Source organism: Polaribacter sp. M10 (genome assembly GCF_054968445.1).
On the sequence record NZ_JBSSBG010000001.1, the window covers coordinates 519,043 to 629,050 of the forward strand.

Annotated in this window: 75 protein-coding genes and 1 tRNA gene (1 of these 76 cut by a window edge); 56 read left to right on the forward strand and 20 right to left on the reverse strand. The window is 31.0% G+C overall.

What is annotated here, in order from left to right; translation table 11 throughout:
* A protein-coding gene (gene gcvP / locus ACWYN7_RS02295) for an aminomethyl-transferring glycine dehydrogenase (protein ID WP_462858218.1) crosses the window boundary here: on the reverse strand, nt 1-273 show its 5' end (the start). It extends 2,613 nt beyond the left edge of the window; 273 of the gene's 2,886 nt are visible here — the first part of the coding sequence; the start codon lies at nt 271-273; the stop codon falls past the left edge of the window.
* A gap of 185 nt (nt 274-458) precedes the next feature.
* On the opposite strand from gcvP, the gene ACWYN7_RS02300 reads away from it, so the two are divergent.
* The 4 genes from ACWYN7_RS02300 (at nt 459) to ACWYN7_RS02315 (ending at nt 8,378) form a co-directional block, all read left to right on the forward strand.
* Nucleotides 459-1,280, forward strand: coding sequence for a UbiA family prenyltransferase (locus tag ACWYN7_RS02300; RefSeq protein WP_462858219.1), 822 nt, complete (start codon nt 459-461; stop codon nt 1,278-1,280).
* Between the two features lie 140 nt (nt 1,281-1,420).
* On the forward strand, nt 1,421-3,313 hold the full coding sequence (serA, locus tag ACWYN7_RS02305) for a phosphoglycerate dehydrogenase (RefSeq protein WP_462858220.1): 1,893 nt from the start codon (nt 1,421-1,423) through the stop codon (nt 3,311-3,313).
* 286 nt (nt 3,314-3,599) lie between these two features.
* A complete protein-coding gene (locus tag ACWYN7_RS02310; RefSeq protein ID WP_462858221.1) occupies nt 3,600-6,731 on the forward strand; it encodes a SusC/RagA family TonB-linked outer membrane protein in 3,132 nt (1,043 codons plus the stop codon).
* Nucleotides 6,732-6,761: 30 nt separating this feature from the next.
* A complete protein-coding gene (locus tag ACWYN7_RS02315; protein WP_462858222.1) occupies nt 6,762-8,378 on the forward strand; it encodes a RagB/SusD family nutrient uptake outer membrane protein in 1,617 nt (538 codons plus the stop codon).
* A gap of 580 nt (nt 8,379-8,958) precedes the next feature.
* Here the strand turns inward: ACWYN7_RS02315 and rseP are convergent.
* Entirely contained in the window at nt 8,959-10,305 is a 1,347-nt protein-coding gene (gene rseP, locus ACWYN7_RS02320; RefSeq protein ID WP_462858223.1) for an RIP metalloprotease RseP, read from the reverse strand.
* A gap of 171 nt (nt 10,306-10,476) precedes the next feature.
* Between rseP and ACWYN7_RS02325 the strand changes: the two genes are divergently transcribed.
* From ACWYN7_RS02325 to ACWYN7_RS02340, 4 genes are all read left to right on the forward strand, one after another.
* On the forward strand, nt 10,477-11,157 hold the full coding sequence (locus tag ACWYN7_RS02325) for an SCO family protein (protein ID WP_462858224.1): 681 nt from the start codon (nt 10,477-10,479) through the stop codon (nt 11,155-11,157).
* Between the two features lie 83 nt (nt 11,158-11,240).
* Entirely contained in the window at nt 11,241-11,471 is a 231-nt protein-coding gene (locus tag ACWYN7_RS02330; protein ID WP_462858225.1) for a FeoA family protein, read from the forward strand.
* The gene (gene feoB / locus ACWYN7_RS02335) at nt 11,471-13,582 is read left to right on the forward strand and encodes a ferrous iron transport protein B (RefSeq protein WP_462858226.1); all 2,112 of its coding nucleotides are present in this window, start codon (nt 11,471-11,473) and stop codon (nt 13,580-13,582) included. The genes ACWYN7_RS02330 and feoB overlap by 1 nt, the downstream gene beginning before the upstream one ends.
* A 203-nt stretch (nt 13,583-13,785) precedes the next feature.
* Nucleotides 13,786-14,358, forward strand: a complete 573-nt coding sequence (locus tag ACWYN7_RS02340) for a DUF2911 domain-containing protein (protein ID WP_462858227.1) — start codon at nt 13,786-13,788, stop codon at nt 14,356-14,358.
* 72 nt (nt 14,359-14,430) lie between these two features.
* On the opposite strand, the gene galE is transcribed toward ACWYN7_RS02340, so the two are convergent.
* Entirely contained in the window at nt 14,431-15,441 is a 1,011-nt protein-coding gene (gene galE / locus ACWYN7_RS02345; RefSeq protein ID WP_462858228.1) for a UDP-glucose 4-epimerase GalE, read from the reverse strand.
* Between the two features lie 23 nt (nt 15,442-15,464).
* A complete protein-coding gene (locus ACWYN7_RS02350) occupies nt 15,465-16,628 on the reverse strand; it encodes a DegT/DnrJ/EryC1/StrS family aminotransferase (RefSeq protein WP_462858229.1) in 1,164 nt (387 codons plus the stop codon).
* 73 nt (nt 16,629-16,701) lie between these two features.
* Between ACWYN7_RS02350 and ACWYN7_RS02355 the strand changes: the two genes are divergently transcribed.
* The gene (locus ACWYN7_RS02355) at nt 16,702-19,086 is read left to right on the forward strand and encodes a penicillin acylase family protein (RefSeq protein WP_462858230.1); all 2,385 of its coding nucleotides are present in this window, start codon (nt 16,702-16,704) and stop codon (nt 19,084-19,086) included.
* A gap of 3 nt (nt 19,087-19,089) precedes the next feature.
* On the opposite strand, the gene ACWYN7_RS02360 is transcribed toward ACWYN7_RS02355, so the two are convergent.
* Genes ACWYN7_RS02360 through ACWYN7_RS02370 form a run of 3 tightly spaced genes read right to left on the reverse strand, consistent with a single transcriptional unit; the run spans nt 19,090 to nt 21,171 of the window.
* Entirely contained in the window at nt 19,090-19,776 is a 687-nt protein-coding gene (locus ACWYN7_RS02360; RefSeq protein ID WP_462858231.1) for an RluA family pseudouridine synthase, read from the reverse strand.
* 6 nt (nt 19,777-19,782) lie between these two features.
* Complete coding sequence (yihA, locus tag ACWYN7_RS02365; RefSeq protein ID WP_459485467.1) at nt 19,783-20,394, reverse strand: ribosome biogenesis GTP-binding protein YihA/YsxC; 612 nt, start codon at nt 20,392-20,394, stop codon at nt 19,783-19,785.
* Between the two features lie 12 nt (nt 20,395-20,406).
* Nucleotides 20,407-21,171 carry an alpha/beta fold hydrolase gene (locus tag ACWYN7_RS02370; RefSeq protein WP_462858232.1) on the reverse strand — a complete coding sequence of 255 codons (765 nt, stop codon included), beginning with the start codon at nt 21,169-21,171 and terminating at the stop codon, nt 20,407-20,409.
* A gap of 203 nt (nt 21,172-21,374) precedes the next feature.
* Between ACWYN7_RS02370 and mraZ the strand changes: the two genes are divergently transcribed.
* The 14 genes from mraZ (at nt 21,375) to ACWYN7_RS02440 (ending at nt 37,574) form a co-directional block, all read left to right on the forward strand.
* On the forward strand, nt 21,375-21,842 hold the full coding sequence (gene mraZ, locus ACWYN7_RS02375; protein WP_462858233.1) for a division/cell wall cluster transcriptional repressor MraZ: 468 nt from the start codon (nt 21,375-21,377) through the stop codon (nt 21,840-21,842).
* A complete protein-coding gene (gene rsmH / locus ACWYN7_RS02380; protein ID WP_462858234.1) occupies nt 21,835-22,737 on the forward strand; it encodes a 16S rRNA (cytosine(1402)-N(4))-methyltransferase RsmH in 903 nt (300 codons plus the stop codon). The genes mraZ and rsmH overlap by 8 nt, the downstream gene beginning before the upstream one ends.
* A 1-nt stretch (nt 22,738) precedes the next feature.
* Nucleotides 22,739-23,065: an FtsL-like putative cell division protein gene (locus tag ACWYN7_RS02385; RefSeq protein WP_462858236.1), complete on the forward strand. Its 327-nt coding sequence runs from the start codon at nt 22,739-22,741 to the stop codon at nt 23,063-23,065.
* 59 nt (nt 23,066-23,124) lie between these two features.
* Complete coding sequence (locus tag ACWYN7_RS02390) at nt 23,125-25,086, forward strand: penicillin-binding protein (protein WP_462858300.1); 1,962 nt, start codon at nt 23,125-23,127, stop codon at nt 25,084-25,086.
* A gap of 1 nt (nt 25,087) precedes the next feature.
* Entirely contained in the window at nt 25,088-26,554 is a 1,467-nt protein-coding gene (locus ACWYN7_RS02395; protein WP_462858301.1) for a UDP-N-acetylmuramoyl-L-alanyl-D-glutamate--2,6-diaminopimelate ligase, read from the forward strand.
* A 2-nt stretch (nt 26,555-26,556) separates the two neighbouring features.
* Nucleotides 26,557-27,783, forward strand: a complete 1,227-nt coding sequence (gene mraY / locus ACWYN7_RS02400) for a phospho-N-acetylmuramoyl-pentapeptide-transferase (RefSeq protein WP_462858237.1) — start codon at nt 26,557-26,559, stop codon at nt 27,781-27,783.
* A gap of 96 nt (nt 27,784-27,879) precedes the next feature.
* The gene (gene murD, locus ACWYN7_RS02405) at nt 27,880-29,265 is read left to right on the forward strand and encodes a UDP-N-acetylmuramoyl-L-alanine--D-glutamate ligase (protein ID WP_462858238.1); all 1,386 of its coding nucleotides are present in this window, start codon (nt 27,880-27,882) and stop codon (nt 29,263-29,265) included.
* Between the two features lie 12 nt (nt 29,266-29,277).
* Nucleotides 29,278-30,465 carry an FtsW/RodA/SpoVE family cell cycle protein gene (locus tag ACWYN7_RS02410; protein ID WP_462858239.1) on the forward strand — a complete coding sequence of 396 codons (1,188 nt, stop codon included), beginning with the start codon at nt 29,278-29,280 and terminating at the stop codon, nt 30,463-30,465.
* The gene (gene murG / locus ACWYN7_RS02415; RefSeq protein ID WP_462858240.1) at nt 30,452-31,546 is read left to right on the forward strand and encodes an undecaprenyldiphospho-muramoylpentapeptide beta-N-acetylglucosaminyltransferase; all 1,095 of its coding nucleotides are present in this window, start codon (nt 30,452-30,454) and stop codon (nt 31,544-31,546) included. The genes ACWYN7_RS02410 and murG overlap by 14 nt, the downstream gene beginning before the upstream one ends.
* Before the next feature lie 101 nt (nt 31,547-31,647).
* Nucleotides 31,648-33,054 carry a UDP-N-acetylmuramate--L-alanine ligase gene (murC, locus tag ACWYN7_RS02420; protein ID WP_462858241.1) on the forward strand — a complete coding sequence of 469 codons (1,407 nt, stop codon included), beginning with the start codon at nt 31,648-31,650 and terminating at the stop codon, nt 33,052-33,054.
* Complete coding sequence (locus ACWYN7_RS02425) at nt 33,044-33,769, forward strand: cell division protein FtsQ/DivIB (protein WP_462858242.1); 726 nt, start codon at nt 33,044-33,046, stop codon at nt 33,767-33,769. The genes murC and ACWYN7_RS02425 overlap by 11 nt, the downstream gene beginning before the upstream one ends.
* Nucleotides 33,770-33,775: 6 nt before the next feature.
* Nucleotides 33,776-35,101, forward strand: a complete 1,326-nt coding sequence (gene ftsA, locus ACWYN7_RS02430; RefSeq protein ID WP_462858243.1) for a cell division protein FtsA — start codon at nt 33,776-33,778, stop codon at nt 35,099-35,101.
* A gap of 63 nt (nt 35,102-35,164) precedes the next feature.
* The gene (gene ftsZ / locus ACWYN7_RS02435; protein ID WP_462858244.1) at nt 35,165-37,057 is read left to right on the forward strand and encodes a cell division protein FtsZ; all 1,893 of its coding nucleotides are present in this window, start codon (nt 35,165-35,167) and stop codon (nt 37,055-37,057) included.
* 298 nt (nt 37,058-37,355) lie between these two features.
* A complete protein-coding gene (locus ACWYN7_RS02440) occupies nt 37,356-37,574 on the forward strand; it encodes a hypothetical protein (protein ID WP_462858245.1) in 219 nt (72 codons plus the stop codon).
* A gap of 78 nt (nt 37,575-37,652) precedes the next feature.
* Here the strand turns inward: ACWYN7_RS02440 and ACWYN7_RS02445 are convergent, their stop codons facing one another.
* Nucleotides 37,653-38,840, reverse strand: a complete 1,188-nt coding sequence (locus ACWYN7_RS02445) for a pyridoxal phosphate-dependent aminotransferase (RefSeq protein WP_462858246.1) — start codon at nt 38,838-38,840, stop codon at nt 37,653-37,655.
* 28 nt (nt 38,841-38,868) lie between these two features.
* Nucleotides 38,869-39,960, reverse strand: coding sequence for a fatty acid desaturase family protein (locus ACWYN7_RS02450; protein ID WP_462858247.1), 1,092 nt, complete (start codon nt 39,958-39,960; stop codon nt 38,869-38,871).
* A 118-nt stretch (nt 39,961-40,078) separates the two neighbouring features.
* Between ACWYN7_RS02450 and rsmG the strand changes: the two genes are divergently transcribed.
* Entirely contained in the window at nt 40,079-40,705 is a 627-nt protein-coding gene (gene rsmG / locus ACWYN7_RS02455; RefSeq protein ID WP_462858248.1) for a 16S rRNA (guanine(527)-N(7))-methyltransferase RsmG, read from the forward strand.
* A 2-nt stretch (nt 40,706-40,707) separates the two neighbouring features.
* Here the strand turns inward: rsmG and ACWYN7_RS02460 are convergent, their stop codons facing one another.
* The 7 genes from ACWYN7_RS02460 to ACWYN7_RS02490 form a co-directional block, all read right to left on the reverse strand.
* On the reverse strand, nt 40,708-41,565 hold the full coding sequence (locus ACWYN7_RS02460) for a DUF3667 domain-containing protein (protein WP_462858249.1): 858 nt from the start codon (nt 41,563-41,565) through the stop codon (nt 40,708-40,710).
* 24 nt (nt 41,566-41,589) lie between these two features.
* Nucleotides 41,590-42,891, reverse strand: a complete 1,302-nt coding sequence (locus tag ACWYN7_RS02465) for a T9SS type A sorting domain-containing protein (protein WP_462858250.1) — start codon at nt 42,889-42,891, stop codon at nt 41,590-41,592.
* An 11-nt stretch (nt 42,892-42,902) separates the two neighbouring features.
* Nucleotides 42,903-43,820, reverse strand: a complete 918-nt coding sequence (locus ACWYN7_RS02470; protein WP_462858251.1) for a glutaminase — start codon at nt 43,818-43,820, stop codon at nt 42,903-42,905.
* Nucleotides 43,821-43,942: 122 nt separating this feature from the next.
* Nucleotides 43,943-45,640 (reverse strand): lysine--tRNA ligase, encoded by a 1,698-nt coding sequence (lysS, locus tag ACWYN7_RS02475; RefSeq protein ID WP_462858252.1) that lies wholly within the window; start codon nt 45,638-45,640, stop codon nt 43,943-43,945.
* Nucleotides 45,641-46,019: 379 nt separating this feature from the next.
* Nucleotides 46,020-47,120, reverse strand: coding sequence for a DUF4407 domain-containing protein (locus ACWYN7_RS02480; protein ID WP_462858253.1), 1,101 nt, complete (start codon nt 47,118-47,120; stop codon nt 46,020-46,022).
* Between the two features lie 86 nt (nt 47,121-47,206).
* Nucleotides 47,207-49,555 carry a M56 family metallopeptidase gene (locus ACWYN7_RS02485; protein WP_462858254.1) on the reverse strand — a complete coding sequence of 783 codons (2,349 nt, stop codon included), beginning with the start codon at nt 49,553-49,555 and terminating at the stop codon, nt 47,207-47,209.
* Nucleotides 49,552-49,923, reverse strand: a complete 372-nt coding sequence (locus tag ACWYN7_RS02490; protein WP_397445305.1) for a BlaI/MecI/CopY family transcriptional regulator — start codon at nt 49,921-49,923, stop codon at nt 49,552-49,554. The genes ACWYN7_RS02485 and ACWYN7_RS02490 overlap by 4 nt, the downstream gene beginning before the upstream one ends.
* 111 nt (nt 49,924-50,034) lie before the next feature.
* Here ACWYN7_RS02490 and ACWYN7_RS02495 point away from each other — a divergent pair, with 111 nt between their 5' ends.
* Nucleotides 50,035-50,664: a peptidylprolyl isomerase gene (locus ACWYN7_RS02495; RefSeq protein ID WP_462858255.1), complete on the forward strand. Its 630-nt coding sequence runs from the start codon at nt 50,035-50,037 to the stop codon at nt 50,662-50,664.
* Between the two features lie 81 nt (nt 50,665-50,745).
* Here the strand turns inward: ACWYN7_RS02495 and ACWYN7_RS02500 are convergent, their stop codons facing one another.
* Entirely contained in the window at nt 50,746-51,924 is a 1,179-nt protein-coding gene (locus tag ACWYN7_RS02500) for an OmpA family protein (protein WP_462858257.1), read from the reverse strand.
* Between the two features lie 150 nt (nt 51,925-52,074).
* Nucleotides 52,075-53,463: a dipeptidase gene (locus tag ACWYN7_RS02505; protein ID WP_462858258.1), complete on the reverse strand. Its 1,389-nt coding sequence runs from the start codon at nt 53,461-53,463 to the stop codon at nt 52,075-52,077.
* 104 nt (nt 53,464-53,567) lie between these two features.
* On the opposite strand from ACWYN7_RS02505, the gene ACWYN7_RS02510 reads away from it, so the two are divergent.
* Nucleotides 53,568-53,649: transfer RNA gene (locus ACWYN7_RS02510), tRNA-Leu, on the forward strand.
* A gap of 446 nt (nt 53,650-54,095) precedes the next feature.
* Here the strand turns inward: ACWYN7_RS02510 and ACWYN7_RS02515 are convergent.
* Together ACWYN7_RS02515 and ACWYN7_RS02520 are read right to left on the reverse strand one after the other, a co-directional pair.
* The gene (locus ACWYN7_RS02515) at nt 54,096-57,278 is read right to left on the reverse strand and encodes a DEAD/DEAH box helicase family protein (RefSeq protein WP_462858260.1); all 3,183 of its coding nucleotides are present in this window, start codon (nt 57,276-57,278) and stop codon (nt 54,096-54,098) included.
* A gap of 513 nt (nt 57,279-57,791) precedes the next feature.
* Entirely contained in the window at nt 57,792-59,531 is a 1,740-nt protein-coding gene (locus tag ACWYN7_RS02520) for a BT4734/BF3469 family protein (RefSeq protein WP_462858261.1), read from the reverse strand.
* A gap of 1,040 nt (nt 59,532-60,571) precedes the next feature.
* Between ACWYN7_RS02520 and ACWYN7_RS02525 the strand changes: the two genes are divergently transcribed.
* The 30 genes from ACWYN7_RS02525 (at nt 60,572) to ACWYN7_RS02670 (ending at nt 109,894) form a co-directional block, all read left to right on the forward strand.
* Nucleotides 60,572-62,191, forward strand: a complete 1,620-nt coding sequence (locus ACWYN7_RS02525; RefSeq protein WP_462858262.1) for a sulfatase family protein — start codon at nt 60,572-60,574, stop codon at nt 62,189-62,191.
* 27 nt (nt 62,192-62,218) lie between these two features.
* On the forward strand, nt 62,219-63,319 hold the full coding sequence (locus tag ACWYN7_RS02530) for a family 43 glycosylhydrolase (RefSeq protein ID WP_462858263.1): 1,101 nt from the start codon (nt 62,219-62,221) through the stop codon (nt 63,317-63,319).
* Between the two features lie 4 nt (nt 63,320-63,323).
* Nucleotides 63,324-64,907: a sulfatase-like hydrolase/transferase gene (locus tag ACWYN7_RS02535; RefSeq protein WP_462858264.1), complete on the forward strand. Its 1,584-nt coding sequence runs from the start codon at nt 63,324-63,326 to the stop codon at nt 64,905-64,907.
* A gap of 20 nt (nt 64,908-64,927) precedes the next feature.
* Nucleotides 64,928-66,100 (forward strand): glycoside hydrolase family 43 protein, encoded by a 1,173-nt coding sequence (locus ACWYN7_RS02540; RefSeq protein WP_462858265.1) that lies wholly within the window; start codon nt 64,928-64,930, stop codon nt 66,098-66,100.
* A 5-nt stretch (nt 66,101-66,105) separates the two neighbouring features.
* Nucleotides 66,106-67,506: a sulfatase gene (locus ACWYN7_RS02545; RefSeq protein WP_462858266.1), complete on the forward strand. Its 1,401-nt coding sequence runs from the start codon at nt 66,106-66,108 to the stop codon at nt 67,504-67,506.
* Complete coding sequence (locus ACWYN7_RS02550) at nt 67,496-68,542, forward strand: glycoside hydrolase family protein (protein WP_462858267.1); 1,047 nt, start codon at nt 67,496-67,498, stop codon at nt 68,540-68,542. The genes ACWYN7_RS02545 and ACWYN7_RS02550 overlap by 11 nt, the downstream gene beginning before the upstream one ends.
* A 14-nt stretch (nt 68,543-68,556) precedes the next feature.
* Complete coding sequence (locus ACWYN7_RS02555) at nt 68,557-69,939, forward strand: glycoside hydrolase family 27 protein (protein ID WP_462858268.1); 1,383 nt, start codon at nt 68,557-68,559, stop codon at nt 69,937-69,939.
* A gap of 27 nt (nt 69,940-69,966) precedes the next feature.
* A complete protein-coding gene (locus ACWYN7_RS02560) occupies nt 69,967-71,418 on the forward strand; it encodes a sulfatase (protein ID WP_462858269.1) in 1,452 nt (483 codons plus the stop codon).
* Entirely contained in the window at nt 71,418-72,620 is a 1,203-nt protein-coding gene (locus ACWYN7_RS02565; protein ID WP_462858270.1) for an aldose epimerase family protein, read from the forward strand. Before ACWYN7_RS02560 ends, ACWYN7_RS02565 begins: the two co-directional genes overlap by 1 nt.
* 114 nt (nt 72,621-72,734) lie before the next feature.
* On the forward strand, nt 72,735-73,733 hold the full coding sequence (locus tag ACWYN7_RS02570) for a glycoside hydrolase family protein (RefSeq protein WP_462858271.1): 999 nt from the start codon (nt 72,735-72,737) through the stop codon (nt 73,731-73,733).
* Nucleotides 73,734-73,844: 111 nt separating this feature from the next.
* A complete protein-coding gene (locus ACWYN7_RS02575; RefSeq protein ID WP_462858272.1) occupies nt 73,845-75,185 on the forward strand; it encodes a sulfatase family protein in 1,341 nt (446 codons plus the stop codon).
* Between the two features lie 8 nt (nt 75,186-75,193).
* Nucleotides 75,194-77,110 (forward strand): T9SS type A sorting domain-containing protein, encoded by a 1,917-nt coding sequence (locus tag ACWYN7_RS02580; protein WP_462858273.1) that lies wholly within the window; start codon nt 75,194-75,196, stop codon nt 77,108-77,110.
* A gap of 28 nt (nt 77,111-77,138) precedes the next feature.
* The gene (locus ACWYN7_RS02585; RefSeq protein WP_462858274.1) at nt 77,139-79,226 is read left to right on the forward strand and encodes a hypothetical protein; all 2,088 of its coding nucleotides are present in this window, start codon (nt 77,139-77,141) and stop codon (nt 79,224-79,226) included.
* Between the two features lie 267 nt (nt 79,227-79,493).
* Nucleotides 79,494-81,188, forward strand: a complete 1,695-nt coding sequence (locus ACWYN7_RS02590; protein ID WP_462858275.1) for a 3-keto-alpha-glucoside-1,2-lyase-like domain-containing protein — start codon at nt 79,494-79,496, stop codon at nt 81,186-81,188.
* A 7-nt stretch (nt 81,189-81,195) separates the two neighbouring features.
* Complete coding sequence (locus ACWYN7_RS02595; protein ID WP_462858276.1) at nt 81,196-82,800, forward strand: glycoside hydrolase family 43 protein; 1,605 nt, start codon at nt 81,196-81,198, stop codon at nt 82,798-82,800.
* A 5-nt stretch (nt 82,801-82,805) separates the two neighbouring features.
* The gene (locus ACWYN7_RS02600; RefSeq protein WP_462858277.1) at nt 82,806-83,822 is read left to right on the forward strand and encodes a nucleoside hydrolase-like domain-containing protein; all 1,017 of its coding nucleotides are present in this window, start codon (nt 82,806-82,808) and stop codon (nt 83,820-83,822) included.
* Nucleotides 83,823-83,880: 58 nt separating this feature from the next.
* A complete protein-coding gene (locus ACWYN7_RS02605) occupies nt 83,881-86,829 on the forward strand; it encodes a DUF5060 domain-containing protein (protein ID WP_462858278.1) in 2,949 nt (982 codons plus the stop codon).
* Between the two features lie 816 nt (nt 86,830-87,645).
* On the forward strand, nt 87,646-90,831 hold the full coding sequence (locus tag ACWYN7_RS02610) for a SusC/RagA family TonB-linked outer membrane protein (RefSeq protein WP_462858279.1): 3,186 nt from the start codon (nt 87,646-87,648) through the stop codon (nt 90,829-90,831).
* 17 nt (nt 90,832-90,848) lie between these two features.
* The gene (locus ACWYN7_RS02615; RefSeq protein ID WP_462858280.1) at nt 90,849-92,615 is read left to right on the forward strand and encodes a RagB/SusD family nutrient uptake outer membrane protein; all 1,767 of its coding nucleotides are present in this window, start codon (nt 90,849-90,851) and stop codon (nt 92,613-92,615) included.
* Between the two features lie 33 nt (nt 92,616-92,648).
* On the forward strand, nt 92,649-95,726 hold the full coding sequence (locus ACWYN7_RS02620) for a SusC/RagA family TonB-linked outer membrane protein (RefSeq protein ID WP_462858281.1): 3,078 nt from the start codon (nt 92,649-92,651) through the stop codon (nt 95,724-95,726).
* 10 nt (nt 95,727-95,736) lie between these two features.
* Nucleotides 95,737-97,437 (forward strand): RagB/SusD family nutrient uptake outer membrane protein, encoded by a 1,701-nt coding sequence (locus ACWYN7_RS02625; protein ID WP_462858282.1) that lies wholly within the window; start codon nt 95,737-95,739, stop codon nt 97,435-97,437.
* A gap of 32 nt (nt 97,438-97,469) precedes the next feature.
* Nucleotides 97,470-98,504, forward strand: coding sequence for a DUF5627 domain-containing protein (locus ACWYN7_RS02630; RefSeq protein ID WP_459484245.1), 1,035 nt, complete (start codon nt 97,470-97,472; stop codon nt 98,502-98,504).
* 170 nt (nt 98,505-98,674) lie between these two features.
* On the forward strand, nt 98,675-99,499 hold the full coding sequence (locus ACWYN7_RS02635) for a 3-keto-disaccharide hydrolase (RefSeq protein ID WP_462858283.1): 825 nt from the start codon (nt 98,675-98,677) through the stop codon (nt 99,497-99,499).
* Between the two features lie 11 nt (nt 99,500-99,510).
* Nucleotides 99,511-100,989 carry a sulfatase gene (locus ACWYN7_RS02640; RefSeq protein WP_462858284.1) on the forward strand — a complete coding sequence of 493 codons (1,479 nt, stop codon included), beginning with the start codon at nt 99,511-99,513 and terminating at the stop codon, nt 100,987-100,989.
* A 31-nt stretch (nt 100,990-101,020) separates the two neighbouring features.
* A complete protein-coding gene (locus ACWYN7_RS02645; RefSeq protein ID WP_462858285.1) occupies nt 101,021-102,838 on the forward strand; it encodes a glycoside hydrolase family 2 protein in 1,818 nt (605 codons plus the stop codon).
* Nucleotides 102,838-104,355, forward strand: coding sequence for a sulfatase (locus tag ACWYN7_RS02650; RefSeq protein ID WP_462858286.1), 1,518 nt, complete (start codon nt 102,838-102,840; stop codon nt 104,353-104,355). Before ACWYN7_RS02645 ends, ACWYN7_RS02650 begins: the two co-directional genes overlap by 1 nt.
* 143 nt (nt 104,356-104,498) lie before the next feature.
* On the forward strand, nt 104,499-105,887 hold the full coding sequence (locus ACWYN7_RS02655; RefSeq protein ID WP_462858287.1) for a sulfatase family protein: 1,389 nt from the start codon (nt 104,499-104,501) through the stop codon (nt 105,885-105,887).
* Complete coding sequence (locus ACWYN7_RS02660) at nt 105,884-107,398, forward strand: family 43 glycosylhydrolase (RefSeq protein ID WP_462858288.1); 1,515 nt, start codon at nt 105,884-105,886, stop codon at nt 107,396-107,398. Before ACWYN7_RS02655 ends, ACWYN7_RS02660 begins: the two co-directional genes overlap by 4 nt.
* Before the next feature lie 57 nt (nt 107,399-107,455).
* Complete coding sequence (locus ACWYN7_RS02665; RefSeq protein ID WP_462858289.1) at nt 107,456-109,090, forward strand: glycoside hydrolase family 43 protein; 1,635 nt, start codon at nt 107,456-107,458, stop codon at nt 109,088-109,090.
* A 9-nt stretch (nt 109,091-109,099) separates the two neighbouring features.
* Nucleotides 109,100-109,894 (forward strand): 3-keto-disaccharide hydrolase, encoded by a 795-nt coding sequence (locus tag ACWYN7_RS02670; protein ID WP_462858290.1) that lies wholly within the window; start codon nt 109,100-109,102, stop codon nt 109,892-109,894.
* Nucleotides 109,895-110,008: the final 114 nt, after the last annotated feature.

The window sequence follows — 110,008 nt, forward strand, 5'->3', positions numbered from 1 at the left end:
CTGAATTACACTTGGCACAATCGCTTCATGATACCCTAAACCAATATAGGTTTTAAACACTTTATTTTTATTGGCAAGAGCATTTATGTGTTGTAAATACTCATATTCGCTCATTGCAGGATCTAAATCTAAATCATCTTTTAAACGAATATTATCGGGTACGGTTTCATAAATCAGTTGTTCTAAACTATCTGCGTTAATAGCTTGTAACATTTTTTTCTGTTCATTTATATTTGGCCCTATATGCCTTAGTTGAAACGAATTTGTGTTCATTAAATAAAGTTTTTAAAGTCTTATTTCAATCGATTTAGTTGGTTAAATTCTTAACAAATTTTGTCGATTTTAAAAACTACAAAAATAGTCATTTAAAGAGTCTTAAACTTCTATTAAAAATGATAAAACTCTGTTAATTATTAACCAAATTAAAATGTTATTAACATATACTTTACTTTTGTAAAATGAGATTCTTAAAATATTTTTTTGATTTTTATATTAAAGCCAGCATTCACGTTGCTTTAGCAGTTTATGCATTTTTAAGAATTACAGAAATTTATTTTGATCTACCTTATAACAAAAACTTAAATTATTTTATATTTTTTGGAACCATAACAGGGTATAATTTTGTAAAATATGCAGGTGTGGCCAAATTGCATCATAGAAGTCTAACAAATAGCTTAAAAGCAATTCAAATATTTTCTTTTTTTTGTTTTTTAGGGATGGGATTTTATGCCTATCAAATTTCTATAAATACTTTAATAATAACAATTCCTTTTGTAATCTTAACAGTATTGTATGGAGTGCCTTTTTTAAGCGGATTTGATAAAACCCTAAGAGAAGTAAGTTATTTAAAAATAGTAGTGGTAGCTTTAGTTTGGGCAGGATTTACAGTTTTAATTCCTGTTATAGATGTAGAAAAACAAATATCCATTAATACTGTTTTATTAACCATACAGCGTTTCTTAATAGTGGTAGTTTTAATTTTGCCTTTTGATATTAGAGATGTTAAATATGATGCAATTTCCTTGCAAACTATACCAAGAAAAATAGGTATAGAAAAAACCAAAAGATTGGGCTTAATTTTAATGGTTTTTTCATTGATTTTAGAGTATCTAAGTTTGTCTTCAAATACACAAAAAACACCTTTTATGATTTTCTTTTTTTTGGTGATATTATTCGTAATGAGAGCAAAAGCAGACCAATCTAAATACTATAGTTCGTTTTATGTAGAATCTTTGCCAATAGTTTGGTGGATCATACTTTTAGGATTTGATAATATTTAATTAAAAAGCGCCTTTTTTTTACAATGTTTTTTACAGAAATGCATTAATTAAATTTATATCATAAAACTGAAAACTTACTTCTTAATTCCCTACTATATTTGTAGATTTACTCACTTAAATTCAACCAAGATTTTAAAGTAATGATTACTACAAAAAGAAATTACATTTTCGACTTTGACAGCACCTTAACTCGTGTTGAGGCTTTAGATGTTTTAGCAGAAATTACGCTAGAGAACAATCCTAAGAAAGACGAAATTATTCAGCAAATTATAGATATCACCAATTTAGGAATAGATGGTGAAATCTCTTTTACAGAATCTTTAGAAAGAAGAATTAAGTTATTAAATGCTAATAAATCTGATTTAGAAGGATTAATTAAAGCTTTAAAAAAACAAGTTTCTAAATCTATAGAAAGTAATAAAGAGTTTTTTGAAGATTTTGCAGACGATATTTATGTAATTTCCTGTGGATTTAAAGAATTTATAGACCCTATTGTTGCAGAATATAACATTCCATCAGAAAGAGTATTTGCAAATACTTTTGAATTTGATACTGATGGAAAAATTGTTAGCTTTGATGCTAATAATCCATTATCACAACACAATGGAAAAATCAAGTGTTTAAGTGATATGAACCTTGAAGGAGAAATACAAGTAATTGGAGATGGTTATAGCGATTATGTAACTCGAGAAGCAGGTGTAGCAGACAAATTTTTTGCATACACAGAAAATGTTTCTAGAGATAAAACCACAAAAAACGCAGACCATATTGCTCCAAATTTAGATGAATTTTTATACGTTAACAAGTTGCCAAGAAATATAAGTTACCCAAAGAACCGAATTAAAATATTATTATTAGAAAATGTGCATCCAGATGCTTTTGCAAAGTTATCTAAAGATGGATTTTCTGTAGAAACTGTTTCTAAAAGTTTATCAGAAGATGAATTGATAGAAAAAATAAAAGATGTACACGTTTTAGGAATCCGCTCTAAAACACAAGTAACCCAAAAAGTAGTAGATGCTGCAGAAAGACTAATGGTGGTTAGTGCATTTTGTATAGGAACAAAGCAAATTGATTTAGAGGCTTGTAAAGAAAAAGGAATTGTTGTTTTTAATGCACCTTATAGTAATACACGCTCTGTAGTAGAATTGGCTATTGGAGAAATTATTATGTTAATGCGTTCTGTTTTTCAAAGAAGCACAGAAATACATAATGGTCAGTGGCAAAAAACAGCTGCAGGTTCTAGAGAGGTTCGTGGTAAAAAATTAGGTATTGTAGGTTATGGTAATATTGGTAAACAATTATCAGTTTTAGCAGAAGCCTTAGGTATGGATGTTTATTATTATGATGTAGAAGATAAACTCTCTTTAGGGAATGCTACAAAAATGAGTTCTTTAGAAGAGCTTTTAGCAATTTCTGATGCTGTAAGTTTACACGTAGATGATAATGCAGCTAACAAAAATTTCTTCGGAGAAAAAGAAATTTCACAAATGAAAGATGGTGCAGTGCTTGTAAATTTAGCACGTGGTTTTGTGGTAGATATTCCTGCTTTGGTTGCTGCACTAAAAAGTAAAAAATTATCAGGTGCTGCAATTGATGTTTATCCTTCTGAACCAAGAAAAAATGGCGAGTTCGAAACAGAATTAAGAGGATTGCCAAATGTAATTTTAACACCTCACGTTGGTGGAAGTACAGAAGAAGCACAAAGAGATATTGCAGACTTTGTACCTAGTAAAATTATGGCTTACATTAACTCAGGTAATACTGTAGATGCTGTAAATTTCCCAAATATTCGTTTGCCAAGACAAACAAACGCACATCGTTTTTTACATATTCATAAAAATGTTCCAGGAGTAATGGCAGAAATCAATAAGATTTTAGCAAAATACGAATTGAATATTAATGGTCAATATTTATCTACAGATCCTAAAGTTGGTTATGTAATTACTGATCTAGATAAAGAGTACAATAAAGAAGTTATAGACGAGTTAAGAGCAGTAGAAGGTACTATTAAATTTAGGGTACTGTATTAACACTATTTTACTTAAGTATATAAAAGCCTCTAAATGTTAAAATGCATTTAGAGGTTTTTTTATAAATGCTATTTAAAATCTGTAATCTAAAACGCTTATATGGTGCAGAATAGTTAGAGAAAAGTAAGTTTTATCCTCTTTTTCAATTAAATTTTAACATGGCAACAAAGTTAACGAAACGTTAAATACGCGTATTTGCTATTGTTAAAATTTGAAATTGAAGTGAATTATATTAACAAAATTTTTAGTTTCGTTACATATTAATATAAATCAATTCAAATTTTTTATGAAACAAATTAACAAAAAAGCGTTGTTGTTGGTATTTCTCTTGGGAGTTATTACATCAATAAGTGCACAAAAGTTGTCGGTTACTGGAACTGTTTCTGACGAATCAGGGGTTTTACCTGGGGTAAGTATTCTTATTAAAGGTACTTCTACTGGTACAGAAACTGATTTTGATGGAAAATATAAAATATCAGCAGCAAAAGGTGATGTTTTAGTTTTTCGTTACTTAGGATATAAAACAGCTGAAAAAACTGTTGGAAATTCTACTACTATCAATGTATCAATGGTAGAAGATAGTAGTGTGTTAGAAGAAGTAATTGTAGTTGCTTATGGTACTACAACAAAAGAAGCTTTTACAGGTTCTGCTAATGTAGTTGGCGAAAAAGAATTAGCACTTAGAACTGTTACCAATCCAATTGCTGCCATAGAAGGTAAAGCAACAGGGGTTCAGTTTATTTCTGCTTCTGGTCAACCAGGTTCTTCACCAGGTATTGTTATTCGTGGTGTAGGTACGTTAAATGGTAGTACAGCTCCACTATATATTGTAGATGGAATGCAATTTGATGGATCTCTTAGTTCAATCAACCAAGATGATATTGCGTCTATGACAGTATTAAAAGATGCTGCATCTACCTCATTATATGGTTCTAGAGCTGCAAATGGTGTTGTTATTATTACTACTAAAAAAGGTAAAAAAGGTAAATTAGCTGTAAATGCATCAACACAATATAGTGTTATTACAAGAGCTATTGATAATTACGAAACAGTAGGAGCAAAATCTTACTACGAGTTAATGTGGGAAGCTTACAAGAATACGTTAAGTGGTACTGATGTAGAGGCTCAAGCTTCTGCTACAATATTTAACCAATTAGGATACAATCCTTTTGATGTTGCAAACGATCAAATTGTTGGTACTGATGGTAAAATAAATCCTAATGCAAATCTTAAATACGAATCTTTAGACTGGTTCGATTATTTAGAAAGAACAGGTTCTAGAGAAAATCATTCTGTAAATGTTGCTTCTGGAGGAGACAACTACAATGTGTTTTACTCTGCGTCTTTTTTAAGAGAAAAAGGTTACGTTATAGAAAGTGATTATGAGAGAGTTACAAATAGAATTAACGCTGATTTTCAGCCAACTAAAAGTATTTCTATTGGTGGTAGTGCTTACATTACAACATCAGATTCTCATGGACCAACAAGTGGAGGTTCTGGATCTATAGTTAATCCATTTAACTGGGCAACAGATTTAGGTCCTATTTACCCAGTTTATCAAGTAGATAATAATGGTGCAATTATTAATGATGCATCTGGAAATCCACTATATGATTTAGGAGAAGGATACCCTGATTATAACATTCAAACAAGACCATACAACCCAGGTAGACATGGTATTGCTGAGTTAATTTTAAACGAAGATGTTAATAGATTAAACCTTTATGGATTTAGAAATTATTTAGAGGTTAGTATTTTAGATGGTTTAAAAGCTAAAGTAACTTATGGTAGAGATATCCAAGATAATATCACTAAAGGATATGAAAACGAAATCGTAGGTGATGGGGCTCCAACAGGTAGATATAGCGAAGACAGATATAGAAGAGTAATTGAAAACTTTACTCAGATCTTATCTTATGGAAAATCTTTTAATGATGTACATAACTTAGATGTTACTTTAGGTCATGAAAGTATGGATAGAAATTTCTCTGCAATGGGTGGTATTGCAAATACTCAAACTGCAACAGGTATTTATGAGTTTGATAATTTTGCAGCTGGAGATAACGTAGATGGTAGTAGTACTGACCACAGAATTGAAGGTTATTTTGCAAGATTAAACTACAACTTTGATAGTAAATATTACTTAAGTGCTTCTGTAAGAAGAGATGGTACATCTAGACTTGCTAAAGATTCACGTTGGGGAACTTTTTATTCAGTAGGTGGTTCTTGGAGAATAGACCAAGAAAAATTTATGGAAAATGTATCTTTTGTAGATAGATTAAAGTTAAGAGCTTCTTATGGAGAGATAGGAAACGAAAGAATTGGTAGTTACTATGCTTCTCAAGCTTTATATACAATTTATCCAAACGCAGGTGCACCTGGTATTTTTTGGAGTAGCACTGGTAACGCATTATTAGAATGGGAAAACCAAATTAGTTGGGATGTTGCTTTAGAGTTTGGTTTGTTTAATAATTTCTTAGATGGTTCTGTAGAATTCTATAAAAAAACATCAAAAGATTTATTATATAATTTACCAATTCCAATTTCTGAAGGTTTAAATGAAGCACCTACAAACTTAGGAGATATTTATAACCAAGGTATCGAAATAGGATTAACAGGTCACTTATTAAAAACGAAAGATTTTAACTGGGATTTAACATTACAAGCTTCTACGTTAAAGAACGAAATTACAAAACTAGATAGCCCTGCAGATAACGGTTCTAAACGTTGGGAAGTTGGTAGATCTAGATATGATTTTTACATTTATCACTATGCAGGTGTAGATCCAGATAATGGAGACGCTCTTTATTATATGTTTGAAGATGATTTAGAAAATGGTACTAGAGTTCCTGTGTTAAATGCAGATGGTACTCAATCTACTACTAACGATTATCAAGAAGCAGGAGAAGCTTATACAGGAGATAGTAGTATACCAGATTTAATTGGTTCAATTTCTAACTCTTTCAGATACAAGCAATTTTCTTTAGATTTCTTATTCACATACGGAATTGGAGGTAAAATTTTAGATGGTGGTTATTCTAATGTAATGCATGCTGGTACTTATGGTAGATCTTTACACGTTGATGCTGAAAATGCTTGGAGAAATCCAGGAGATATTACAGATGTACCTCGTTTAGAAAATGGTAACCCAAATCAAACTGTTGCTGGTTCTACTCGTTTCTTAACTGACGCTTCTTACATAGCTTTAAGAAATATTAACTTTGGTTACAGTGTAGATAAAGAAATAGCAGCAAAATTAGGTTTAAACACGTTACGTTTTTCAGTTTCAGGAGAAAACCTTTTTATAAGCGCAAAAAGAAAAGGTATCAACCCTCAGTATAACTTAGCTGGTACTCAAAGTGGTAATGATTTTAACCCTTCTAGAATAATTACTATGGGTTTAAACTTATCTTTTTAAAAAATAATTAATAAATAAAAATATTACAATATGTTACGAAAAATAAACCTATTAATTTTAGGGTTACTTGTAGTTTTTGTTACGGGTTGTTCAGAAGATTTTCTGGAAACTACACCAACAGATTCTATATCAGAGAACGCCGCATTTGCGAGTGTAGATAATATGTTTTTGGTGTTAAATGGTTTGCATAGACAAATGTATTCTCAAAATCCATTACCAGGAACAGCTTCAAGTAGAAGTGGACAAAGTCACTTTATGCCATCTTTAGATGCTATGGGTGGAGGAATGATTCACTCATCACCAGGTAATGGTTGGATGAGAAGTGATTTACAGTGGTTAACACATACAAATGCAAATTTTACAACTGTTAATAACTTTTGGTATGAGCGTTATCACTTTATTGCAACAGCAAATAATTTAATAAACCAAATTGAAGATAAAGGTTATGAAACTGCAGATCCAGATGTTAGAAATATTCTTGGTCAAGCATACGCTTACAGAGCATGGGCTTATCACCAATTAGTTACTACTTATGCTAAAGGATACTTAATTGGTACGCCTTCTACAGATCCTGGAGTTCCTTTATTATTAGTTGCTGGTGCACCTTATACAAGTGAGCCAAGATCTACTGTACAAGTTATTTACGATCAAATAAATGCAGATATTGCAAATTCAATTAGCTTTTTTAACGGTGCTTCTAGCCCTGATAATAAATCTCACTTATCTATTAATGCTGCTCAGGGTATTAAAGCAAGAGTAGATTTATCTCAAGGTAATTGGGCAGGTGCAGCTACAGCAGCAGCAGCAGCAAGAGATGGTTTTCCATTGTTAACAGAGTCTGCTTGGTTATCAGGCTTTAACTCTGCAAGCTTATCAGAAGTAATATGGGCAGGTACAGTAATTGATTCTGAAACAAATTACTTCCAATCGTATTTCTACTATATTTCTCCTACTTTTAACGGTAGCCAGAATAGAAGTAATCCTAAGTTAATCAATAAAGAAGTTTACGATGCTATACCAGATACGGATTTTAGAATTAATATGGCTTTACCTTTAGCTCCAAATACAAATTCTTCTGCGTCTAATAGCCTTGGAGGTAGTTTCGAAACTGATCCTAATTATGATAATGCAGACGATTTTTGGGATGCTTGGGAAGCTATTATTACTGAGTATGGTATGACAACTGGTCATAATACTCACCCATATATGGCTGTTAAATTTTTACAAGCTAATCCTGGAACTATAGACCCAGATGATGTAATTTATATGAGAGCATCTGAAATGTATTTAATCGAAGCAGAAGCAAAAGCTATGTTAAACGATATTTCAGGAGCACAAGCAGTATTACAAACTTTTGGTTCTAGTAGAGATACTGCATATGATGCATCTATTTTTACAACTCAAGATGCTTTAATGGATCATATTAAATGGCAAAGAGCTGTAGAACTTTATGGAGAAGGTTTCAGTTTCCACGATCACATTCGTTGGGATGAAGGAATTGATATGACCAATTCTGGAGCTTCTGAAGTTTTATATAGAGACGGATTTATGCAAGACAAACCATCTGTTAATGATGATTGGATTTGGAAAATTCCACAGGCTGAAATTGATGCCAATCCAAACTTAACTGAGGCAGATCAAAACTAAGAATTTAGCTGATGTTTAGCTTTTAAATTGTCAGGCATTTTAACTGACAGTTTTAAATATAAAATGAAAACCAGAACAAGAAATTGTTCTGGTTTTTTTATTTTATTTATTCTATCGATGAATATCTCAAAGATTTATAAAAATTATAGCCTTACTTCCATTTATAAATAAAATCAAGCTTCTATTATCATTTCAACTTTAAAATTTTAATAAGAATTTATCTGGGTTGTTAAGAATTAATGTTAAAACTATAGATTTAGTAGAAACTCAAACAAGCGCTTTAATATTAATTTAGATTACATATTGGGTAATTTAGGACTTGTTAACTATTTGATAATTAGTTACCTTAATGGGGTCTAAACTAAATTAACTAATTATGAAAGCTTGTCCCAAATGTAAATCTACATCAAGATATAGAATGAAAAGGGATTGGTATGTAAAACTAATACCAGGTACACACTCTTATGCCTGCGATAAATGCAACACAAGGTATACTTGGTTTCCAATCATAAATCGTTCTATTTAAAACTAAAAAAACCTCGCATTTGCGAGGTTTTTCAATATTATAAAATTTTATAGATTATTTAAATAGCCTAAAAATATCATTACCGTTTGCAAAGAGTAGCAGTGCAACTAATAAAACAAAACCAACTACTTGAGCGTATTCTAAAAATTTATCACCAGGTTTTTTACCTGTAATCATTTCCCAAAGCGTAAATACAACGTGGCCACCATCTAAAGCCGGAATTGGTAAAAGGTTCATAAAACCTAACATAATAGATAAGAAAGCTGTAATGTTCCAGAAAGATTCTGCACTCCATTCATCAGGAAAAATACTACCAATAGAAATAAAACCACCTAAACCTTTATAAGCACCAGTACTTGGGTTAAAAATCTTCTTTAATTGTTTTACGTAATCTGTTAAAGTTTTCCAAGATTTGTTCCAACCAGCAGGAATTGCTTCTGCAAAAGAATATTCGATATCAGCTAAATCATAATATCCTAATTTTTCTAAATCTTTGTATTTTAATCCTGCAAATGCAACACCAATTTTACCTTCGTTTGTTATTTTTAAAGTAATATCTTTAATTTCAGTTCCTCTTTTTATGGTTGCAGTTACTTCTTGTCCTTTGTAATTAGATAATACTTCTTCTGCTTCATCATAATATTTTAAAGCATTACCATTTATAGCAGTAATAATGTCTTTCGCTTTAAGTTCTGAATCAATATTTGGCGAATCTTCTGAAATTTCTGCAATTGCAAACGGATAACGTGGGTATAAAAATGCACCTGCTTCTCTGCCACGATCCATTAATTGAGAAATAAAATCCGTAGGAATTTCCTTGTCAATGATAACACCATTTCTTTCAATCTGAAAATTATTTCCGTTGATAAACTCTAAAGTTAAACCAGAGAATTTTTTAATTTTCTGTCCATCAATAGTTAAAATTTTATCACCCGTTTGTAAACCTAAATTCATAGCCAGCGAGTCTTGTACCCAAATACCATCTTTTACATTTTCATTTGGCAAGTACTTTTCTCCATAAGCATACATCAACATAATGTAAATAAAAATACCCAAAACAAAGTTTACAAAAACACCACCAAGCATAATAATTAAACGTTGCCAAGCAGGTTTAGAGCGGAACTCCCAAGGTTGTGCTGGTTGTTTCATTTGTTCAGTATCCATACTTTCATCAATCATTCCAGATATTTTTACATATCCTCCTAAAGGAATCCAACCAATACCATAAACGGTGTCTCCAACTTTTTTCTTAAGTAAAGAAAATTTATAATCAAAAAATAGATAGAATTTTTCTACTCTTGTTTTAAACAATTTTGCAGGGATAAAGTGCCCTAATTCGTGCAAAACAATTAATAAAGATAAACTTAGTATAAATTGCGATGCTTTTACTAATATTTCCATTCAGCGTTAAATCATAATTAAAAAACGCACAAATGTACGTTTTTAAAAAGAGGATAAAAAGAACTATTTAAGGTTGATTTTTATTTTTAACAAACATTTTAAGGTAAATTTATTTCTTGCTGTTTTTTTAGGCTATTTTTAAGCCTTAAATTTGCAGAAATAACTCGTTTAATGGATTTTAAATTCTTCAAAAAAAGCAAATCAACATTAGTATTTTTAATTGTTTTTTCGGCAGTTTCATTACCCGTTTTTTATCATTTATTAAAGGTTGATAAAAAACTTAAAATTTATAGTCCTGCTGATGTTAATCCTAGTTTGGTAGATGTTTCTGTAAAACATATTACAAAAGATCACACCATTGCAGACTTTGAATTAACAAATCAAAATGGAGAAATAATCACCAATAAAAATTATAAAAACAAAATTTATGTGGCCGATTTTTTCTTTACACGTTGTACAAATATTTGTATTGCAATGGCTTACAATATGAGTGAATTACAAGAGTTTTATAAAGATGATGATGACATAATGTTTTTATCGCATTCAGTTACTCCTGTTATAGATAGTGTTGCTGTTTTAAAAGAATATGCAATTAATAAGGGTGTAATTGATGGTAAATGGAATGTAACCACAGGCTCTAAAAAACACATTTATGAGCTTGCCAGAAAAAGTTATTTTGCAGTTATTGAAGATGGTGATGGAGGTGAAAACGATTTTATACACACAGAACAATTTGTGTTAATTGATAAAGAAAGACGAATTCGTGGTTTTTACGATGGTACAGAAAAAAAGGATATGGAAAAATTAAAGAATGATGTGGCCATACTAAAACAAGAATATAGCGCAAAATAACTTGTTTAGAATCATTCTAAAGTATTATATTTGTAATCAATAATATGCCCGCTTTTAGCGGGATTCTTTTTATACTAAACGATTTGAGCACAATTGCAACATTAAGTATTGGTGAAATAGGTTATATTTCTGAAGAGTCTTTAGATTTTATTCCTTTAAAATTATTAGAAATGGGTTGTTTGCCAGGAGCAGAGGTAGAGTTAGTTCAAATAGCGCCATTAAAAGATCCGATTTACATTTGTGTAAATGGTAGTCATTTGGCAATTAGAAAAGAAACAGCAAGTCAAATTCAAATTCTTAAAGCAAATAATTAATGTCTAAAAACGATATAAAAGTTGCTTTAATAGGAAATCCGAATACTGGAAAAACTTCATTATTTAATCAACTTACAGGTTTAAATCAAAAAGTAGGAAATTATCCCGGAGTTACTGTAGATAAAAAACAAGGCGTTAGTAAATTATCTGCAACTCAGAATGCTATAATTACAGATTTACCAGGTACTTATAGCATTAATCCAACTTCGATAGATGAAAGTATTGTTTTAAAAACCTTATTAAATAAAGATATAAAAACATCACCAGATGTAATTTTGGTGGTTGCAGATGTAGAAAATTTAAAAAGAAATTTACTGCTTTTTTCACAAATTAAAGACTTAGAAATTCCGACAGTTTTGGCTATTAATATGGTAGATCAAATGAATCGAAAAGGAATTTCGATAGATTTATCACTTTTAAAAAAAGAGTTAAACACAGAAATAGTTTTAATAAGTGCAAGAAAAAACGAAGGAATAAAAGAAGTTAAAGAAGCCATAATTCGTTGTCATGTAGCTGCAAAAGCATCACCTTTATGTGGTATTAATTCTAAAATAGATCCAGATTATTTTTACAAATTAAAAGAAATTAGCCCTAATTATAGTTTGTATCAATTGTGGTTAATGGTTACTCAAAATAATTTTCCAGATACCATTACAAAAGAGGAAAAAGAAAAATTATTAGCCTTTAAACAAGACATTTCTAAATTAAAAAAATACCAACACAAAGAAACAATTTATCGTTATCAAGAGATTAATAAAATTTTAAAGAAAACCTATTTAGTAGATAAAACAAAAGCCAAGGACTTAAGAAGTAGATTAGATAAAGTTTTTACCCATAAAATTTTTGGTTATGTAATTTTTAGTCTCATTTTACTCGTAATTTTTCAATCTATTTTTGATTGGTCATCAATTCCTATGGATTTTATTGATGCTACTTTTGCTCAGATTGCAGATTTTGCCAAAAGTAATTTACCAGAAGGCGTGCTAACAGATTTATTAACAGAAGGAATAATTCCCGGATTTGGAGGAGTAATAATTTTTATACCTCAAATTGCCATTCTGTTTTTATTTATTGCCATTTTAGAAGAAACAGGTTACATGAGTAGAGTTGTTTTTTTAATGGATAAAATTATGCGACGTTTTGGGATGAATGGTAAAAGTATTATTCCTTTAATTTCTGGAACAGCATGTGCAATACCAGCAATTATGGCAACAAGAACCATTTCTAGTTGGAAAGAACGATTGATAACTATTTTGGTAACACCATTTACAACCTGTTCTGCACGATTGCCAGTTTATGCAATATTAATTGCGCTAATTATTCCTGATACAAAAATCTTCGGATTTTTAAATTTACAAGGTTTAGTGCTGTTATCCTTATATTTTTTAGGTTTTGCATCTGCTGTAATTGCGGCTTACATTTTACACAAAACATTAAAAATAAACTCAAAATCGTTTTTTGTAGTAGAAATGCCAAATTACAAGTTGCCTTCGGTAAAAAATATCTTTTTCGAAGTTTTAGAAAAAACAAAAGCATTTGTTTTTGGAGCAGGAAAAATAATTATGGCACTTTCTATTGTGCTATGGTTTTTGGCTTCTAATGGAGGCAGTGAATTTAAAAATGTAGAGCAAAATGTAATTGCAAAAGTTGAGAATCAAAATTTAAGTGATGATGAGCTTCAGCAAAAAATTGCATCAGTAAAATTAGAAAAATCTTATATTGGTGTTTTAGGAAAAACAATAGAGCCCGCAATTAAACCTTTAGGTTACGATTGGAAAATTGGAATTGCCTTAATAACATCTTTTGCAGCTCGTGAAGTTTTTGTAGGTACTTTAGCTACTATTTATAGTGTAGAAGCAGATGATGAAGATACCACAACCATTAAACAGAAAATGGCCTCTGAAGTAAACCCAGATACTGGAAAAAAACGATTTAATTTTTCTGTAGGTATGTCTTTAATGGTATTCTACGCATTTGCTATGCAGTGTATGGCAACATTAGCCATTGTAAAACGTGAAACAAAATCTTGGAAATGGCCTTTAATTCAGTTATTTGGAATGGCATTATTGGCCTATGTTTCATCATTAATAACCTATCAAATTTTAAGTTAATGCAACAAGTTATCGTTTATCTTTTAGTGGCCTTGGCCGTTGTTTTTTTGATAAAAAAATATGTTTTTCCATCAAATAAGCAAAAAAACTGTAGTTCAGACTGTAATTGTCATTAATATTAACAGAAACTTAAGATTTGTAACTGAAAGGTTTTATAACTTTATGATAACAAAAGACAGAACAAAAACTTAATTTTAAAATATATGAAGAAAGCTATTTTATCTATTGCAATTTTTACCATTGCATTAATTTCATCAACAAACACATTTGCACAAAAATTTCCAAAATTAGATGTCAGTCCTATGGATGCAGCTTCTTACCCAACAAATTGGAGAAATGCAGATAAATTGGTAAAAATAGTTTATAGTAGACCACAATTAAAAGGTAGAGCGTTAAGTAAATTGGCGCCTAAAGATAAAGTTTGGAGAACAGGAGCTAATGAAGCTGCAGAAATTACATTTTATGCAGATGTTATTTTTGGTGATAAAAAAGTAAAAGCAGGTACTTATACTTTATTTACCATTCCTGGTGATTCTGAATGGACCGTAATTTTAAGCAATCAAAAAAATGTTTGGGGTTCTTATTTTTATGATGAAACAGAAGATGTTGTAAGAGTTACAGCAGCTGTTTCTACAATTAAAGATTCTATAGAAGCTTTTTCTATTGTGTTTGAAGGTGAAGATGATGAAGCAATGCTGAATTTAGGTTGGGCAAATACTGTAGTTTCTTTACCTGTAAAAGCCGATGTTGCAGAAGCGGAAGTGGAGAAAGAATAACAAAAAATAAAAGAAATAAAAAACCTCAAAATTTTAATTTTGAGGTTTTTTATTTTGATAGGTACACAAAAACTAAGATTGTTTTTGTTGCCATTTCCAAGCAGATTCTAAAGCTTCTGCAAGGTCTTTTTCTGTCTTCCAGTTTAATTCTTTATTAGCAATTGTGGTATCAGCATAGGCAGCAACAACATCACCTTCACGTCTGTCTACAATTTTATAATTTAATTTTAAATTGTTTACTTTTTCAAAAGTATGAATTACCTCTAAAACAGAACTTCCAGTTCCTGTACCAATATTAAAATATTCAAATGCTTTTTTATTCTTTTTATTGATTAATCTTGTTAAGGCAGCAATGTGTGCCTTTGCTAAATCTACAACATGAATATAATCACGAACAGCTGTTCCATCTTCAGTAGGATAATCATCACCAAAAACAGACAATTGCTCACGAATTCCAGCAGCAGTCTGTGTAATAAATGGAATTAAGTTTTGAGGAACTCCTAATGGTAATTCGCCAATTTTAACAGAAGGATGTGCTCCAACAGGATTAAAATAACGCAATGCAATTGTATTAATATTGTGCGCATTACTAGCATCTCTAATAATTTCTTCACCAATTTGTTTGGTATTTCCATATACAGATTCTGCAGCTTTTACAGGTGCATTTTCTGTAATTGGCAGTTCATCTGCTTGTCCGTAAACTGTACAAGAAGAAGAAAAGATAAAATTATCTAAATTACGATCTCTCATTTCTTGTAAAAGATATACCAAACTACCAATGTTATTTTCGTAATATTCTAATGGTTTTCCCATACTTTCTCCAACAGCTTTATAAGCAGCAAAATGGATAATACCATCTACTTTGTTGGTGTCGAAAAAATGTTTCACGTCATTTTTAACTCGTAAATCTATTTGATGAAAATCTGGTTTAGTACCAGTTATTGCTGTAATATTATCTAAAACAGAAATTGTTGTGTTCGATAAATCGTCTATAATTACCACTTCAAAACCTTCGTTTTGTAATTCTACTACTGTGTGCGATCCTATAAAACCTAGACCTCCTGTTACTAATATTCTTTTCATTTGTTTAATTGTTTTAGGGTTAATTATTTTAAAAAGTTGATGATTGTTTCTGTAATAAAAGTGAGTTGTTCTTTATCTAATTCTGTGTGCATAGGTAAAGAGATCACTATTTTTATTAATTTGTTAGTTACAGGAAAATCTTCTTCTTTATACCTTTCATCTTGATACGCTTTTTGCGAATGTAAAGCTACTGGATAATAAATTGCATTAGGTATGCCTTCTGCTAGCAAATGCTTGTGCAATTCATCTCTTTTTCCGTTTGTAATTTGTAGTGTATATTGATGATATACGTGGCAGTCGCAAACATCGCAAATAGAATTACAATGCGCTGTTTTGTTAGATTTTACAGTGGGTGTAATAATGTTTGGATGATTGGCAAAAGCATTATTATAAAAGCGAGCTGCATTTCTACGAGCATTACAATAACTATCTAGCTTTGGTAATTTTGCTTTTAATACAGCTGCTTGTACAGAATCTAATCTAGAGTTTACACCAACCACATCATGATAATATCTTTCATACATTCCGTGATTTACAATTCCACGAATGGTGTGTGCCAATTCATCATCATTTGTAAAAATAGCACCTCCATCTCCATAACAACCTAAGTTTTTTGATGGAAAAAAAGAAGTTGTACCCACATTACCAATAGTTCCTGCTTTTTTTTGCGAACCGTCTTTAAAAGTATAATTAGCACCAATTGCTTGTGCATTATCTTCAATTACAAATAAATTATGTGCTTTTGCTATTTCTAAAACGGCATCCATATTGGCTACTTGTCCAAATAAATGAACAGGTACAATGGCTTTGGTTTTTGGTGTAATTGCTTTTTTTAATGCGTCTATATCAATATTAAAAGTATCTTCTTCTACATCAACCAAAACAGGAGTTAATTTTAAAAGTGCAATTACTTCTACAGTTGCAGCAAAAGTAAAATCTGCTGTAATTACTTCATCACCTTGTTCTAAACCTAAACCCATCATTGCAATTTGCAAGGCATCTGTTCCGTTTGCGCAAGGAATTACGTGTTTTACGCCTAAATATTCTTCTAAATCTTGTTGAAATTCTTTTACTAAAGGACCATTTATATATGCTGATGAGTTTAAAACTTCCTGAATTGAAGTGTCTACAGTTTCTTTAATTTGTTGATATTGACTTTGCAAATCAACCATTTGAATTTTTTTCATAAAACCTCCATAAATTTATACTTCAAAAATACAATTTAAATCCTTTATCTTTGATATGATCAAATGTTTTCATATGAAATTTATAAAAAATATTCTAAAAATAGTTGTTGTTTTCATTATTCTAATCGCAATTGTGGTTTTTGGATATTCAAAATTCAATCAGCCTAAATATACAGGAAATTTAGAGCTTTCTAATTTATCTGATGAAGTTACTGTTTATTTTGATGAAATTGGTGTGCCTCACATTAATGCTTACAATCAAAAAGATGCTTATTTGGCTTTGGGTTATGTACATGCGCAAGATAGATTGTGGCAAATGGAACTCATCAGAAGAATTGCTCCAGGAAGATTGTCAGAAATTTTTGGTAAAGATTTAGTAAGCACAGATGTGTTTTTCTCTGGATTAGGAATAGAAGAAGCTGCTGATAAAACAATGGCTAGTTTAGATAAAAACTCAGATTTTTATATTTTGTCTCAAGCATATTTAGATGGAATTAATCAATTTATTGAGGAAGGCGAAACGCCTTTAGAATTTAGTTTATTAGGGATAGCAAAAGAAAAATATACCCTAAAAGACATCTATAATGTGTTTGGTTATATGTCTTTTAGTTTTGCTGTGGCTCATAAAACAGATCCACTATTAACCGAAATAAAAGAGAAATTAGGGAAACCTTATTTAGATGAAGTTTTAGGTGCTTACTCTAAAAATTTGCTCATCAATAAAATGGATAGCGTTTCAAAAATAAACGCAAAATTTTCTAAAAGTGTAAGTGCAATTATGGATAATATGCCAGTATCATCTTTAATTGGTAGTAATTCTTGGGTAATTGGTGCAGATAAAACTAAAAATGGAAAAGTGATTTTTGCTAATGATCCACATATTGGCTATTCGCAACCTTCTGTTTGGTATCAGAATCATATAAAAACACTTGATTTTGAGATGTATGGATTTAATATTGCCTTAATGCCTTTTCCATTATTGGGTCATAATAAAGATTATGCATATGGTTTAACAATGTTGGCTAACGACGATTTAAATTTCTATATAGAAGAAAATCATCCAGAAAAAAATACTGCTTATAAAACAGTTAATGGTTATAAAAATTACGAATTAAGAACAAAAACAATTAAGGTTAAAGGTGATGTAGATACTACTTTTCAAGTAAAAGTTTCTGATCATGGACCAATTATGAACGGAATTATTTCGCATTTAAATGATGAAAGACCTATTGCAATGCATTGGATTTATACGCAATTAAAAAATGAAATGTTGGATGTTTCTCACGGAATTTCTCACGCTAATTCTTTGGCTGATTTTAAAAAATCTGTTGCTAAAATTCATGCACCTGGTTTAAATGTTATGTATGGTGATACTGATGATAATATTGCTTGGTTTGCCTCTGCAAAATTGTATCAATTAAGAGACAGTTTATCTTCTAAAATCTTTTTAGATGGTGCTTCTGGAAATGATGAAATTACTGAATATTTAGATTTTAATGAAAATCCAAAATCTATAAATCCAAAATCGAATTATGTGTATTCTGCCAATCATCAACCAGATTCTGTAAGGGGAAAATTATATCCTGGTTATTATCAACCAGAAAATAGAACCAAAAGAATTGTTACCCTTTTAGAAGCTAAAAACGATTTTACAAAACAAGATGTTGCAGAAATGTTGTATGATGTTACTTCTTCTGTAGATCATAAAATTGCCAGAGATTTGTTAAAATATGTAGCAAAAAATAAATTAGGTCCTTCTGAAAAACAAGCATTTTCAATTTTAGAAAAGTGGGAAGGAGCTTATTTAAAATCATCGATTGCACCAACCATTTACAATCGATTTTTGTTTGAGTTTTTACAAAATACTTATAAAGATGAATTAGGTGATGGTTTTGATTTATTTATAAATTCGCAACTTCAAGACCAAGTTTTGCCAAATCAAATTGCTAGAGAAAATTCTGTTTGGTGGGATGATTTATCAACAAAAAATAAAGTAGAAACAAAAATAGAAATTATTACAAAATCGTATAAAAATGCGATTGCTTTTCTGCAAAATCAATTGGGAGAAAATGTAGAAAGTTGGTTTTGGGAAAGAGTAATTTCTGTAGAACACGAACATGCAATTGGGAAAGCTGGCGGACTTTTACGTAAAATTTTTAATGTTGGTCCTTTTAAAACTGTTGGTGGTAATGAGGTGATTAATAATCAGATTTTTAAGTTAGATAGTACTGGTGTTTATAAAATTACAGCTGGCCCATCTTCTAGAAGAGTTGTCGATTTTTCTGATGTAGAAAATAGTTTAGGTATTGTTCCAACTGGTCAATCTGGTAATATTTTTAGCGATTATTATAAAGATCAAGCAGAAAAATATGTTGATGGTAAATTTGAAAAAATGAAATTGAATGAAGCTGAAATTAAAAAAAGTGAGAATATATTGATTCTAAAACCCAAGAATTAAGTTTTAGAGGCAAGCATTCCAAATAACTTCATTTGGAGTTGGTGCAATTATCGAAATCTGATCTTTAGAAACTGGGTGAATAAATTCGATTTTTCTGGCATGTAAATGTATGCTTCCATCTTTGTTGCTTCTGTTAAATCCGTATTTTAAATCGCCTTTAATAGGAAAACCAATAGCAGATAATTGCGCTCTAATTTGATGATGTCTACCTGTTTCTAAATCAATTTCTAGCAAAGTGTAGTTGTCTAGTTTTTTAAGAATAGTATAATGTAAAACGGCTCTTTTAGATCCTGCAATTTCTTTGTTAAAAACAGAAGATTTGTTGTTCTTAGGATTCTTTTTTAAGAAATTAATAAGCGTGTCTTTTTCTTTCTTCGGATGATTTTTAACTACTGCCCAATAGGTTTTGTTGATTTTTTTATCGCGCAACATTTTGTTTAAGCGCTCTAAAGCTTTAGAAGTTCTTGCAAAAATAATTACACCAGAAGTAGGTCTGTCTAAACGATGCACAACACCTAAAAAAACATTGCCTGCTTTGTTGTATTTTTCTTTAATATATTCCTTTACAACATCACTTAAAGGTTTATCTCCGGTTTTATCACCTTGGGTAATATCTCCAGAACGTTTGTTAACAATAATAATATGATTGTCTTCAAACAAAATTTGTAAGTTGCCTTTATGAGAATGCATGATGGATTATTTAAAATCTTTGGCTACATCTTTATTTACACCATCTATAAATTCTAAAAATTCTTTACGCCCTAAACCAGAAGTAGAAGAGGTTAAAAAAGAAGTTGGCACAGTTTCCCAGTGTTGTAATAATTTTTTCTTGTAAGATGTAATTTGCTTATTTAATTTAGAGCTTGGCAATTTATCTGCTTTTGTAAAAACCAAGCAAAAAGGAATTTGATTTTCGCCTAAAAAGCGCATAAAATCTAAATCAATTTTTTGAGGATCGTGTCTAGAATCAATCAAAACAAAAGTACAAACCAATTGTTCTCTTTCTTTAAAGTAGTTTTCTATAAAGTATTGAAAAATAACTCTTTTTTTCTTAGAAACTTGTGCATAACCATAGCCAGGTAAATCTACCAAAAACCATTCGTCATTAATTTTAAAATGATTAATTAATTGCGTTTTACCAGGTTTTCCAGAAGTTTTTGCAAGCGCTTTACGCTCCATTAACATGTTTATTAATGAAGATTTACCAACGTTAGAACGTCCAATAAAAGCATATTCTGGTAGCCTTTCTTTAGGTGCATTAATAACATTGCTGTTACTCATTACAAATTCAGCAGTTTTAATTTTCACAACGTAAAATGTTTAGAATTTTGTCGATTTTAACCAATCACCCAAAATCTGATTAAATTCTTCAGGTCTTTCCATCATTGCAGCATGTCCACATTTATCGATCCAAAACAAGTTCGAGTTTGGTAACAATTTATGAAAATCGTGAGCAACTTCAGGAGGTGTAACTCCATCTTGTTTTCCCCAAATTAAACAGGTTGGTTGTTGCATGTTTGGCAAATCATTGGCCATATTATGCCTAATAGCGCTTTTTGCAATAGAAATGGTTTTTAATGCTTTTATTCTGTCGTTAACAGTAGCATATACATCATCTACCAATTCTTTAGTTGCTACAGCAGGATCATAAAAAACATCTTTCGCTTTCTGCTCTATAAATTCGTAGTTTCCTCTTTTCGGAAAACTATCTCCCATTGCATTTTCATACAGACCAGAACTACCTGTAAGTACAAGACCACTTACTTTTTCTGGGTAATGCTTGGTAAAATACAATGCAATATGGCCACCTAAAGAGTTTCCTAAAAGAATAGCATTATATATGTCTTTATACTCTAGAAAATCTTTTAAGTAGGCTGCTAAATTTTTAACGTTCGTTTTTATTAAAGGAAGCGTATATAATGGTAATTCAGGTATTAATACTGTATAACCATTGTTAGAAAAGTAATCGAATGTTGCTCCAAAATTACTTAAAGCACCCATTAAACCGTGTAAAACAATGATTGCAGGTCCTTCTCCAGCTTCTGCATATGTAAACTTTCCTTCAGTTTTTAACTTGTCAGTCATTGATTTTTGTTTGAATTCACTAAACGCAAATGTACTTCTTTTTTATGATATAAAAACTCATTTCATATTCAGTTAGTTAGAGTTGTTAACAACTGTTTTTACTTATAAATAAAGGGGCTGCTCTGTTTTTATTAACAAAGTGGTAAAAAGTGGTAAAAAGTGGTATTTTTTGTATATTTTTGAACTATAAATCGAGATTTTAAGTGATAAACCTAATTGGGGAACATAATTGCAAGGCAGATGCCAAAGGAAGAGTGATGCTACCATCTACTTTTAAAAAAGCACTTGCCCCAGTTTTACAAAAAGGTTTTGTGTTAAAGCAATCTATTTTTGAGTCTTGTTTAGAGCTGTATCCAATGCAAGAATGGGATACAACAATGGCAGAGGTTAGTAAAAAAAATAGGTTCAATAAAAAAACAAACGATTTCATAAGAATATTTTCAGCGGGCGTAAAGTTAGTAGAATTAGACGCAACTGGTAGGTTTTTAATACCAAAGAATTTGTGCGATTTTGCTGGAATAAAAAAAGAAATTGTAATGTCTGCTTCAGCAGGTATAATTGAAATTTGGGATAAAGAGAAATACGAAAAAGCAATTGCAGCTGCAAGAGATAATTTTGCGCAATTGGCAGAAGAAGTAATGGGAGATTCAAATAATAATGATAATGAGTAATTACCACAATCCTGTTTTATTACACGAAAGTATAGATGCATTAGCCATAAAAGAAGATGGTGTTTATGTTGATGTAACTTTTGGTGGTGGAGGTCATTCTAAAGAAATTTTAAACAGACTTGGTAAAAACGGAAAATTGTTTGCTTTTGATCAAGATCCTGATGCTTTAGAAAATGAAATTGATGATGAGCGTTTTGTGTTAATACCAGAAAATTTTAGATATATCTCTAGGTTTTTAAGGTTTCATAGAATAAAAAAAGTTGATGGAATTCTGGCAGATTTAGGAGTTTCTTCTCATCAATTTGATGAAGCTGAAAGAGGTTTTTCAACACGATTTGAAGGTGATTTAGATATGAGAATGAATCAAAAATCTAAAAAATCGGCTAAAGAAATTATCAACAATTATTCTGAAGAACAATTAGCAGCTATTTTATTTGCTTATGGTGAGTTAAGAAATTCGAGAAAGATAGCAAGACTTATAGTTCATGCTAGAGGTAATAAAAAAATTGAAACCAGTTTTCAGTTAAAAGAAGCTTTAAAAACAGTTTTGCCAAAAGCAAAAGAACATAAAATATTGGCTCAGATTTTTCAGGCAATCAGAATTGAAGTAAATGAAGAATTAGAGGTTTTAAAAGAGTTTTTAGAACAGGTGCCGAATTTATTAAATGATGAAGGTAGATTAAGTGTTATTTCTTATCATTCTCTAGAAGATCGATTGGTAAAAAGGTTTATAAGAACAGGGTTGTTTGAGGGTGAGCCAGAAAAAGATGTTTTTGGAAATTCAAATGAACCTTTAAAAAAAATAGGAAAATTAATTATTCCGAAACCAGAAGAAATCAAAATTAACAATAGAGCAAGAAGTGCAAAATTAAGAATTGCAACTTTAAAGAATTAAAATGGCAAAGGTTAAAAAAGGAGTTTATGATTTTTTAAGAGGAAGTTTCCTTACAGATGAATCAGCTTTTAAAAATTGGCGAATTATCATTTTTGTGGTGTTGTTGATGTTAATTATGATTTACAGTGCACATAGTTCTGAACAGAAAGTTTTTCAAATTTCAGAATTAAATAAAAGAAAAAGAGAATTAAGAGCAGAATATGTAGATACAGGTACCATTTTAATGCGAATGAAAATGGAATCTAGCATAAGAGAAAAAGCAAAGGCAAGAGGGTTAAAGCCGTCAAAAACTCCTCCAAAAAAAATAAAAGTAACGATTAAAGATTAATAAAATTGGCAACTCACAAAAAAAGCATACTTACCAAATTCTACATAGTAGCTTCTTTTATGACGCTAATTTTGTTTGCAATCATTTTTAGGGTTGTAGACATTCAATATTTTCAAGGAGAAAAATACAAAAAACTTTCTACAGAACTTACAGTTAAGCAATTTACAATTGCTGCTAATAAAGGAAATGTTTATGCTGCAGATGGTAATTTGTTAGCAACTTCAATGTCTAAATATACCATTAGAATGGATGTTGTTGCTGTAGATGGAGAGGTTTTTGAAAAAAATATTGCGGGTTTGTCTAAAGAGTTGTCAAAAATGTTGGGTAGATCTGCAAGTTACTATCAGAATAAATTAAGAACAGCCAAAAAACGCAAAAACAGGTATTTGTTAATTGCTAGAAATGTTGGGTATAATGATTATCTAAAAATTAAAACATTCCCAATTTTTAAATTAGGTGTTTATCAAGGTGGCTTTATTGCAGAACATAAAACTGTGCGTGCGCATCCAATTGGTAAAATTGCAGAACGTACAATTGGTTATGATGATTTTAGAGGAGAAGCAGGTATAGAAGGTGCTTTTGCAGATTTTATGCAAGGTGAAAATGGTTTAAGATGGAAACAGAAAATTGCTAAAAATCAATGGAAACCAATTTCTGATGTAAATGAAAAAGAACCCATAGATGGTCATGATATTATTACAACTATAGATGTAAATATTCAAGATATTACGCATCATGCTTTGTTACGTCAGTTAGAAAATTTTTATGCAGATCATGGTTGTGCAGTAGTTATGGAAACTGAAACAGGAGAAATTAAAGCGATTTCTAATCTAGGAAGAACATCAAAAGGAAAATATTTTGAAAAGAGAAATTACGCAGTTTGGGAAAGTCATGAGCCAGGTTCTACTTTTAAACTAGCAAGTTTAATGGCGGCTTTAGATGATAAAGTAATTGATACATCTACAGTGGTTGATACAGAAAAAGGAAGAATTTACATCAATAACAGAAAAGTAGAAGATTCTAGAAGAGGTGGTTATGGTAAAATTTCTGCAGCGCGTGTTTTTGAGGTTTCGTCTAATGTTGGTATTGTTAAGTTGATAAAAAAGCATTACGATCATCAACCAGAAAAATTTATTTCAAAAATAGAAGATTATGGTTTTACAAAACCAATTGGTTTTCAAATTAAAGGTGAAGGAAAACCTTATGTGCCAAAACCATCAGATAAAAGTTGGAGTAAAATTTCTTTAGAATGGATGTCTTGGGGGTATGGAATTTCTGTAACACCAATGCAAACACTCATGTTTTATAATGCTGTTGCCAATAATGGAGTTATGGTAAAACCGCGTTTTGTAAAAGAATTAAGAAGAGAAGATAAAGCAGAAAAGGTTTTTGAAACCGAGATTGTTAATCCACAAATTGCATCCGAAGAAACGTTAAGTAAAATTAAAAAAGTGATGGAAAATGTAGTTATTAAAGGAACTGCAGATAATATTTATTCTCCAAACTTTTCTATGGCTGGTAAAACTGGTACTGCTAAAAAATACATTCCAAGAACTAAAAACAGTAAAGGAGAATGGCAAGGTGGTTATTATTCTACCAAAGAATATGTGGCATCTTTTGCAGGTTTTTTTCCTGCTGATGAACCAAAGTATTCGTGTATAGTTGTGGTGCATAACCCCGATAAAAAGAAAGGATATTATGGAGCAACAGTAGCTGCACCAGTGTTTAAAGAAATTGCTCAGAAAATTTATACAACAACGCCTATAGACAATCAATCTGTAGACGATAAAGTAGAATTTGCAGCAATAGACAATCAATACAATACCTACAATAAATTGTTAAGTGTAGATTTTGCAAAAGTGCCAAATGTTAAAGGTATGAATGGAATGGATGCTGTATCAATTTTAGAAAATATAGGCTTAAAAGTAAAATTTTCTGGAGTTGGCAAAGTAAAATCGCAGTCTATAAAAAAAGGAGAAAAGTTAGTAAAAGGAAGTACCATTATTTTAAAATTATCATAAACTGAAAAATTTACAAGACATATTATATAAGGTTGCTATCAAACAAGTGTTTGGTATTACCAATATTGATGTAAATCAGATTGTTTTCGATTCTAGAAAAATTGAAAAGAATGATGTATTTGTGGCTCAAAAAGGCGTGCAAGTAGATGGTCATTTATATATTGATAAAGCAATTGCTTTAGGTGCTAAAGCTGTAGTTTGCGAAGATTTTCCTTCGGATAAAAAAGAAGGAATCACTTATGTTCAGGTTGATGATGCAAATGTTGCTTTGGCAATTATGGCTTCTAATTTTTATGATAATCCTTCCACAAAATTCCAAGTTGTTGGGGTAACAGGTACAAATGGTAAAACTACAATTGCATCATTATTATATCAACTATTTTACAAAGCAGGTTATAAAGTAGGCTTATTATCAACCGTAAAAATTTTGGTTGATGAAACCGAATTTAAAGCTACTCATACCACTCCAGATTCAATTACAATTAATCAGTATTTAGACAAGATGTTAGACGCTGGTGTTGAGTATTGTTTTATGGAAGTGAGTTCGCACGGAATTCATCAGAAAAGAACAGAAGGTTTAACTTTTGCTGGCGGAATTTTCACAAACTTATCTCACGATCATTTAGATTATCATGCAACTTTTGCTGAGTACAGAAATGTAAAAAAACAGTTTTTTGATGGATTGCCAAAATCGGCTTTTGCATTAACAAATATAGACGATAAAAATGGCAACTTTATGTTGCAAAACACCAAAGCAAAAAAATACAGTTATGCTTTAAAAACATTGGCAGATTACAAAACTAGAATTTTAGAAAAACAACTTTCTGGAACTTTAATTTCTGTGGATGGAACTGAAGTTTGGACCAAATTAATAGGTGTTTTTAATATCTATAATCTTACTGCAATTATTGCAACTGCAGAATTATTAGGTTTAGATAAGTTAGAAATATTAACCATTGTAAGTCAGTTAGAGAGTGTTAGTGGGCGTTTTCAGTACACAGTTTCTGATGATGGAATTACTGCAATTATAGATTATGCTCATACTCCAGATGCATTAAAAAATGTATTAGAAACCATTAACGATATTAGAACCAACAACGAAAATGTAATTACAGTTGTAGGTTGTGGAGGTGATAGAGACAAAACAAAAAGACCAAAAATGGCAAATATTGCATCGCAATTAAGTAACCAAGCCATTTTTACTTCAGATAACCCAAGAACCGAAAATGCACAAACCATTTTAGATGAAATGGAAGTTGGGGTTTCTGCAGAAAATTATAGAAAAACATTAACAGTATTAGATAGAAGACAGGCTATAAAAACGGCTTGTAAAATGTCTAAAACTGGAGACATCATTTTAATTGCTGGAAAAGGACACGAAAATTATCAAGAAATAAATGGAGTTCGTTCTCATTTTGATGATTTAGAAGAAGTTACTAATTGTTTCAATCAACTAAAAAAGAACTAGAAATGCTGTATTATTTATTCGAATATTTAGAAAATCAGTTTAGCATTCCAGGCGCAAGTGTGTTTCAGTTTATCACATTTAGAGCAGCAACAGCATTTATTTTATCTCTGTTAATTTCTTCTATTTATGGAAAAAGAATTATCGATTTTTTAAGAAAACAGCAAATTGGAGAAACTATTAGAGATTTAGGTTTAGAAGGGCAAAAACAAAAATCTGGTACGCCAACAATGGGTGGTGTAATCATAATTTTGGCAACGTTAATTCCGGTTATTTTATTAACAAAGTTAGATAATATTTACATCGTAATTTTAACAATTACCACAGTTTGGATGGGCTTTATTGGTTTTTTAGACGATTATATAAAGGTGTTTAAAAAAGACAAAGAAGGTTTAAAAGGTAAATTTAAAGTTCTTGGGCAAGTTGGTTTAGGGGTTATTGTTGGTTCTATGCTTTATTTTAATGATGGTGTAACTATAAAAGAACAATTGCCAGTAGAACAGCAAGTTATACAAGAAAATGGAAAGAGAAAGGTTTTTGGTGATGCACATAAATCAACCAAAACAACAATTCCTTTCTTTAAAAATAACGAGTTCGATTATGCAAAACCTTTACGTTTTTTAGGTGATGGTTACGAAAAATATGGTTGGATTATTTTCATTTTTATCACTGTTTTTATTGTAACAGGTATTTCTAATGGTGCAAATTTAACAGACGGAATTGATGGTTTAGCAGCAGGTTCATCAGCAATTATTGTCATCACATTAGCTGTGTTTGCCTGGGTTTCTGGTAACATCATTTTTGCAGATTATTTAGATGTAATGTACATACCAAATTCTGGAGAAATGACAGTTTTTATCCTTGCTTTTGCAGGGGCTTTAATTGGGTTTTTATGGTACAATACGTATCCTGCTCAAATTTTTATGGGCGATACTGGTAGTTTAACTATTGGAGGAATTATAGCAGTTATTGCAATTTCGATTCGTAAAGAATTGTTGTTGCCAATTTTAGCAGGAATTTTTGTAGTAGAAAACCTTTCTGTGATAATGCAAGTTTCTTGGTTTAAATACACAAAAAAGAAATTTGGTGAAGGACGAAGGATTTTTAAAATGGCGCCTTTGCATCACCATTATCAAAAGTTAAATTATCACGAAAGTAAAATTGTTGTTCGCTTCTGGATTATCGGAATTCTGTTAGCTGTTTTTACAATTGTAACACTCAAATTAAGATAGAAAAAAGCCCATCTTAATCTTCCCAAAGGGAAGAAACACTCAGATGTAAAATTATTGAAAACAGAAAAAAGAATAATAGATTAAGAATTTAAAATAATGAACAACCAAGATAAACATACGATTCCAGTTTTACCCCCTTTGGGGAAAAGGGGGCTTCTTGTGATTCTTGGAGCAGGAGAAAGTGGAGCTGGAACAGCAATTTTAGGCAAACAAAAAGGATATGATGTTTTTGTCTCAGACAAAGGTTCAATATCAAAAAAATATAAAGAAGTTCTTTTACTTAACGAAATAGATTTTGAGGAAAATCAACATACAGAAAGCAAAATTTTAAATGCTGATGTTGTAATGAAAAGTCCTGGTATTCCTGATAAGGTTGCTCTAATTCAAAAATTGATTAAAAATTCGATTCCAGTAATTTCTGAAATTGAATTTGCAGCACAATTTACAGATGCAAATATTATTGGTATTACAGGTTCTAATGGTAAAACAACCACAACATTATTAACGCATCATATTTTAAAAAATGCAGGATTAAATGTGGGTATTGCAGGTAATATTGGAGACAGTTTTGCAAAACAAGTAGTAGAAAACGATTTTAAAAATTACGTTTTAGAAATCAGTAGTTTTCAGTTAGATGGTATTGTAGATTTCTGTCCACACATTGCAATTATCACCAACATTACACCCGATCATTTAGATCGATATCAATATGATTTTGATAAATATATTGCCTCAAAATTTAGAATCACAAAAAATCAAAAATCAACCGATTATTTAATTTATGATGCAGATGATGAAGCTATCAATAATTGGTTAAAAGTACATAAAACAAGCGCAAAATTGGTTCCTTTTTCGCTTAACAAAGAATTAGAATATGGAGCCTATATCAGAGAAAATACAATAATGATTAATTTAAATAAAGATAAAATACATATGCCGATTTCAACATTATCAGTGAAAGGAAAACACAATACAAAAAATGCGATGGCTTCTGCTTTGGCAGCACAATTGTTAAGTGTAAGAAAAGAGTTTATTAAAGAAAGCTTGGCAGACTTTGAAGGTGCAGAACATCGTTTAGAAAATGTGGGTAAAATTATGGGCGTGGAATATATAAACGACTCTAAAGCGACCAACGTAAATGCAACTTTTTATGCTTTAGAATGCATGGACAAAACAACAGTTTGGATTGTTGGTGGTGTAGATAAAGGAAATGATTATGCAGATCTTTTGCCTTTAGTTAGAGAAAAAGTAAAAGCAATTGTTTGCTTAGGTTTAGATAACGATAAAATTAAAAATACCTTTGGTAACGTTGTAGATTTTATTGTAGAAACTGCAGGTGCAGAAGAAGCTGTAAAAGTTTCTCATAAATTGGCAGATAAAGGAGATGTAGTGTTATTATCGCCAGCTTGTGCTAGTTTCGATTTATTCGAAAGTTACGAGGATAGAGGTCGTAAATTTAAAAATGCAGTAAGAAATTTATAATAAAATAGTAAAGTGAAAACCATTTTTCAACATATAAAAGGAGATAAAACCATTTGGGCCATTGTTGCTATTTTGGCAGTTTTCTCATTTATGCCTGTATATAGTGCAAGCACAAACTTGGTATATGTTGTAGGTTCTGGCTCTACCTTAGGGTATTTAATAAAACATATGGTTTTGTTAATTATGGGCTTTGCAATTATTTACGGAGTTCATAAAATACCTTATAGATATTTTTCTGGTGGCTCAGTATTAATGCTGCCTATTGTAATAATCTTGTTGATTTTTACCTTAATGCAAGGAACCACAATTGGAGGCGCAAATGCCAGTAGATGGATTCGAATTCCGTTTGTGGGTGTTGGTTTTCAAACATCAACTTTGGCAGGTTTGGTGTTAATGGTTTACGTGGCAAGATATTTGGCAAAGAATAAAGAAAAAGAGATAAAATTTAAAGAAAGTGTTTTACAGCTTTGGTTGCCAGTTGCTTTGGTTTTGTTCTTAATTCTACCTGCAAATTTTTCTACAACAGCCATTATTTTTGTAATGATTTTAATGCTAGTATTTATAGGTGGTTATCCTTTAAAATACATAGGAATCATTTTAGGTGCAGGTATTTTAGCACTAGCAGTCTTTATTTTAGTAGCTAAGGCTTTTCCTGATGCAATGCCAAACAGAATACAAACTTGGCAAAGTAGAATAGAAAATTTTTCTGATAAAGAGAGTAAAGAAGCTTATCAAGTAGAAAAAGCAAAAATAGCAATTGCAACAGGTGGTCCAATTGGTAGAGGTCCAGGTAAAAGTGTGCAGAAAAACTTTTTACCACAATCTTCTTCAGATTTTATTTTTGCAATAATTATAGAAGAATATGGTTTGGCTGGCGGACTTGTGGTTATATTTATATACTTCTTATTATTGTTTAGAATTTTTGTAGTAATTAGAAAAACTACTACAATTTTCGGAACTTTATTAGTAGTTGGCGTAGGTTGTCCTATAATTTTTCAGGCAACCATAAATATGGCTGTAGCTACAAATTTATTCCCTGTAACTGGACAAACTTTACCATTAATCAGTAGTGGAGGTACTTCTATTTGGATGACGTGTTTTGCACTCGGAATGATTTTAAGCGTAAGCGCATCAAAAGAAGAAACAGAAGAAGATATTTTAGACGATAACCCTTTAGATATTTTGCATGAAACCATATAACATACTTATTTCTGGAGGAGGAACAGGAGGTCATATCTATCCTGCAATTGCGATAGCCAATGAAATTAAATTGCGCTATCCAGATGCTAATTTTTTGTTTGTGGGTGCAAAAGATAAAATGGAAATGGAAAAAGTGCCGCAAGCTGGTTACAAAATTAGAGGTTTGTGGATTTCTGGCATCCAAAGAAAAATAAGCTTTAGTAATTTAATGTTTCCGATTAAATTTTTAAGTAGTCTTATAAAAGCCTCAAATATTATCAGGCAATTTCAGCCAGACATTGCTATTGGTACAGGAGGTTTTGCAAGCGGACCAACTCTAATTATGGCAAGCAGAAAAGGAATACCAACATTAATACAAGAGCAAAATTCTTTTCCAGGAATTACCAATAAATTATTAAGTAAAAGAGCACATAAAATTTGTGTAGCATACGATAATCTAGAACGCTTTTTTTCTTCGGATAAAATTGTAAAAACGGGTAATCCTGTTCGTCAAGGATTATTAAATATTCACACAAAAAAGGATGAAGGGCAAAGCTTTTTTAAGTTGGATAAAACAAAGAAAACCATTTTGGTTTTAGGCGGAAGTTTAGGGGCAAGAAAAATAAATCAACTTATAGAAGCAAATTTAGAATTTTTTAAAAGTCAAGATGTACAAGTAATTTGGCAATGTGGTAAATTTTATATTTATGATTATAAAAAATACAACGAATTAGCAAATATTCAAGTGCATCAATTTATCAATAGAATGGATTTGGCTTATGCCAGTGCAGATTTTGTAATTTCTAGATCTGGTGCAAGTTCAGTATCAGAATTATGTATTGTTGGTAAACCAGTAATTTTTATTCCTTCTCCAAATGTGGCAGAAGATCATCAAACAAAAAATGCAAAAGCAATAGCAGATAGTCATGGTGCTATCTTATTGCCAGAAAAAGAATTAGATACATTTCCGATTGTTTTTGAAACTTTATTAAAAGATAAAGGTAAGCAAGAGCATTTGTCAGAAAATATAAAAGAAATGGCTTTGCCAAGTGCAACCACAAATATTGTAAACGAAATAGAAAAGTTAATAAGCCCATCTTAATCTTCCCAAAAGGAAGAAACTAGATTGTGGAAAAGAGAAGTTTTACATATTTAAGACACAAGATTAGGAATTAGTAGAAAAATATTTCAGTTAAAAAAAGAATGAATAAAATAGATAAAAATACAAGCAAGATTGGAAAAGTCCTTCCCAAAGGGAAGGATTTAGGATGGGCTTCTTCTATTTTTTTCATAGGAATTGGAGGCATAGGAATGAGTGCAATTGCACGCTATTTTGCTGCCAATGGGAAAGCTGTTGCTGGTTACGATAAAACTCCTAGTCAGATTACAACAGATTTAGAAACGTTGGGTGTAGAAATTCATTTTTTAGATGATGTAAAAAACATTCCAATTACTTTTTTAAATAAAAATAAAACGTTGGTGGTGTATACGCCTGCAATTCCTAAGAATCATAGTCAACTGAATTATTTTTTAAACAATAATTTTAAAGTTTTAAAAAGATCAGAAATTTTAGGAGAAATTACAAAGTCAACTTTTTGTTTAGGAGTAGCAGGTACACATGGTAAAACCACAACTTCTTCTATTTTGGGTCATATTATGGCAGAAGTAAAAGCTACTTCTTTTTTAGGCGGAATTGCAGAAAATTACAATTCGAACTTAATTTTAGGAGAAGATAAAATTTCTGTAGTAGAAGCAGACGAGTTCGATCGATCTTTTTTACAATTAAGTCCCAATATTGCTTGCATAACTTCTATGGATGCAGATCATTTAGATATTTATGGAGCTCCAGAAGCTTTACAAGAATCCTTTTTTGCTTTTTCAGAAAAAGTTTCAGATACATTAATTGTTGCCAAAGGTTTACCAATTGCAGGATTAACATATGCCATTAATGAAGATGCAGATTATAAGGCCTTTAACCTAAAAATTGAAAATGGAAAGTATATTTTTGATGTACAAACACCATCAGAAATAATAAAGAATATTGAGTTTCATTTACCTGGTAATCATAATGTAATGAATGCTCTGGCAGCTTTAGCTATGGCAGATGTATATGGAATCCCTCTAGAAGGCATTAAAAATAGTTTAGCAACATTTAAAGGTGTTAAGCGCAGGTTTTCTTATAAAATTAAAACCTCCGATTTTGTTTTGATTGATGATTATGCACATCATCCAACAGAAATAAAGGCAGTAGAAAGTGCAGTAAGAGAAATGTATCCCAATGAAAAAGTGTTGGTGGTATTTCAGCCGCATTTATTTTCTAGAACAAAAGATTTTATCGATGATTTTGCCAGTGCTTTATCAAAATTTGATGAAATAATGTTGTTAGATATTTATCCTGCAAGAGAATTGCCAATAAAAGGAGTAACTTCTGAGTGGTTATTAAATAAAATCGACAATAACAATAAAAAATTAACATTCAGATCACATTTAGTTAAAGATATTAAAGATGCATCATCAAAAATTGTTATTATGTTAGGTGCAGGAGATATAGGTGTTATGGTAAATGAAGTAGCGTCTCAATTTTTAAAACTCGAAGAAAATGAAATTTAAAAAGGTTTTAAAATACATCGTATTTCTTTTACTTATAGTAAGTTTAGGTTTTTTATACAGTTTTTCAACGTTAAGAAATCAACAAAAAAAAGTATCAGAAATTGTCATAGAATTTGAAGATGGAGACAATAATTTTTTAACACATGCTATGGTTAATAAATTGTTAATACAAAATGATTCGAGTGTGATAAACCAAGCAAAATCTGTGATAAATTTATACGGTTTAGAAAAACAGGTATCTAAGAACCCTTATGTAGAAAAGGCATCTGTGTTTTTAACCATAAAAGGACAACTAAAATCTATCATAAAACAACGAACTCCAATAGCAAGAATTATTGCTGATGGTAGTTCTTATTATGTTGATAAACAAGGTGTAAAAGTGCCTTTGTCAGAGAATTATTCAGCAAGAGTTATCTTGGTTTCTGGAGTAAAAAAAGAGGAAGATGTTAAAGAGATTTTACCTTTAATTTCTAAAATCTTAGACGATGATTTTTTGAAAAAAGAAATAGTAGGAATAGAGAAATCTGACGTTTCTGAATATAAATTTTCTGTAAGAAGTGGTGATTATAAAATTGATTTCGGAAAATTAGAAGAAATTGATGTAAAATTTAAAAAGTTAAAAGCGTTTTATAATAAAACATTTTTGGATAAAACCATACAAGATTATAAAACTATAAATGTAAAATATCACAACCAAGTTGTGTGCACTAAATAAACTAAAATGGAAGACAATAAAATAGCTGTTGGTTTAGATATTGGTACAACCAAAATAGTTGCCATGATTGGTCGTAAAAACGAATATGGAAAAATAGAGGTTGTAGGTATAGGTAAAGCCAAAAGTTTAGGCGTAAAACGTGGTGTTGTAAGTAATATTACACAAACCATACAATCTATACAACAAGCAGTTGATGAAGCAGAAAGCGTTTCTGGCGTTAAAATAGAAGACGTTGTAGTTGGTATTGCAGGTCAGCATATTAGAAGCTTACATCATAGCGATTATATTACAAGAAATAATGCAGATGAGGTAATAGAAGATGTAGATATAGACAATTTGGTAAATCAGGTTCATAAATTGGTTATGTTGCCAGGAGAAGAAATTATTCATGTATTGCCACAAGAATTTAAAGTAGACTCACAAGCAGATATTAAAGAACCAATTGGAATGTATGGTGGTCGTTTAGAAGCAAATTTTCATGTGGTAGTTGGGCAAGTTTCATCTATCAGAAATATTGGAAGATGTGTAAAAAGTGCAGGTTTAGATTTAAGTGAAATTACCTTAGAACCTCTTGCATCAGCATCAGCAGTATTAAGTCAAGAAGAAAAAGAAGCAGGAGTTGCTTTAATAGATATTGGTGGTGGTACAACAGATTTAGCCATTTTTAAAGATGGTATTATTAGACACACAGCTGTAATTCCTTTTGGAGGTAATGTAATTACTGATGATATTAAAGAAGGTTGTTCTATAATAGAAAAACAAGCGGAATTATTAAAAATTAAGTTCGGTTCTGCATGGCCAGGAGAAAATAAAGAAACAGAAATTGTTTCAATTCCTGGATTAAGAGGTAGAGAGCCAAAAGAAATTACGCTTAAAAATCTATCAAAAATTATACATGCAAGAGTGCAAGAAATTATAGAGCATGTGTATTTAGAAATTAAAAATTACGGGCATGAAACTGCAAAAGGAAAATTAATTGCAGGTATTGTGTTAACAGGTGGTGGATCACAATTAAAGCATTTACGTCAGTTGGTAGAATACATTACAGGTATGGATGCAAGAATAGGTTTTCCTAATGAGCATTTGGCTGGCGATTCTGATGAAGCTCTTTCTAGTCCTTCTTACGCAACTGCTGTTGGTTTATTAATGGAAGGTTTAGAAAAAGAAATAAAAGTAGAAGAGGTTGTAGAAGAAATTGTTAACGAACAAACTGAAGAAGAAACAGAAGAAGAAACAACACCAAAAGTAGAAATTAAGGCTAAGCCAAAAAAGAAATCTTTTTTCGAGAAGTTTACAGAAGGATTAAAAGATTTTTTAGACAATGCTGAGTAATATCAGTAAAGAACAATACAAAGAAACAAACAACAATATAAATTTAAAAAGATAAACGTTATTATGAGCGCAGAATTTGATAACATTTTATTTGATATGCCAAAAACACAATCGAACACCATTAAAGTAATTGGTGTTGGAGGTGGAGGTAGCAATGCCGTAAACCACATGTTTAAGCAACACATTAACGGAGTAGATTTTGTAATCTGTAATACAGATGCCCAAGCTCTAGAAAACAGTCCAATACCTAATAAAATTCAATTAGGGGCAAACCTTACTTCTGGTTTAGGGGCAGGTGCAAATCCAGAAATTGGTGCGCAAGCTGCTAAAGAAAGTTTACAAGAAGTACAGCAAATGTTAAATACCCAAACTAAAATGGTATTTATAACTGCTGGTATGGGTGGTGGTACAGGTACAGGAGCTGCACCAATTATTGCAAAGATTGCAAAAGATATGGATATTTTAACGGTTGGTATTGTAACAATGCCATTTGCTTTTGAAGGTAAAAGACGTACAAAACAAGCACAATTAGGAATTGATCAACTGCGCCAAAATGTAGATTCTTTAATTGTTATCAATAATAATAAATTAAGAGAAGTTTATGGAAATCTAGGGTTTAAAGCTGGTTTTTCTAAAGCTGATGAGGTGTTATCTACTGCATCTAAAGGTATTGCAGAAGTTATTACTCATCACTACAAACAAAATATAGATTTACATGATGCAAAAACTGTACTTTCTAATAGTGGTACAGCAATTATGGGTTCTGCAAAAGAAGAAGGAGAGTCAAGAGCTAAAAATGCCATTGTAAAAGCATTAGATTCTCCTTTATTAAATGATAATAAAATTACAGGAGCTAAAAATGTATTGTTGTTAATTGTTTCTGGTACTAATGAAGTTACTTTGGATGAAATTGGAGAAATCAACGATTATATTCAAGATGAAGCAGGTCATGATGCTAACATTATTATGGGGGTAGGTGAAGATGAAGAATTAGGAGATGCTATTTCTGTAACTATTGTTGCCACAGGTTTTGCTGCAGACCAACAAAGTACAATTACAAATACAGAAGTTAAAAAAGTAATTCATACTTTAGAAGATGAACAAAAGGCAACGTATAATTTTGCTGAGAAAACCATTACTAAACAACCAGCCATAGATACGCCTTTAGCAACTAATAAAGTAGAAGAAAAAATTGTACATAAATTAGTAGAAGAAGTAGAAGAAACTAAACCTAAAATGGATTTAGTTAAAACGAATCCTATTATTGCAAGTATGCCAGTAGAATTTGAAGAAGTTACTGCAAATTCTGTTGTGGCTGAAGAAGATTTTATTATAACCAATGTTGTAAAAGAAGAAAAAATAGAAGAAGAACCAAAACACATACAAACTGATTTATTGTTCGATTTACCTTTAAACTCTTACACAGAAGTTAAAAAGGATGAAGAAATTAAGTTTAGCATTACAAACGATGAAAAACCGGTAAATGTAAACGATATAGAAGTTTTTGGGGCAACAGAAATTGTGGCTAGAAAAGAAACACGTTACGTTTTAGAAGATTTTGCTGCAGAACCAACTATAGGTAAAAGTTCAAATATTTCTGCTAAAAAAGTAGCAGAAGAGGAAATTAAATTTGAGCTTAAAACAGCAACTCCACAAAATGAAGTTAATAAAATAGATACTGTAAGTGAAGAAGTTTCGCCTATGGATTTAACCATTAGTGAGCTGCAACAAAGAGCTGAAGAAAGACGTAAGAATATGAAAAAATTCAATTACGATTTTAAAGAAAGCTTAAATAAAAACATAGACGAAATAGAACGTCAGCCAGCTTATAAAAGACAAGGAGTAGATTTAGATAGAAATACAGCTACAAGTAAAACGAAAACTGTATTAAAAAAAGATGCTGATGGTATTGATTTTAAATCAAACAACTCATTTTTGCACGATAATGTAGACTAAATCTAAAATTATTTAGAATGAATTTTTAAAAGCCACATCTGTAGATGTGGCTTTTTTGTATCATTAAAATATCATTACTTCATAATTATCAGTTATAAATACTTATAAATACCATAGTTTTTTTGGATTAAAAAGTTGTTTAACTCAGAAATTTTGATAATTTTTTATCTTTTTTTCTCATTGTCGTAAACCATAAACACTACAAAAACTCGATTTTAGGTCTGATTTCTTGAGGTTTAGCTTGTAACAAAATAAATAATCTATCGTCTTAAGTATGTAATCAAATAAACCAAACCTTATGAAACCAACATACACAAAAACAGACATTTTAGAAAGAGGAATTTTAACATCGGCTTATAAAAGAGAAATTAAACAAAGTATCTCAGCATCTAAAAGAGCAACATTATCGAATTTTAAATCTATGATAGAAAGTCATCAAGACCATGTACAAAGCCAAACCGCTACTATTTTAAGAGTTGCTTTGTTTTTTGGATCGATTATTATGGTTATCTATTAATCATCCTCATTACTAATTAATCAAAAAAAAATCCATCTGTAAAGATGGATTTTTGTTTATATAGTATTTTGTTATTTACTAACTCAATGCTTCTTTAATTCTTTTGATAGCTTCACGAATTTGTAACTCAGAAGCTGCATACGAAATTCTAATACAGTTTGGTGTACCAAAAGCATCACCAGTTACTGTGGCAACATTTGCTTTTTCTAAAATAAACAAAGAAAAATCGCTTGCATTTTCAATTTTTACGCCATCTATGGTTTTGCCAAAAAATGCAGAAACATCAGGAAAAACATAAAACGCACCTTCAGGTACATTTACCTTAAAACCATCTATTTCTCTTAATAATCCAATAATAATATCTCTACGAGTTTTAAACTCATCTACCATATATTGAATCTTAGTAATTGGCGCTAAAACTGCTGTAATTGCTGCTCTTTGTGCAATACAATTTGTACCAGATGTAATTTGCCCTTGCATTTTAGTACAAGCTTTAGCAATCCATTCTGGGGCTCCAATATAGCCAATTCTCCAACCAGTCATTGCAAATGCTTTTGCCAAACCATTTACAGTTATAGTTCTATCGTACATACTTTCTATAGCAGCAAAACTAAAAGGTTTTGTTTCGTAGTTAATGTGCTCGTAAATTTCATCAGACAGAATATAAATCTGTGGATGTTTTTCTAAAACTGCAGCCAATGCTCTGTACTCAGCTTCACTATAAATAGTTCCACTTGGATTGTTTGGCGAGTTAAAGAAAATCATTTTTGTTTTCGGTGTAATTACAGCCTCTAATTGTTCTGGTGTAATCTTAAAATCCGCTTCTATAGAAGAAGGAATTTCGATGTATTTAGCTTCACATAAAGTTGCAATAGCAGAATAACTTACCCAATAAGGTGCAGGCAATAAAACTTCGTCTCCAGGGTTTAACAATACTTGAGCAATGTTGGCAATAGATTGTTTAGCTCCTGTAGAAACTACAATCTGACTTGGTTTATAATCTAAATCGTTATCACGTTTAAATTTTGTGCAAATTGCTTCTTTTAATTCTCCATAACCATCAACTGGTGTGTAAGAATTGTAATTTTCATTAATAGCTTCAATTGCAGCATCTTTAATAAAATCTGGTGTATTAAAGTCAGGTTCACCTAAACTTAAACCAATAATATCTTTTCCTTCTGCTCTAAGCTCTCTAGCTTTAGCAGCCATTGCCAATGTTTGAGAAGATGGCAAGCTGTTAATTCTGTCCGATAATGGATGTGTCATTTTTTAATGTAAATTGTTGAAATTTTGTTTACGCTAATTCAGGTTTTTGACCTAAAACACCTAAGTGTCTAAAATGCTCTATAATGGCTTTTCTCATTGTTTTGTACTCATTATAAGGCAAGTTAAACTCGTCAGCTGTTTCTTTTACAATTTTAGCTAATTTATTATAATGTACGTGAGAGATGTGTGGAAAAATATGATGTTCAACTTGATGATTTAATCCTCCTGTATAAAAGTTTACGAGCCAATTGCTTGGTGCAAAGTTACTTGTAGTGTATAATTGATGGACTGCCCAAGTATGTTCTAAATTACCATTTTTATCTGGTATTGGCATTTCTGTATTTGGTACTATATGTGCCAATTGAAAAACCAAACTTAAAATCATACCAGCAGTATAATGCATTACAAAAAATCCTATTAAAACTTTATACCACGCAACATCTAAAACTAAGATAGGTAAAACTATCCAAAGAGAATAATATGCTAATTTAGATATTACTAATTTGGTCCATTCTGTTTTTGGGTTTGGAAATTTACCATAAGATAATTTACGTTTTAAATACCTGCGCATTTGTTTAATATCTGTGGTAATTGCCCAGTTAATGGTTAATAATCCGTATAAAAAAATAGAATAATATTTTTGAATTTTATGAATTTTCATCCATTTAGAATGTAAAGAAAAACGAATAATTCTACCAGCATCAATATCTTCATCGTGGTCTTTTACGTTGGTAAAAGTATGGTGTAAAACGTTGTGTTGCACTTTCCAGTTATAAACGTTACCAGCTAAAATGTAAATACTGCTACCCATTAATTTATTTACCCATTTTCTTTTAGAAAAAGATTCATGATTTGCATCGTGCATTACATTCATACCTACCCCAGCCATTCCAATTCCTGTAACAACCATTAAAACAGCCATTAACCATTGTGGCATAGCAACTGTTAAAACCAATATAAAGGGTACTAGAAATAAAGAAAACATAACAATTGCTTTCGTATACAATTTCCAGTTTCCTGTTTTTTTAATATTATTTTCTTTAAAATAAGTGTTTACTCTTTTATTTAAAGTTCTAAAGAACTTTGCTTTATCTACTCTCGAGAATGTTATTGTTTTCATATAATGTATAAAGTTAGCAAAAATAACATATTTAAATTTGCTTTAAATGATAAACGTTAGATTTTGTTAAGAATTGTAAGTGGCAAATAACTATTTTTGCATTTCTAACTTTTTGATGATGGAAATTATACACAAATATTTTAAAAACTTAACAGAAAATCAAACAGAACAATTTTCTAAATTACAAGAATTGTACCAAGATTGGAACTTGAAAATAAATGTAGTTTCTAGAAAAGATATTGATGAGTTGTATTTACGCCACGTTTTACATTCTTTAGGGATTGCTAAAGTAATGCAGTTTAAACCTGGAGCAAGAGTAATGGATGTAGGTACAGGTGGTGGTTTTCCAGGTATTCCTTTGGCAATACTGTTTCCAGAAACTCAGTTTCATTTGGTAGATTCTATTGGTAAAAAAATAAAGGTTGTAAATGAAGTAGTGGCTGGTTTGGGTTTAGAAAACGTAAAAACAACACATGGTAGAGTAGAGGAAGTAAAAGATACTTACGATTTTATTGTAAGTAGAGCAGTTGCCCAAATGGAAACTTTTGTAAGATGGAATAAAGGTAAAATTGCTAAAAAGCAAAACCACGATTTAAAAAACGGAATTCTATATTTAAAAGGAGGTGATTTAACTGAAGAATTAAAATTATATACTTCTGCAACCATTTACGATTTACCTAATTATTTTGATGAACCTTTTTTCGAAACCAAAAAAGTGGTGCATTTAGGTATGAAATACAAATAAAATTAAACATCAAAATTTATAAAACCTAAATAAGCAATTAGAATTCCTACAAGAAAAGATAGAATAGCAAACACAATAAATAGAAAGATAAGCCCAATAAAGAATCGTAAAAGTTTTAAAATAATTCTACCAAAAGAAAGCTTATAAATTCTAGTAAAAGCAAACATATAATATACAATTGCACCCAAAATGGTAAATATATAAATTGATGGGTGAATTAGCATAGCCGAGAAAAATGCGATAAGTGTAAAGTAAGTAGTATAACCATATATGTAACTATTCATTACAAGATGCTCTCCATAATTATGAGGTTTCCAAAAAGTCCATTTGCTTAAAACCGCGTATACAAATAAGATAATAAAGGTTAAAAGATTATAGTAGCGCAACATAAACTCCCACATTTTATCCATAAACCTTAACTGAAATTGAGCCGTTTTTTTATCAATTTCTAATTTCTTAATTTCTTTTTCTGATAGTCCTTCTACAAGAGAAATGTCTTTTTCAGCGATTTCTTTTAATTCATTCATTTGTTCTGGATTTACAGATTTTTGCAACAAAATAAAATCATCAGCAAAATAATTAAACACAATAAGAGAAATACCTGCACCAATTGCCAAAAATGCAAACGGATTTATATAGCGTTTTCTTACGCCTTTTAAATACTCGTTAATTACTTTATCAGGTTGAAAAGTCATTCTGTATAAAGTCAAGAAAAAACGACTATCTACTCCAAAATTTAAAATGAAAAATTCTAGAATTAATTTTTTAAATTGAATTCTATCTGTAACTACTTTAGCCCCACAATTTTCACAAAAATGTGCATTTTCTTTTAAGGTATGTTGGCAGTTTTTACAATTCATAAATCCAAAGATAAAAAAGAAATCTTATTCCTTTACAATCTTAAGTAAACTGATTTCTTGCTCATTATTAAATAATTGAAGGAGGTAAAATCCATTATCAATATCAGCAAGATGAATCTCTGATTGATTATAAAAAGTTTTTATTTTTTTACCAGAAATATCATAGACAATTATTTTAGGAAAGCTTTTATTTAAATAACAAATATTTTTTACAGGATTTGGATATATTTTATTATTATTTTGGAAGTTGTATTTAGAGGTTGATAGCACTTTCTGAGCATCAATTTTTTTAATTAAAGTTTTGCCACTTTCTGTAAAATCTCCACCTACATATAAAAATCCGTTTTTATAAAAACCAGTTCTTACAGGGTTGTTGGCATTTAAATTTCCTAAGTTACTCCATTTTGTACCATTCCAAACAGCCACCTGATAATTGAACTGGTTTCTTACTCTTAAAGCTGAGCCAAAAGCGTAAATTTCATTTGAACTCACAAAAATAAAGTCTAAACTTCCATAAAATCCACCAGTATTTAAATCGGTTTGAATATCTCCTAAAATACGCCAATAATTCCCATCCCATAAACCAATAACACCATAATCGATATTCTTATTCCAAGTATTGATATAGATTTCGTTTTCACTAACAACGTGAATTCTATCTAAATCATAAATTTCGTCTAACTCAAAATTTCTTAAAAGAGACCAAGAAGTTCCATCCCAATGTTTTACTTTTTTTTCTCCAGAACTTCTGTAACTATCCCATTTTGAGTAGAGATCATTTTCATTATTTACCCAAAGAGAGTTGTTTCCTGCATAGGTTCCTGCTAAGGGGTCATCTAAACCAATAACATTCCAAGTACTGCCATTAAATTTTGCTACAGATCGCCATCTAAAACCATCTAAATCGTCAAATTCACCTACAGCATAAGCTTCATCTTCACTTACAATTTTAAAATTGTGAATGCTTTTAGGTTGGTTAAAATTTCCAAAATTGCTCCAAGAAATTCCATCCCATTTGGCAATATAATTATACTCAGTTTCATCTTTACCATTTAAATACGTATTGTGAGTGGCATAAATTTCGTTATCAGATTTGTAATAAAATTTACCATTAAAACCGGGGTTAAAATCGCCCACAGAATTCCATTCAGAACCATTCCAATTGTATAATTTATAATATTGTGAAGACACATAAATATTATTGTCATTCACAATTTCAATTTGTTTTACTGGAGATCTTCCAGGCAACGAAACTACAGTTTCCCAATCTTGAGCATATTGAGAATAAAATACACAGCAAAATAAGATTGTAAATATTTTTTTCATCACCAAAAAAATTAAAAAATAGAGGATTCAACTGCAGTTGTAAATTTCTCTAGAAATAACATGCCTTTGTAAGGGTTTCCTTTAATATTTAATTTTGGGCTCCAAACAGTTATGCAAAATTCATCTGGATGTATGGCAACAATACCACCACCAACTCCACTTTTTCCAGGTAAACCAACTCTAAAAGCAAACTCGCCAGATTCATCGTAAAATCCGCAAGTAAGCATTATGGCATTTACCCTTTTTGCCTGACTTTCGGTAAGGACTCTATTTCCTTTTTTGGTGATAAAATGATCATCAGCTAAATAAAGAAAAATTTCTGAGAGCTCTTTACAGGTCATTTCTATTGAGCAGATATGAAAATAGAAGTCTAAAACATCATCCACATTATTTTTAATATTGCCAAAAGATTTAATAAAATTACATAGAGCTACATTTCTAAAACCTGTAATTTTTTCTGATGATGCCACTTTTTCGTTGTAATTGATATTTTTATTATCAGAAATTTCTCTACAAAATTCTAAAAATTCTTTCTTCGGATTTTTTAAATGGCTCAATAATACATCACAAATAACAATAGCGCCTGCATTTATAAAAGGGTTTCTTGGTTTCCCTAAATCTGCTTCTAATTGTAAAAGAGAATTAAACGGATTTCCTGATGGTTCTACATCTACACGTTCCCAAAGTTTTTCGCCTTCTAATTTGTAAGCCAAGGTTAAGGTTAAAATTTTTGAAACACTTTGTATAGAAAATTTAGTGTCAGAATTTCCAATTCCGAAAGAATTTTTATCAATAGTAGTAATATGAATGCCAAAATTATCTGGAGAAATGTTGCCCAATTCTGGAATGTAATTGGCTACTTTACCTGAATCTTCGATATTTTTAACATCAGTATAAATGCCTTCGATTATTTTTTGATAATTATCCATTGGTTAATTTTTGTTTTATCAAAACTATTAGAAAATTATGGAATAAAAAAAGGAATTGCATTGCTACAATTCCTTTAAAATATTTTATAAAATTCTAAAATAAGTTCAGAACAATAATTTTGTTATACAATTTCTACAAACAAACCTTCGTCTGTTTTAGAAACCTTAGCAACTTCTTTTTTTGTTAAACCTTTAATGGTTTTATCCCATTTTTTATTGGATAAACCAGATTGCGTTTTTAAAGTAACCAATTCGATTTTTTCTGCTTTAGTGATAATTTCTAAAACCACTTTTTCTTCATCATTCAATTCTACAGTAGGTGCTTTTTTCTCTGGTCTCATTTGCGGAAAGAACAACACTTCTTGTATGGATTGATTATTGGTTAAAAACATAATTAACCTGTCCATACCAATTCCCATTCCAGATGTTGGAGGCATACCATATTCTAAAGCACGTAAAAAATCGTGATCTATAAATTCTGTAGCTTCATCATCACCTTTAGCAGCCAATTTTAATTGATGCTCAAAACGTTCACGTTGGTCAATTGGGTCATTTAATTCAGAATATGCATTTGCAATTTCTTTACCACAAACCATTAACTCAAAACGCTCTGTTAATTCGGGGTTGTCTCTGTGCTCTTTACAAAGTGGAGACATTTCTTTAGGATAATCTGTAATAAAAGTTGGCTGAATGTAATTTCCTTCGCATTTTTCACCAAAAATTTCATCAATTAATTTTCCTTTACCCATGGTTTCATCAACCTCAATATTCATGCCTTTAGCAGCTTCTCTAATTTCAGCTTCAGTTTTACCAGTAATATCAAAACCTGTAAAATGCTTAATAGAATCTGCCATTGTTACTCTAGCATAAGGCGCTTTAAAATCAATTTCATGCTCGCCAAAAGTTGCTTTAGATGTTCCGTTTACAGCAATAGCACAATGCTCTAATAATTGTTCACAGAAATCCATCATCCAATTGTAATCTTTGTAAGAAACATAGATTTCCATGGCTGTAAATTCTGGATTATGAGTTCTATCCATTCCTTCATTTCTAAAGTTTTTAGAGAATTCATACACTCCATCAAATCCACCAACAATCAAACGTTTTAGATATAATTCGTTAGCAATTCTCATGTATAATGGAATATCTAAAGAATTGTGATGCGTAATAAAAGGTCTTGCTGCTGCACCACCAGGAATTGGTTGTAAAACAGGAGTTTCAACTTCAAAATAACCAGCATTATTAAAAAAAGAACGCATTGCATTAAACAATTTGGTTCTTTTAATAAATACTTCTTTTACATGCGGATTTACCACTAAATCTGCATAACGTTGTCTGTAACGCATTTCTGGGTCGTTAAACGCATCAAAAGTGTTGCCTTCTGCATCAACTTTTGGTAATGGTAAGGGTTTTAAAGCCTTAGAAAGCAATTTAAAATTGTTTACCATTACTGTTTTTTCACCCACTTTTGTGGTAAATAAAGTACCTTCTATACCTATAAAATCACCAATATCTAGTAATTTTTTATATACATCATTGTATAAGGTTTTGTCTTCTCCAGCACAAATTTCATCACGATTAAAATACACTTGTATTCTACCATCACCATCTTGTAACTCAGCAAAAGACGCTTTACCTTGTATTCTTCTAGACATTAGTCTCCCAGCAATAATTACCTGTTTTCCTTCAGAAAAATCCTGTTTTATTTCTTTCGAATTTGAATTGATTGGAAATAAATCTGCTGGATATGGGTTTATGCCCAAATCTCTTAATTTTGCGAGTTTTTCTCTACGTACAACTTCTTGTTCTGATAATTGCATTTGCTGTGTAAATTTCTAATGTTAAATAAGGCTGCAAAGATACAATCTATGAGTAAATAGACAATTGAGAAAATTGTAAAAAAACAGATATTTATTTTCCGATAATTAAAAACAGTGTATATTTGCTTGTTACTTTTTGTTAAAGTAGCATTTAGTTGTGTTGTTTTGTCACTTTTGTAAAAGTGTCGTGGTTTTGTTAACCAATGGAAAGCTTCCCTTACAAGGGACGCTTTTTTTATTTTTACATGTTTTTTTTGTAGCTATTTCCAGCTTTCATTACTCGCTTTTTTTCGTACCTCTAAAAGAGCTCAAACAGGCCATTCAATCTGGGCTAAACTGGTTTGTAAACGAATTGTTTTTTAGAAATTAAAGTCTATCCTTAAAGCATTTTTTGCTGTTTTTTGTAAAAAGAATCTGCTTGTAATTTCATTAACTCTCTTGCCATTTTTTGTTTGTAGTTGTACAATTCTTCATCAGCAGTTATATCTTTATACACTTTATTATCAATAGTAATATCAGCATTTAACATTTGTTCTCTTTGTTGCATTTGTTGAGTTGCCCAAGTTTTAACAGCAGATAATTTTTCTTCGAGTTTAAAATCATATTCACCTTTTGGTGCTAATAATTTTGCAATAATTGGCGATGTTTCAATAGCCAAAAACAGCAAGAAAATAAAAAACGATGTAAAGAACGGCAATTTGCCTAAAGCCTTAATTCTTGCCATTAATCCATCAAAATTAGAAATTATGGGTTGCGATTTTGTTTCAGCCAACTTTTGATTGTTAACTAAAGTAGCAATTGCATTTTCTTTTTCTTCAATTTTAGCTAAATTTTCTTTTTTCAGTTGCTGTAAAGCCAATAAAGAAGCATCGTGTTTTGCTCTTTTTTCTTTGTAAACGGGGCCTTTACCTAATTTTTTTGTTCCAGTTGTACCTTCTGCTTCAGAAATATAAATTTCGTACAAATTATTGGTTTCATTTTCTTTGCTAATAATTTCTTGTTGAAGCACTTGAATTTCTGACTTAATTTGATCAATCTCTGGTGTAAATTGTTGTGCAATTTGAGATTTGTTATCCAAAGTCATTTGGTTTTTTTCCGTTAACAAAACCTGATTGATTTCTTTTTCGAACAATTTTAATTCTAAAGGTTTAGAAATAACAGTGGCAATAATAATTGCCAAAATTATTCTAGGAGTTGCTTGTGCAAATTCTTTCCATTTAGAATCTGTTTTTTTAATAGTAGAGACTATAAATCGATCTAAATTAAAGATTAATAATCCCCAAATTAATCCGAAGAAAATGGCGCTATACAAATTATCAAAAACAGTGTATAAAGCATACGAACCTGCAATAGTTGCCATAATTGCAGTAAAAAATACGGTAGCACCTATGCCAACATATTTATTTTGTTCGCCATTAGAACATTCGTTAATTAAGTTTTTATCAACTCCAGAACAAGTAAGAAAGAAATTTTTAAGCAAGGTTTTTGTATTTAAATGTATAAATACAACGTTTTAAAAGCGAATTTGTTACATAAAAAAGCCTCGATTTTTCGAGGCTAATTTTTTTAAATAGTTATGTTTTTGATATTATATTTTTTAAAAATTTTAATTAGTTCTAAAAGATGAGGTTTATATTCGCTTGTATTTTTATTATCTAAAACAAATTCACCCTTCGGAATTTCTTTACTCAGTCCTTTTTCATCTTTTACGGAAACATATTCAATATTAGATTTCATAATGTATAATTCTAAATCATCATGGTATTCTGCTGAATTAGAAGGCTTAGTTCTAAATTTTTTTAAATCTTTAGTTTTTGTAAAAACGAATGTGTTTTTAATTTCATTATTATTTAATTTTGATATCGTCTTATCTATTGTTGTTATAGTTACAGGTTTAAAATTTTTAAATGATTTATTATAGGATATTGAATATTTACCATTTTTAGATACTAAAATTACTATTGTTTTAGTAGCATTATTTTCAGTAACTGTTTTCTTTTTTAATTTTGGTGGAGGTGGAGGAGCAAAGTCATTTCCAGTTCTTTTTTTCCACTCTTTGTAAGCATTTTTTGCTTTTAAAATTTCTTCTTCAGATGCATCAGGAACTGGTGGTGGAGGAGGAATTAATAATTTATCTTCTTCTGTTAATTCTGATCTTAACTTATAAAAAACTTTATTGTTTTTTCTTAAAGTTACATATGGTTTTACAGGGTTTTCAGGACGAGTTACTTTGTTTTTATCAGCTCTAGACATTCTAAAATACATACCACCTAAATCTGAAAATTCTCTATCTATTTCTTTTTGCTCTTTTTTAGTTTTAAAAACATAATGTTTACCTGTGCTTTTTAACTTTTCAAAAATAATATGTTTCTTTTTGTATTCTTTTACAATATCAAGATTTACTAATTTCCCATTTAGATAATACCTAGCTATTCTTTCATTTTTATCAAAAGTGTAATAGTATTTATCATCATTTATAGTGATGTACCAGTTTTTATGAAATTTAGGATCCTCCTGAATTTCAATTATTTTAATGTTTCCTTTCTCCTCTTGAATTTCAACTATATTATGATCTTCTTTAATATAGTTCATGAATTTCTCCATGCGCTTTTTATTTTGAGCATTAAAATAGGATGTAGTTTCTAAATTAGCCTGATTTTCTTGTGGAAAACGTTTGCTTCTTGCATTGCTGTGCACATAACTGCTTGAATATTTAGCAAAATCTGTGTGTTTGTAATTATTTAAAAGTTCGTTTTTAACTACTTTTCCATCAACCCAAATTGCATATTTCTCACTGTTTTTTAAGGCTTCAAATTGAGCTTTAGTTGGAATTATTTTTTTTGATTTTAAAAGTGGAGGAGGCATCAATCTTGCTTTTTCCTCATCATTTAATTCGCTATATTTTTTAGAAATAGTGTTACCATTCTCATCTTTTTTTTGAATCTTTAAGTTTTTATAAAAGTATTTTTTATAGATTTCCGAATTTGATAAATCATCTTTTTTAAAAGGTACATCCTCAATAATTGTTTCTACAATTTCTTGCACTTCTTGCGCTTCAACTCTTTCTGCAAAGAGGTAAACAAATCCTGCTAATAACGGAATTACCGCCAGTTTTTTTAACAAGATTTTTGTGTGCGAACTTTGTGTGGTCATCATTTTTAATCTTTTTTTAGTAAGTGAATAATTCAAATTACTGGCCAAGTAATATTCGTTTTTCCAAGCAGCTTTATTTACCAATAAGTGCTGATATTGGATTGTGTTTTTATGTTGATGAATTACACGCTCATCTGCCAAAAATTCATGGTTTAATTGCACCGCTTTTTTTAGCAAAATAAAGAAAGGGTTTATCCAAAAAATGGCATGTAATAATTCTAAGAGTATTATATCTAAGGTGTGTTTTTGTGTAACGTGTGTAAGCTCGTGTGTAAAAAGTTCTTTTTCGATCTTTTTATTTTCGTAATCATTTTTGTTGATGAATATATAGTTCCAAAATGTATGAGGTAATATTTGATCATCAACTAAAATTAAAATTGCTTTTTGATAAGGAATTGCTGTGTTTTTCTTTGTTTTATGAACGATGTTGAATAAATTTTTACCCAAGCGAATGCATAATATTGTTGATATTATAAAATATAAAATCATCAATATTGATTTGTAATTAAAAGTATTTTCAATAATAATTTCTGATGGAATTTCTTCGATATCGTAAGCTATATTTGAAGTAGTTGTGTTTTCTATAATGATGGGTGCAGCATCAATATAAATAACATATAAAGGTGCTAAAAATGAAAAGAACACACTGCCTATTAAATAGAATCGATTAAAATTATGCATTTTCTCTCTTTCTAAAACTAAGTAATAGAAAAATAAAAGCAATGCCAAACAAGTTGCTGATTTTAAAAGATATGCAATCATTTTTTTTGTTTTTTAATTTGAGAATCAATTACTTTTTTTAATTCTTCTAATTCATCAGTAGATAAATTTGTTTCTTTAGTAAAAAACGAAGCAAACTGACTAGCAGAATCGTTGAAGAAATTTTTGATTAGACCATTTACGTGTTTCGAAAAATAATCTGTTTTTTTTATGATCGGGTAATATTCTCTAGATTTCCCGAATAACTTATAGTCTATAAAACCTTTGTCTTTAATTCTTTTTAAAAGAGTTGCAACAGTTGTAGTTGCTGGTTTTGGTTCAGGAAAATCTTCTAATAAATCTTTTAAAAATGCCTTTTTACGCTTCCATAAATATTGCATTAATTGCTCTTCTGTTTTTGATAATTGCATTCTTATAAATATTTTACTCTACAAACATAGAATAAAAATTTTAATTCTACAAATGTAGAGTTAAAATAGTTTTTACTTTTTATACCTTTGATTTTATAAAAATGAAATAGAATGAAACGAATTTTACTATTAGTATCGATACTTATAATGGCATCTTGTGCATCAAAAAAGTTTAATGAAAAATGGTTAAAAAAAGAGGCTCCAGCAACTTTTAAAGCAAGATTTGAAACCACAAAAGGAAATTTTGATATTGAAGCAAAAAGAGATTGGTCTCCAAAAGGAGTAGATCGATTGTATCAAATGATTAAAAATGATTATTATGTAGATGTTGCTATTTTTAGAGTTGTGCCCAATTTTGTAGCTCAATTTGGTTTACATAATGACACAATCATCAATAAATCTTGGCAGCAAAGAAAAATTGAAGACGAACCTGTAATTCAGAAAAATGATTCTATGACTATTTCTTTTGCTAGAGGAGGCGTAAATTCTAGATCTAATCAAATATTTATCAATCTAAAAGAAAATCATAGATTAGATAAATTGGCTTATTCTGGAGTAACTGGTTTTCCTGTGGTTGCAAAAGTGATTGCAGGTCAGGAAAATATTTTAAAATTTTATGATGAATATGGAGATCAATTAGGCAGAAAACAAGATTCGATTGCTAAATTTGGGAATAAGTTTTTAAAAGAAAAGTTTCCTAAAGTAGATTATATCACCAAAGCCTATTTGATTAAAGAATAGAACTCTAACTATTCTATGTAAAATAAAAAAGCATCAACAAATACATGTTGATGCTTTTTTTTTGTTTATAAAATTTTAAAATTATTTAATTTTAAAAGTAACTTTTCTAGCTAATTGTCTAGCGTCTTTTGCAACAGAAGTATCTTCACCACCACCAAAATAAGATAATCTTGTTGGGTTTATCCCAGCAGCAACTAAAACATCGAACACCATTTTTGCTCTGTTTTGAGAAAGTGTTTTGTTTCTTGCTTCAGTACCAGTTTCATCAGCATAACCAATTAATTCTGCACTTACATAAGGATTATCTAACATAAATTGTTTTAAATAATTTACAGAGTTTAAAGAACCATCTTGAATTTTAGTTTTGTTGATATCAAAGTATACGTTGATGTAACCACTGTTTAATAAGTTTTTAATAAAATCTACATTAGAACCACTAACAACATTAGCGTATTTATTGATTTCATTCTTTTTAACATATCTTTCATCAAGCTCTGTCATAATAAGATCTTTATTAGGACTAGACTCTTTTGTTTTTAAAATAGCGATTTCTTTTTCAGCAGAATCTAAACGTTTTTTTAAGGTAGTTAATTCGCTATCCATTACTTTTTCGTCTATTTCTTTGCTCCAGAAATCAGCAGATTGTTTGTTTTTTCCCAGCGCAATATTTAAACCTATAGAAGTGTTTATTAAGCTAATGTTCGATTCTCTTGAAGAGGTATTCGGTCCTCCATCAAAATTATCTTGTTGGTTATAATGAATTAATGAGTTGATGTCTACAAATAGTGATAATCGGTTTGTTAATTTAATTTGAGGTGTAAAACCTATATTCATAACATACATTAAATCACCACCATTGTCTGTAGGTTCTGTAATGTTTAAAGAAGCAGAACCTGCACCAATGTGTGCTAATAAATTAAAACGATTTGTAAACGATTTAAAGTTTAATACACTACCTAAATTAATAATACCTTCTAAGGAAGCTCTATAATAATTCGATTTAAAATCTGCTACACTGTTTTCGTCTGCACTAAAGCTATTATATCCTAAGTCTAAACGTACACCAAATTTTTCATTAAACATATATCTAAAACCTAGACTTCCTTGCCCTAAAATATTAGCAGAATAACCTGGAGTTATGGTAGAACCAATTTGATGCATTCCACCTCCTAAATCTATAGACCAGTGATCGAAACTATCTTGTGCATTAGTTAATAAAGACAATAATGTAAATACTGCCCCAAAGTAAATTTTCTTCATCTTATTTTTATTTAGTTGTTTTTTTTAGTGTCTATAATTTAGAGTCAAACCTAATACTATTAATGAATTTTGGGGTATTTATTTTATCAGTTGTTTAAAATAATCGTTTAACTGATAAAATTACTTGTTAACTTGCGGTAAAGATAATAATTATAAATAAAGCTTAGTAAAATTTGTATAAAAATATGGTATAGTTTCGATGCCTTTTAGGTAATTCCAAATCCCAAAATGTTCATTAGGAGAATGTATGGCATCAGAATTTAATCCAAATCCCATTAAAATTGTTTTACTTTTAAGTTCTTTTTCAAAAAGAGATACAATAGGGATGCTTCCTCCACTTCTTTGTGGAATTGGCGGTTTACCAAAAGTAGTTTCATAAGCTTTACTTGCTGCTTTATACCCAATATTATCTATAGGTGTTACATAACCTTGACCTCCATGATGAGGTTTTACGATCACTTTTACAGATTTAGGAGCAATTTTTTCAAAATGTTTCACAAACAAATCTGATATTTCTTTCCAATCTTGATTCGGCACTAAACGCATAGAAATTTTAGCAAAAGCCTTGCTAGCAATTACGGTTTTAGCTCCTTCTCCTGTGTAGCCACCCCAAATTCCATTAACATCTAAAGTGGGTCTTATAGAATTGCGTTCGTTGGTAGTATAGCCTTCTTCACCATAAACATCGTCAATTGCTAAGGCTTTTTTATAAGCATCTAATGAAAATGGTGCTTTTGCCATTTCTGCTCTTTCTTCTGTTGAAAGTTCTTCTACCTTATCATAAAATCCAGGAATGGTGATGTGGTTATTTTCATCATGTAAAGAAGCTATCATTTTGGTTAAAATATTAATAGGATTTGCGACAGCACCACCATATAAACCAGAATGTAAATCTCTATTTGGCCCAGTAACTTCTACTTCTACGTAACTTAAACCACGTAAACCTGTTGTTATTGATGGAATACCGTTAGCAATCATTCCTGTATCCGAAATTAAAATTACATCATTGGCTAATTTTTCTTTATTTCTAGGTACAAACCAAGCTAAACTTTCAGAACCGATTTCTTCTTCACCTTCTATCATAAATTTAACATTACAAGGTAAATTTCCTGTAGATGTCATGTATTCTAATGCTTTTACATGCATGTACATTTGCCCTTTATCATCGCAAGAACCTCTTGCAAAAATGGCTCCTTCAGGGTGAATTTCTGTTTTTTTGATAACAGGCTCAAAAGGGGGAGAAGTCCATAATTCAATTGGATCTGCAGGTTGCACATCATAATGACCATAAACTAAAACAGTTGGTAGATTTTTGTCGATAATTTTTTCGCCATAAACTATTGGATATCCAGGAGTTTTGCATATTTCAACGTTATCACAACCCGCTTTTTTAAGACTGTTTAAGACAAAATCTGCAGTTAGCAAAACATCTTTTTTGTGTGATGAATCTGCTGAAATTGATGGTATTTTAAGCAAATCTATAAGTTCTCTTAAAAATCGTTGTTTATTATTTTCTATATAAGATTGGATAGGATTCATTGTTCAATTTTAAAACTTAGTCATCAAAAATAGAAAAATTATAACGAACAAGTTTGTAGTTTACAAGTATTGTTTATATTTGCATCCCAATAAATTGGAAAGTTGCAGGCGTGGTGGAATTGGTAGACACGCTAGACTTAGGATCTAGTGCCGCGAGGTGTGAGAGTTCGAGTCTCTCCGCCTGTACATAGTAAGAGTCTCAACATTTATTTGTTGAGGCTTTTTTATTAGGTACAACATAGGTACAACAAATTAGACTTTTCATATATTCTTAAAAATTGAAACAGGGCTCTCCTTTATTAAAAATCTTAATAGTTAAACTTTTTGTATTGCGCAGGGGATAAGTTACAAGATTATTTATTGAATCATCGGATTACGTAAAATACTTAGTATTTCTATTTTATTTAGAACTTTTGATACTTGAGTTTTTCAGGCCTTTTGCATTTTCTAAAAACCTTATAAAAATAATCATAAAAACATATATAATATGGAACAGAGAGATTGTGCAAATGAGTTAATTTCAAGAATGATAAGTGATGGCTTCAAGCTATTGTTAATCTGGAGGAGAAAAAGAAAAAACGTTTTGCATTAAAGAAGAGAAAACCAACCCAATATGGGTTGGTTCTTATTTTTTACACTGATGTTTTATGATTTACATAATCTACAACGTTAACAGTATATTCTTCTATACTATAGTTATCAACAGTTTTGCTTATAGACTTTTTTGGGAAGTAGTCTTTTTTAAAAGTACTTGGATTGTATATTCCGCAATTTTCTTTTTTAACAGGTACTTTTCCATCTTTTAATTTAAATTCTTCACCTTTAAAAGCATAAGAACATAAAAACTGACATGCCTTTATTTTATCAAAGTCAGCATATAAAATTCTGTTTTTCTTATCCAAAACTACGAATGCACTATCTTTATATTTTGAGGTGGTATCGGTTAAATCAATCGTTTTTCTACCTCCTGATTTTGTCCTTACACGTATTTTCGTCTTATCCAAGTATTTTTTTGAGACCTTATTTAGGGTATTGTAAATTTTACTTTTAGAGATATTATTCAAACTAAAGGTGTTACTATTAATTAATTGTTTTAGGGTAAAATCATCTTGGCAGAAAAATATATCACTATAAAACTTTTCAGCTCCTAATGAATAGTAGTTTTTCTTAAAGACAGTAAACTCTGTTGATTTAAAAGCTGTTAATAATATTTGTTCTAAACGTGATAATTTTTTAAATACCTGTTCAAGTACTTGAACGAAACTTTCATGCTCATTTGATTTTAGACTTTTAGCTATTTTCTTTAATCTATTTGAAGCTTTTTCAATGTTCCTGTTCTTTAATTGGTTATAGCAATAAGCAGATGCTATGATTAATTTATAATTTTTTGTAGGCATACTTTCCACCATCAAATTATAACATACTTCTATTAAACCATCCACTAACTCTTTATGTTCTTTAGAAAGCTGTTCTTGGGTTACTTCTTCTGGTGGAAAAGGATTTACATGACTTAAATCAAGATAACCATTTACCTCTTCACTCTTTATAATTCTTGGAATTATAATGCTTTCATTGTTTATTTGAATACCATCCTTTGAAGTGTTGATCTGAGTATATTGTGAAATATATTTAAGTTGCATTTCTAAATTCTCGAGATCACTTTGCATTATTTTCTCTTTATCTCCGAAATACGGCTTATATATTTCGATTTGTCCATCAGACAGATAACCATAGTTTGACGTATTGTATCTGTGATTATACCCTTTTTTTGTATGGTTGCCAGAATTTAAATTATCCATTTTATATTCGATCATAGAATACTGTTGTTCTGCCCATGCATTTTTGATCTTCTTTACCAAGTCCTTATCTTTAATTGTATAAGAAATAAATGTAGGATATATGTCTTTATGTACGCCTATGTTGTAATTAGATAAGGCATCTAAAGTTGTAATATAATTTGCTACAGGTATAAATTTTTCACTTAGCAAGACATTACAACCTCTTACGTATTTAGCTATATGATCCATGAACCTTTTGCTAGAAAAGGGTAGGTAGTTTACTTTTGGATTGTTAAGTGAACTAATAATTTCAGGTGCTTGAACGCTATCATAAAGAAAGGCTAGTTTCCTAAAACAACGAGAAAATTTGTTTATACAAAGCTCATGTGAACTGTGAAAATCTCCCTCAATAATACAGTTCTGGTTATGATTACTTTTAATGTAAAAGTTACTCGCTTTTGTATTTATCGGATTAATGATTTTATCAGAAGCCATAATCGTTATCCTTACCTTCTTTCCAAGGTTTTTTATCAAATCAAAAAGGTTAGATTTTTTAAAAACTGTAGAAATGAATTTATTTTCTAATTCTATTTGGTCTTCAGTCATTTCGTTAAGAGGATCTCCCAGATCAATATGTTTAAAAACAACTTCAAATCCAGCGTCTTTACATAAGTAATTAAAGCCATCTAAAGACTGGTGCCAGTCTGTATACATCCTCTCTTCCTTACCAATCAATTGTTGTAAAAGCATCTTGTTTTCTTCTTCCATAGTCTTGGCTTGTATATCAGTAGTAGAGATATAAGTAGGGTTTATTTTGACTTCTCTTAGAAAATGAATTTCTGATGTTGGAAGGACCTCATCTTCTTCAATGTTTACAGAAGAAATATTAGTTTTAGAATCAGCCAATAAATGATGATTATATTTATTAATACCAAATAAGGTTTTTACTGCATGGTCATACCGAAAGTTACGATTAGGATACTTTTCATCCTTTATAAATATTTTTGGAAAAAATACAGTTGCTTCGCATAGTCTATTTCTAAAACGGTTGACAGCCTGGATAGTTTGAATAGCACTTATCTGACTATATTTACTGCTTACATCAATTACAATGGCATATTTTTGGGTAGATGTTTTACCTGCCTTTAGATCTTTACCATCAAGACCATCTTTATCAATGTTAATTCCATTTATAAAAAAGTTAGTGACTAGTACTACATCGAAATCTCCAATTTTACCGGATAAAATGTTTTCTGTGCATTTACCGGAAGAATCAGAATGAAAACAGCCAACTTTAATTTTTTTCCCGATTTTGGTTTGTAGTACTCTTTGCAGTTCTGGCATATATTCTTTGTGGTTGTATACATAAATCACTTTTCTACCTTGACTAATATATTCATTGATTTGTTTAACCATAAGATTTTCTCTTTTTGTCTTATCCATTGTATCAAGATGAACTAAGTTAATTGTTGGAGAAACAGCATATTGCTTGTCTATTCTAATTCTTTTGAATTTATGTTTTATCTGATATTTATCCATTATTTCTTCGATTACTTTGGTTTCCACATTAGGGGTTCCACTCATAAATATAAATTTGGTTTTAGCTTTAGGCATTTTAGATACGAATTCAATAATGCGAAAAATAAGCTTGGAAATTGTATCTCCACGAAAGTCTAGATCATTTGTTAATGCATGTGACTCATCTATAAACACATAATCAATAGTTTTCAAATCTTCGTCTGTTACATTCAATAGCTGATTATAGGTCGTGTTTATTACTGCATTATTTTGATATGGTATCGGTGAACCTTTTAAACTAAGGCTATATGAAAAATTTAGTTTATTTAATGGATCTTCTTTATAAGGTTCCACTGTTCGATTCATCCCAGAATGAATATAAGTTTGGTTCTCTCGATCACCATTATTATGTGCTTCTTTAACCATTTGATCATTAATATTCTTGTAAGGAACAGCAATTATAATCTTTGCTTTTATTCCAAACTTTGGATGAGTAGCTAAGGAGTTTTTTCCTGTCATTAGTGTTCAGTAAGAGGCGTTACTTCTTACCCGGAAAAAGGACATGCCTCTCCAGCTCATGGTTTCCCATAAGATCGGACTATATCTTCAGCTGTTCTAGCTGACATCCACTTCCACAGGACTTCCTGTGTACTCCCTTGATGAACACATCGATTTTCAATCGAGATTCGGGATAGTCTCTGAACTTTTCAATCAAATAAAAATATATATTGGGTGGACCAGGGAGGGGTTAACTCATGTTATATTAAAAACAACATGCAGCTGTCCCCGCGTGGGTCCCTTTTTTTTTTAGATACATTGTAAGAAGAGGTATCCTTGAAATTGATCTTCAGGAATATTCTTCTAAGAAGTACGAATACATTTATTAATTGACTTAGCTGCTGATTGGCATACTTAGCATAAGCTTTTTTCTTACTTATGTACCTTTTCTAATAAAAGAGTATTAGAATGGCTCTAGCTTTCCAGCAATTCAAATGTTTTATTACCTTAAGTTCCCACCTAAGGACGGCACAATTATTTACCGCACTGTGATCGTAGCATAAATACTTTTTGATCTCTGTATTTTTTTTGAAAAAGATCTTCCATTACTTTTTTATCGAGATAATCATCGGGACCTAAAGTAACCTCGGCTTCCATTTCTTCTTGGTCTTCGATTAATGGTAATCTCTTTTTATCTGTATCTAAACTCGCTTTTATTTTAGATGAAAATTCAGATAAATCTATATTACTATTGTTTTTTTCTTGAATGTCAAGGTTGTTCACATGCCCCTCATAAGACCTATGAAATTGCTTTAAACCTTTAACCAGCTTGGAATTTGCCCCAAAGTTTTCTAATACATAATCTTTTACCTTTCCTATTTGAAAAACTAATTTATAAAAGGCTGCCGGAGTTAACTCAGCTCTCTGATCAGCATCGTAATCATGTTGGCTTCTTTCGGTCCATCGATAATCACCATTAGATGGATTTTTTTTATTAGAATCATTAGGAATTAACTTTTTAATCTCATTAATAGCTATTTCTCCAAACACTCCGTAAAGAACCCAGCTTTGCTTTAATAATGTATTGTAACAGGTAAAATTTGATGCTACCCAATTTTTAATTGTTTGATCTTTTTTGGATAGATCAACGATGTAATTCACCGTTTTTGTAAACTTTTCTAATTCAAACTTAAGATCAAAATCTCTTTTATTATTTTTTTGATAGAGATGGTACGCATCCTTATCAGATTTAATACCATGTTCCTTTTTTATTTTATTGATCGTATTCTTATTTTTAACAATCTCTTTTTGAACTTCTTTATCTCTTCTTTCTTTTTCTTGATTTACAATTTCAGAATAATTTGAAATTGCAGAAAGATTTTCTTTAAAGTGTTTTTTTTTATTTGAAATAAAAGGTAGAAAAGTTGCTCTTTGTGGATCAATAGTCGCATCGTCAATTTTACAAGGAATGTTTGGAAAATTCTCTTTAAGTTCTTCAAGAGCACCTTTGTACCAAATTTTATGATAGTTCATAACAGATTCTCTATGTTTATCTTTAAAGTCATTTTTGAAATCTTCTAAAGAAATGTCTACTTGACAAAATAGTTTTAAGCCTTTTCCTGAAGGAGAAACAAAAGCCATATATGGTTTAATGTTTGTGGTACCTTTCCATATTTTGTTCATCCAATCGACAGTAGTTTTTTCATCTTCGAAATCATCAAAATCAAATACAAACCTTCCTGTATGTTCGAAATTCATTTTTCTTTTATCTCTTGTATCAGTATTTAATGATGCAACAACATAGGGAAGAAATATTTTTACTAAGCTTTTATTATCACCCGCAGAGCTAAGCAATTTATAAATACTACCTTTTGTATCGGTCAATTCTGATACTAATTCTCCATGTGATATGGCTTGAGCTCGTTTCTCTTTATACCAGTCGGCTTTTTCAACATGTTCTTTTGGTTGACCATAGGATTGAATACTCGAACCCCATTTAAAGCTAAATGCTAGATAGTCCTTAAGGAAAAACTTAAGAGAGTAGCCTTTTTCTTTTTGTAATCTGTTTAACCCCGCTTGGTATGTTTTTACAAAATTAGCACAGTATTCTAGTGCTGAGGTTTCCTTTGGTTTCTGATAATAACCATTTAAAAGTTGTTTTAATAGCGCTTGTTCATCAGCTGGTAGTTTAGAATATTCAGCTCCTACCTCAAGCTTTTTGTAAATATTTTGATCCTCTATATGAGTTGCAAAATAAAAATAATTGTTAATCATTTTAGTGTGATTAATATTTAATAGATCTAATAATGTACCATGTGGGGAGAGGTGCATGTATTTATTCTAATTATAGAACAAGTAATCCCTCCTTGGTACACTCCAATTGTACCTATAAGGTCATCAGATTTAACTCGCTGTTTGGGAAATTAACCTCAGAATATATTAATACTTATAGTGGATGGTGAACGTGGTAAAGCTGGTAAACCTCAGCAATAGCAAGTGTTATAGCGATTATTTTAGTGGTAAAGAGTTGGTAAAGTGGTAAACTCAAATTTCTATTTAATAAAGTTTATGCCGGTTAGCTAGCTGTTAAATATTTAAATTTTTTTTATTAACTTAAAATGATATCATTTAACGTACTAAAATTCGGAAATCCTTTATTATCAAAAAGTATTTGTCTAAAAATAATATATTCTAACCATTATAAAAAACTTCTTCATAAAGATTTCTTTGTAAGTCTTTTTTTCAGTTAACTCTTATTTAAAAATATTACTTAGAACTACTTAGGGCCAATCTATTTACACATCAAAATTTATTAAGTTGCGTAATAAGTTATTTTGTTTTTTTTTTACATTTAATTGAGGGTTTGTAATCATATAAATTAGACTTATTTCTTATTGTACCCACTTTTCATTTGTCAAACAACCATTACCTATCATATTAGTGCAGTTCATTCAAATAGTTTTAAACTTATAATTTTAAGATTTTAAAATGATTCTTTTTTTTTTTTTTAAAGAGCAACTCTACATAAGGGTTAAGTAACGTCTTTTCAAGTTTAAAAAAAACTTACCTGGATAATATTATTAGAATAATTACAAATGGTATAATGATAAACCTTTGAGAAGTGTCATGAAAACTTATCAATAAAATAATTTGAAGCTAAAATTGTAGTACAAAGTTTTTAAATTCTTGTTTTCTTCACAAATAGAACAAAATGACACTCTATTTACACGTCTGAGCAATTTAGTTGTTGATGAATACTTGAATTTTAGGTCTCTAAATAATTAAATCGTTTTAGAGTTAATGAAATTAAGTAAATGAAAAAAACTAAGGAGATTTTATCACTTTTTACAGTATTATTTTTTTTAGGTATTTATGGACAAACAGATAAAATAGATACTCAAAAACCAAACATTTTATTCATTATTTTAGATGATGCAGGTTTAGACATGAGTGCTTATGGAAGTACATTTGTAAACACTCCTGCTTTTGATAAAATAGCGAAAGAAGGCATTTTATTTAACAAAGCTTACACACCTAATGCAAAATGCGCACCTTCTAGAGCGTCTTTGTTAACAGGCAGAAACTCTTGGCAATTAGATGCTGTTGCAAATCACTACATTTACTTTCCTACAAAATTTAAAACCTTTCAAGAATCTTTAAAAGATCATGGCTATACAACAGGTTATACTGGTAAAGGATGGTCTCCAGGAATAGCCAAGACAGCAACAGGAGAAAATCGTTTTTTAACAGGTAAAAAGTACGATACAAAAAAATTAAAAGCATTAACGTCTGAAATATCTGTAAATAATTATAGTGGCAATTTCAAAGATTTTTTAGGGAAAGTTCAAAAAGGAAAACCTTGGAGTTTTTGGGTGGGTTTTAATGAGCCTCATAGAGGATACGAATATCAATCTGGAGTAAAAAAAGGAGGTAAAAAACTAGAATTAATTAAAGAAGTACCCAAATATTGGCCAGATTCTACAGCTGTAAGACACGATTTGCTAGATTACGCTTTAGAAATTGAATATGCAGATAATCACGTGCAAAAAATACTTAAAGAATTAGAAGAAAAAGGACAGTTAGAAAATACGTTAATTATATACACGTCAGATCACGGAATGCCTTTTCCAAGGGTAAAGGGCAATCAGTATGAAAATTCAAATCATGTCCCTTTGGCTGTAATGTGGAAAAATAAAATCAAATCTACAGGTAGAAAAATTGATGACTATATCAGCTTTATAGATATAGCTCCTACACTTTTAGAAGTTGCTGGTTTAGAATGGAAAACATCAGGAATGCATCCAAGTCCTGGTAAAAGTATCTTACCTCTATTAAAGAGTTCTCAATCTGGAATTATTGATAAAACCAGAAATTTTGTTTTAGTAGGTAAAGAACGTCATGATCATGGAAGGCCTAATGATGTAGGTTACCCAATTAGAGGAATTTATAAAGATGATTTTTTATTATTACGAAATTATGAACCAAGTCGCTGGCCAGCAAGTAATCCTGAAACTGGATATTTGAATGTAGATAGAAGCCCAACAAAAACATTATTAATTAATTTAAGGCGCTCAGGAGTTGATAAAAATTTTTGGATGTTAAATTTTGGCAAAAGACCAGAACTAGAATTTTACAATCTAAAGGAAGATCCTTTTTGTGTACAAAATTTAGCATCAGATAAAAATCATACAAAAACTATAGAAAAGTTAGAAGTTTTTATGGTTTCAAAACTAACAGCACAAAACGATTTACGAATGATCGGTTTTGGGCATTTATATGAAAAACATCCTTTTACCAAGTTTCGAAATTATTATGAAAATTATATGAGTGGTAAAATTGGTAAAATGAAATGGTGTAATCCAGAAGATCTGGAGCCTACTTATATTGACGATTTTGGAAACAACTTGGGAGTAGTTAAACGTATTAAAAATTAAATATTTACGAATAAAGATATCCAAACAATGAAATACTATAACATATATATTGTAACAATTTTTCTTTTAGTTTTATCTTGTAAATCAGTAAAAAAGAAAGAAGGGAATTCTTTAAAACAAACATTTAATGCAAAAGAATTATCTGTAATAGACCAGCATAATAAAACCATACATACAATGGGAGATGTTTGGATGCGAGATCCATTTATTCAGTTAAATCCTGATGGGTTTTATTACATGTCTTGTACACGTCAAAGAGAAAATCTAAAACTAGAAGCTCCTAAAGGAGGTATAGAGGTTTTTAAAAGTAAAGATTTATTAAACTGGGAATCTTTAGGTGTTATTTGGACAACAAGTGAATCTTTTTTTGGACAAACTATGGAAGCTAGAGCAGTTTCTAAAGAAAATAAACATGGAGTAAAATCGGCAATGATTTGGGCACCAGAAATTCATTTTATCAATAATAAATGGATTGTAGTGTACACCAGTAACCAAGGAAAAGCCAACTTAATGATTTCAGAAGGAAAAGCACTAAAAGGCCCTTTTATAGAACCTTTTGGGGCAGATTTTGGACGACATCATGACCCCACAATTTTTATGGATGGAGACCAACCTTGGCTTGTTGATAAAATAGCAGAGGTAACTCCGTTAAAAAAAGATTTTAGTGGTTTTGCAGGAAAACCAATTAAAATTGGTGCTTCAAACAGAAAAATGGGGCATGAAGGCGCATATATCATCAAAGTAAAAGATAAATATGTCTTGTTTGGTACTGCATGGAGTACAGACAAAATGCGTCATGGAACTTACAATTTATATTACTGTGTGTCAGATAATCTAACAGGACCTTATGATGAACGTAAGTTTGTAGGTCGTTTTTTAGGTCATGGAACTCCATTTAAAGATAAAAATGGTAATTGGTGGTGTACTGCATTTTACAATGCCAATAAACCTCCTTTAAATCCTGAAAATGCAAAAAATATGGATTTGAGTGATACTGCTTACACCATAAACAAGCAAGGTTTAACATTAGTACCAATGGATATCGATTACAATAATGGTAATGTTTTAATTAAAGTTCTAGATGATAATTATGCCAAACCTGGAAATGAAGAGGTTCAAAAATTTTAAAGACATGAAAAAAAGTATTACGTATATATTATTTTTTATGGTTTTTTTTAGTTGTAAAAACAACAATGAAAACTCTGAAATTGCCAACTCTGAAATGAATAAAAAACCAAACATTGTTTTTATTTTTTCTGATGATTTAAGTTTTAGAGACATTAGCGCTTATGGACAACAACATTATAAAACACCAAATATTGATGCTTTAATTGCTACATCAACAAGGTTTACACAAGGTTATACAGGTGCTCCAGAATGTGCGCCTTCAAGAGGAACCTTATTAACTGGTTTACATGTAGGCAATCAACATATTCGTTTAAATAGCAGTGCAAGAGGTTTTGAACCTTTACCAGATGGTACTTATACTTGGGGTAAAATGTTTCAAGAAGCAGGTTACAAAACAGGGGTTATTGGTAAATGGGGCTTGGGATATAAAGACACAAAAGGGCATCCTTTAAATCAAGGTTTTGATTATCATTTTGGTTTTTTAACCCATTATGAAGCGCACTCTTATTTTCCTACAGTGTTGTACGAAAATAATAAACCTGTCTATTATCCAGAAAATAACAGTTTTGATATTGCTTCTTTATACGTTAAGAATCAATATAAAAATAACAAAAGATTTGAGAAAGACTATGATGCAAACGGAAAGTTGGTTGCTATGGATATGGAAAAAGCAGCGTATGCTCCAGACTTGTTTGATAAAAAATCTCTAGAATTTATTGATAAAAATAAAGAAAATCCTTTCTTTTTATACTTTACCACAAACTTGCCTCATGGTCCTACAATTGTTGATGATTTTCGTCAATTAAAAGACAGAAAAGATATGGATATTTATGGAAGAGAATGGGGAGCAATGGTACAGCGTTTAGATATTTCTGTTGGTAAACTCATCAATAAATTAAAAAAAGAAGGTTTATATGAAAACACGATGATTGTTTTTGCATCAGATAATGGTTATGCAATGCACAGTCCAAAAACCATAAAACCAGGTCACAGAGTTTGGTTAGATGATAAAGATTTAGCAAACAAAGGCCCTTTTAAGGGTGGTAAATTTGGCGTTTTTGAAGGCGGAATGCGTGTGCCTTTTACGATTAGAATGCCAAATCAAAACAAACCTAAAGTAGTAAGTGAACCAGTTTGGTTGGTAGATTTATTTCCAACGTTTGCATCAGTAATTAATTTTTCTGTTGATAAAAAACTGGATGGACACAACTTGTTGCCACTTATTAATGGTGATAAAAATGCCATTCCAAAAGAGAGGTTTATGTATTTCTACAAGCAAAATGAGCAAGCTGTAAGGCAAGGACCTTGGTTTGCGTATCGTTCACATCCTAATAAAAAAGTAGAATTGTATTTGGTAGAAGAAGATCAACATATAGATTTTGATTATGCTAAAGTCTATCCACAAAAAGCCAAAGAATTGGCTACAATAATGAATACAGAACACAAACCTAGTGAATGGTATTGGAATCCTGGAGATACTGGAAAAAGCTTTAGAAAAAAAGTTGAAAAAGCCAAAGAACTTGGTTTAGAAATAAAAAGATATAGACCAAATGGTATGAAATTAATGCCTTGGGAAAAAAATAAATAGTAATAAAATAGTATAGAATAATGGCGAAGTATAAGTTGTTTTGTTTATTTACCATTTTTGCTTTAGTGGTAACGTCGTGTAAGAACAAGAAAAAATTAATTGCTGAAAACAATGTTCAAGAGGCAGCATATTTTGAGTATCAAAACCCAATAAAAAGTGGTATCGATCCAAAAGGATTAAGAGATTGTCAAGTGTTAAAAGACGGAGATTGGTGGTATATGACAGGTACATCTTATCCTCATTGGTCCAGACAAGAAAAAAATGGCAACCTAAATAAGGGTGTGGTTTTGTACAAATCTAAAAATTTAACAGATTGGCAATTTGTAAAATATATTGTGAATGCAGGCGATAAAAGCAAATGGTATCATCGTAGATTTTGGGCGCCAGAAATACAAAAAATAAAAGGCAAATATTATGCACTTTTTAATTGTAGTAATGATGATTTAGGATTTGTTGGGCAACATCCAGGATATGCAGTTGCAGATAATATAGAAGGCCCTTACACAATAGTAACAGAAGATAAACCTTTAACTAGAGGAAATGATTTAACATTTTTTGAAGATAAAGATGGTAAAGTTTGGGCATTTTGGAACAAAGGCAGAGAATTTGGAATCGGTTTTGCGCAAATAGATTTAGCAACAGCCACTTTTTTAACAGAGCCTAAAAGTGCAATAAAACCTGCACAGGTTGATTATGCTTTTGATGATAAAGGGAACATGCTAAAAACGGCAGGTTATGATGGCAGACTTAAACCAAAAGTTGAAAAATATTACGATTGGGATTCCATAGGAATAGAAGGTGCGTATGTTATTGAAAATAATGGCATTTATTATTTATTCTATTCTAGCTGGACACGTGGTTACGAAATTGGGTATGCAACAGCAAAAAGTATAGATGGTCCTTGGACTAAATATGAAGCAAATCCTTTTTATGGAGCGCAAAGTAAAAGCACTTGTAAAAAACGTGGTTTTAAATTTACTGGTGATGAAAATAGCCCATTTAATCAAGTGGGACACAACGAAATATTTAAGGGTCCAGATGGTAGATATTGGTTGTCTTGTCACGGAATAATTCCAGATAAAGATGATGAAAACCCTTTTTTAGTGATCGATCCTATTTGGTTTGATGAAAAAGGGAATGTAAAATCTTATGGGCCATCATATAAACCTCAAAAAATTCTTATTAAAAAATAATTGATATGTTAAATAAACTATTTGGTTTTTTTTGCCTCTTGTTCTTTATAATAAGTTGTAGTATTTCTCAACAAAAAAATACTGTAAAAAAGGAAAAACCTAATTTTCTGTTTATTGCTGTTGATGATTTAAACGATTGGGTTGGTTTTTTAAATGGTCATCCACAAGCAAAAACACCAAATTTAGATCGTTTGGCAAAATCATCATTAATTTTTGACAGAGCGTATTGTGCAGCTTCAGTTTGTAATCCTTCAAGAGCAAGTATTATGTCTGGTTACAGACCTTCTACAACAGGTATTTATCAAAATAAACACAAAGTATTTGAGAACGATTTGATTAATAAATCGCTTATGTTGCCTCAATATTTATCAAAGTATGGATATGAAACCTTTTCTCGTGGTAAAATATATCACACACCAAACACAGGAAAACATACCTGGAATACTTGGAGTAAAGTAACAGGAAGCTATGGTAATGTAAAAAAGAAAAAAGGTTTTTTAGATAATGGCATTCCAAAAGGTGAAATGTCCGACAATATGGATTGGGCAGCCACAAATATTTCTTTAGAAGCCACTCCAGATTATTTGAATGCAAAATGGGCTGCAGATCTTTTACAAACTTCTATTGACAAACCTTTTTTTATAGGTTTGGGTATTTTTAGACCTCATTTAAAATGGGTGGTTCCCAAAGAATTTTACGATTTATTTCCGTTAGAAGATATTGTTTTACCCACAGTTTTGGCAAAAGATTTAGATGATGTTAGCCCAAATTTAAAACCCACTAAAGAATACAAAACCATTAAAAAATATGGTAAAGAAAAAGAAGCCATTCAAGCCTATTTAGCAAGTATTGCGTATGCAGATTATTGTATTGGTTTGGTATTAGATGCATTAGAAAAAAGCACTTATAAAGATAATACAGTGGTTATTCTTTGGGGAGATCATGGTTGGCATTTGGGCGAGAAATTACGTTACAAAAAATTCACTCTTTGGGAAGAAGCTGCCAGAGTTCCTTTATTAATTAAAGCACCAAATATTACAAAATCAGGAACTAGATCTAAACGTACAGTAAATTTATTGGATTTATACCCTACTATTTTAGACTTGGCAAACCTCCCAAAAAATGATAAGAATGAAGGGCTAAGTATTGTACCACTTTTAAAAAAACCTAAAAAGGAATGGGACTATCCATCTTTAACACAAATGGGAAAAGGAAGAAATACAATTAGAACCGAAAAGTGGAGGTACATTAGGTATGAAAATAATGATGAGGAATTGTACAATCACACCATAGACTCATTAGAGTGGAATAACTTAGCATCAAATAATCAATATAAATCAATAAAAGAAAGTCTCTCTAAAAAAATGGATGACATTTTAAAAAAAAATTGGAATAATGAAAAATAAAGTTTTTATAATTAGCTTATTTATTGCTGTTATTTCTTGTTCTAAAGAAGAAGATGTTATTATGCAACAAGATGATAATAATCAAATAACAACATCAGATCCAGTAATTGGACTAGAAGATTTTTATAGTGGAGATATTAAATGGGATGAGAAAAAAGGTGAAGTTATATTTTTAACATCTGGTAAAATTGATTTTCCTAGTGAAGGTTTAGCTGGTTTTATCTGGAAAGTTCCAACTAAAGTTAATAAAATTATTATCAATGAAAATGTAACAGTTGATGGAGGTTTCCACACATATGCAAATTGTGATATTGTAGGAGAAAATAGAAAAACGTCAATAGTATATGGATTAGAAGAAAAAGCTTGGGCAAATAATAACAACTTAACTGCTTATAAAATAAGTTCCTTTGAATGTCATGAAGGAGTTTTAAATATTTCAAATTTAACATCTTTAAACCCAAGATCTTTTCATGTTAGAGGAAATGGAGGAGTAGTTCATTTAAAAGATGCAGATTTTATAGATGATAGAGGAGGTCATCACAATCATAGTGATGGTATTGCTGCAGGAAATGGCTCTACTGTTGATAACTGTTACTTTGCAACAGGAGATGATGTAATAAAAGTTTATAAAGACATTACAGTTACCAACACTACAATAGAGATGGTAACAAATTGTGTACCTATTCAATTAGGATGGGGAGATTATTCTAACGGAGCTGTAGGCACTTTCAAAAACTTAACAATTATTGGTAATAGTGGTCGTTTTAATCCTTACAAAAGCAATCCCATTATTGCTGGTAGAAAAGGTAATTATACAGTAACAGTAAATATTGATGGTTTAACAATAGATAATGAAACAGCTTCAATAGTTAATTTATTTGATGATGATAATGATGGTGTTTACGAAAAAACATTAAAAGGCACTTTAAGTAATGTAAACTTGGTAAATATTAGACGTTATACAAATCAATTAAAAGGTTATGATGAATTGATAATTACAGATACGCAAGGTAATACAATATCTAAAGACTTTTAAAAAGATAAAATCAAATGAAAAAAATAGTTTTAACTATTGTGCTTTTATCTGTTGTTTTTACAACATTTAGTCAAGTTAAAAACAAAACAATTTTAACGCCAACACCACCTATGGGTTGGAATAGCTACAATAGTTTTGGAGCTGCAGTTTATGAAGAAGAAGTAAAAGCAAATGCAGATTATATGGCAGAAAATCTAAAAGATTTAGGTTGGGAATATATAGTTGTAGATTATTGCTGGTATTATCCACATCCACCAGGAAGCGTACAAAGCAATCCACCACAATTTAGACTGCCAAAAGACAACTCTTTAGTGCCTTGGTTACCCATGGATAACAATGGTAGGTTATTACCAGATCCTATAAAATTTCCCTCTTCAGCAAATGGTAAAGGCTTTAAGCCTTTGGCAGATTATGTGCACAAAAAAGGTTTAAAATTCGGCATTCACGTAATGAGAGGTATTCCAAGACAGGCAGTATGGGCAAATTCGCCCATTAAAGATGCATTAAATACTACAGCAAATCAAATTGCAGATACAACTTCTGTATGTCCCTGGTTAAATACGATGTATGGTGTAAATATGGATAAGGAAGGTTCACAAGCCTATTATAATTCACTTATTGAACTCTATGAAAGTTGGGATGTAGATTATATTAAGGTTGATGATATTGATTTAAAAGAGACTTATCCCTATAGAAAATCTGAGGTAGAAGCAATTCGCAAAGCAATAGCGTATCATAAAAGTGATATTGTTTTGAGCTTGTCTTTAAATATGAAATATGAAAATAGAGAGCATGTTAATGCTAATAGCGAATTATGGAGGATTTCTAAAGATTTTTGGGACGATTGGGATAAACTTCTACATCAGTTTGATTTAATAAAACAATGGAACAATGTTACAGGCCCAGATAGTTGGCCAGATGCAGATATGCTTCAAATTGGTAAAATATCAAAAAGAGGACCAAAAGGACCAGAACGTTTTAGCTATTTTACAGAAGATGAACAATTTACACACATTACACTTTGGATGATTTGTAAATCGCCTTTAATGATGGGTGGTCACATGCCAGAAAACACTCCATTTGTAAAAGAACTTTTAACAAATCCAGAAGTTATTGAAGTGAATCAAAAAGGAACTTTTCAAAAAGAATTATGGCGAAAAGACGGTCTAATTGTTTGGGTTAGTGATGCACCAGATGGCAAATCTAAATACCTAGCTTTTTTTAATACGGATAACAAAAAACGTGACATAAAAGTAAACTTTAAAGATTTAGGAATTAAAACAAAAGCGAAAGTGAGAAACCTTTGGACTAGAAAAGATGTAGGTTCTTATAAAAATAGTTTTACAGAAAATGTAAATGTTCATGGAGCAAAATTGTACAAAGTAACTCCAAATTAAAAATAATAATTTAGTAAAGATTAATTGATGAAAAAAACAGGTTTAGTATTCGCCCTTATAATCATATTGTTTTCTTGCAAAACTCGCAAAGAAGAAAGTAATAAAGAGAATAACAAAAAATTAAATATAGTTTACATTGCTGTAGATGATTTAAATAGATGGGTTGGTGCTCTTGGAGGGCAAGCAAAAACTCCTAATATTGATAAACTGGCAAACCAAGGCATGTTGTTTACAAATGCACATTGTGTGGTGCCTGCTTGTAATCCATCAAGAGTAGCAATTTTAACAGGTTTACGACCAGAAACTACAGGGCAATACACAAATCCAGGTTTGTTTAGAGAAAAACCTGGTAATGCCAATAGAATTACAATGCCTCAATATTTAAAGGCAAATGGTTATGAAGCTGTTGCAGCTGGTAAAATATTTCATCATCCAAGAGGAAAAGGAAAAGAACCTCATCCATTTTCTGATGATATTTCTTGGGATTATCAAAATAAAAACAATACTGGTACAAGTGGTCATAAACTGTATTTAGACGAGTATAATCAAGCCAAATGGTTGCAAGGAGCTATGAGAGAAGAAGGTGCAGGAAAATCGGGTGCTTCTTATATTAGTAAGTTTGGAGTTTGGGGACCAATTCCTGCAAAAATTGAAGAAACAGCAGATTATCAAAACGCAGTGTTTAGCGCAGATTATTTAAATAAGAAACACGACAAACCGTTCTTTTTGGCGTGTGGAATTTTTAGACCACATTCGCCTCAATTAGCGCCTCAAGAGTTTTTTGATATGTATCCTATAGATAAGATTAAAATGCACGATTTACCAGAAGATGATATGGATGATATTCCAGAACATGTTCGTACTAACTTTTCATCAGAATTTGTGGGCCATGTTAAAGAGAAAGGACAATTAAAATACGCTCTTCAAGGCTATTTAGCGTCTATAAGTTATGCAGATGCTTGTATTGGTAAAGTGTTAGAAGGTTTAGAAAATGGACCTAATAAAGAAAATACAATTGTGGTTTTATGGACAGATCATGGTTGGCAATTGGCGCATAAAAACCGTTGGGAAAAATTTTCGTTGTGGGATATTGCCACAAATACACCGTTAATTATCAAACATCCTACAAAGAATATTGCTGCTAAAAAAATTGATCAACCAGTATCATTATTAGATTTATATCCAACAGTGATGGATTTAATAGGATTAGAAAAACCAACAGATTTAGAAGGTGTTTCTTTAGCTCCTTTTTTAAATGATGATAATTACAAACGTAAAGAACCAGCAATCATCACGTTTGGAAAAGGGAATCAATCTATAAGAATGGATGATTTTAATTACATCAAATACAATAACGGAACAGAAGAATTATACAATCATGAAAACGACAGAATGGAGTACACAAATGTGGTTGATAATCCATCGTATAAAACAAAAAAAGAAGAATTGTCTAAATGGTATATAAAATCTAAAAAGTAATGATTTATAATAGATATAATAAGAAATCCTTTTTTAAGGCAAATGCATTTTTACTAATTGCTTTTGTTGTTTTTTTATCTTGTAAAACCGATAAAAAAGAGCCTCAACCTAAAAAAATAGAAAAAGAAGTATTTCAGAAAACGTGGAAAGAGAAAGATTTTGAACTTGAAATTGATGGCAAAAAAACAAAACTCTACACAATCAAAAACAGCAATGGTATAGAGGCTACTTTTTGTAATTATGGTCAAAGATTAGTCAGTTTAGTTGTGCCAGATAAAAATGGAAAAAAAGCAGATATTGTTTTGGGTTTTAACTCGTTACAAGAATACATAGATGCAGATGAACCTTATTTTGGAGCAACAGTTGGGCGTTATGGAAATCGAATAAAGAAAGGAAAATTTTCGCTTAATAACAAAACCTATACACTTGCCATTAACAATGGAGAAAATCATTTGCATGGAGGTAAAAAAGGATTTAATAGCGTAGTTTGGGATGCAATTCAAACTGTTGATAATCAAGTTGTATTTTATAGAGTTTCTAAAGATATGGAAGAAGGTTATCCAGGAAATCTAGACGTTACTATTCATTACACAATAACAGAAGAAAACGAATTGCTGATAAAATATAAAGCTAAAACAGACAAACCTACAGTTATTAATTTAACACACCATTCCTTTTTTAATTTGGCAGGTGAAGGTAATGGAACAATCAATAACCATTTGTTACAAATTAATGCAGATGGGTTTACAACTGTTGATAAAACCTTAATTCCAACAGGGAAAATTGCGGATGTAAAAAACACACCATTCAATTTTTTAGAGGCAAAACCCATAGGAAAAGATTTAAAAGTTGATGATGAACAACTAAATTTTGGTTTGGGTTACGACCATAATTTTGTGCTTAATAAAAGTCCTAAAAATGAATTAGGATATGTTTTTGCTGCAAAAGTTATTGAGCCAACATCTGGCAGAACTATGGAAATTTATACAAACGAACCTGGTTTGCAATTTTATGGGGGTAATTTTTTAAACGGCAAAACAACAGGCAAAAGCGGAAAACCGTATGTTTTTAGAGGTGCATTTTGTTTAGAAACACAACATTTTCCAGATTCACCAAATCAACCAAATTTTCCATCAACAACATTAAAAGCAGGAGAAATATACACCTCTACGTGTATTTATAAATTTGGAACAAAACACTAGTTTAGCACAGAATCGCTATAATTATAGTCTATAGAGTAAATAATTTCTCAGTATGTTATTGATTTTTGGAGTTAACAAGTAATCATCAATTCTAATAATATGTTAAATAAGGTAATGCGTCTTGTAATATTTACTACGAGTGTAATTTTTTTGTTCTTCAGTTGTGCAACTAGTAAAACTGTATTCGAAATAAAAGAAAATTATTCAGGAAAAACTGAATGGAATTCAACGACTAAAACATTTACATTTTTAACTTCTGGAGCAATCAATTTTAAAAATCAAGGTGATAAAAGTTTTATTTGGCAAGTCCCAAAAGCAGTAAAAAAGATAATTATTGCAGAAAATTGCACGGTTAATGGTGCGTTTCATACCTATTCAGATATTGAAATTGTTGGTAAAAACAGAAAAACATCCGTTTTATATGGTACAGAAACACAAAGTTGGTCGCAAAAACACCATATAAAACCTTATACATTAAGCTCTTTTGAAAGTCATAAAGGAAAAATGACCATTAAAAATTTAACAAGTTTAAACCCTAGGTCATATCACGTAAGAGGTTTAGGGAGTCAAGTTCATCTTAAAAACGCAGATTTTATAGATAACAGAGGTGGTGTTCACAATCATAGTGATGGTATTGCTGCAGGTAATGGCTCTACTGTAGATAATTGTTATTTTGAAACTGCAGACGATGTTATTAAAGTTTATAATGATATTACTGTAACAAACACTACAATCAATATGATTAAAAATGCAGTGCCAATTCAATTAGGATGGGGAAATTACCCCAATAATGCTGTTGGTACTTTTAAAAATATTACCATAATTGGCGATAGTGGTAGAGGTAGTCCATACAAAAGTAACCCTGTAATTGCTGGCAGAAGTGGCGCATACACTGTAACTGTTAATATTGATGGAATTACTATTGACAACCCAAATGGAAGTTTGGTAAACCTTTGGGATGATAAAAACGATGGTATCTATGAAAAAACGGTAAAAGGAACCATCAAAAATTTAACCATCAAAAATTTAAAAACCTACAGCACGCAATTAAAAGGGTATGATGAGCTAACATTATATGACGTTGAAGGAAATGAAATTTCTAAAAACTTTTAATCAACTAAAATGAAGCAACTTTTTAAAGTCCATATTACTATACTAATTGTGTTTTTTCTAATAAATACTTCTTTTACAAAAAAGAAAGTTAAAGAGAATGCAATATCAAAAATGCCCAATATTGTTTTAATTATGGCTGATGACCAAGGTTATGGAGATATTGGTAGTTATGGAGCTACCGGTTTTACAACACCTTATATTGATAAATTGGCATATGAAGGAATGCGTTTTACGAATCATTATGCAGCACAAGCTGTTTGTAGTGCATCAAGAGCAGGGTTATTAACAGGGTGTTATCCAAACAGAATAGGAATTTCTGGAGCATTTTTTCCTAATAGTAAAAATGGTTTAAATCCAAAAGAATATACAATAGCAGAAATGCTAAAAGATAAAGGTTATGCCACTGCTATTTATGGAAAATGGCATTTGGGGCATCTAGAAAAATTCTTGCCTTTGCAACACGGTTTTGATGAATTTGTAGGCTTACCATATTCTAATGATATGTGGCCCGAAAAAAGTGATAGATTTCCACCTTTACCGTTAATTGAAGGCAATACAGTAATCGATTCTATAGCAACTTTAGAAGATCAAGATAAACTTACAGCATTATATACCAAAAAAGCAGTCAATTTTATTGAACGAAATAAAGAAAATCCGTTCTTTTTGTATTTGCCACATACAATGCCTCACGTTCCTTTAGGTTATGGAGGTAAATTTAAAGGCAAAAGCAAACAAGGTGTGTATGGTGATGTAATTATGGAAATTGATTGGTCTTTGGGTGAAATTATGAAATCATTAGAAAAACAAGGAATTGCAGACAATACAATTGTAATTTTTACTTCAGATAATGGTCCTTGGATAAGTTATGGAAATCATGCAGGTTCTACAGGTGGTTTACGAGAAGCAAAATTAACCAATTGGGAAGGAGGCCAAAGAGTACCTTTTATCGTAAAATGGAACAATCACATTCCTAAAGGTGTTACCAATAATCAACTTACTTCTAACATAGATGTCATCACCACAATAGCTAGTCTAGTTGATGGAAACTTATCTAATAATAAAATTGATGGATATGATTTATCGCAACTTTGGATGGGAAAAACCACCGAAAGTAATCGAAAGTATTACTACTATTATCAAAATAGAAATCATTTAAGTGCTGTAAGAAATGATACATGGAAATTAGTTTTGCCTCATACCTACAGGTCTTATGAACGTAGAAAACCAGGAAATGATGGTAATGGTGGAGGCAATGAAAAGGTAACTTTAACAGAAATGGAGTTGTACAATATGATTTCAGACCCAGGAGAGCGCATCAATGTTATTGATCAACACCCAAATATTGTAAAAGAAATGATGCTATTGGTCAATAGTGCTAGAGCAGAGTTTGGTGATTTAAATGTAGATATAAAAAAAGGGAAAGGCACACGTAGTGTTGGAACTTCTAAATAAAAGAATCAATGTTAAAATTTAAGAAATTAACAGTGGTATCCCTTTTTCTTTTATTATCAAGTAGTTTTTATGCTCAAACAGTAGTAAATGGTGTTGCAACCTACACAGAAGACAAAAACATTGGTAGAAAATTTCGTGTACCAGATTCTTGGAACAAAATACTCATTAAAAAAAACGTTACGATAACAGGAAGTTTTTACATGGGCAATCGTTCTAAAGCCATAGAGATTGCAGGTGAGAGTAGAAAAACGTCTATAATTCAAGGTGATGGTTCTCGTCCAACAGACGATGGTATTAAAGGAAGATCCTATTCTGCAATACGTTGTGATGCCTCTCCAGACGTATATATACACGATTTAAAAATTACTAAACCAATGAAGTTTCACATTCACGCTGGTTTTGGAAATGTTACTGTAGAACGTTGTGATATAATTGCTGGAACTCATACGTTTACTACAGATGGTATTCATGGTGGAAAAGGAAAAACCATTGTAAGAGATTGTTATATAGATTGCTATGATGATGCGCTTTACACGATAGAATGTAAATTAGTAGAGAATACAACCATTGTTCATAATAAAAATGGAGGGCCATTTATGACAAGTTGGGGTTCAGATGTACCAAAAAATCATACTTGCATAATTCGAAATTGTACAGTAATAGATAATTACGAAAAGTCCGATTATAACCACGGAGTTTTTTCATGGGCTCAAAAACATGATGCTGGGAATCAAACCATAAAATTAAAATTTGAAGGAACTTTTACTTATAAAGTTAGTGAAGGCAGTAAACCATCTACAATGTACACTATAGGAAGGCCAGGTACAAGTGGAATAAAAGATGCACATATTGTAATAGATGGTGAGTGTCCAAGAAAAGAAAGTATAGAAATACGAGGAAATACAAATAGTACTGTCTCTTTTATCAACTGTCCTGCTGAAGGCTGTCAAATAAGCGATGTAACAGCAGAGGTTAAGGATGCCTCTTGTGGAAATGCAGATGGTGAAATTAGTTTTTCTTTTAATGATGATTCAGATAAAACATCAATCCAATTTAGTGTAGATGGTGGTCAAACATTTAGCAATTTAGTAAATGATAACACTGGTAGTTATACAGTAAGCAATTTAGGTCAAGGAAATTATAGCTGTTTTGTTAGATATGGAGATGAAGAAGAGTGTCTAACAAATTTAGGAGCTTTTTCTGTAAATTGTACAGGCAGTGTTGCTGTAGAAGAGGGAATTTATTATATGGAAGCTAGACATAGTAATAAATTTTTGGAAGTACAAAATAGCTCGGTTTTAGATGGAGGAAATATTCAACAGCAAGCAGATGAATCTGGAGAAAACAAACAATGGCAAATTACAAATTATGCTGGTGAATGGTATGCTATTACCAATAGAAATAGCAACAAAGCTATGGAAGTTGCCAATAACTCTATGGACAATAGAGGTAATATTCAACAAGCAACACTAACCAATGCAGATAATCAACTATGGAAATTTGTAAATCCTGATGGAGATTGGTATCAAGTAGTTTCTAAATCTAGTGGAAAAGTGTTAGATGTAGCTGGAGTTAGTGCAGCAAATGGGGCAAATATTCAACAATGGGAACTACAAGAAAACAGAAATAATCAACAGTTTTCGCTAAAATCTGCGACATTAAGTGTTGGTGATTTTAAAGATGATTTGTCAAATATCATCATCTATCCTAACCCAGCATCAACAAATTTTACACTAAAGTTAAATGATGTAAATAATAGTGATATCAACTTAAAAATTTACAGCATAACAGGTGCTTTAGTGGCTTCTTATCATATAGAAAAGACTGATGTTAAAATTCCAGTCGAGAATTTAAAACAAGGTATTTATGTAGTAAGAATTAATAGCCATCATCAAGTTTTATCTAAATTATTAACCATTAAATAATTGTTTTAATAGAAAGGCAATACTGTAAATGCAAAAATTAAGGTACAATTTTCTGTGGATAATACTTTTTGCAACATCACTTTGCAAAGCACAACAAACGAGCCTAAATGTTATCCAAAAAGATAATGCTTACAGTATTGAAATTGTAGATAAAAAAGGAAATATTTTATTAAAATCACCAACTTCTGGCTTTTGGGCTGTTGCCACAAATTGGCAGAATAATTGGATGAGCAATTGGAGGTATGGTAATCCTACAAAGCTAGAAAAAGTAAATGATTATATCATTTTATCAGGCAAAATAGAACTTCCAGAGGGAGATTTGTTAATTCGTGATTCTTACAAGGAAGAAAAAGGTCGTATTAAATGTATTCGCAGATTCCAATGGACAGGTAATCAACCACTAAACAAAACCACATTATCAATTCAATATCTTGCTCCTGCTAAAGGGAAAAGCATTGTAATGCCAGGTATTTTATATTTTGGAAATCCATCAGGAAAAAAAAGTGGAAGAACTCCTATTTACGATGGAGAAATAGGTGATAAAGCTTTTTTTGAAGAACATCGTTTTCCTATGCCATTTGTAAGTTTAGAGTGGGGAAATAAGAAATTAAATGGAGCAGCATTACATAGCAAACCAACAGCTGTACCATTTGCAAATTTAAAAGACCAATGGTGGTCTTTAGGTGTAAAAACGGTAAAGGAAGGTACAATTCTTTCGCTATTAAGTGGTGCTTGTGCTTTTAATAATAAACAAAGTGTAATTAAAGCTTTTCAAGGTAAAGGCAAACAAACTATGTTTGCAGACTATAACAATGCCTACCTAAATATTCCTTCAGGAGGAATAATAGAAAAGGAATTCTATCTAGAAACTTATAAAGTTGATAAAAAAAGAACAGGTTTTCAAAAATCCATAAAAACCTCACTAGATATTTTTAATTTGAGTGATGATGGCCTGCCAAAGTTTAAGGAGATTATAAAAAGCAAGTATCAGTTTGCAAAAAATAGATGGATTGAAGGTGAAAATTACGCTGGTTTTAATCAGTTTGATACCAAATTAAAAAAATATGATCCAGCAATTGTGTTGGGTTGGGTTGGTCAGGCAGCTGCACCTGGTTTTGCATTTCAGTATTTACAAGATGAAATTCAAGATAAATCATCTTTACAAATGGCGCAAAAATCTTTAGATTTTGTGGCTTCAGCCCAGTTTTACGAAGAAGGGATGTTTACTTGGTATCACACAAATCAACAAAAATGGGGTACTCGAATTTGGAAAGAAAATCCTGAAATTTTATCTCAAGGACAAACCATGCTGAATGTAGTAAATGCAATTTTAGCTACTGACAAATCTGGATTAAATCCCACAAAGTGGAAAACATTTTTACAAAAAGCAGCTGATTTTCACAGTAAAAGAATCTTAGCCAAAAATTGGAATCCAGTTTCAACAGATGAAGCATTTTTTATAGCACCATTAAGTTTAGCTTCTAAAATTTTTGACAATAATATGTATAAAAAAGCAGCGATAAAAGCAGCAAATATCTATGCAAACAGAAGTTTAAAAATGCAAGAGGTTTATTGGGGTGGTACTTTAGATGCAAGTTGTGAAGACAAAGAAGGTGCATTTGGTGCATTTCAAGGGTTTTTAACACTTTACGAATTAACACAAGAAAAAAAATATTTAGAGTGGGCAAAACACGCTGGCAATGTTGCTATTTCATATACTTATCTTTGGGATGTTGCATTGCCTGCTGGTCGTTTGCGAGATCATAATTTTAAAACTAGAGGATGGACCGCAGTTTCTGTGCAAAATATGCATATAGATGTGTATGGTGTTTTTATGGCACCTTATATTTTTAAACTGGGCAATTATACCAAAAATGAAAGATTAAAAAAGTTGGCTAAAATAATGTTTCTAAGTTGTGGGCAGTTAATAGATGCCTATGGAAGCCAAGGAGAACAACCTCAACAAACCAATTACACACAAGAGCATTTGTTAACTTCAAAAGATGTAACTTCATTTAGAGGTAATTATGTAGAAGATTGGACTGTTTTTTGGATAACTGCTCACTTTTTAAATGGTGGTGCAATGTTTAAAGAAATGGGCGTACTATTTGATTAAGCAGGTATTTATGTTTTTAAAAAATTATCTTTTGAAGACTTTAAACATATTCGCTAAAAAATAGAGCAATACAGTAAAGAAAACATTCAATTAAAAACAATATTTGAAGAAAATATTGGGGGATGTTTTTTAAACGACTTTATTAAATGTATTAAAAAGTTAAAAGTTTTTTATTTCTATTTGAATGATGGTTAATAATGTTTTACTTTAAAAAATGTTTGAATTAATTTTAGTAAGTTTAAGAAATAAGTAAATTTTAATCTGTTAATGAATACTATCCTTAAAAATAAAGTCGTTTTTTTTCTTTTTTTCTTTTTTCTTTACCCCAAATTTTATGCTCAAAATGATGATTTTACATCATATAAATGGACAACCCTCAATACAGAAGGCAACGTTAAAGCGCGTCATGAAAGTTCTTTAGTGGCTTATAAAAACAAATTCTACTTACTTGGTGGTAGAGGTAAAAATCCTGTAAATGTGTTTAATCCAAAAAATAATACATGGAAAACAAATAAGAAACCACCTTTAGAAATGCATCATTTTCAGGCCGTAACTTACAAAGATGCCATTTATGTGGTTGGAGCCATGACAGGTCAATATCCAAAAGAAAAACCATTGAAACATATTTGGATATATCACCCAGAAAAAGATACTTGGACAAAAGGTGCAGAAATACCAGCTTCAAGAAGAAGAGGTGGTGCAGGTGCTGTAGTTTATCAAGACAAATTATATGTGGTGTGTGGTATCGATTTTGGTCATACAAGTGGTACTAATAATTATTTTGATAGTTACGATTTTATAACAAAAAAGTGGGAAATTTTAACAAAAGCACCACATATTAGAGATCATTTTTCAGCAATTGTTGTGAATGATAAATTGTATTGTATTGGAGGTAGAAATACCAGTTTCCATACCCCAAATAATTTTGGAGCTTTCTTTAATGCAACCAATCCTTTTGTTGATGTTTATGATTTTAAGGAAAAAAAATGGCATACGTTAAAAGAGAAGTTGCCTCATCCAACAGCAGGAGCAGGAGTTGTAAGTTTAAACGAGAATATTATTTTTATTGGGGGAGAAGGCCGTTTAAAACAAGCATACAGTACTACGCAACTTTTAGATGTAAAAAACGCAAAATGGTCTGAGTTATCAGCATTAAATAGAGGACGTCATAGTGGAGGAGCTGTTGTGCATAACAATAAAATTTATGCTATTGCTGGAAGCCCTAATAAAGGTGGTGGCAATTTGAATACTACTGAAGTTTTTTCTGTTAATAACAACTGGAAACCTCTTTTTAATGGTAAAAACTTAGAAGGTTGGGTGGTTAAAGGAGCTAAAGAAGATGTTGCTAAAAACTTTTGGAAAGTAGAAAATGGTGCTATTGTAAGCAATTCATTACATAGCAATAGTCATAGTCATGTTTGGTTGCAAACTACCGAAGATTTCGATGATTTTGAGTTGAGATTAAAGTTTAAAGCATCTTCAGAAAATAAAGGAAATAGTGGTATTCAAGTAAGAAGCAGGTATGATAAAACTGCTAAAACTACAATAAGTAAAAAGGTTCACAAAGGTTGGATGGATGGGCCGCAAGTTGATATAAATCCAAACAAACCTTGGACAAATGGTTTCATTTACGATGAAACCAGAGGTTACACACGTTGGATAAACCCAAGTTTAGAAAGTTGGAAAATTGATGAGGAAGTACACAAACCCAAAAAAGTAATTTATTACAAAGAAAATGAGGGAACTGGCTGGAATGATTTAACCATTATTTGCAAAGGTACTCATATAAAAACATTGGTAAATAACGTTGTGGTATCAGATTACGATGGTTCTGGGATTTTAGATGATGATATTCATAAAAACCGAAAAGTAGGTTTAGAAGGAAAAATCGCCCTACAATGCCACATGAATTCTAAAAATAAGATTTCATTTAAAGATATAGAAATAAGAGAATTAAAATAAGTATAAAATGAGAAGAATAGTACAGTTTGTAATATTATTTTTAACACTTCAAATGGTTTCCCAAGAGAATCCAGAAAACTTTAAAAACCCAATTTTGTCTGGTTACTATCCAGATCCATCCATAATTAGGGTAGATGAAGATTACTATATGGTAAATTCAAGTTTTGAGTGGTTTCCAGGTATGCCAATTCATCATAGTAAAGATTTAATTAATTGGGAATTGATAGGCTATGGATTGTCAAGACCAGATCAAATCCCTTTACCAAAAGGTTTAGGAGATTCTAAAGGAATTTATGCTGTTACAATTAGGCATCATAAAGGTACTTTTTACCTCATTACTACTTGTGTAAAATGCGATGGTAATTTTTATGTAACCGCAAAAAACCCTGCTGGTCCTTGGTCAGATCCTGTTTGGTTGGGTTCTAGAGGTATAGATCCTTCTTTGTTTTGGGACGATGATGACAGAGTCTATTACACAGGACATGCAAATATTACCAACATAAATGATTGGCCACAAAAAAATGGAGCTTGGATGCAAGAACTCGATTTAGAAAAAGGAAAATTAATTGGTAAAAGACAGCAATTAACTCATGGGCATGCAAAAAATGCACGTTGGACAGAAGGGCCACACTTGTATAAAATAGGAGGCAAGTACATGCTTTTGGTGGCAGAAGGAGGTACAGGGTTTTTCCATTCTGTAACTGTACATCATAGTGATAAACTTTGGGGACCTTACATTCCTAATCATTCAAATCCTGTGTTAACGCATAGAAATTTAGGGCAAGATTATCCCATACATTCTGTTGGTCATGCAGATTTGGTTGAAACTCAAAATGGAGAATGGTGGGCAGTAACCTTAGGAAAACGTAAAAAAGAAGGGTATTCTTTATTAGCAAGAGAAACATTTTTAACTCCGGTTAAATTTGAGAAACAAGACAATTTTTTAACACCCGTTTTTAATCCTGGTGTTGGCCATTTATTAGAATCACAAAAAAGACCAAATTTACCTTGGACACCTGTAAAACCAATTCCAAAACGAGATGAATTTTCTGGTGATAAACTAGCTTTACCATGGAATTTTATAAGAACACCGTTTACAAAATGGCACAACTTAATTAATGATAAGTTATGTATAGCACTTAGGCCTGAGGTTCTAGATAGCTTGGTAAATCCATCTTACATAGGTAAAAGAATTCAACATCATCAATTTGAAGCATCAACAAGTTTTAAATTTTCATCAAAAAAAGAAAATGAACAAGCTGGCTTGGTGCTATACAGAAATAGTAAAAATCATATTCAATTGGTAAAACAAAAAAACGAATTAATTTTAATAGCTACCAAAAGAGGAGTAAGAAAAGAAATTAAAAGAGTTCCTTTCAAAGAAAAAAATGTTTTTGTAAAAGTTGAGGGCGATAATATTAGAGCTACTTTTAGTTATGGAATTAGTAACAACAGCTATACAGTTTTGGCAAAAGATCTAGATTTAACAATGATTGCAGATGAAGTTGCTTTAGGGTTTAATGGACCTTATGTGGGTATGTATGCTACAAGTAATGGTGAAAAATCTAAAAAAACTGCTGAATTTAATTGGTTTGAATACAGCAAAAAATAGCATTTATGAAAAAAATTAGTATACTGTTTTTTTCGATATTATTCGTGACAAAAATAGCAGCGCAAAAACCAAAAGTTTGGATTTTTACAGATATGACAGATCCAACTTTACAAGGAAATAATCATATGGGTACTATTAACGATCCTGATGATGTATCTGCAATGGCTGGCTATTTATTAATGGCGAATATGTTTGATACCAGAGGTGTAGTTGTTGGAAGTACACATAGGGGTCAACATAAATTCACGCCAAATCAAGCAGATTGGGCAAATACTTTTTTTGGAAAAGCTTATCAACAAGATGTTGTTCATTTGAATAAAAATATTGGAGGTTATCCAGAATCCATATCGTATATCCAGTCTTCAATTAAAGAATCAGCAGAAAGATATCAACCCAAAAAAACATATACATCATTAGAAAAATACAGTAGTATAAAAGCTTTTTTAGATGAAGTTGACAGTCAAGATGATATTATAAATGTGTTGTGTTGGGGTTCATTAACAGAGCCAGCAATCTTTGTAAGTTATTGTTTGGCAAACAAAAAATACAATACTTTACAAAAAGTTCGTTTTATTGCGCATTGGACCAATTCAGCATTGCATCAAGGTAGTATAGAAGCGCCTCAAAATGTTGCCAATTGTAGAGAAGATGCAAAAGCTTGTGCATATATGAAAGAAATGGCACTCAATGGATTTATCAAATATTTCGAATGTGGTGCTATAGGTCAACACGGAATTGTAACAGGAAGTCCAAAAGGAAAGGAATATTACGATCAATTTAACACAAGTGCACTAGGCAAACTATTTATTGAAGGGAAATTTGCACACAATAGTGTAGATCATTCAGATGCAGCAACTTATTGGGTTTTATTATCAAATTGGGGCGTAAGTTTGAATGATATTACAAACAATGGAACCAACAAACCATCCAAAGAAAAAGAAAACGAAAAAAAGTTTAAAGATTACTCAAAAGATATTCATAACGAATTGTTAAGGCGTTCTAAAAGTGCCGAAAATAAATAGTTCTTAACCTTTTTGTAAACCTAAAATTACATTCAATTATAACCAAAAAATACTACTTATGAAACCAAAAAGCATATTCAAAATTATTTTACTTGGTATATTTATTCAATGTTCTGTGCTGTCGCATCAAGCACAAACTAAAACCAATAAAGTATTTGAAGAAAAAAATGGTTTTTTAAAAGTAGAGGCAGAAGATTTTTACAAACAAACAAAATCTGGAGTTAGAAAATGGTATGTAATTACCCCAGAATTTAAAAATAAGTTACAAGATCCAGATCCAACTCATGCTGCCACAGCTAGTAATAAAAAGTATATTGAGTTGCTTCCTGATACACGTGTAACGCACAAAGATAAGCTTACAAACGGAGTTAATTTTACAGGTGATGCAGGCAAAATTGGTGTATTGCATTACAAAGTTAACATCAACACTCCTGGTAGATATTATATTTGGGTAAAAGCATTTAGTACAGGTTCAGAAGACAATGGAATTCACGTTGGTTTAGATGGCAATTGGCCACAATCTGGTAAAAGAATGCAGTGGTGTGAAGGAAAAAGACAATGGTTTTGGGAAAGCAAACAACGCACAAAAGAAGTACATTGTGGGGTTGCAGGGTTAATTTATTTAGATATTGATAAAGCTGGTGAACACGAAATACAATTTAGTATGCGTGAAGATGGTTTTGAAATGGATCAATGGTTAATGACCAATGATAAAAATTACAATCCAAGAGGAAAAAAGAAATCAAAAAATAAAAATAAAGTATCTACAATTAACCAAACTAAAAAAGCCTATCCAAAAGCAACTATTTTAAAAGCAACTGATTTTAATTTTAAAAACACAGGTTTTTACAAGAATAACGAATGGTTGGCAATTAACCCAAATAAGAACAAAAATGCCACTGCTACTTTAAAATATGCTGGAGCATCAGGTTTGTTTGATGTGGTTTTATTAGGGGTTGGCGAAAATGATGGGCAATCAAGATTTACATTAAAAGTCAATAATCATCAACAAGGTAATTTTCGTTTGCCATTAAGTATAGACCCTTTTGAAGAAGGAGCACAATACGCAAAATCGTTTTCTGATGTTCAGATTAATAATGGAGATGAAATCTCTCTAGAAGGTTTTGTAGCCAGTGCAGATGGTAAAGAATATAGCAGAGGAAGATGGAGAGCTTTGGTAATTTTACCAATTGGACAAGGAGAAAATTTAATAGAAAGTTTTAAAGCAGAAACTGCCAAAAATGTTGAGGTAAAAATTAGTAAAGAACTAAAAAAATGGCATAAAATCACATTAACTTTTGATGGACCAGAAACTTCAGAAAAAGCCACATACAATCCTTTTGTAAATTACAGATTCAATACCACATTTATGCACAAAGCATCAGGTAAAAAGTATGTTGTACCTGGTTTTTTTGCAGCTGATGGTAAAGCAGGACAAACAGGAGCAGACAAAGGAAATAAATGGAAAGTAAATTTTACTCCAGATGAAATTGGAGAATGGACTTATAAAGTAGATTTTAGAAAAGGAAGATGGGTTGCTGTAAGTACCAAAAAGAAATCTGGTGTTTCAGCAGGTTTTATGGATGGTGCCACAGGAAGTTTTACAGTAAAACCAACTGATAAAACAGGACGAGATTTTAGAAGCAAAGGAAGATTAAATTATGTTGGCAAACGCTATTTGCAATTTGCAGAAACTGGTGAATATTTCTTAAAACAAGGGCTAGATGCACCAGAAAACTTTTTGTCTTTTATAGATTTTGATGGTACTTTTCATAATGATGGTCATAAAGACAATTTGGTAAAAAAATGGGAAGCACATGTACAAGATTGGAAAAAAGGAAACCCAACTTGGAGGGATGGCAAAGGAAAAGCAATTATTGGAGCAATCAATTATTTGGCATCAAAAGACTTAAATGTAGTCTCTTTTTTAACCAATAATATAAAAGGCGATGATCAAAACGTATTTCCTTATGTAGATTATGATACCTATGATAGAATTGATGTTTCTAAAACAGATCAATGGGAAATTGTTTTTGCTCACGCACAAAAAAACGGATTGTTTCTACATTTTAAAACCTTAGAAATGGAAAATCAAGGTTTGTTAGACAATGGAGGGGTAGGTTTTAATAGCAAATTATATTACAGAGAATTAATTGCGCGTTTTGGACATCATTTGGCATTAAATTGGAATTTAGGTGAAGAAAATGGAGAGTGGGTTAAAAACCACCCTACACCACCTCAAGAAACTGCACAACGTTTGGCAATGGCTCAATATTTTAAAGATAATGATCCTTACAATCATCATATTGTCATTCATAATGGAATTCAATACAATGATGTTTTAGGCAAAGAAAGTGCAATAACTGGGCCTTCTATACAAACTCATCACGCAGATTTTAGAATGGTTCATAAAGATGTTTTAAAGTGGTTAAAATTATCTAAAGAAGCTGGTAAACAATGGGCTGTAGCTGTTGATGAACCTGGTGATGCGCAACATTCTCTAATGCCAGATGCAGATGATCCAGATCATGATTTGGCACGTAAAAATGCATTATGGGCAACTTTTATGGCAGGTGGCTGGGGAAATGAATGGTATTTTGGATACAAACATGCACATTCAGATTTAACTTGCGAAGATTATCGTTCAAGAGATTTATTTTGGAATCAAGCTGCCATTGCAAAAAACTTTTTTTTAGATCATAAGATTCCTTTTTGGGAAATGGAAAACAGAAATGATTTGGTAGGCAATTCTGAAAACAAAAGCACTGCATATTGTTTAGCAAAAGAGAATGAAATTTATGTTGTGTATTTGAATTCAGTAGAAACTATAAACCTAGATTTGTCGGAGGCTAAAGGTAACTTTACTGTTTTTTGGTTTAATCCAAAAAAAGGAGGTGATTTACAAAAGTCTAAAGTGAAAAAAGTTAGGGGAGGTAGTACTGTAGCTTTAGGAGAATCACCTGATAAAACTCAAAAAGACTGGGTGGTTCTGGTTGTGAGAAAATAGCTCAGTAAGTTATTACTTCATTTTTCTAAACCTCGAAAAGTTCGTTTTGATTGAATTCTATTAATTCAAGCTGATTTTATGTTTATAATGCGTGCTAATTTTAAGAATATCAGTTTAGTAGAACTATTAAACAGCTCTCAAAACTCTATATGAGAATTTTAGTTTTTAAATTTATAAGCGTAACTTTTTCTAACTTCTGAAGCTATTAGTTTTAATTACAGCCTTTTTGATTATATAAATCCAATAGTCAATAAAACCGAATTTTAGGAGTAATATATTGAACACGTATAATGGTTTATATGTTTTTCTTTTTATGAAAAGCTGTTAGTGTACTAAAATGACTGAATTATCCCTTTATTTTATAGAATTTTGTTAAAATATATTACCTGATATTTTAATGATGCTATTCTTAATTTATAGTTATTTTTTTGTGCATTGGTATAAGTTCATTCTTTTAAAATGGTTTTTTTTGTGATAAGGTCAATTATAGAGTTAAGTTTTTAAAGATGCTTTAAAATTAGGAGCTTAATAAATAATATTTCCTAATTTAAAGCGAAAAATCATTCTAAATGGGTCAAAAAAACAACAAAAAAGCACTATTGAGCTTAAGCTTTTTTAACACAAAATTAATATTTGTAGTGTTATTTAGATAGTTGATTCAATCAAAAAAATCATATCAAAAAAAACTTATAAAAACATTATGTAAGTTTTAGTGTAAATAACATTAGATAATATTACTAACTTAAATGGCTGAAATTAAAATGAAGAAATTATCAATCAAAAAAAAAATAATCACCAATTTTAAACAAGAATCAAATGAGTAAGGTAAAAGTAGGTTTAATAACTGGTATTTACAGAGAAGTGTTTTTAATTTTGTTATTATTAGTATCTTCGGTTATAACTGCCCAATCTGCAAAGGTTAGTGGAACAGTTACAGATAATCAAGGGAACCCTCTGCCTGGAGCTTCCGTTACTGTAAAGGGTAAGCAAAGTGGAACTTTAACAGATTTTGACGGTAATTATGTTTTAAATGTAAATTTAGGAGATGAAATAGTTTTTAGGTATTTAGGATATACTGAAAAAATAATAAAAGTAACAACTTCTAAAGTTTTAAACGTAGTATTAAAAGAAGATGTTGGTCAACTAGATGAAATTGTAATAGTTGGCTATGGTAAACAAAAGAAAGAAAGCGTTGTAGGAGCTATTAGTCAGTTAGATGGCGAAGTACTAGCGCAAAGAGGGACAACACCTACCGTAACTGATGCTTTAAGTGGCGCAATACCTGGAGTAACGGTTTTACAAAGTACGGGTATTCCTGGAGGTGCACCAAATGGTAATTATGGTCAAAATTCTGCAATTTTAATAAGAGGTCAATCAACATTCAATAATGCAGATGCAACACCGTTAGTATTGGTAGATGGTGTAGAAAGAGCTTTTGATGAAATAGATCCTAACGATATAGAATCAATGTCTATTTTAAAGGATGCTTCTGCAACAGCTGTATTTGGTGTTAAAGGAGGAAATGGAGTAATATTAATTACTACTAAAAGGGGTAAAACTGGAGAAGCTGTTTTTAAAGTAGATGCTAATTACTCTATTAAAACAATTTCAAGAATACCAAAAGTTTTAGAGGGGTATACTAGCACACTTGCTAGAAATAGAGCAATTATTGGAGAGCTAGCTACAAACCCTTCTAGCTGGTCAGATTACGTTACTGATGATGAGCTAGGTTATATTCAGTCAGGTCAATTTCCTTATGCGTATCCAAATGTAGATTGGCAAGATTTAATGCTAAATGATTTTGCAGAATCTTATAAAGTTAATTTTAGTGTTTCAGGAGGTAATGATTTTTTAACGTATTATGGGGCCTTAGGTTTTTTACATGATGGTGATATTTTTGCAACAGAAGACCTTGGGCAAGGTTATGATCCAGATTTCAACTACAAAAGATTAAACTATAGGTCTAATTTAGATTTTAAACTTACGGAAACAACAAAACTTTCGGTGAATTTTTCCGGAATTTATGGAAGACAACAGTTGTCTAGAGCAAATCAATTTAATGTTTGGTTTGGTGTATACTCTAAGCCTTGGACACATCCAGTTGTTCAATATGAAGATGGTACTTATGGAGCAGGTGTTGAATATGAAAGGTTAGGAGCCAATGAATATGCAGACCTAAATTTTAGCGGTTTAGATGTTAGAAACAGATCAGAGTTTAACTCAGGTCTTAAATTAAATCAAGATTTAAAATTTATAACTCCTGGGTTATCATTTTTAGCAGAATTTGCCTACGATGTGAATACAAGAACAAGTGGACGAGGTATAATTGATGATGGAGTTTTAACCAAATATGTAGATCCTGAGTATTATTTGTTAAACGATCCAACACTAGATATTGAGGATTATACTGAGTATTTCTTCCCTAATACAGATACGGATGGATTTGATTATACAAACAATCCTTTAGTTTATCAAAACGAAGTAATTGACGGAAGTGCAGCTAATAATACTGCAATAAATATTTTAGGAAGATTTACTTTGAATTATAATAGGGATTTTGGCAAACATAATGTAGGTGCTCTTGCCTTATTTAGTAGAGAGAGTCGACAAAATTATACTCAATCTGCCTTTCCAATTAAGAGAGAAGATTATACAGGAAGAATCACTTATAATTATGATAAAAGATATAATATTGAGTTATCAGGCTCTTACAACGGTTCAGACCTTTTTGGTCCAGATTATAGATATGACTTTTTTCCTGCAGTAGGTTTAGGTTGGAATGTTCATAACGAAAAATTCTTTGAATTGGCAAAACCTTATGTTAATCAACTTAAATTAAGATATTCAGGAGGACTTGTTGGTAACGACAGAGTTGGAAATGTTCCTTTATTTCCTTATCTAACTCAATTTGGTATCGGTGGAGCTGGTGGAGGCTTTGATAACGAAGCAACTTTTGGGAATAACGTTCCTATTTTTGGCCCAACCTTTATTAGAGAGGCTGTAATTGGAAATCCTGATTTGAGGTGGGAGTCTTCAGAAAAGCATAATTTTGGTGTAGATTTAGGGTTGTTTGAAAATAAATTAACTTTATCTATGGATCTGTTTAAAGAACGTAGAGAAGATATTTTAATTCCACCAAGTCAAAGACAAATTCCTGATTTCTTTGGTGCAATACCTCCTGTAGCTAATGTTGGAATTGTAAAAATTCAAGGGTATGAGTTTACATCAACCTATAAAGATAATATTGGAGATTTCAATTATAATATTACTATTAACCATACCTATGCTAAAGATGAAATTGTGTTTAGAGAGGATCCAGCATTAACGCCAGATTATCAACAACAAGCAGGTTTTCAAATTGGTCAGAATAGAGGTATTTTAGAAGATCAAATAGTTACATCTTGGGACGATGTTTACACAGGTGTACTAGGTCCTAACAATGATTTATTCTTACCAGGTGATTTTAGATTAGTAGATTTTAATGCAGATGGTATTGTTGATGTTAATGATAGTACTGTATTTGGTTTTCCTAATAGACCTCAACATACGTATAACTTTATTTTTGGAGGTAGCTATAAAGGATTTAGTTTTAACTTAAACTTTTACGGTCAGTATAACGTTACACAAAACGTTAATTTAGGTGAGTTTGCATTTAATGCACCAGCAATTTATCAAAACTATTTAGATGCTACGTTTACGCCAGAATATAACAATACAAACCCAACCTTTAGAGCTTTAAGATATCAAAGAACAAATGTTTCAAATGGAAACTTTAATACCTTAGATGGGTCTTTTTTAAGATTAAAAGCAGCACAAGTAGGATATCAATTGCCAACAGCATTTGTAGAAAAAGCAGGTTTAAAAAGTTTAAAAGTGTTTTTTAATGGTACAAATCTTTGGCTATGGTCTGATTTACCAGTTGATATTGAGGGCACAAACTTTGACGTTAGAAACTATCCTGTTACAAAACAATTCAATTTAGGTTTAACAGCTACATTTTAATAAAAAAAACACAGAAGATGAAGAATTTTAAAAAAATTATTTATTCATTACCAATTTTACTTTTTACATTGATTGGTTGTGAATCAGATTATTTAGAACGACCAGCGGAAACCGATATTTTTCCAGAAGATATTTATGGAAATTACCAAAATTTCCAAGGTTTTCAAGATAGAATGTACTCTTTTATTATTGATTATAATAGTGCTAAAATTACTGTTGGTCATAATTTTACAGGCGAAACAATTGCAAGACAAGGTTGGAATTCATCTCAAGCGGCATCTACAGGTAATTATTTAAGTTTAATTAACGGACGTTCTAATTTTAACGATTATGGAGGTAATCAAGGTAAATATGGAATCTATCAAGAAAGCTGGAGCGGAATTAGAATAGCAAATCTTTGCCTAGAAAACCTAGATCTATTAGTAGATGCGACAGATTTTGAAAAACAAGTTATAGAAGGACAAGCTTATTTCTTTAGAGCCTATTTTCATTGGGAATTAGTAAGAGCATTTGGTTCTATACCTTATATTGATAAAACATTATCTGCTGAAGATTTAGAATTGCCACGTTTTTGGGAATATAATGGTAAGTATGATTATCAAGCAGTTACAGAAAAAATTGTGGAGGATATGGACAAAGCAGCTGCATTATTACCAGAAGTTTGGCCAAACCCAAATTCAGAATATGGTAGAGCCACTAAAGGGGCCGCGCTATCTGTAAAAGCAAAAGCATTGTTATATGCAGGTAGCCCATTAATGAATCAATATTCTAGAAACTCACCAACTTTCGATAAAGATTATATGAGAAGAGCTGGTGAAGCTGCTGCAGAGGTTTTAAAATTAGCAGATAAAGGTGTTTATGAATTACAACCTTTTGAAAATATTCAAGATATGTTTGCTAGAACAGATGGTTCATTGCCAAACTCTCCTGAAACTATTTTTCAAAAGAATAAAAGGCAAGTAGGTGCTGGAGAAGTTACAACTTTTTTAGGTAGATTATATTTGCCTCACCAAGCATTATTTGGCGGAAATGGTATCACAGAAGCGGTTACTCAAAACTTTGTTGATTTGTATGAAATGGCAGATGGTACAAAATATAAGCCAGGCACTGCAGCAGAGGGTGGGTATGATGAAGATGATGCTAAAAGATGGAATGGAAGAGACCCAAGGTTTAGAAAAAATATTTATGTAGATGGAGATATGGCAGGAATTCATCCATTAACGGAATTACAAATGTACAATGGAGGTAGAACCTTAAATGGAGGTAATACAATGAGTCCATATATAGTTCATAAATTTTGGCCATTGGGAGTTAATAAAAGAGATGAGGGATGGAACAATTTTAGATACGTTACTCCTCATTTAAGATTAGCCGAAATATATTTAATTTATGCTGAGGCTGTTTTTGAAGCCACAGACGATGCAAACTCAACAGCATCTAACTACCCTATGTCTGCAGTAGATGCAGTAAATGTAGTTAGAAATAGAGCAGGTATGCCAAATGTAACAGCAAATCCTGTGGCTTATGGAGGAAGTTTTAGAGCGTTAGTTAGAAATGAAAGAGATATAGAGTTGGCTTTTGAAGGGCATAGATGGTATGATTTTAGAAGATGGAGAAAGTTCCCAGATCCAATTTTATATAAAATGACTTTTGATAAAGATTATACCTTTTTTAATAGAGAAGTTATACAGTCATTCATTTTTGAAGAGCGTAACTTTTGGATGCCTTTTCCAAGAAACTTAACTCTTCTCTACGAAGATTTTCCACAAAATCCAGGTTGGTAAACTATTTATTAATAAAGAAATCAAACTAAAGTAATGATTAAAAAGTTATATCATAAAATAATAATATTTGCTGCCATTTTACTGGTGTCAACTATAAATGCCCAAAATAAAGATAAATCTTTTGTGTCGGGTAAAGTAACAAGTACTGATGGACAAGTTATACAGAAGGTTAAGGTAAGTAGTAATTCTGGTAATATTGCCTATACAGATGAAAGCGGAGAGTTTACTATTTCTGTCAAAAAACTAACACACATCGTTGTAGAATCATCGGGTTATGCAACAAGAATAATTCCTGTAGATGATAAAAGCGTAAAGCTAGAGATTAAACTAGATAAAAATGAAGCTTTTATGGGAAAAGAAAACCTTGTTAACATTCCTTTTGGTAAATTAGAAAAAGGCAGGTTAGTTGGGTCAGTGGCAACAATAGATGTAGAACAACACCTAAAAGAAGATCAGCGTATAGGAATTGGTGCAGCTATCAGTGGTAAAGTAGGTGGTGTTTTTAATAATGCAGACATACTTGGTTTAGGTGGCGCTGTGTATGTAGTTGACGGAATCCCTAGAGATCCTAGTTTTGTAAATTTAACAGAAATTGAAGAAATTACTGTACTAAAAGATGCAGTTTCAAGAGTTTTATATGGTTCTGCCGCAGATAGAGGTGTAGTTTTAATAACTACCAAAAGAGGAAAGCCATTTCAAAGAAATTTTAAAGTACGTTCAGAGTTTGGAAGACTTTCTGCTCGCGAATTACCAGAGTATTTAAATGCAGCAGACTATATGCAGGCATTTAATCAGGCAAATATTAACGACGGTAAACCTATCCAATATTCACAAACAGATATTGATGCTACTCGTGCAGGAACCAACCCTCTTTTATATCCTGATAACGATTTATACAGTAGTACTTTTTTAAAAGATGCCATAAACTACGTAGATGTAAATTTAGAAGCTTCTGGTGGTACAGATAAAGCAAACTATTTTTTAAACATAGGGGTATCTAATAGAGAAGGTTGGATTAATTTAGGACAAAATGAGCAAACAAATAGAGTAAATATTAGAGCAAACTCAGACTATAAGTTGTCAGATAAATTAAGAGCTAGTTTTGATGTAGTTGGTGTATTTGATTTTTTCTCATCACCAGACGTTTTTCAAATTAACAATTTAGGAAACGGAGGTGATAACCTTTTTGATGTAACTGGAGATTTTTGGACTAGCATACAAAATACACTGCCAACAGTACCTTTACTTATTCCAATTGCAGACATAGCAGATCCTGCAAGTTATGCAAATGCAAACTTAGTTGACGGACAATTTTTACTCGCTGGTACCAATGAATTCCAAAGAAATATTTATGGAGATCTGTTACAAAGTGGTCGTAAAGACATTAATAGTAGATATTTACAATTAAATACAGGGTTAGATTGGGATTTAAGTACTGTTGCAGAGGGTTTAACAGCTACTGCTGATTTTACTTTTGATTTATTTAATAGAACAGTAGAAGTACAGAACAGAGATTATGCGGTTTATCAACCAGTATTTTTACAAGATATTAATGGTGTAGATAGTTTATCTGTAACCAAAATTGGTCTGGATGTACCTTCTAATTCAAGATCTGTAGTAGCAGATGAAGCTACTTTTAGTAGAAGATTTGGAGGTTTTGGTACATTAAATTATAAGAAAGATTGGAGTGATAGCAAATTAGATGTAACCGCACTTTTGTATGTAGACCAACTTTCATTACCTAGTGTTTTTGTAGAGCAAAGAAGTTTAAATTACGGAATAAGAGCTAATTATATGTACAAAAACAAATATTTAGCTGAGTTCGGTGGTCTTTTTGTAGGTTCAAGAAAATTTCCAACAGATAAAAACACTGCCTTTTCACCAACTTTTGGTTTAGGATGGATTATAAGTAAAGAAGATTATTTAAAAAATAATAAAAACATAAACTATTTAAAGCTAAGAGGAACAATAGGATTATTACAAAACGATAATTTTGAACAAAACTTTTTACATGAAACGTATTACAGCAGAGGTGGGTTTTTTAACTATTCAAACACAACAGGTAATAATGGTATAAGAAATGCAGAACTGAATATAGATAATATAGGTGTTAATGTAGGTTTTCAAAAAAGACTGGAGTATAACTTAGGTTTTGAAGGTCTTTTCTTTGATAACAAATTGTATTTAGAAGGAAGTTATTTTTATAGTAAATCATTTGACTTGATTACTAACCTAAATAACAGTACACCTAATTTATTGGGTTATACAATTACTGCTAATAATAATGCTTTTGTAGATCAAGGAGTAGAGTTTAATTTAAAATATAAAAGAAATTTATCTAAAGATGTAAACCTTACTTTATCAGCAAGTACAATTTATGCTATTGCAACAGTAGATCAAATAGATGAACCAATTTACCCTGCTGATTCACAATCAAGAGTTAGAACAGGTAGAAGCGCAAACGCAATTTTTGGTTATACTGCAGATGGTTTATATGGTGTAAGTGATTTTGATACAAATGGAGACTTGGTATCTGGTTTGCCAACACCAGTATTTGGAGCGGTACAACCAGGAGATATAAAATATATAGATATCAATAACGATGGTGTTATAGATGTTGATGATCAAAGTGTAATTGGCAATAACGCGCCAACATTACAATATAGTTTATCATTCAACTTAGAATATAAAAACTTTGAGTTTTTTATGTTAGGTATTGGTCAAAATGGAGATACAAACATTAGAAGCGGCTCTTATTTTAGAACTTCTGGTACCGATAAATATCCAGCACATACTTTACAAGCTTATGGGCCTAATAATCAAAATGTAAATGCACTTTATCCAAGGTTATCTTCTAACTTTAATAACAATAATTTTAGAACATCAACTTTTTGGACCTATGAAAATAATTTCTTTACAATACCTACAATGCAGCTATCATACAACTATGAACCAAAAGCAGGTAGTACAATTAAATCTTTTAGATTTTTTGTTAAAGGAAACAATTTAGTAGTGTTAAATAAAAACAAAGAGTTTAGCGATTTAAGATTTGGAGTTGGATCTAGCCCATTAACAAAAGGTTTTTCAGTAGGTCTTGTATCATCATTTTAAATAAATAACAATGAAAAAAAATATAAAATTTAAAATAGTATTCACTTTATTACTATCTAGTGTTATCATTTCTTGTGATAGTTATTTAGAGACTGATCCAGATAATAGATTAACAGAAGAACAGGTAATTACAGATCCAAGTCTTGCAGAAGGTTGGTTGTTAAAAGCCTATAAAGGGTTACCTACAAATTATAATTTTAATATTGATGTGGCAACAGATGATGCCAATACAAATAACTTTGGCTTAAACATCAATAATATGAATAGTGGAGGTTGGAGCGCAAATTCAAATCCAGTTTCTACTTGGAATCAATCTTATGAAATGCTTCTATATTTAAATAAATTTTTACAAAATGTAGATGCAATAGCTTGGTTTCCAAATGATGATGCAAAAGATACCGATTTTAGAAAACGAATAACAGCTGAAGCTAAGGGGTTAAGAGCTTGGTATAATTTTAACTTATTACAAGCGCATGCTGGAGAAGGTGAAAATGGAGAAATGTTAGGCTTCCCTATTGTAGATAAAGTTTTAACGGATCAAGATAATTTTGAATTACCTAGAAATACATTTAAAGAATGTGTAGATTTTATTTTACAAGATTGTAATGATGCCATTCAAGGTTTACCCGCAAGATATACAGGTAATGATCCTGTTGTTGGTGAAAGAAATTTAAATAGAATTAACGGTTTAGCTGTAGAATTAATAAAATCAAGAGTGGCTTTATATGCTGCAAGTCCTTCTTACCAAACTGCAAATGCTAGTAATTGGACAGAAGCAGCTACCTTTGCTGCTAATGTAATTACAAATAACGGAGGTTTAACTTTAAATGGTAACGACGTAACCTTTTATTTGGCAGGTAATGCAGCTCAACAGCCTCAAGATATTATTTGGGCATCAACAATTTTACCTAACGTTTCTGGTTGGGAAAATACAAACCTTCCACCATCTCTTTTTGGTCAAGGAAGAACAAACCCTACTCAAAACTTTGTAGATGCGTTTAGTATGGCAGATGGAACACCTATTGATCAATCCGCTACTTATGATGCTAACAACCCTTATGTTAATAGAGATCCACGATTAGAAAAATTTGTAATCTATAACTTAAGTACTTTTAGTGGTAACTTTATTAAAACATCACAAACATCATTGCCAGATTTAGAGATAGATGCAATAAATTCTGTAAGTAACTTTAAAACAACTACAGGATATTATCTGAAAAAGTTTATGAACCCTGCAGTTTCACTAGATCCATCAGGACAAACAGTTGGTGCACCACATTTTTATACCTACGCAAGAATGACTGAGGCATATTTAAATTTTGCTGAAGCAGCTAATGAAGCTGGTGGGCCAGATAACAATATTCAAGGGTATACTCCAAGAGATATTATAAACGCTATAAGAACAAGAGCAGGTATTTCTAGTACAGCATTTGTAGATGCAATTTCAAGCACTGCAGATATGCGTAAAGTAATTCAAAATGAACGAAGAATAGAATTATCTTTCGAAGGTCATCGCTTTTGGGATTTAAGAAGATGGGGGTTAACATCAACAATGTCTGAAAGTGTTGAAGGGGTAAACATTTCTGAAGATAACTTAACGTATAGTAAATTTGTAGTCGCACCAAGAAACTATCAAAGTTTTCAAATTTATGGACCTATACCACTTTCTGAAATTCAGAAATACAATTTAATTCAAAATAAAGGATGGTAAAACTAAATTCAAACAGTTTAAAAGTATATATAATGAAATACAAGTTAAAATATTTAGCATTATTCACATTAGTCTTTATGCTATCATGTACAAATCAAGAAAACGAGTTTGACGATTTTGATGTTCAAAATGTTTATTTTCCATTACAGTTTCCTGTAAGAACTGTAAATCTTATAGAAGATAGTAGAATAGATAACTCTATAGATTTAGAAAGAGCATTTAGTATAGGTGTTTCTATAGGAGGGCTTAGAAACAATACAAAAGACAGAGTAATAAATATCGCTCCAGCTCCAGAATTAGCAGACAATGCATTAATTGATGGGCGAACAGCTTTAGTAATGCCTTCTAACTATTACTCAATAGAATCTTCAAGCAGTATAACAATTCCAGCTGGTAGTTTTTCTGGTAAAATTAAGGTTGATTTAACAGACGCTTTTTTTGCAGATCCTCTAGCCTTAGAAGCTAACTATGTTATTCCTTTAAAAATAATTGATGGCAATTATAGTGTTTTAGACGGTACACCTTCAGCATCAGTTGCAGATCCAGATGTTAGAGTAACATCTGATTGGGAAGCAGGTAAAGCTCCAAAAAACTTTACAATGTTTGCTGTAAAATACATAAATAAATACGATGGCGTGTATTTATACAAAGGAGAAGATAATACTCTAGATGGGCCTAATGGAAATGTTGTAGGCACACCAACAATTTATAATGAAGCTTTTCTTGAAAAAAATGATGATACAGAGCTTACTACATTAACACTAAGCAAATCACTTACCAATAGAATGGGGCAAAATGTTGGTAATAATTTTCAGATGGAATTAACCATTGCTGATGATGGTTCTATTACTATTTCGCCAGTAACCGGAGCTAACTCTGTTACAGGTACTGGTCGTTTTGTAACCAAAGATGATGCTGATGCAGAATCTTGGGGAGGTCAGTCTCATAAAACAATGTTTTTAGAGTATGAATATGAAAACGGAGGTGTATTTCACAGAGTAAAAGACACTTTAGTTTATAGAAACGATAATACTGTTTTTGAAGAGTTTGATTTAACGATAAACTAAAATAGTATCTTACAATTTAGAATAAAATTATACCACTAGTTTTAATTATCTATATAATCAAGTATTTTTTAGATTATAATTTATCATGTTTATAAAGTCACTTAGTATAATTTTAAGTGGCTTTTTTTATAACTTTTTAATCCTAATAACCAACAAATTTTTAATGCCTTATGAAAATTTCGTTTAGTAAATTACTATTACTAGCAGCTATATTAATAAGTTTTTCTTGCGCTTCTGATAAAAACGAGGGCTATACCAATCTATACAATGGTAAAAACATGGATAATTGGAACATCATGTGTCGTGATAAAACAGAAGGTTTACCAGAACGTGTTTTTACAGCAGGAGAAAATGGAGAAATGCACGTTTTTAAAGATTTTCCAGATGAGTATGGATTTGAAAAAAACAAATCTGGTACACATTGTATGTTTTTTACCCATAAATCTTACAGCAGATACAGCTTTAAATTTGACTATAAATGGGGTGAAAAAAGGTTCAATAATTTCGATAGATTTCAATATGATGCTGGTCTATATTTTCATGTATTTGACTTAAAAATATGGCCACAGGGTATTGAGTATCAAGTAAGATACGATCACACAAAAGATAGAAATCATACAGGTGATATTTGGAACTCTGGCGCAAAATTTGACTGGACAGCAACAGCAAGTCCAGGAGAGCCAAATCTTAGAACATATTTATCAAAAGAAGATGGAGGAGTAGCTCAACCTCACAGAGGTGGAGAACACAAAGCCCACGCAAATGCTCCTTTTAATGCGCTAAATGACAAATGGAATGAATGTGAAGTAATTGTAATGAGTAATAAATATGCCATTTACAAATTAAATGGAAAAGTAGTAAATGTGATAACCAATTTAAGTCATTCAGAAGGGCCAATAGGTTTACAGGCAGAAACTGCAGAGGTTTTTTATAGAAATATTAAAATAAAAGAGTTCACAGAAGATTTGCCTATAGAGCAATTCCTGAAGGAATAAAACTAAATATTATGGTAAAGCAATTATTTTTATCGTTTGCAATACTAGTATTTTTTTCTTGCAATCAATCTACTAAAAACAAGGATAAATCAGTAGAAAATAATCAACCAAATGTTCTATTTATTATTGCTGATGATATGAATGGTTATGGTTTAAATAAACAAGACACATTAGTAAAATCACCTTATTTAGATAAGTTTAAAAGCCAAAGTATCAACTTTATAAATGCAGCTTGTAATACACCTGTTTGTAACCCTTCAAGAAGTTCTTTTTTTAGTGGTTTGCATCCTCACAATACTGGTGCTTATGTAAATGGTAGTGATGGTTGGAATCGTTCTAAAATCTTATCAACAATAAGAAACATACCAGAACATTTTAAAGATCAGGGTTACACAACTTGGGGTGCAGGTAAATTATATCACAATAAATTTACCAAAGAAAGAGAATCTTATATGTGGGACAATTATCCTGTCTATAAAGGTGGTTTTGGTCCTTTTCCAAAAAAAGAATTAAGATATAAAGGCAAACATTTTATGGGAGTTCAACCTTGGGAAAAAAAAGATACTGATTTTCCTGATGTTAAAAATGCTAATAGAGCAATTGAGTTTTTAAATAAAAAACACGAAAAACCTTTTTTAATGGTTTATGGTTTGTGGCGTCCACATTCACCTTACACAGCACCAAAACGTTTTTTTGATATGTATAATGAAACTGATTTTGATCTGCCAGAAGGATATAAAGAGGATGATTTTGATGATGTACCATATCTAGGACAAATGTTGGTAGATTCGTTAAATAACTTTAGAGGAAATAAAAAAGGATTATTAAAAACGTGGAAAAAATTTAGGTATGGTTATGCAGCTAATTACAGTTTTGCAGACTGGAATATAGGGCGTGTTGTAGAAGCTTTAGATAATAGTGATTATGCCAAAAACACCATAGTTGTTGTCATTTCTGATAACGGATTTAACAACGGAGAAAAATTGCGTTGGGGAAAATCTACCTTGTGGGAACAATCAGATTATGTGCCTTTTTTAATTCGTACCCCTCAAAAAAAGCAAGCAGAGAGCAAAGCTACAGTAAGCTTAATAGACATTTATCCAACATTGGTAGATTATTGTGGTATAACCAAACCATCACATTCTTTAGATGGTAATAGTTTAGTGCCTCTAATAAAAAATCCATATTTACAATGGAATAAACCATCTTTTACGTCTTATGGAGTAGAATATTCATCAGTTAGAAATGAAAGATACCGATATTTAAGATATCCTGATGGATCAGAAGAATTATATGACCATAATAATGATCCTTATGAATGGACAAATATTGCAGTAAAACTAGAAAATGAAACTATAAAAAAAGAGCTTTCTAAACATATTCCCAAAAAATGGGCACCATCGTTAGGTGGTCGGTTAGAAGTGCCAAAAGATTTAGATAAAGTGATGCGACCAAGTATGAAAAAAGCACCAGGACCAAATGGTTCGTAAACTATATTTAATAGTATTTAAAATTTATTTTATGAAGAAAAAAATCACTTTTTTAATATTTAGTTTTTGTTTGTTAATAATTACAGCTCAAAACAAAAAAGCTATAGATGGTACACACGTAAAACCAAATGAGCCTATAGTAACTCCTTGGGCAAAAGATGTAGATAAAAACAATCCTCTTCCAGAATATCCAAGACCTATAATGGTTAGAGAACGATGGAAAAACCTAAATGGAGTTTGGCAGTTTCAAGAAGCTCAATTAGGAGCTTCTGTACCTAAAAAATTAAAAGAAAAAATTACAGTTCCTTTTCCTTGGGAATCTCACTTATCAGGCATTAACAGACAATTAGATACTAAAAGAGCTTGGTATAAAAGAAGTTTTACCATCCCTAGTTCCTGGAACAAAGATGATGTTTTACTTCATTTTGGAGCGGTTGATTTTGAAGCCAAAGTTTTTATTAACAATCAATTTGTAGGAATCCACAAAGGAGGATATGATGCATTTTCGTTTAATATTACCAATTTTTTAAAATCTAAAAAAAACGAAGTAGTAGTTGAAGTTTATGACCCAGGAAATGATGAAGCCATAGCTTATGGTAAACAAAACAATTCCCGATTTTCAAATCCACAACGTTATGCTTATTCAGGTGCTTCTGGTATTTGGCAAACGGTTTGGTTAGAACCTGTTGCAAAACAACACGTTACTAATTTTAGTTTAATTCCTAATATAGATACAGAAACACTTTCGGCTACCGTTAATTATTCAGGTTTTAATAAAAATACCATTGCAGAAGTAAGCGTTTTTAACAATGGTGTTTTAGTATCTTCATCAGAAGGAACAGTAAATATCCCATTTACTATTGCTGTTCCAAATCCTAAATTGTGGTCTCCAGAAAATCCTTTTTTATATGATGTAATTATCAAATTAAAAGAAGGTGATACTATTTTAGATGAAGTAAAATCATATACAGGAATGCGTAAAATTTCTATTGAAAATGAAGGAAATCTAAAGAAAATATATGTAAACAATAAGTTTCTGTTTCAAATGGGGCCTTTAGATCAAGGATATTGGCCAGATGGAATTTATACAGCTCCTACAGATGAAGCCTTAAAATGGGATGTGGAAATGACCAAAGAATGGGGTTTTAATATGATACGTAAACATATTAAAATTGAGCCACAACGTTGGTACTATTGGTGTGATAAATTAGGGATTTTAGTTTGGCAAGATATGCCAAGTACTTTTGGGAAACGAACGGAATCTGAGAAAATTCAGTTTGAAAGTGAACTATCAAAAATGGTTACAAACAATAGTAATCATCCTTCAATTATTGTTTGGGTGGTGTTTAATGAACACTGGGGTTTGTATGATGTAGAGCGTTTAACAGAAAACGTAATGGCACAAGATCCATCACGTTTGGTAATCGGAAATAGTGGTATTGATGCAGGCAAACCAGATATTGATTATGAAGTAGGGCATATTAAAGACAACCACTCTTATCGTCCACCATCAGTTCCTTTTGCATCCAATAAACGAGCTGTGGTAAATGGAGAATATGGTGCTATTGGATATAAAATTAAAAATCATATTTGGGATTTAGATGGTCCTTGGGTTCACCATAATTATAAAGACAAAGAAGCTGCAACAAAAGAATACGAACGTTTTATAAAAATGATAGTTGAAGATTTTCAAAAAGAAGGATTAAGTGCATCTGTATATACACAATGGACGGATGTAGAAAACGAAATGAACGGACTTTATACTTATGATAGAAAAGTAATTAAGTTAGATAAAAAACGGGTAACTGAAGCAAATAAATCAACCTACATAAAAAAGAAAAGTAAGTAATGAGAAAAGTTAGTTTTTTTATTTTCTTTTTAACGATTTTTAGTTCTTACGGACAATCTGAAAAAGAAGAAGCATCAAAAAAGAAAAAACCAAATATTGTAATGATTTTGGTTGATGATTTAAAGCCAGCATTAGGTGTTTATGGTGATAAAACTGCAATAAGTCCTAATATAGACAAACTCGCAAAAATGGGTATGCGTTTTAATCTAGCCTATGCTAATCAAGCTGTTTGTGCCCCTTCAAGATACAACCTAATGTTAGGATCACGTTCTACAAGTACTGGTTTTTATTTTTTTGGTAACGATTTTAGAAAATCGTATCCAAACGCTGTTACATTGCCTCAATACTTTAAAAATGCTGGTTATCATACAGAATCTATGGGTAAGGTTTATCATATTGGTCATGGTAATGATAATGATATAGCTTCTTGGAGTGTTCCACATCATGAAGATAAAGTGATAGAATATGTAGATCCAAAAAGTACAGATAGAAAACTAACTAGAGAAGAAGTTTTTTTTCAAAATACTAGGAAGTATTATAAAAATGTTCCAAAAATGAAAGATATTCCTAGAGGTGCTGCTTGGGAAAATCCTGATGTTTTAGATGGTGCTTATGCAGATGCAAGAGTTGCAAATCATGCTATAAATAGGTTGCGAATTTTAAATGATACTAAAAATAAACCTTTCTTTTTAGCAGTTGGTTTTGCACGTCCACATTTACCTTTTTCTGTACCAAAAAAATATTGGGATTTATATAATCCTGATAAATTACCAATGCCAGAATTTGAAAAAGATCCAGAAGGGACACCTAAATTTGCCATAAAAAGAAAAATGGAGTTAACCAACTTTAAGCCTATACCAAATACAACAGGAGTCTTAAATAAAGAACTAAAAACAAAACTAATTCATGGATATTATGCAAGTGTTAGTTATATGGATGCACAAGTTGGGAAAGTAATTGAGGAATTAGAAAGATTAAATATTTTAGAGAATACAATAATTGTACTTTGGGGCGATCATGGTTGGCACTTAGGCGATCATGGCTCTTGGACTAAACATTCAAATTTTGAGCAAGCAACAAGAATACCTCTACTTTTTGCAGGAAAAGGAATCGCTACAAATTCCCAAACTAATCAATTGGCAGAAACTGTAGACGTGTATCCAACATTGGTAGAATTAGCAAGTTTACCAAAACCAAAAACTTCACAACCCTTTGACGGCGTTAGTTTAGCACCAGTTTTAAAAGGATATACAAAATCAGTTGATAATCATGTATATCATTCTTTTCCAAAAAGAGGTGGAAAATTAATAGGTCAAGCAATTAGAACAGAAAGGTATCGAATGGTAAGATGGACTAATATCGTTGATAAAAATACGCAACCTATTTATGAATTATATGATTATAAGGAGGATTCTTTAGAAACAAAAAATCACGCGAATTTTAAACCAGAAATAGTAGAGAAATTAGAGCGAATTTTGAATGACTATCCACAACCAATGGTTCCTAACAGAAAATAAATACACTGAGTAATTTTTTGTAAAGATTTTTCTTAAAAACAAAATAGATAGAAATTAAAGCCACACAATAATCTTTTTAAAATTATTTATAATCAGCATTGATTGCATTACTAATGAAAAAATCATTTTTCTTACTTATTAGTTTGACATTTTTATACTCTTGTAGTAGAGATGTAGAACACAAAAAGCCTAATATCATTTTAATTTTTATTGATGATATGGGATGGGCAGATTTATCTTGTTTTGGTAATAAAGATGCAAAAACACCTAATATTGATAAATTAGCTTCAGAAGGAATTAGTTTTGAACAGTTTTATGTAAACTCTCCCATTTGTTCACCATCTAGAGTAGCTATTTCAACAGGTACTTATCCTCAACGTTGGAATATTACTTCGTATTTAGCACATCAAAAAAAGAATGAAAAACGTTCTATGGCGAATTGGCTAGATACTTCAGCCCCTATGTTAGCGCGTAGTCTTAATAATTCAGGATATACAACAGGTCATTTTGGAAAATGGCATATGGGAGGACAAAGAGATGTTGACAATGCCCCATACATTACTGAATATGGTTTTGATGAATCGTTAACCAATTTCGAAGGAATGGGAGCAAAATTACTACCACTAACCCAAGACGAAACAGGAAAAGTTGATTCTATTTGGAAAGGAGCGCAAAGACTTGGTAAACCTTATTATTGGAAACAACGTTCAGAAATAACTACGGGTTTTATAGACGCTGCGATTTCATTTATGGATGAAGCCGTTGAGAGTAAAAAACCTTTTTATGTTAACGTTTGGCCCGATGATGTTCACAGTCCATTTTGGCCATCATTTAAAGAATATGGTATTGCTAAAAAAGAAGGTAAGCGAGGCTTGTATCTAGCTGTTTTAGGGGAAATGGATAAACAATTTGGGAAACTTTTTGAGTATGTACAAAATCATGAGAAATTACGCGATAATACTCTTATCGTATTTTGTTCGGATAATGGACCAGAAAAAGGAGCTGGTAGAGCAGGAGAGTTAAAAGGTTACAAAACTCAGCTTTATGAAGGAGGAGTTCGTTCATCACTTATTGTTTGGGGACCTAATTTTGTCAATAAAGATGCACAAGGTACTAGAAATAGAAATTCAGTTTTTTCAGCGATTGATTTAAAACCTTCACTATTAGATTTTGCCAACATCAAAGAATCTAAAAACATCATTACAGATGGAGAAAATCTGATTGGAACAATTTTAGGAGAAGAAAAATCATCCAGAATGGCACCAATTTTTTTTAGTCGTCCACCAGACAGAAAAAACTATTATGGTTATAATAATCTACCTGATTTAGCGATGCGTCATAAAAATTGGAAACTACTTTGTAATTACAATGGGAGTAATCCGCAGCTTTATAATATAGTTAGCGATCCTGGTGAAACACAGAATATAGCGCATAAAAATACAGACTTAGTAAATAAAATGACACAACAAGTAGTTGATTGGTATAAATCAATGCCTGTTTTAAAACAAATACCACAATCCAACAATAAATGAAAAAGGTTTATTTTTTAATTCTTCTCTACACAGTAATTAGTTTTCCAATTTTTAGCCAAGGTGCTAATGTACATGGTGATTTTCCAGATCCTTCCATAATTAAATATGGTGATTATTTTTATGCTACAGCCACAAGCTCAAATTGGGCTCCAGGATTTCCAATATTAAAATCAAAAGACATGAAAAATTGGGAATGGATAACAAACGTTTTTCCCAATAAGCCAAATTGGATTAATAACTCTTATTGGGCACCAGAAATAACTACTGAAAATGATAAAGTGTATATTTATTATACCGCAAGAAAAAAGTCTTCTGTTTTATGCGTAGGAGTAGCAAGTGCAGATAATCCAGAAGGCCCATATACAGATCATGGTCCATTAGTTTGCGAACCTATAGTTGGTTCTATTGATGGGTTTGCAATTCGAGATAAAAACAATAAGCTTTATTTAATTTGGAAAACTGATGGAAATAGCAAAGGCCAACCTACACCATTTTGGGCACAAGAAATGAATGAAGAACGTACTCAACTTTTGGGTAAACCAATTGAGTTATTTCGTAACGATTTAGAATGGGAAGGGAATTTGATAGAAGGTGAAGCCATTGTGAAACATGGAAACTATTACTATTGCTTTTATTCAGCGAATGGGTGTTGTGGAAAAAAGTGTTCTTATACAACTGGAGTAGCCAGAGCTAAAGACCTTTTTGGACCTTGGGAAAAAGATCCTAACAATCCAATTTTACAAGATGAAGAAAATTGGAAATGTCAAGGTCATGGAACCCCAATAAAAGTTGGAGATAAAAACTACTTTCTATATCACGCTTACAGTCTAGAAACTGGAGTTTTTACCGGTCGTCAAGGTATTTTAAGAGAGTATGCAGTAAATAATGACGATTGGATAGATTTTTTACCAAATTATATAGAATCTGATTTAGGAACAAAAAATAGTAAGGGTTCAATAGTTTATTTTGAAGACGATTTTTCAGGAAATAGAATGAAACCATCTTGGAATTGGAGCATTTACAGCGAACCAATTTTAAAACAAAAAAGAAGTAAACTGATAGTTTCAGGTAATGCAAATCAAAAACCTGTTTTGCTAGGTCAAAAAATATACTCAAAAAATTATCAAGCTACTACAATAGTACATAGAAAAAGTACTGCATTATCTGGAATTTCGCTAATTGGGGACGAAAGTAAAAATATCAGTTTAGTGTTTAAAAAAGACGCTGTTTGGATTAACTTTAAAAATAAGAAAGAACAAAAAATATTACATAAAACTTTATTGAATGAAAAAGTAAAAAATATTCACTTAAGAGTTGTTGTTAAAAACAATATCAATGCCACCTTTTTGTACAGTACAAATGGAAAAAATTTTATTCCTATAAATAAAAAACCAATTGATTGTAGCTTTTTACCACCTTGGGATAGAGCTTTACGTGTTGGGTTATATAGTAATGGAAAAGAACGAGATAAATCAGTATTTAATTGTTTTTCTTTAAAATCAGTTCATTAATAAGTATCAGTTTTTAACTGTTTTATCTAAACTCAAAGTATAATTAAATTTTACAAAATGAGAAATATTGTATTAGGTTTTGTAACTTTTTTGTTGTTGCATTATTTTTATGCACAAGAGGCTCCAAAAACATTTCAAAACCCTGTAATTTCTGGCTTTCATCCAGATCCATCAATTACAAGAGTAGGTGAAGATTATTATTTGGTAAACTCCTCTTTTAATATGTTTCCTGGTATTCCAATTTTCCACAGCAAAGACTTAGTAAATTGGAAACAAATTGGACATGTACTCACAAGAAAAGAGCAACTAAATATGAAAACGCCAAGTAATGGAGGTGGCATTTGGGCGCCAACAATTCGTTATAAAGATGGTTTATTTTACGTAATTGTAACTTGTAAACAATGTATAAACACATGTAATTGTGGTGATAATTTTTATGTAGCTGCAAAAAATCCAGAAGGACCTTGGTCTAATCCTATTTGGGTAGATAAATCCTATGGAATTGATCCTACAATTTTTTGGGATGATGATGGAAAAACCTACTACATAGGGTCTACTCACGCTTTAGAAGGGGGAAGAGAATGGCCTTCTCAAGATAAAATTTACATCAGCGAGATAGATTTAAAAACGGGAAAAATACTAACAGATCCCATTGTATTAACATCAGGTCATGCAACCAATGCAAAGTTTGCAGAAGGCCCTCACATTTATAAAATTAAAGGAATATATTTATTAATGATCTCTGAAGGTGGCACTTGGAACAATCACGCAATTACCACTTTTACAGCAAATAAAGTTACAGGACCTTACACACCGACACAAATAAATCCTGTGTTAACGCACAGGCATTTTGGTAAAGATTTTCCAATAACCACAGTTGGTCACTCAGATTTAGTAAAAACTCAAAATGGAGAATGGTGGTCTGTGATGTTAGGCTGTAGGCCCATTAATGGTAAGTATTATTTAGGTCGTGAAACTTTTTTAACTCCGGTTACATTTGAAGGAACAACACCCATATTTAATAAAGGAAAAGGGCAAGTTTTGCTAGAAGATAAAAGACCAAATTTACCATGGCATCCGTTTAAAAAAGAAACAAAAGATGATTTTAATACGGATAAATTAGCTTTTGATTGGAATTTTATTAGAACGCCACAAGAAAAATGGTACAAATTAAAAAATGGTGTCCTTGAAATAAAGACAAGACCAGAAAAAATAACAGATAGGAAGAATCCTTCAGTAATTGCGCGCAGATTAAAATATTTAAAAAGTCAAGCAACTACCAAATTTAACTTTACAACTAGAAAAACGAATGAAGTTGCAGGTTTGGTAACTTTTCAGAACAAAAATTATCAATATCAATTATTAAAAACTAAAGACAGTATAAAGCTATTTAAAGTGTATAACAAAAACCGAAAAAAGCAAACAATTACTCAATTAGCTTCTGTAGCTTATAAAAAAGATGTTGTTATCATGAGAATGATTAATCTTGGTATGACTCTTCAATTCTTTTATGGTGATGATGAAAACAATTTACATCAAATAGGAAAAGATCAAGAAGCATCTGTACTTACCTCAAAAGTAGCTGGGGGATTTATAGGGGCTTATGTGGGTATGTATACAAGTAGTCAAGGAAAAAAATCAAAAAATAAAGCAATTTTTGATTGGTTTAAATATAATTATTTAAAAGAATAAAATATTAAAATGAAAAATAGTTTTTTAATAATAGTTGTGATATTCACTTTAGCCTGTAAAAAAGAAAAAGAAGAGATTGTTGGTAAATCTAAATCAAATCCTCCTAAAGGATGGATAGCACTTTTTAATGGTAAAAATTTAGATAATTGGTCTTTTTTTACAAGAGATACAACATATCAAGGAACAATTAATGATATTTTTAAAGTTAAAAATGGTATTATTCATGTATATCCAACACAAAAACATAATTCTACACAAACTTTTGCAGGGATAATTACAAAGAAAAAGTATAAAAATTACTCTTTGCAATTAGAATATAAATGGGGTGAAAATAAGTTTGCTCCAAGAAACAATTTTGTAAGAGATGCAGGTGTTTTATTTCATGTTTTTGGCAATAATATTATATGGCCAAATAGTGTAGAATGTCAAATTCAAGAAGGAGATACAGGAGATGTTTGGGCTATAAATACTCAAGTCTCATCAAAAGTAAACAGTGTCATTAGAAATTATAGTAAGAAAGGAGATACTATAACAAGAGGAGGTTATGGAAAAGGGAAATTTAATAGATTTCATAGAGGATATGATTGGGAAAAACCACATGGCCAATGGAATTTTTTAGAAATAGAAGTTATTGAAGATAATGCACTATTTAAACTAAATGGGAAGGTTGTTAATGAGGCTATAAATATGAAACGTTGGGATACTGAATTAAAAAAAATGATTCCATTAATAGAGGGTAAAATATTACTTCAAGCAGAAGGAGCAGAGTTGTATTATAAAAATGTTTTTTTAAAGGAATATTAGATAGGTACTAAACCAAAAAGTGTGTAAGTAAAGTTATTTCTGAAATTTTTCTAGAGCAATATTTCAATTGCTCAATGAGGAAAAATTTCGGAAATAACTTTACGATAAAATAAT

What these genes read in the sequence shown, in the direction of transcription:
- ACWYN7_RS02300 (WP_462858219.1), top strand. Translation starts at nt 459, where the DNA reads ATGAGATTCTTAAAATATTTTTTTGATTTTTATATTAAAGCCAGCATT.
- serA (WP_462858220.1), top strand. Translation starts at nt 1,421, where the DNA reads ATGATTACTACAAAAAGAAATTACATTTTCGACTTTGACAGCACCTTA.
- ACWYN7_RS02310 (WP_462858221.1), top strand. Translation starts at nt 3,600, where the DNA reads ATGAAACAAATTAACAAAAAAGCGTTGTTGTTGGTATTTCTCTTGGGA.
- ACWYN7_RS02315 (WP_462858222.1), top strand. Translation starts at nt 6,762, where the DNA reads ATGTTACGAAAAATAAACCTATTAATTTTAGGGTTACTTGTAGTTTTT.
- rseP (WP_462858223.1), bottom strand. Translation starts at nt 10,305, where the DNA reads ATGGAAATATTAGTAAAAGCATCGCAATTTATACTAAGTTTATCTTTA.
- ACWYN7_RS02325 (WP_462858224.1), top strand. Translation starts at nt 10,477, where the DNA reads ATGGATTTTAAATTCTTCAAAAAAAGCAAATCAACATTAGTATTTTTA.
- feoB (WP_462858226.1), top strand. Translation starts at nt 11,471, where the DNA reads ATGTCTAAAAACGATATAAAAGTTGCTTTAATAGGAAATCCGAATACT.
- ACWYN7_RS02340 (WP_462858227.1), top strand. Translation starts at nt 13,786, where the DNA reads ATGAAGAAAGCTATTTTATCTATTGCAATTTTTACCATTGCATTAATT.
- galE (WP_462858228.1), bottom strand. Translation starts at nt 15,441, where the DNA reads ATGAAAAGAATATTAGTAACAGGAGGTCTAGGTTTTATAGGATCGCAC.
- ACWYN7_RS02350 (WP_462858229.1), bottom strand. Translation starts at nt 16,628, where the DNA reads ATGAAAAAAATTCAAATGGTTGATTTGCAAAGTCAATATCAACAAATT.
- ACWYN7_RS02355 (WP_462858230.1), top strand. Translation starts at nt 16,702, where the DNA reads ATGAAATTTATAAAAAATATTCTAAAAATAGTTGTTGTTTTCATTATT.
- ACWYN7_RS02360 (WP_462858231.1), bottom strand. Translation starts at nt 19,776, where the DNA reads ATGCATTCTCATAAAGGCAACTTACAAATTTTGTTTGAAGACAATCAT.
- ACWYN7_RS02370 (WP_462858232.1), bottom strand. Translation starts at nt 21,171, where the DNA reads ATGACTGACAAGTTAAAAACTGAAGGAAAGTTTACATATGCAGAAGCT.
- rsmH (WP_462858234.1), top strand. Translation starts at nt 21,835, where the DNA reads ATGAGTAATTACCACAATCCTGTTTTATTACACGAAAGTATAGATGCA.
- ACWYN7_RS02385 (WP_462858236.1), top strand. Translation starts at nt 22,739, where the DNA reads ATGGCAAAGGTTAAAAAAGGAGTTTATGATTTTTTAAGAGGAAGTTTC.
- ACWYN7_RS02390 (WP_462858300.1), top strand. Translation starts at nt 23,125, where the DNA reads ATGACGCTAATTTTGTTTGCAATCATTTTTAGGGTTGTAGACATTCAA.
- mraY (WP_462858237.1), top strand. Translation starts at nt 26,557, where the DNA reads ATGCTGTATTATTTATTCGAATATTTAGAAAATCAGTTTAGCATTCCA.
- murD (WP_462858238.1), top strand. Translation starts at nt 27,880, where the DNA reads ATGAACAACCAAGATAAACATACGATTCCAGTTTTACCCCCTTTGGGG.
- murG (WP_462858240.1), top strand. Translation starts at nt 30,452, where the DNA reads ATGAAACCATATAACATACTTATTTCTGGAGGAGGAACAGGAGGTCAT.
- murC (WP_462858241.1), top strand. Translation starts at nt 31,648, where the DNA reads ATGAATAAAATAGATAAAAATACAAGCAAGATTGGAAAAGTCCTTCCC.
- ACWYN7_RS02425 (WP_462858242.1), top strand. Translation starts at nt 33,044, where the DNA reads ATGAAATTTAAAAAGGTTTTAAAATACATCGTATTTCTTTTACTTATA.
- ftsA (WP_462858243.1), top strand. Translation starts at nt 33,776, where the DNA reads ATGGAAGACAATAAAATAGCTGTTGGTTTAGATATTGGTACAACCAAA.
- ftsZ (WP_462858244.1), top strand. Translation starts at nt 35,165, where the DNA reads ATGAGCGCAGAATTTGATAACATTTTATTTGATATGCCAAAAACACAA.
- ACWYN7_RS02440 (WP_462858245.1), top strand. Translation starts at nt 37,356, where the DNA reads ATGAAACCAACATACACAAAAACAGACATTTTAGAAAGAGGAATTTTA.
- ACWYN7_RS02445 (WP_462858246.1), bottom strand. Translation starts at nt 38,840, where the DNA reads ATGACACATCCATTATCGGACAGAATTAACAGCTTGCCATCTTCTCAA.
- ACWYN7_RS02450 (WP_462858247.1), bottom strand. Translation starts at nt 39,960, where the DNA reads ATGAAAACAATAACATTCTCGAGAGTAGATAAAGCAAAGTTCTTTAGA.
- rsmG (WP_462858248.1), top strand. Translation starts at nt 40,079, where the DNA reads ATGGAAATTATACACAAATATTTTAAAAACTTAACAGAAAATCAAACA.
- ACWYN7_RS02460 (WP_462858249.1), bottom strand. Translation starts at nt 41,565, where the DNA reads ATGAATTGTAAAAACTGCCAACATACCTTAAAAGAAAATGCACATTTT.
- ACWYN7_RS02465 (WP_462858250.1), bottom strand. Translation starts at nt 42,891, where the DNA reads ATGAAAAAAATATTTACAATCTTATTTTGCTGTGTATTTTATTCTCAA.
- ACWYN7_RS02470 (WP_462858251.1), bottom strand. Translation starts at nt 43,820, where the DNA reads ATGGATAATTATCAAAAAATAATCGAAGGCATTTATACTGATGTTAAA.
- lysS (WP_462858252.1), bottom strand. Translation starts at nt 45,640, where the DNA reads ATGCAATTATCAGAACAAGAAGTTGTACGTAGAGAAAAACTCGCAAAA.
- ACWYN7_RS02485 (WP_462858254.1), bottom strand. Translation starts at nt 49,555, where the DNA reads ATGATTGCATATCTTTTAAAATCAGCAACTTGTTTGGCATTGCTTTTA.
- ACWYN7_RS02490 (WP_397445305.1), bottom strand. Translation starts at nt 49,923, where the DNA reads ATGCAATTATCAAAAACAGAAGAGCAATTAATGCAATATTTATGGAAG.
- ACWYN7_RS02495 (WP_462858255.1), top strand. Translation starts at nt 50,035, where the DNA reads ATGAAACGAATTTTACTATTAGTATCGATACTTATAATGGCATCTTGT.
- ACWYN7_RS02500 (WP_462858257.1), bottom strand. Translation starts at nt 51,924, where the DNA reads ATGAAGAAAATTTACTTTGGGGCAGTATTTACATTATTGTCTTTATTA.
- ACWYN7_RS02505 (WP_462858258.1), bottom strand. Translation starts at nt 53,463, where the DNA reads ATGAATCCTATCCAATCTTATATAGAAAATAATAAACAACGATTTTTA.
- ACWYN7_RS02515 (WP_462858260.1), bottom strand. Translation starts at nt 57,278, where the DNA reads ATGACAGGAAAAAACTCCTTAGCTACTCATCCAAAGTTTGGAATAAAA.
- ACWYN7_RS02520 (WP_462858261.1), bottom strand. Translation starts at nt 59,531, where the DNA reads ATGATTAACAATTATTTTTATTTTGCAACTCATATAGAGGATCAAAAT.
- ACWYN7_RS02525 (WP_462858262.1), top strand. Translation starts at nt 60,572, where the DNA reads ATGAAAAAAACTAAGGAGATTTTATCACTTTTTACAGTATTATTTTTT.
- ACWYN7_RS02530 (WP_462858263.1), top strand. Translation starts at nt 62,219, where the DNA reads ATGAAATACTATAACATATATATTGTAACAATTTTTCTTTTAGTTTTA.
- ACWYN7_RS02535 (WP_462858264.1), top strand. Translation starts at nt 63,324, where the DNA reads ATGAAAAAAAGTATTACGTATATATTATTTTTTATGGTTTTTTTTAGT.
- ACWYN7_RS02540 (WP_462858265.1), top strand. Translation starts at nt 64,928, where the DNA reads ATGGCGAAGTATAAGTTGTTTTGTTTATTTACCATTTTTGCTTTAGTG.
- ACWYN7_RS02545 (WP_462858266.1), top strand. Translation starts at nt 66,106, where the DNA reads ATGTTAAATAAACTATTTGGTTTTTTTTGCCTCTTGTTCTTTATAATA.
- ACWYN7_RS02550 (WP_462858267.1), top strand. Translation starts at nt 67,496, where the DNA reads ATGAAAAATAAAGTTTTTATAATTAGCTTATTTATTGCTGTTATTTCT.
- ACWYN7_RS02555 (WP_462858268.1), top strand. Translation starts at nt 68,557, where the DNA reads ATGAAAAAAATAGTTTTAACTATTGTGCTTTTATCTGTTGTTTTTACA.
- ACWYN7_RS02560 (WP_462858269.1), top strand. Translation starts at nt 69,967, where the DNA reads ATGAAAAAAACAGGTTTAGTATTCGCCCTTATAATCATATTGTTTTCT.
- ACWYN7_RS02565 (WP_462858270.1), top strand. Translation starts at nt 71,418, where the DNA reads ATGATTTATAATAGATATAATAAGAAATCCTTTTTTAAGGCAAATGCA.
- ACWYN7_RS02570 (WP_462858271.1), top strand. Translation starts at nt 72,735, where the DNA reads ATGCGTCTTGTAATATTTACTACGAGTGTAATTTTTTTGTTCTTCAGT.
- ACWYN7_RS02575 (WP_462858272.1), top strand. Translation starts at nt 73,845, where the DNA reads ATGCCCAATATTGTTTTAATTATGGCTGATGACCAAGGTTATGGAGAT.
- ACWYN7_RS02580 (WP_462858273.1), top strand. Translation starts at nt 75,194, where the DNA reads ATGTTAAAATTTAAGAAATTAACAGTGGTATCCCTTTTTCTTTTATTA.
- ACWYN7_RS02585 (WP_462858274.1), top strand. Translation starts at nt 77,139, where the DNA reads ATGCAAAAATTAAGGTACAATTTTCTGTGGATAATACTTTTTGCAACA.
- ACWYN7_RS02590 (WP_462858275.1), top strand. Translation starts at nt 79,494, where the DNA reads ATGAATACTATCCTTAAAAATAAAGTCGTTTTTTTTCTTTTTTTCTTT.
- ACWYN7_RS02595 (WP_462858276.1), top strand. Translation starts at nt 81,196, where the DNA reads ATGAGAAGAATAGTACAGTTTGTAATATTATTTTTAACACTTCAAATG.
- ACWYN7_RS02600 (WP_462858277.1), top strand. Translation starts at nt 82,806, where the DNA reads ATGAAAAAAATTAGTATACTGTTTTTTTCGATATTATTCGTGACAAAA.
- ACWYN7_RS02605 (WP_462858278.1), top strand. Translation starts at nt 83,881, where the DNA reads ATGAAACCAAAAAGCATATTCAAAATTATTTTACTTGGTATATTTATT.
- ACWYN7_RS02610 (WP_462858279.1), top strand. Translation starts at nt 87,646, where the DNA reads ATGAGTAAGGTAAAAGTAGGTTTAATAACTGGTATTTACAGAGAAGTG.
- ACWYN7_RS02615 (WP_462858280.1), top strand. Translation starts at nt 90,849, where the DNA reads ATGAAGAATTTTAAAAAAATTATTTATTCATTACCAATTTTACTTTTT.
- ACWYN7_RS02620 (WP_462858281.1), top strand. Translation starts at nt 92,649, where the DNA reads ATGATTAAAAAGTTATATCATAAAATAATAATATTTGCTGCCATTTTA.
- ACWYN7_RS02625 (WP_462858282.1), top strand. Translation starts at nt 95,737, where the DNA reads ATGAAAAAAAATATAAAATTTAAAATAGTATTCACTTTATTACTATCT.
- ACWYN7_RS02630 (WP_459484245.1), top strand. Translation starts at nt 97,470, where the DNA reads ATGAAATACAAGTTAAAATATTTAGCATTATTCACATTAGTCTTTATG.
- ACWYN7_RS02635 (WP_462858283.1), top strand. Translation starts at nt 98,675, where the DNA reads ATGAAAATTTCGTTTAGTAAATTACTATTACTAGCAGCTATATTAATA.
- ACWYN7_RS02640 (WP_462858284.1), top strand. Translation starts at nt 99,511, where the DNA reads ATGGTAAAGCAATTATTTTTATCGTTTGCAATACTAGTATTTTTTTCT.
- ACWYN7_RS02645 (WP_462858285.1), top strand. Translation starts at nt 101,021, where the DNA reads ATGAAGAAAAAAATCACTTTTTTAATATTTAGTTTTTGTTTGTTAATA.
- ACWYN7_RS02650 (WP_462858286.1), top strand. Translation starts at nt 102,838, where the DNA reads ATGAGAAAAGTTAGTTTTTTTATTTTCTTTTTAACGATTTTTAGTTCT.
- ACWYN7_RS02660 (WP_462858288.1), top strand. Translation starts at nt 105,884, where the DNA reads ATGAAAAAGGTTTATTTTTTAATTCTTCTCTACACAGTAATTAGTTTT.
- ACWYN7_RS02665 (WP_462858289.1), top strand. Translation starts at nt 107,456, where the DNA reads ATGAGAAATATTGTATTAGGTTTTGTAACTTTTTTGTTGTTGCATTAT.
- ACWYN7_RS02670 (WP_462858290.1), top strand. Translation starts at nt 109,100, where the DNA reads ATGAAAAATAGTTTTTTAATAATAGTTGTGATATTCACTTTAGCCTGT.